The 115,343-nt window shown below is 52.3% G+C and carries 98 protein-coding genes, 2 rRNA genes and 1 pseudogene (2 of these 101 only partly in view); 73 read left to right on the forward strand and 28 right to left on the reverse strand.

Annotated elements, in window-relative coordinates; all coding sequences use genetic code 11:
- The 3 genes from IMCC3135_RS01825 to IMCC3135_RS33880 all read left to right on the forward strand — a co-directional run.
- A 23S ribosomal RNA gene (locus tag IMCC3135_RS01825) occupies nucleotides 1–1,106 on the forward strand (it extends 1,786 nt beyond the left edge of the window).
- 163 nt (nucleotides 1,107–1,269) lie between these two features.
- Nucleotides 1,270–1,385 (forward strand): 5S ribosomal RNA (gene rrf, locus IMCC3135_RS01830).
- Nucleotides 1,386–1,653: 268 nt separating this feature from the next.
- Nucleotides 1,654–2,907, forward strand: a complete 1,254-nt coding sequence (locus tag IMCC3135_RS33880; protein ID WP_157735707.1) for a hypothetical protein — start codon at nucleotides 1,654–1,656, stop codon at nucleotides 2,905–2,907.
- A 680-nt stretch (nucleotides 2,908–3,587) separates the two neighbouring features.
- Here the strand turns inward: IMCC3135_RS33880 and trhA are convergent.
- From trhA to IMCC3135_RS01855, 4 genes are all read right to left on the reverse strand, one after another.
- Nucleotides 3,588–4,214, reverse strand: a complete 627-nt coding sequence (trhA, locus tag IMCC3135_RS01840) for a PAQR family membrane homeostasis protein TrhA (RefSeq protein WP_088916030.1) — start codon at nucleotides 4,212–4,214, stop codon at nucleotides 3,588–3,590.
- 1,629 nt (nucleotides 4,215–5,843) lie between these two features.
- Nucleotides 5,844–7,067 (reverse strand): hypothetical protein, encoded by a 1,224-nt coding sequence (locus IMCC3135_RS33885; RefSeq protein ID WP_157735708.1) that lies wholly within the window; start codon nucleotides 7,065–7,067, stop codon nucleotides 5,844–5,846.
- Between the two features lie 111 nt (nucleotides 7,068–7,178).
- Complete coding sequence (locus IMCC3135_RS34615) at nucleotides 7,179–8,078, reverse strand: single stranded DNA-binding domain-containing protein (protein ID WP_205737864.1); 900 nt, start codon at nucleotides 8,076–8,078, stop codon at nucleotides 7,179–7,181.
- A 170-nt stretch (nucleotides 8,079–8,248) separates the two neighbouring features.
- A complete protein-coding gene (locus tag IMCC3135_RS01855) occupies nucleotides 8,249–9,592 on the reverse strand; it encodes a hypothetical protein (protein ID WP_157735709.1) in 1,344 nt (447 codons plus the stop codon).
- A gap of 946 nt (nucleotides 9,593–10,538) precedes the next feature.
- Between IMCC3135_RS01855 and IMCC3135_RS01860 the strand changes: the two genes are divergently transcribed.
- Together IMCC3135_RS01860 and IMCC3135_RS01865 are read left to right on the forward strand one after the other, a co-directional pair.
- Nucleotides 10,539–11,597 (forward strand): calcium-binding protein, encoded by a 1,059-nt coding sequence (locus IMCC3135_RS01860; protein WP_169727391.1) that lies wholly within the window; start codon nucleotides 10,539–10,541, stop codon nucleotides 11,595–11,597.
- Nucleotides 11,598–11,822: 225 nt separating this feature from the next.
- On the forward strand, nucleotides 11,823–14,276 hold the full coding sequence (locus IMCC3135_RS01865; RefSeq protein ID WP_088916035.1) for a hypothetical protein: 2,454 nt from the start codon (nucleotides 11,823–11,825) through the stop codon (nucleotides 14,274–14,276).
- Nucleotides 14,277–14,304: 28 nt separating this feature from the next.
- On the opposite strand, the gene fliO is transcribed toward IMCC3135_RS01865, so the two are convergent.
- Nucleotides 14,305–14,586, reverse strand: a complete 282-nt coding sequence (gene fliO / locus IMCC3135_RS01870; protein WP_088916036.1) for a flagellar biosynthetic protein FliO — start codon at nucleotides 14,584–14,586, stop codon at nucleotides 14,305–14,307.
- Nucleotides 14,587–14,638: 52 nt separating this feature from the next.
- Nucleotides 14,639–15,859, reverse strand: a complete 1,221-nt coding sequence (gene sctU, locus IMCC3135_RS01875; RefSeq protein ID WP_088916037.1) for a type III secretion system export apparatus subunit SctU — start codon at nucleotides 15,857–15,859, stop codon at nucleotides 14,639–14,641.
- A 392-nt stretch (nucleotides 15,860–16,251) separates the two neighbouring features.
- On the opposite strand from sctU, the gene IMCC3135_RS01880 reads away from it, so the two are divergent.
- From IMCC3135_RS01880 to sctT, 18 genes are read left to right on the forward strand one after another with little or no spacing between them, the layout of a single operon-like run.
- Entirely contained in the window at nucleotides 16,252–18,216 is a 1,965-nt protein-coding gene (locus tag IMCC3135_RS01880; RefSeq protein WP_088916038.1) for a flagellar biosynthesis protein FlhA, read from the forward strand.
- Between the two features lie 43 nt (nucleotides 18,217–18,259).
- Complete coding sequence (gene sctC, locus IMCC3135_RS01885; RefSeq protein WP_157735710.1) at nucleotides 18,260–20,440, forward strand: type III secretion system outer membrane ring subunit SctC; 2,181 nt, start codon at nucleotides 18,260–18,262, stop codon at nucleotides 20,438–20,440.
- Nucleotides 20,437–21,687 carry a SctD/MshK family protein gene (locus tag IMCC3135_RS01890; protein ID WP_088916040.1) on the forward strand — a complete coding sequence of 417 codons (1,251 nt, stop codon included), beginning with the start codon at nucleotides 20,437–20,439 and terminating at the stop codon, nucleotides 21,685–21,687. Before sctC ends, IMCC3135_RS01890 begins: the two co-directional genes overlap by 4 nt.
- Before the next feature lie 57 nt (nucleotides 21,688–21,744).
- Nucleotides 21,745–22,041 (forward strand): hypothetical protein, encoded by a 297-nt coding sequence (locus IMCC3135_RS01895; protein WP_205737865.1) that lies wholly within the window; start codon nucleotides 21,745–21,747, stop codon nucleotides 22,039–22,041.
- A gap of 25 nt (nucleotides 22,042–22,066) precedes the next feature.
- Nucleotides 22,067–22,456, forward strand: coding sequence for a hypothetical protein (locus tag IMCC3135_RS01900; RefSeq protein ID WP_088916041.1), 390 nt, complete (start codon nucleotides 22,067–22,069; stop codon nucleotides 22,454–22,456).
- Nucleotide 22,457: 1 nt separating this feature from the next.
- Nucleotides 22,458–23,228 (forward strand): type III secretion system inner membrane ring lipoprotein SctJ, encoded by a 771-nt coding sequence (gene sctJ, locus IMCC3135_RS01905; RefSeq protein ID WP_157735711.1) that lies wholly within the window; start codon nucleotides 22,458–22,460, stop codon nucleotides 23,226–23,228.
- On the forward strand, nucleotides 23,228–23,791 hold the full coding sequence (locus IMCC3135_RS01910) for a hypothetical protein (RefSeq protein WP_088916043.1): 564 nt from the start codon (nucleotides 23,228–23,230) through the stop codon (nucleotides 23,789–23,791). The genes sctJ and IMCC3135_RS01910 overlap by 1 nt, the downstream gene beginning before the upstream one ends.
- The gene (locus tag IMCC3135_RS01915; protein ID WP_088916044.1) at nucleotides 23,791–24,438 is read left to right on the forward strand and encodes a FliH/SctL family protein; all 648 of its coding nucleotides are present in this window, start codon (nucleotides 23,791–23,793) and stop codon (nucleotides 24,436–24,438) included. The genes IMCC3135_RS01910 and IMCC3135_RS01915 overlap by 1 nt, the downstream gene beginning before the upstream one ends.
- Nucleotides 24,431–25,822 carry a FliI/YscN family ATPase gene (locus IMCC3135_RS01920; RefSeq protein WP_088916045.1) on the forward strand — a complete coding sequence of 464 codons (1,392 nt, stop codon included), beginning with the start codon at nucleotides 24,431–24,433 and terminating at the stop codon, nucleotides 25,820–25,822. Before IMCC3135_RS01915 ends, IMCC3135_RS01920 begins: the two co-directional genes overlap by 8 nt.
- Complete coding sequence (locus IMCC3135_RS01925) at nucleotides 25,819–26,313, forward strand: hypothetical protein (protein WP_157735712.1); 495 nt, start codon at nucleotides 25,819–25,821, stop codon at nucleotides 26,311–26,313. The genes IMCC3135_RS01920 and IMCC3135_RS01925 overlap by 4 nt, the downstream gene beginning before the upstream one ends.
- Nucleotides 26,306–27,082 carry a hypothetical protein gene (locus IMCC3135_RS01930; protein ID WP_088916047.1) on the forward strand — a complete coding sequence of 259 codons (777 nt, stop codon included), beginning with the start codon at nucleotides 26,306–26,308 and terminating at the stop codon, nucleotides 27,080–27,082. Before IMCC3135_RS01925 ends, IMCC3135_RS01930 begins: the two co-directional genes overlap by 8 nt.
- A complete protein-coding gene (locus tag IMCC3135_RS01935; protein WP_088916048.1) occupies nucleotides 27,075–28,046 on the forward strand; it encodes a hypothetical protein in 972 nt (323 codons plus the stop codon). Before IMCC3135_RS01930 ends, IMCC3135_RS01935 begins: the two co-directional genes overlap by 8 nt.
- On the forward strand, nucleotides 28,037–29,200 hold the full coding sequence (locus IMCC3135_RS01940) for a sensor histidine kinase (protein WP_088916049.1): 1,164 nt from the start codon (nucleotides 28,037–28,039) through the stop codon (nucleotides 29,198–29,200). Before IMCC3135_RS01935 ends, IMCC3135_RS01940 begins: the two co-directional genes overlap by 10 nt.
- Nucleotides 29,197–29,826 (forward strand): response regulator transcription factor, encoded by a 630-nt coding sequence (locus tag IMCC3135_RS01945; RefSeq protein WP_088916050.1) that lies wholly within the window; start codon nucleotides 29,197–29,199, stop codon nucleotides 29,824–29,826. Before IMCC3135_RS01940 ends, IMCC3135_RS01945 begins: the two co-directional genes overlap by 4 nt.
- An 8-nt stretch (nucleotides 29,827–29,834) precedes the next feature.
- Nucleotides 29,835–30,833 (forward strand): hypothetical protein, encoded by a 999-nt coding sequence (locus tag IMCC3135_RS01950; protein ID WP_088916051.1) that lies wholly within the window; start codon nucleotides 29,835–29,837, stop codon nucleotides 30,831–30,833.
- A gap of 30 nt (nucleotides 30,834–30,863) precedes the next feature.
- Nucleotides 30,864–31,517 (forward strand): type III secretion system export apparatus subunit SctR, encoded by a 654-nt coding sequence (gene sctR / locus IMCC3135_RS01955; RefSeq protein ID WP_088916052.1) that lies wholly within the window; start codon nucleotides 30,864–30,866, stop codon nucleotides 31,515–31,517.
- A 56-nt stretch (nucleotides 31,518–31,573) separates the two neighbouring features.
- The gene (sctS, locus tag IMCC3135_RS01960) at nucleotides 31,574–31,843 is read left to right on the forward strand and encodes a type III secretion system export apparatus subunit SctS (protein ID WP_088916053.1); all 270 of its coding nucleotides are present in this window, start codon (nucleotides 31,574–31,576) and stop codon (nucleotides 31,841–31,843) included.
- A gap of 51 nt (nucleotides 31,844–31,894) precedes the next feature.
- Complete coding sequence (gene sctT, locus IMCC3135_RS01965) at nucleotides 31,895–32,692, forward strand: type III secretion system export apparatus subunit SctT (RefSeq protein WP_088916054.1); 798 nt, start codon at nucleotides 31,895–31,897, stop codon at nucleotides 32,690–32,692.
- 6 nt (nucleotides 32,693–32,698) lie between these two features.
- Here sctT and IMCC3135_RS01970 read toward each other — a convergent pair whose 3' ends face one another.
- The 7 genes from IMCC3135_RS01970 to IMCC3135_RS02000 form a co-directional block, all read right to left on the reverse strand.
- On the reverse strand, nucleotides 32,699–33,394 hold the full coding sequence (locus IMCC3135_RS01970) for a hypothetical protein (protein ID WP_088916055.1): 696 nt from the start codon (nucleotides 33,392–33,394) through the stop codon (nucleotides 32,699–32,701).
- On the reverse strand, nucleotides 33,387–33,617 hold the full coding sequence (locus tag IMCC3135_RS01975; protein WP_088916056.1) for a hypothetical protein: 231 nt from the start codon (nucleotides 33,615–33,617) through the stop codon (nucleotides 33,387–33,389). The genes IMCC3135_RS01970 and IMCC3135_RS01975 overlap by 8 nt, the downstream gene beginning before the upstream one ends.
- Before the next feature lie 154 nt (nucleotides 33,618–33,771).
- Nucleotides 33,772–34,242 (reverse strand): TRAP transporter large permease subunit, encoded by a 471-nt coding sequence (locus IMCC3135_RS01980; protein WP_205737866.1) that lies wholly within the window; start codon nucleotides 34,240–34,242, stop codon nucleotides 33,772–33,774.
- Nucleotides 34,242–35,288 (reverse strand): RNA-guided endonuclease InsQ/TnpB family protein, encoded by a 1,047-nt coding sequence (locus IMCC3135_RS01985; protein WP_088921633.1) that lies wholly within the window; start codon nucleotides 35,286–35,288, stop codon nucleotides 34,242–34,244. Before IMCC3135_RS01985 ends, IMCC3135_RS01980 begins: the two co-directional genes overlap by 1 nt.
- Nucleotides 35,289–35,318: 30 nt before the next feature.
- Nucleotides 35,319–35,609 carry a hypothetical protein gene (locus IMCC3135_RS34620; protein WP_088916057.1) on the reverse strand — a complete coding sequence of 97 codons (291 nt, stop codon included), beginning with the start codon at nucleotides 35,607–35,609 and terminating at the stop codon, nucleotides 35,319–35,321.
- Nucleotides 35,606–35,896, reverse strand: coding sequence for a hypothetical protein (locus IMCC3135_RS01995; RefSeq protein WP_088916058.1), 291 nt, complete (start codon nucleotides 35,894–35,896; stop codon nucleotides 35,606–35,608). The genes IMCC3135_RS34620 and IMCC3135_RS01995 overlap by 4 nt, the downstream gene beginning before the upstream one ends.
- Before the next feature lie 25 nt (nucleotides 35,897–35,921).
- A complete protein-coding gene (locus tag IMCC3135_RS02000; RefSeq protein WP_088916059.1) occupies nucleotides 35,922–36,698 on the reverse strand; it encodes a TRAP transporter substrate-binding protein in 777 nt (258 codons plus the stop codon).
- A gap of 147 nt (nucleotides 36,699–36,845) precedes the next feature.
- On the opposite strand from IMCC3135_RS02000, the gene IMCC3135_RS02005 reads away from it, so the two are divergent.
- The 13 genes from IMCC3135_RS02005 to IMCC3135_RS02065 all read left to right on the forward strand — a co-directional run bounded on the left by IMCC3135_RS02005 (nucleotide 36,846) and on the right by IMCC3135_RS02065 (nucleotide 49,664).
- Nucleotides 36,846–37,937, forward strand: coding sequence for an isocitrate/isopropylmalate dehydrogenase family protein (locus IMCC3135_RS02005; RefSeq protein WP_088916060.1), 1,092 nt, complete (start codon nucleotides 36,846–36,848; stop codon nucleotides 37,935–37,937).
- On the forward strand, nucleotides 37,934–38,968 hold the full coding sequence (locus IMCC3135_RS02010) for a Gfo/Idh/MocA family protein (RefSeq protein ID WP_088916061.1): 1,035 nt from the start codon (nucleotides 37,934–37,936) through the stop codon (nucleotides 38,966–38,968). Before IMCC3135_RS02005 ends, IMCC3135_RS02010 begins: the two co-directional genes overlap by 4 nt.
- Nucleotides 38,949–39,632 carry a GntR family transcriptional regulator gene (locus IMCC3135_RS02015; RefSeq protein WP_088916062.1) on the forward strand — a complete coding sequence of 228 codons (684 nt, stop codon included), beginning with the start codon at nucleotides 38,949–38,951 and terminating at the stop codon, nucleotides 39,630–39,632. The genes IMCC3135_RS02010 and IMCC3135_RS02015 overlap by 20 nt, the downstream gene beginning before the upstream one ends.
- A 126-nt stretch (nucleotides 39,633–39,758) precedes the next feature.
- Complete coding sequence (locus tag IMCC3135_RS02020; protein ID WP_205737867.1) at nucleotides 39,759–40,625, forward strand: FAD binding domain-containing protein; 867 nt, start codon at nucleotides 39,759–39,761, stop codon at nucleotides 40,623–40,625.
- Nucleotides 40,622–41,095, forward strand: a complete 474-nt coding sequence (locus tag IMCC3135_RS02025) for a (2Fe-2S)-binding protein (RefSeq protein WP_088916063.1) — start codon at nucleotides 40,622–40,624, stop codon at nucleotides 41,093–41,095. The genes IMCC3135_RS02020 and IMCC3135_RS02025 overlap by 4 nt, the downstream gene beginning before the upstream one ends.
- A 3-nt stretch (nucleotides 41,096–41,098) precedes the next feature.
- Nucleotides 41,099–43,399 (forward strand): xanthine dehydrogenase family protein molybdopterin-binding subunit, encoded by a 2,301-nt coding sequence (locus IMCC3135_RS02030; protein ID WP_088916064.1) that lies wholly within the window; start codon nucleotides 41,099–41,101, stop codon nucleotides 43,397–43,399.
- 84 nt (nucleotides 43,400–43,483) lie between these two features.
- Nucleotides 43,484–43,735, forward strand: coding sequence for a MoaD/ThiS family protein (locus IMCC3135_RS02035; RefSeq protein WP_088916065.1), 252 nt, complete (start codon nucleotides 43,484–43,486; stop codon nucleotides 43,733–43,735).
- 120 nt (nucleotides 43,736–43,855) lie between these two features.
- A complete protein-coding gene (locus tag IMCC3135_RS02040; RefSeq protein ID WP_088916066.1) occupies nucleotides 43,856–44,707 on the forward strand; it encodes a hypothetical protein in 852 nt (283 codons plus the stop codon).
- Nucleotides 44,708–44,890: 183 nt separating this feature from the next.
- Nucleotides 44,891–45,871, forward strand: a complete 981-nt coding sequence (locus tag IMCC3135_RS02045) for a hypothetical protein (protein WP_088916067.1) — start codon at nucleotides 44,891–44,893, stop codon at nucleotides 45,869–45,871.
- An 81-nt stretch (nucleotides 45,872–45,952) separates the two neighbouring features.
- Nucleotides 45,953–46,333: a hypothetical protein gene (locus IMCC3135_RS02050; protein ID WP_157735713.1), complete on the forward strand. Its 381-nt coding sequence runs from the start codon at nucleotides 45,953–45,955 to the stop codon at nucleotides 46,331–46,333.
- A 214-nt stretch (nucleotides 46,334–46,547) separates the two neighbouring features.
- A complete protein-coding gene (locus IMCC3135_RS02055) occupies nucleotides 46,548–47,102 on the forward strand; it encodes a copper chaperone PCu(A)C (protein WP_088916069.1) in 555 nt (184 codons plus the stop codon).
- A gap of 116 nt (nucleotides 47,103–47,218) precedes the next feature.
- Nucleotides 47,219–48,463 (forward strand): chromate efflux transporter, encoded by a 1,245-nt coding sequence (gene chrA / locus IMCC3135_RS02060; protein WP_088916070.1) that lies wholly within the window; start codon nucleotides 47,219–47,221, stop codon nucleotides 48,461–48,463.
- A 40-nt stretch (nucleotides 48,464–48,503) separates the two neighbouring features.
- The gene (locus IMCC3135_RS02065; protein ID WP_088921635.1) at nucleotides 48,504–49,664 is read left to right on the forward strand and encodes an AAA family ATPase; all 1,161 of its coding nucleotides are present in this window, start codon (nucleotides 48,504–48,506) and stop codon (nucleotides 49,662–49,664) included.
- 24 nt (nucleotides 49,665–49,688) lie between these two features.
- Here the strand turns inward: IMCC3135_RS02065 and IMCC3135_RS34465 are convergent, their stop codons facing one another.
- From IMCC3135_RS34465 to IMCC3135_RS02080, 4 genes are all read right to left on the reverse strand, one after another.
- Entirely contained in the window at nucleotides 49,689–49,865 is a 177-nt protein-coding gene (locus IMCC3135_RS34465; RefSeq protein ID WP_169727394.1) for a hypothetical protein, read from the reverse strand.
- 108 nt (nucleotides 49,866–49,973) lie between these two features.
- Nucleotides 49,974–50,243 carry a BON domain-containing protein gene (locus IMCC3135_RS02070; RefSeq protein ID WP_088916071.1) on the reverse strand — a complete coding sequence of 90 codons (270 nt, stop codon included), beginning with the start codon at nucleotides 50,241–50,243 and terminating at the stop codon, nucleotides 49,974–49,976.
- Nucleotides 50,244–50,404: 161 nt separating this feature from the next.
- The gene (locus IMCC3135_RS02075; RefSeq protein ID WP_088916072.1) at nucleotides 50,405–51,532 is read right to left on the reverse strand and encodes an MJ1255/VC2487 family glycosyltransferase; all 1,128 of its coding nucleotides are present in this window, start codon (nucleotides 51,530–51,532) and stop codon (nucleotides 50,405–50,407) included.
- Nucleotides 51,533–51,568: 36 nt separating this feature from the next.
- Nucleotides 51,569–52,093: a phosphatase PAP2 family protein gene (locus tag IMCC3135_RS02080; protein WP_088916073.1), complete on the reverse strand. Its 525-nt coding sequence runs from the start codon at nucleotides 52,091–52,093 to the stop codon at nucleotides 51,569–51,571.
- A gap of 143 nt (nucleotides 52,094–52,236) precedes the next feature.
- On the opposite strand from IMCC3135_RS02080, the gene IMCC3135_RS02085 reads away from it, so the two are divergent.
- Complete coding sequence (locus IMCC3135_RS02085; RefSeq protein WP_088916074.1) at nucleotides 52,237–53,442, forward strand: alpha-D-ribose 1-methylphosphonate 5-triphosphate diphosphatase; 1,206 nt, start codon at nucleotides 52,237–52,239, stop codon at nucleotides 53,440–53,442.
- An 18-nt stretch (nucleotides 53,443–53,460) separates the two neighbouring features.
- Here the strand turns inward: IMCC3135_RS02085 and IMCC3135_RS02090 are convergent, their stop codons facing one another.
- The 3 genes from IMCC3135_RS02090 to IMCC3135_RS02100 all read right to left on the reverse strand — a co-directional run bounded on the left by IMCC3135_RS02090 (nucleotide 53,461) and on the right by IMCC3135_RS02100 (nucleotide 55,763).
- Nucleotides 53,461–54,162 (reverse strand): DUF1045 domain-containing protein, encoded by a 702-nt coding sequence (locus IMCC3135_RS02090; RefSeq protein ID WP_088916075.1) that lies wholly within the window; start codon nucleotides 54,160–54,162, stop codon nucleotides 53,461–53,463.
- Nucleotides 54,163–54,267: 105 nt separating this feature from the next.
- The gene (locus tag IMCC3135_RS02095) at nucleotides 54,268–54,672 is read right to left on the reverse strand and encodes a hypothetical protein (RefSeq protein ID WP_157735714.1); all 405 of its coding nucleotides are present in this window, start codon (nucleotides 54,670–54,672) and stop codon (nucleotides 54,268–54,270) included.
- Nucleotides 54,673–54,830: 158 nt separating this feature from the next.
- Nucleotides 54,831–55,763 carry a zinc ABC transporter substrate-binding protein gene (locus IMCC3135_RS02100; RefSeq protein ID WP_088916077.1) on the reverse strand — a complete coding sequence of 311 codons (933 nt, stop codon included), beginning with the start codon at nucleotides 55,761–55,763 and terminating at the stop codon, nucleotides 54,831–54,833.
- A gap of 57 nt (nucleotides 55,764–55,820) precedes the next feature.
- On the opposite strand from IMCC3135_RS02100, the gene IMCC3135_RS02105 reads away from it, so the two are divergent.
- The 11 genes from IMCC3135_RS02105 (at nucleotide 55,821) to IMCC3135_RS02155 (ending at nucleotide 68,900) form a co-directional block, all read left to right on the forward strand.
- Nucleotides 55,821–56,321: a transcriptional repressor gene (locus IMCC3135_RS02105; RefSeq protein WP_088916078.1), complete on the forward strand. Its 501-nt coding sequence runs from the start codon at nucleotides 55,821–55,823 to the stop codon at nucleotides 56,319–56,321.
- Nucleotides 56,318–57,076: an ATP-binding cassette domain-containing protein gene (locus tag IMCC3135_RS02110; protein WP_088916079.1), complete on the forward strand. Its 759-nt coding sequence runs from the start codon at nucleotides 56,318–56,320 to the stop codon at nucleotides 57,074–57,076. Before IMCC3135_RS02105 ends, IMCC3135_RS02110 begins: the two co-directional genes overlap by 4 nt.
- Nucleotides 57,069–57,860 (forward strand): metal ABC transporter permease, encoded by a 792-nt coding sequence (locus IMCC3135_RS02115; protein ID WP_236994728.1) that lies wholly within the window; start codon nucleotides 57,069–57,071, stop codon nucleotides 57,858–57,860. Before IMCC3135_RS02110 ends, IMCC3135_RS02115 begins: the two co-directional genes overlap by 8 nt.
- A gap of 10 nt (nucleotides 57,861–57,870) precedes the next feature.
- A complete protein-coding gene (locus IMCC3135_RS02120) occupies nucleotides 57,871–58,785 on the forward strand; it encodes a LysR family transcriptional regulator (protein ID WP_088916080.1) in 915 nt (304 codons plus the stop codon).
- A gap of 90 nt (nucleotides 58,786–58,875) precedes the next feature.
- The gene (locus IMCC3135_RS02125; protein ID WP_088916081.1) at nucleotides 58,876–60,978 is read left to right on the forward strand and encodes a hydantoinase/oxoprolinase family protein; all 2,103 of its coding nucleotides are present in this window, start codon (nucleotides 58,876–58,878) and stop codon (nucleotides 60,976–60,978) included.
- Nucleotides 60,975–62,708 (forward strand): hydantoinase B/oxoprolinase family protein, encoded by a 1,734-nt coding sequence (locus IMCC3135_RS02130; protein WP_088916082.1) that lies wholly within the window; start codon nucleotides 60,975–60,977, stop codon nucleotides 62,706–62,708. The genes IMCC3135_RS02125 and IMCC3135_RS02130 overlap by 4 nt, the downstream gene beginning before the upstream one ends.
- On the forward strand, nucleotides 62,705–63,922 hold the full coding sequence (locus IMCC3135_RS02135) for an NAD(P)/FAD-dependent oxidoreductase (protein WP_205737868.1): 1,218 nt from the start codon (nucleotides 62,705–62,707) through the stop codon (nucleotides 63,920–63,922). The genes IMCC3135_RS02130 and IMCC3135_RS02135 overlap by 4 nt, the downstream gene beginning before the upstream one ends.
- Before the next feature lie 180 nt (nucleotides 63,923–64,102).
- Nucleotides 64,103–65,113, forward strand: coding sequence for a LacI family DNA-binding transcriptional regulator (locus IMCC3135_RS02140; RefSeq protein WP_205737869.1), 1,011 nt, complete (start codon nucleotides 64,103–64,105; stop codon nucleotides 65,111–65,113).
- 212 nt (nucleotides 65,114–65,325) lie between these two features.
- Complete coding sequence (locus IMCC3135_RS02145) at nucleotides 65,326–66,243, forward strand: sugar ABC transporter substrate-binding protein (RefSeq protein WP_088916084.1); 918 nt, start codon at nucleotides 65,326–65,328, stop codon at nucleotides 66,241–66,243.
- A 111-nt stretch (nucleotides 66,244–66,354) separates the two neighbouring features.
- A complete protein-coding gene (locus IMCC3135_RS02150) occupies nucleotides 66,355–67,911 on the forward strand; it encodes a sugar ABC transporter ATP-binding protein (RefSeq protein ID WP_088916085.1) in 1,557 nt (518 codons plus the stop codon).
- Between the two features lie 8 nt (nucleotides 67,912–67,919).
- Nucleotides 67,920–68,900 carry an ABC transporter permease gene (locus IMCC3135_RS02155; protein ID WP_088916086.1) on the forward strand — a complete coding sequence of 327 codons (981 nt, stop codon included), beginning with the start codon at nucleotides 67,920–67,922 and terminating at the stop codon, nucleotides 68,898–68,900.
- On the opposite strand, the gene IMCC3135_RS02160 is transcribed toward IMCC3135_RS02155, so the two are convergent.
- Both IMCC3135_RS02160 and IMCC3135_RS02165 read right to left on the reverse strand, forming a co-directional pair.
- The gene (locus tag IMCC3135_RS02160) at nucleotides 68,884–69,582 is read right to left on the reverse strand and encodes a ceramidase domain-containing protein (RefSeq protein WP_088916087.1); all 699 of its coding nucleotides are present in this window, start codon (nucleotides 69,580–69,582) and stop codon (nucleotides 68,884–68,886) included. The genes IMCC3135_RS02155 and IMCC3135_RS02160 overlap by 17 nt on opposite strands.
- 49 nt (nucleotides 69,583–69,631) lie before the next feature.
- A complete protein-coding gene (locus IMCC3135_RS02165) occupies nucleotides 69,632–71,104 on the reverse strand; it encodes an HNH endonuclease (RefSeq protein ID WP_205737870.1) in 1,473 nt (490 codons plus the stop codon).
- 557 nt (nucleotides 71,105–71,661) lie between these two features.
- On the opposite strand from IMCC3135_RS02165, the gene IMCC3135_RS02170 reads away from it, so the two are divergent.
- Complete coding sequence (locus tag IMCC3135_RS02170) at nucleotides 71,662–72,762, forward strand: NAD(P)H-dependent flavin oxidoreductase (RefSeq protein ID WP_088916089.1); 1,101 nt, start codon at nucleotides 71,662–71,664, stop codon at nucleotides 72,760–72,762.
- 46 nt (nucleotides 72,763–72,808) lie between these two features.
- Here IMCC3135_RS02170 and IMCC3135_RS02175 read toward each other — a convergent pair whose 3' ends face one another.
- Nucleotides 72,809–73,837 carry a histone deacetylase family protein gene (locus IMCC3135_RS02175; RefSeq protein ID WP_088916090.1) on the reverse strand — a complete coding sequence of 343 codons (1,029 nt, stop codon included), beginning with the start codon at nucleotides 73,835–73,837 and terminating at the stop codon, nucleotides 72,809–72,811.
- Between the two features lie 419 nt (nucleotides 73,838–74,256).
- Between IMCC3135_RS02175 and galE the strand changes: the two genes are divergently transcribed.
- From galE to IMCC3135_RS02215, 8 genes are read left to right on the forward strand one after another with little or no spacing between them, the layout of a single operon-like run.
- Nucleotides 74,257–75,288, forward strand: a complete 1,032-nt coding sequence (galE, locus tag IMCC3135_RS02180) for a UDP-glucose 4-epimerase GalE (RefSeq protein ID WP_088916091.1) — start codon at nucleotides 74,257–74,259, stop codon at nucleotides 75,286–75,288.
- A gap of 3 nt (nucleotides 75,289–75,291) precedes the next feature.
- Nucleotides 75,292–75,891, forward strand: coding sequence for a hypothetical protein (locus tag IMCC3135_RS02185; protein ID WP_088916092.1), 600 nt, complete (start codon nucleotides 75,292–75,294; stop codon nucleotides 75,889–75,891).
- A 15-nt stretch (nucleotides 75,892–75,906) separates the two neighbouring features.
- Nucleotides 75,907–77,301, forward strand: coding sequence for a PelD GGDEF domain-containing protein (locus IMCC3135_RS02190; protein ID WP_088916093.1), 1,395 nt, complete (start codon nucleotides 75,907–75,909; stop codon nucleotides 77,299–77,301).
- On the forward strand, nucleotides 77,291–78,295 hold the full coding sequence (locus IMCC3135_RS02195) for a hypothetical protein (RefSeq protein WP_088916094.1): 1,005 nt from the start codon (nucleotides 77,291–77,293) through the stop codon (nucleotides 78,293–78,295). The genes IMCC3135_RS02190 and IMCC3135_RS02195 overlap by 11 nt, the downstream gene beginning before the upstream one ends.
- The gene (gene pelF / locus IMCC3135_RS02200; RefSeq protein ID WP_088916095.1) at nucleotides 78,292–79,920 is read left to right on the forward strand and encodes a GT4 family glycosyltransferase PelF; all 1,629 of its coding nucleotides are present in this window, start codon (nucleotides 78,292–78,294) and stop codon (nucleotides 79,918–79,920) included. The genes IMCC3135_RS02195 and pelF overlap by 4 nt, the downstream gene beginning before the upstream one ends.
- A gap of 3 nt (nucleotides 79,921–79,923) precedes the next feature.
- Nucleotides 79,924–81,327, forward strand: a complete 1,404-nt coding sequence (gene pelG, locus IMCC3135_RS02205) for an exopolysaccharide Pel transporter PelG (RefSeq protein ID WP_088916096.1) — start codon at nucleotides 79,924–79,926, stop codon at nucleotides 81,325–81,327.
- Nucleotides 81,327–84,635, forward strand: coding sequence for an endo alpha-1,4 polygalactosaminidase (locus tag IMCC3135_RS02210; RefSeq protein WP_088916097.1), 3,309 nt, complete (start codon nucleotides 81,327–81,329; stop codon nucleotides 84,633–84,635). Before pelG ends, IMCC3135_RS02210 begins: the two co-directional genes overlap by 1 nt.
- Nucleotides 84,610–88,572, forward strand: a complete 3,963-nt coding sequence (locus IMCC3135_RS02215) for a tetratricopeptide repeat protein (RefSeq protein ID WP_088916098.1) — start codon at nucleotides 84,610–84,612, stop codon at nucleotides 88,570–88,572. The genes IMCC3135_RS02210 and IMCC3135_RS02215 overlap by 26 nt, the downstream gene beginning before the upstream one ends.
- 47 nt (nucleotides 88,573–88,619) lie before the next feature.
- On the opposite strand, the gene IMCC3135_RS02220 is transcribed toward IMCC3135_RS02215, so the two are convergent.
- Nucleotides 88,620–88,856 (reverse strand): Lrp/AsnC ligand binding domain-containing protein, encoded by a 237-nt coding sequence (locus tag IMCC3135_RS02220; protein WP_088916099.1) that lies wholly within the window; start codon nucleotides 88,854–88,856, stop codon nucleotides 88,620–88,622.
- A 36-nt stretch (nucleotides 88,857–88,892) separates the two neighbouring features.
- On the reverse strand, nucleotides 88,893–90,380 hold the full coding sequence (glpK, locus tag IMCC3135_RS02225) for a glycerol kinase GlpK (RefSeq protein ID WP_088916100.1): 1,488 nt from the start codon (nucleotides 90,378–90,380) through the stop codon (nucleotides 88,893–88,895).
- A 153-nt stretch (nucleotides 90,381–90,533) separates the two neighbouring features.
- On the opposite strand from glpK, the gene IMCC3135_RS02230 reads away from it, so the two are divergent.
- The 9 genes from IMCC3135_RS02230 to gloA all read left to right on the forward strand — a co-directional run bounded on the left by IMCC3135_RS02230 (nucleotide 90,534) and on the right by gloA (nucleotide 99,864).
- Nucleotides 90,534–91,352, forward strand: coding sequence for a DeoR/GlpR family DNA-binding transcription regulator (locus tag IMCC3135_RS02230; protein ID WP_088916101.1), 819 nt, complete (start codon nucleotides 90,534–90,536; stop codon nucleotides 91,350–91,352).
- A 90-nt stretch (nucleotides 91,353–91,442) separates the two neighbouring features.
- Complete coding sequence (locus IMCC3135_RS02235; protein ID WP_088916102.1) at nucleotides 91,443–92,552, forward strand: ABC transporter ATP-binding protein; 1,110 nt, start codon at nucleotides 91,443–91,445, stop codon at nucleotides 92,550–92,552.
- 12 nt (nucleotides 92,553–92,564) lie between these two features.
- Nucleotides 92,565–93,650 (forward strand): ABC transporter ATP-binding protein, encoded by a 1,086-nt coding sequence (locus IMCC3135_RS02240; protein WP_088916103.1) that lies wholly within the window; start codon nucleotides 92,565–92,567, stop codon nucleotides 93,648–93,650.
- The gene (locus IMCC3135_RS02245) at nucleotides 93,650–94,537 is read left to right on the forward strand and encodes a carbohydrate ABC transporter permease (RefSeq protein ID WP_088916104.1); all 888 of its coding nucleotides are present in this window, start codon (nucleotides 93,650–93,652) and stop codon (nucleotides 94,535–94,537) included. The genes IMCC3135_RS02240 and IMCC3135_RS02245 overlap by 1 nt, the downstream gene beginning before the upstream one ends.
- Nucleotide 94,538: 1 nt before the next feature.
- Nucleotides 94,539–95,405: a carbohydrate ABC transporter permease gene (locus IMCC3135_RS02250; protein WP_236994729.1), complete on the forward strand. Its 867-nt coding sequence runs from the start codon at nucleotides 94,539–94,541 to the stop codon at nucleotides 95,403–95,405.
- Nucleotides 95,406–95,407: 2 nt separating this feature from the next.
- Complete coding sequence (locus tag IMCC3135_RS02255; protein ID WP_236994730.1) at nucleotides 95,408–95,818, forward strand: DUF2160 domain-containing protein; 411 nt, start codon at nucleotides 95,408–95,410, stop codon at nucleotides 95,816–95,818.
- Nucleotides 95,819–95,893: 75 nt separating this feature from the next.
- Nucleotides 95,894–97,609: an ABC transporter substrate-binding protein gene (locus tag IMCC3135_RS02260; RefSeq protein ID WP_205737871.1), complete on the forward strand. Its 1,716-nt coding sequence runs from the start codon at nucleotides 95,894–95,896 to the stop codon at nucleotides 97,607–97,609.
- A 210-nt stretch (nucleotides 97,610–97,819) separates the two neighbouring features.
- The gene (gene glpD / locus IMCC3135_RS02265; RefSeq protein ID WP_088916105.1) at nucleotides 97,820–99,349 is read left to right on the forward strand and encodes a glycerol-3-phosphate dehydrogenase; all 1,530 of its coding nucleotides are present in this window, start codon (nucleotides 97,820–97,822) and stop codon (nucleotides 99,347–99,349) included.
- A 59-nt stretch (nucleotides 99,350–99,408) separates the two neighbouring features.
- The gene (gene gloA / locus IMCC3135_RS02270; RefSeq protein WP_088916106.1) at nucleotides 99,409–99,864 is read left to right on the forward strand and encodes a lactoylglutathione lyase; all 456 of its coding nucleotides are present in this window, start codon (nucleotides 99,409–99,411) and stop codon (nucleotides 99,862–99,864) included.
- Between the two features lie 58 nt (nucleotides 99,865–99,922).
- Here the strand turns inward: gloA and IMCC3135_RS02275 are convergent, their stop codons facing one another.
- A complete protein-coding gene (locus IMCC3135_RS02275; protein WP_169727395.1) occupies nucleotides 99,923–102,601 on the reverse strand; it encodes a methyl-accepting chemotaxis protein in 2,679 nt (892 codons plus the stop codon).
- A 270-nt stretch (nucleotides 102,602–102,871) separates the two neighbouring features.
- On the opposite strand from IMCC3135_RS02275, the gene IMCC3135_RS02280 reads away from it, so the two are divergent.
- On the forward strand, nucleotides 102,872–103,930 hold the full coding sequence (locus tag IMCC3135_RS02280; RefSeq protein ID WP_088916108.1) for a D-TA family PLP-dependent enzyme: 1,059 nt from the start codon (nucleotides 102,872–102,874) through the stop codon (nucleotides 103,928–103,930).
- A gap of 93 nt (nucleotides 103,931–104,023) precedes the next feature.
- Here the strand turns inward: IMCC3135_RS02280 and IMCC3135_RS02285 are convergent, their stop codons facing one another.
- Together IMCC3135_RS02285 and IMCC3135_RS02290 are read right to left on the reverse strand one after the other, a co-directional pair.
- Nucleotides 104,024–104,461: a molybdenum cofactor biosynthesis protein MoaE gene (locus IMCC3135_RS02285; RefSeq protein ID WP_088916109.1), complete on the reverse strand. Its 438-nt coding sequence runs from the start codon at nucleotides 104,459–104,461 to the stop codon at nucleotides 104,024–104,026.
- On the reverse strand, nucleotides 104,461–104,694 hold the full coding sequence (locus IMCC3135_RS02290) for a MoaD/ThiS family protein (RefSeq protein WP_088916110.1): 234 nt from the start codon (nucleotides 104,692–104,694) through the stop codon (nucleotides 104,461–104,463). Before IMCC3135_RS02290 ends, IMCC3135_RS02285 begins: the two co-directional genes overlap by 1 nt.
- A gap of 54 nt (nucleotides 104,695–104,748) precedes the next feature.
- Between IMCC3135_RS02290 and moaC the strand changes: the two genes are divergently transcribed.
- The 6 genes and pseudogenes from moaC to IMCC3135_RS02320 form a co-directional block, all read left to right on the forward strand.
- Nucleotides 104,749–105,273: a cyclic pyranopterin monophosphate synthase MoaC gene (moaC, locus tag IMCC3135_RS02295; RefSeq protein WP_088916111.1), complete on the forward strand. Its 525-nt coding sequence runs from the start codon at nucleotides 104,749–104,751 to the stop codon at nucleotides 105,271–105,273.
- A 261-nt stretch (nucleotides 105,274–105,534) separates the two neighbouring features.
- A complete protein-coding gene (locus IMCC3135_RS02300; RefSeq protein ID WP_088916112.1) occupies nucleotides 105,535–107,796 on the forward strand; it encodes an AsmA family protein in 2,262 nt (753 codons plus the stop codon).
- Nucleotides 107,797–107,810: 14 nt separating this feature from the next.
- A pseudogene (mutY, locus tag IMCC3135_RS02305) lies at nucleotides 107,811–108,866 on the forward strand (A/G-specific adenine glycosylase); the annotation flags it as partial.
- 8 nt (nucleotides 108,867–108,874) lie between these two features.
- Nucleotides 108,875–109,135, forward strand: coding sequence for an oxidative damage protection protein (locus tag IMCC3135_RS02310; protein ID WP_088916114.1), 261 nt, complete (start codon nucleotides 108,875–108,877; stop codon nucleotides 109,133–109,135).
- A gap of 112 nt (nucleotides 109,136–109,247) precedes the next feature.
- Nucleotides 109,248–112,253: an EAL domain-containing protein gene (locus IMCC3135_RS02315; RefSeq protein ID WP_205737872.1), complete on the forward strand. Its 3,006-nt coding sequence runs from the start codon at nucleotides 109,248–109,250 to the stop codon at nucleotides 112,251–112,253.
- 120 nt (nucleotides 112,254–112,373) lie between these two features.
- Nucleotides 112,374–115,343, forward strand: the 5' portion of a protein-coding gene (locus IMCC3135_RS02320) for an EAL domain-containing protein (protein WP_205737873.1). It continues 390 nt past the right edge of the window; 2,970 of the gene's 3,360 nt are visible here — the first part of the coding sequence; its start codon is at nucleotides 112,374–112,376; the stop codon falls past the right edge of the window.

Below are 115,343 nucleotides of genomic sequence, written 5' to 3' on the forward strand. Positions count from 1 at the left end.
GCAAACACGCAAGTGGACGTATAGGGTGTGACGCCTGCCCGGTGCCGGAAGGTTAATTGATGGGGTTATCTTCGGAGAAGCTCTTGATCGAAGCCCCGGTAAACGGCGGCCGTAACTATAACGGTCCTAAGGTAGCGAAATTCCTTGTCGGGTAAGTTCCGACCTGCACGAATGGCGTAACGATGGCCACACTGTCTCCACCCGAGACTCAGTGAAATTGAATTCGCGGTTAAGATGCCGTGTACCCGCGGCTAGACGGAAAGACCCCGTGAACCTTTACTACAGCTTTGCACTGAACTTTGAACCTACTTGTGTAGGATAGGTGGGAGGCGTTGAAACGTGATCGCTAGATTGCGTGGAGCCGACCTTGAAATACCACCCTGGTATGTTTGGAGTTCTAACTTAGACCCGTTATCCGGGTTGAGGACAGTGTATGGTGGGTAGTTTGACTGGGGCGGTCTCCTCCCAAAGAGTAACGGAGGAGCGCGAAGGTACCCTAAACACGGTCGGAAATCGTGTGGTTTGTGCAAAGGCATAAGGGTGCTTGACTGCGAGACAGACACGTCGAGCAGGTGCGAAAGCAGGTCTTAGTGATCCGGTGGTTCTGCATGGAAGGGCCATCGCTCAACGGATAAAAGGTACTCCGGGGATAACAGGCTGATTCCTCCCAAGAGTCCATATCGACGGAGGAGTTTGGCACCTCGATGTCGGCTCATCACATCCTGGGGCTGTAGCAGGTCCCAAGGGTATGGCTGTTCGCCATTTAAAGTGGTACGCGAGCTGGGTTTAGAACGTCGTGAGACAGTTCGGTCCCTATCTGCCGTGGGCGTTTGAGAATTGAGGGAAGCTGCTCCTAGTACGAGAGGACCGGAGTGGACGATCCCCTGGTGTTCCGGTTGTCACGCCAGTGGCATTGCCGGGTAGCTACGATCGGACAGGATAACCGCTGAAAGCATCTAAGCGGGAAGCCCCTCCCAAGATGAGTTCTCACTGAATCCTTGAGATTCCTGAAGGGCCCTTGAAGACCACAAGGTTGATAGGCAGGGTGTGGAAGCGCAGTAATGTGTGAAGCTAACCTGTACTAATTGCCCGTGAGGCTTGACCATATAACACCCAAGCAGTTGCTCGTTAATAGCGAAGCTGTTCTTGGACTGTTGTGTGCGACATAAATAGCACGACAACGATTAAACCAAGTACAATCGACTCTCCAAATTTGTTGTTTAGCAGCTAATCCAGCAATGGATGGATGCTCGACGGCACACCAGTTCTCCCGGCGACCACAGCGTTTGGGTACCACCTGATCCCATCTCGAACTCAGAAGTGAAACCATTCCGCGCCAATGATAGTGTGGGGCTTCCCCATGTGAAAGTAGGTCATCGCCGGGTTTTATTTACGTCCATCAAGGCCGTCTCTCAGGAGACGGCCTTTTTGCATTCCGGATTTGAGAATTACTCAATGCTCGGTACTCGTTATTCTCCGATCGGGACTCTACGTGTGTAGAGTCAAGGAGAGTTAATACTCTACCGGTGTAGATTGAAGCACAAATTAGTTCACACACTGTTCTGAACGGGTCTCCATGCTAAGGGCCATGGTTGTAATATAATCAAATTATTCGCGAAATGGACATTTACGTAGATTGAGATGGTGAGAAAAATGAGAAGTGTCGGTTTGTGTTCTTTGCTACTCGGTTGCCTGTTGATACTTGGATGTGATGACAGTAGCGATGGCAAGCCTAATGAAATATCAGATGATTCTCCAGGCGAATCTACAAGTGGAGAAGTCAATGGAGGTTTGTCCGGGAAAATAATCAGTACCTATAGGTTCAGGCCTTATCAATTTGATCTCGCTTCTGGAGCGGCAACTGAAATTTCATTGTTCAGCACTTACGATCTTATCGAGGATCTGGAGGCTAATAGCGGCGGTGATAAACCCAGTGCTGAATACAATTATTTTACTGCGAGTAGTAACCCTGCTAATCAAGGCTATGTAGAAGTACTTTACGATTGTTATCGAGGGCCTACTCGTTCATGTGTCTCGATATACGATGAGAATTTCATAGCCGTGAGGCGAATAGTAACGGAGGCCTGGTATCAAAAACCGGCTAAACTTTCCGATTCTGGCAAGTATGTAGTTATGAGTGACCGATATGGGACATTCAACGATATCGCCCTTATACAGATAATGGATGTCTCTTTAGGAAGGGTTGCTGACTCCATCGAGATGCCCGATGTTTCGAAAGACGACGATAAGCGGGCAGATCACGCAGTAACAGAATGGGGTATCAATGACGAATTGATTTTCTCGATCCCATCAGACGAGCGACCAACGATCTACGTAACCGCACCTGGAACTACTGAGATTGAGAGGAAGATAACACTGCCCAGATCCTTCAGTGGTTTTGTCAGAAGCCTGGACATGCATCCTGATGGGGAGCAGCTTTTGATTGGATATGGAGGTAATACCGATGGGCTAGTAGAGCAGAACGGCTTGGCCCTCGTATTGAATCTAAGTGATCTGAGCGTCAGAATTCCTGCTATTGACTATGCTGATGCGAATAGATCTCCTATCGGAGAAAACTTCAAGAGTCAGTTCATCAATCCAATCTGGTCGCCAGACGGGACTCAGATCATGATACTCAACCTCTTCTCAATTGGTGGAAGTGCGTTGACCCCAAGTGTCATTTATGCTGATGGGACAACCGTGGTAAACCCTTATCTTGTGATCAATGACAATTTGATTGTAATTCCAGCAGGTTCGGATCGTCTTGTTATAAACAATGCCGACGATACCTATTCCGATTCTGTGAAAATAGCAGTTTTTGAAGACGTTGTTGATTCAAGGCGACGTTTATCGACGCGCTGGCGTGGTGATCAGTTCAAGGAAGAATTTTTCAGCTGGATCCCCTAATATCAAGATACTGAGAGAGGGACGGCTGTTTTGAATGCAGGCATTAAGATCTGCTTCAAATTACTTGATTTCAAGTAAAACCAAAAAATCATCCTTCCCTTGGCAAGCGATACTATAGGCGTGTAGAGTCACGGAGCGTTGGTTTCTGAATTACCTACACAGAACGGGACTAAATCTGGATTGTTGAACGTCTGCTGACACGCTGACGTCAAAGTTAGTGTACAAAACAAGATGCTGCGAAGGACTTTAATCGGTATTCCAATAACAGTGGCATGAGTTTCCAAAGCAATGCAGTTGCCTCTGTATACAGCTCTCTTGTGTCGCTCTGGTCCGTTATGGGCTTCAATGAAATCGATCCTAGTGACAAGACCCGAACCACAAATACAGCACGTGTTGCTTGATCGAAAGCAGGGCGTCTGTAGTGCCCCGTGTTGCTTAACTCAAAGGCGAGTTCGAGCGACTCATTGAACACAAAATGTGATTAGGGCTCAGCACACTGTCTACATCCAGGGGGACTCTGTTGGTCTGGTTGAAACAGGGCCAAACGAGGGGGCCATACTAACTGGGTTACGAAAACCACAAGCAGGAAGCATATCCGTGAGAATGAGGCACGGGGCATCTTTGCTGAGCCTGCTGATGTAATTAACTACTGACATTGAATAAATAATTCTATAAAACTTCTATCTGACATATCCGGCAATGGATATGAAATGACTGATAGAGCCCAGCAGCACAAACAGGTGCCAAATGCCATGAGCATGGCGCAGTTTGTTGAATTCGTCGAGTACGTAGAAGACAACGCCACACATATAAAAGGCGCCACCTACCGCCAACCAAGTCATTCCCGCAGACGGAATGCTGGCTTGTAGGTCTGAGTAAAACAGCACACAAAACCATCCCATGGCCAAATAGATTGACAATTGCAGCCATTCGATTCGCTTTTTTATGCGCACATCCAGCAGCAGCCCTACTGCTGCCAATGTCCAGATCACTGCGAGACCAATGAAGCCGTTGTGTTCTTGCATTGAAACCATCAGAAAAGGCGTGTAGGTGCCTGCAATCAGTAGGTAGATTGCTACATGGTCAAGTTTCTGAAACAGTCTTTTCAACTTGGTTGAGCTGAAGCTGTGATACAGCGTAGACATGGTGTAAAGAAGAATCAATGTCAGGCCGAAAATGCCGAAGCTGACGATAAGCAATAGGTCACGTTCCTGAATGCTGATAGTCAGAAGGACTCCGAAGCCTATCAGCGCCAGTGCTGCCCCCACCAGATGACTGATGCTATTCAGTTTCTCACCGTAGTACATAGATAGAATTTTTAGAGTCAGGACTGCGGTCCTAGTTTACGAATTTTATCAGCTGGCCTCATCATCATCATAAAATTACATTCTGGAAGGAGGTCTTGTGATGATCAATAAAGATAGCTCATCAATTTACTCTGATAATGCAAAGGCGGCACCTGAGTGATGCCTTAATCATATTTCATTACAAGAATGAAAATATGCATGGCAACGTACGAAAGGTCCGTTCGCTTGAAATTGCTCAACAATGACGAAGGGACGACTCGATGATCATCCTGTTTGTGTTGACAAACGGAATGTGTTTCGATAGATTTGGGAAAATAATCCGAAATACTAGGGTTAACCCTAGTAGGCGAGGTAGATTTCGAATGCTAAGATAAATTTCCAAACGCGAGAATAGCAAGGCAAGGAAACAGGAGAAAGAAGCAGAGCAGGGAAGCAGAGCAGGGAAGCAGAGCAGGGAAGCAGAGCAGGGAAGCAGAGCAGGGAAGCAGCGCAGGGAAGCAGAGCAGGGAAGCAGAGCAGGGAAGCAGAGCAGGGAAGCAGAGCAGGGAAGCAGAGCAGGGAAGCAGCGCAGGGAAGCAGCGCAGGGAAGCAGCGCAGGGAAGCAGCGCAGGGAAGCAGCGCAGGGAAGCAGCGCAGGGAAGCAGCGCAGGGAAGCAGCGCAGGGAAGCAGCGCAGGGAAGCAGCGCAGGGAGGCAGCGCAGGGAGGCAGCGCAGGGAGGCAGCGCAGGGAGGCAGCGCAGGGAGGCAGCGCAGGGAGGCAGCGCAGGGAGGCAGCGCAGGGAGGCAGCGCAAAGGAGGCAGCGCAAGGAGGCAGCGCAAGGAGGCAGCGCAAGGAGGCAGCGCAAGGAGGCAGCGCAAGGAGGCAGCGCAAGGAGGCAGCGCAAGGAGGCAAGGGCAAGGAGGCCCTAAAAAGCAGGGAAGCTACAGGAGAGTAGGCGGCTGATGCAGGGAAGCTGATGCCGGGGGAGGAATCTAGCGCGATGAGCAAGAGTAGTGGAAATTAAATTCGATAATGTCTGCCTTCGGTGCTCGAATTTGAAAGCTGCAGAAAGCAGGCATGGTTGTAGCTTTACCAGTTGTCATGAATTATCGCTTATTGATACTGACGTAGTGATTGATGATAATAATAATACAAGTCGGTATTTTTATTTTTCTGATTCTAATTATCAGTCCAGGAGTATCTGATATCTCCCGCGTCAAGGTCGTGAATATATTCGAGTTGATTTGATGGGTTGATAAATTTTATCCAAACTACGCCAGGTGCTGCGATTGACGGCTCGTGCGAGACTATCTGGTTGGTGCCACTTGATGGTACAGCGACTAACTCGTACCTGGAAAAATTCCCAATAAAATCACCGGAAATGACCTGCCAATCCCAGCGGCTTGATAATAATATTGATTGTCCGTCAGGTGACCAACCCTGTGTTTTGAATTGGAGGTGGGGTAAAAAAATTTCCATATCGACTGCCTCCAATCGAAATGCCAACAATGCTGTTTTATGTCAGTATGCAGGCGCATGCAATAGAAGTAGCATCTGGATTTTGTCTGTGTTGCCTTGTGTTGTCCATAAACTGAGATCACGAAAGTTCCTGCAAGAGCTAAACTCATTCAAGTGAAATTAATTGTTGTCTAATTATTATCGATCCAAGTGTATTCAACACTGCCGCTGTCAAACATTGACTTGAACTCATTGGTGTTTGGTATATAGTATTTTGGCCAGACCACTCCAGGTGCTGCGAGAGATAGGTCGTGTAAAACCAATTGGTTGACACCATCTGACGGCACTGCCACTAATTCGTATCGTGAAAAATTATAGACATAGGCTTCAGTTACTTGCCAGTGCCAGATACTGCCCAGCAAAATATAACTGCCATCTGGTGACCAGCCATGAGTTTTGAAATTGCCATTACCTCTGTCATCTCCTACGGGAATGTTATCTACGTCGTAGGAATGGACTGCTGGAATGCGCAAGTCTAAAGTGTTTAAATCGAGAATCATTGCAAATCGACTTGGCTCAGCTGTGCCTGGATTTCGAACATACTGCAGTAATAGCTGAGAGCCATCGGGGCTTAGGTGCATTCTCGTGATCAAGCCGCGGTATTTACTAGGCAGCGTTATTCGTCGCGCAACTTCAGTGCTCAACGGTTTTGTGATATTTATCACCGGTGGTTGATCTCGTGCATCCGTGTAAATGATCTCATCGTTCAAGCCCCATTCCACGGATGATCTGCCGTATCGCCCATCAAAATCGGCTAATCTAGTCTTTACTGGTATCGTTAGAACTCTTTCACTGCTGAGTATATCTATCACTGATAAGTGAATACTTTTATCATCACTGTGTTGGTGGCGGGCATATTCATTTGCGAGGAGGTATTGCTGAGACCTGGAAAACAACAACGGTGTTTCCACATTCGTGGTATTCAATCGATGCGCTTTAATTAGAGATAAGTCACTATTGTAAGTAGCAAAGCAAATGTTGCCAACATAGTATAAGTGCGCATCTTCATTAATGCAGTTCGGATAAGTTTGAGCAAACGCAGCATTGGCAGTGTTATCACTTGCGCTAATAATATTCCAGGATGAGGCGAAATTTACGTTTGGTTCATCGGCGACAATTGTGGATACGCTATTAGCGGGAAATAGTACATATTCACCGGTGTTGAGATTTGCTCTGGCCCCGTTAATATCTGTATAGCCAGAGATTACAATTGAGCCGCTCAGATTGTCATTAATACCGCGTTGAGATAAATCGTCGTCTTGCTGAGAGCCGGTCAGACTTCCTCCGTCTCCGCTTCCGTCACACCCGGCAAGGGCGATTGTCAAGAGTAATAAAACGGCTTTTGATTTATCCATTAGTAGTGCGCAATCTGTAAGCTCATCAGGCGCGTATCTTAACAATATTACGAATCGACATGGACATGTTTAATGATGCAGAGCCGGGCAGTGATGCCCGGCTCTTAGGGCCTATTTACGGGATAAGGCAGTAAGTCCTTCACCAACGGATTTTAACGCTGTAGACGCCTGATTAGCGAAGAGAGTGAACAATTGCATGTTTGCCGTAAACTCACCTTGCGCCTTAAGGAAGGCACTACTTTGGCTAGTGCTAGCACCATCAGTACCGCCAGTACCGCCAGTACCGCCAGTACCGCCAGTACCGCCAGTACCGCCAGTACCGCCAGTACCGCCAGTACCATCAGTTCCACCACCACTACCAGCTACGGCATTGCCTGATTCGTTAGCCATAACCTCCGAAGCCGCCATTGCGGCATCCAGAAATTTGGTTTGAACTTCCGCCAGTCTTCCGGCGAGCACGAGTAACCAGTTCCCCTCCTCTCTCTCAGTTCCTTCACCATCAGAGAAGCCTTCATTGTTTGCTTGGGCTCCATCGGCACCTGGATTGCCGCCAGTTGGTATATAGGTTCCTTCGTTAATGGCCTCCCCCTGTGCTTCTATGCTATTGGTGGTCGGTTCAACGACTAGTGGCGTTTCATTCAGAAATTCGGTTACTGCCTCTACCAGGGAATCAGCCATCTCATTAAGCTGGTCTGCTTGGTCTGTATTGCAGACCTCTTCCATTACCTCATCTGTGCAAGGACAAGTGACATCCATGGAATCTAGAAAGTCATCTAGTCTTGTATTGGCATTGTCAATGACGCCTGATGGTAGGTCATCACTACTGTTTATCAGCTCGCGCAGCTTCTCTACAACTTGATTCATTAACTGTCGTGTCATCCCGTTGCTGACCTGTTCGGGACTGAAATTCTCAAGTAGGTCGTCAAGACTCTTTGTGAAATTAGCCGGGTTGTTGTCAGCCAGTTGTACCCAGTTGGTAAATTGTGTCGTTACAGCCGATATGTCACTCATTGTCGTTCTCCGTTATCAATTTAATGTCAAGAATGCCAGTTCAATTGGAATCAAATACCAAGGACAGGCAAAACTTCGGGTGCAGTCTTGGTGTCCGGTATTACAACAATTCTTGTGATGCTTGTATATTGGGGTAAACCCTACCTTTTGAACTTATTTTTCATCTATCATTAAACATGGATTTTTGGCAATGAATTGATCTTCTGCTCGGTGCTGGAAATATTGGCCACATGTTGCTCATTAACAGGAGGGGTAGGTGGTCTTTCTGTGCTGTTGCGTATCGCATCAGTCAAGCCTTGTAGCCACTGTCCTTCCAGGCCTCTGCTCTGTCCGGATTCCGTCAACATTCGCATTAGATCACCCAGCAGGTCGGGAGCTGAATTTCCTTGGCGAGCATATAATTGCCCGTTAATAGTTAAGTTTTCCGGGTTGTCTTTGATCTGAAGGTATAGTTTGCGAGTAACGCTACCATCAGCAAAGTGCATCTCCAGGGTCATGCCGTCTTCCAGCATACGATAGGCACCAAACATGTCACCCGCAATTTCAGCCAATTGTTGCTGGTTGTTTACGACGGCAGTCTGGCTTTCTGCTGTTTGAGAGATTGCAGAAAAGTGATTGCTAATACCTTTGGCTGAGCTGATGGAGTGCAGTGCAAAGGAGACTTCAGGCATCAAATCACCATTGGTTGTTAGCGAAGACCGAGTGTTGGTAAATACACCTTCTGGTGAAAGCTGTAGAGATGTTGTTGTGGTGTTTTTTGAAGAAATTTGAACATCTGCTGTGCGAAAGCTCAGTACTCCAGCTACATCTGCAGGGGATTTTGGTGATATATCCACCTCCAACCCAGTCAGGCGATTCCACATGCCGGTCGCGGCATCTTGAATTTCATGTACGCCGTCTTCCAGAGATCTCCAAATTGCCCATCCATCCCCACTTGTCTGTTCAGAAGGTCCGGTTGGTAGGTCCAATGGAGATGCTTGTAGCTTTGTATAAGCCCAGCCGTTATTCAATAGCAGATAATTAGATTGAGTGGTTTTTGGACTGCCGGGTGTCTGTGCGCTGGCCTGGGTATATACCGTGTTTATGTCGGCAGCTCTAACAGTAACTGTCTGAACGTTGTTGGTGGTTTCAATCTCGACTACAACAGAGCTGGATCCCTCAATAGAGTCGATGGCATTCCGGATTTGTTCTACACCGTTTTTGATGGTTTCTGCCTGAGTCATGGATACAGAGTTATGACTAGGTTCCGAATCGTTTTCTTCAGATTCCAGAGTAACCATGGCGTCATCATCGATGCCGCTTCGGTTGAGAACATCTTCCAGGCTCAGGTTCGGTAGTCGAGAGTCCGTTGAGGTCATAATTAATGTGGTGACTGCCGTGTCGGAGTTAATCTGTTGTGAGCTTGATGCAATCACGGTCGATGTTCCTTGGGTGTCAGGATCATTGTCGCCAACATTGTTATTGTTGGCCTTTATAGTTGTCAATGTGACAGAGGATGCGGTCACGCTGCTCACTGTACTCATCCGAAATATCTCAATATTGCGAGTTATACACAAGTGTCGCTAAATTATGAGTGCCTGACAATTAGGGTAAACCCTTGTATTTGCTAATGGTAAGGCAAAAAACCAGCTCAAAGCATACAATATGTGACGCGAGTCACATGTTGGGTGGGGTGTCGCGATGATCTGATATCGGCGAATGTATGCAATATCAGTAATCAAGAGGATCCTTCTATCAAGGAGAGGTCGAGGCGCTTTATGTCTCTCTGTTGATTTCAACAAGAGTGCTATTTGGACTAGTGGCTGTGAGAATGATGCCATCGTTTCTAAAATTACTGCTAGCACGCTCATCCGAAGTAGGGATTTTCGGATCATCAGGCAGTTGCTCGTCGCCAATGCTACTGCCTCTGTTGCAAGCGCTGATAAGTATTAGAGTGGTCGACAGTAGGGCCAGAGTATTTTGTGGTTGTGTGGGATTTCAGAAAATATTCGCATTTAGATAGGCTCCTATTTTATAGGAGACTACTTTACATGCTGTCGAAAAATCTATCTGTGTACACGCTATAAATACGATTCGAAAATTTCAGGGCATAAGGAATTCCTATAATCGAAGTGTCGTTAGAGGCCAAGTTACCAGGTGAATGAATGCTGATTGACAGATTTGATTATTACAACTTGTGATGACGCGCACTAGTGCAGGAATAAACGCGAGAGCATGAGACTGGATTATCTCAGTGAGCGCAGCTGCGTAAAAATGTCGAAATACTAGGGTTTGCCCTAATTACATTCGCAGATTTGTTGTGTTGAAATTACTGACACTAAGCAACAAGCCTATCGAAATGGGCATACAGGGAGAAGTAGCATGGGTTTTTCATCACTAATAAAGCCGTTTGTGGAAGCACACAGGACGTTTTCAGTATCAGGAATGGGAAACGGTCAGTACAACACCAACGGTGATTCCATGAAATCCCTTCTTAGGCAATCCCAGGATTTGAGGATCATAACGAAAGGCGAGGAAGCTTCAAAATTTGTCACGACAGACGGTCAAATTGTTATCAAGCCAAATGAGAATGGTGATGACAAAATTTCAGTCAAAGAGCACGACGATGGCTCAGTGACAGTCACTGTTAACGGAGAGGATATAGACCTGACTGCGGCTGAGGCTGAAAATTTCACGATCGAAGCTGGCGAAGGTAACGATACGATCATGGTAGAGCTGGAGAACAGTGAAGGTCTTGACGGTATGACTCTCGACGGTGGGAATGGTAACGATCACATCGATGGTGGCAATGGCGACGAAACCGTCATTGGTGGTAATGGCAACGATACTATCGATGCCCGTGGTGGCAATGACGAGATATTTGGTGGTGACGGGAACGACACCATCAATGGTGGTAGTGGTGACGACACAGTGTATGGAGGTAAAGGCAATGACGTTATCAAGACGGGTTCAGGCAATGACATTGTTCTGGGTGGTTTTGGTAATGACGATATCAACTCGGGTACCGGTGACGATAAGGTTTATGGCGGCATTGGCAACGACACTATCAACACGAGTGAAGGAGATGACACTGTCTTTGGTGAGTCTGGCAACGACACTATTAATACTGGACTGGGTAATGATTTGGTCATTGGTGGAGAGGGGAATGACACCATTGATGCTGGTGACGGTGACAATACTGTTTTCGGAGAAGGGGGTAATGACGTCATCACAGCCGGTGATGGTAAAGATACGGTTTATGGCGGTAACGGCAACGACACCATCGACGCTGGTGACGGTGATAACACGATTGTCGGTGGCAAGGGTCACGACGATATAGCTGCCGGTGATGACAATGACAGACTGTATGGCAACCAGGGCAGAGACACTATCAGTGCTGGTAAGGGTAACGATTCTATCTGGGGTGGGCGTGACAAGGATCACATCTACACCGGTGGTGGTGAAGATTTAGTAGGAAATACCAGTAATGGCTGGTTTCGCAGTCCTGACGTTGTGAGCGAGCTGTCGCCTGAGTCATAAGTGGTTATTGATGCTATCAGGGTGGCTAGTAGATAGGTTTCATATTGCGAGGTTGGACGCTTTGTGATTACTGATAATCAACTTTAGATGGCGAGCCATTGTGGTTCGCCGTTTTCATTTGCAATATTCAAAAGTGCAACTTTATTTGTAAATACTAGGGTTTTCCCTACTTACGAACAGATTAAAGAAGCGGTAGGCTGCTTTCATCAAATAGGAGATACCGCCATGAATCCAGTTTCCTCCCGCGTTGTTCATGCCCATAAAGCGCAGAGCTCTCTGACTAGTGCCAAAGCAGCTGGTTCTGTCTCAGGTGCGGAGGATGCTCGCAATACTGCTAACTCGGCTTCTACAGTAAGCAGTGGTTCTGTGTTGCGTGCACTGGATGATCAATCCAGACAGCGTGCTTTGTCCGGAGGTAGAGAAGAATCTGCTGCGCCTTCCAAAGAGAATGAGTCTGCAACATCAGAGGCTTCCAGTTCTCAGGCAGGAGCGGGATCGGTCTCTGATGTTGCAATCAGCGCCGGCATTGCCTCCGATACTTCTGGCCTCGAAGCTGCAAAGTCAGCTATGAAGAACAACCTGATTGAATTAGCATCGGATCCGGAAGCTTTCCACAGTGCACTGGAAAAGAGTTTTGGTGCTGATTACGACAAAGCCGAAGCCGAAACAATCCGCCAGCAAGTTCTGGAAGGCGACTTCAGCTGGATGCCAAATATTGAGGTCGTTGACGAGTCCGTGCTGCAGGACCAATCGGGTCAGCAAGGCGAGGGCGCCGCTCTGGGTGCTTATAGCAAGGATAACGACACAATCTATATTAGCCAGCAATTACTGGATTCAGACCCGAGCAAGGCCATTGATATCTTGACCGAAGAAGTGGGTCATGGCCTGGATGCTCGCCTCAACACTTCGGACGCTGCTGGCGATGAAGGTGACATTTTTTCAAGACTTGTTGGTGGTGAAAATATTTCCGAGTCAGAGTTGGTAGAGCTCAAGTCCGAGAATGATAGCGGCACTATCGTTGTCGAGGGTAAGGAGGTTGAAGTGGAATATGGCTTTTTTAGCAGTATTACAAAGCCGTTCAAAAAGGCTTTTGATGCTGTCAAGGATATCGGAAAAAAAGTCATTGACACTGTTAAAGATGTAGGCCAAAAAGTTGTTGATACTGTAAAGGATGTTGCCGAGAAGACTTGGGACGGTATCAAGAGTGTTGGCAAGAAAATTCTGGAAAGCAAGCTAATAGGCCAAATCATGATGGTCGCGCAGTTCATTCCGATCCCTATCGTACAGCTGATTGCCAAAGGCTATTCATTGGTCAAAGCTGCGTATCAAGTGGGGCTTGGTATCAAGAATGGTAGTGTTGGTATGATTCTCGGCGGTGTTGCTGGTGTCGCTGGTGGTGTCGCAGGAATGGGGCAGGCGTTAGGCGCGTCAGTATCGTTCGTGAAAACGGCCACAACAATCGCTAATGGTGCGCGTACAGTAGGTGCTGCCTATACAGCCGTTTCAGAGAAAAACTTTGCAGCGGCAGCAGGGCTTGCCAGTCAGGCCTTTGGTGGTCAGGGCACTGATGTTGGACGTGCATTCAGTACGGCCCAAAGTGTCGCCACTGGTGTAGAGCAGTACAAAAATGGAGATGCTCTAGGAGCGCTGAGCACTGGCCTGTCGGCGAGCTGGGGTGACAATATCAAGAATAGCAAGACCTACCAGGCTATTTCAGAGAATGTGTCAACTGTCAGCAATATTGTCAGTGCCGTTAAAGATGGCAACATGGAAGCTGCAGCCGGCACATTCTTGAGCAACTATGGCGAAGACCTGGGTATCTCCTCTGCCAATCAGAGCAGTATCAAGGAGTGGGCCGGTGTGATTGAGAAGGTCTATGACGCCAAAGAAGCGGTGTCAAATAAAGATTATCTTGGAGCTGTCGGGCAGGCGGCAGATGCATTAGGCATCCCCTTGACGGCGGAGAATAAGCAACGATTGGATAGTGCTTTCGCTATACGTGAATCGGTGATTGAGAATAAATTTTCTGATGCATTCCGTCATGCAGCCACTCTATCGAATCTGTCGGGCGAGCAAGGCCTGGGCACCAATTTTGTGAGTATGGCTGATGGAATTGACAGTGTTAACACAGTTGTTGAGCAGTACAAGCAAGGAGATATTCAAGGCGCAGTTAGTGCTGGGTTATCGGGCTTGGGTGACAATGTCAAGTCTACTAAAATCTATCAGGCCATTTCTGATAACGTGCCTGTTGTTGGTAGTATCGTCAACGCTGTCAAGGGCGGTGATATACAGGCTGCTGCCGGTACGTTCTTGAGCAACTATGGCGAAGATCTGGGTATTTCTTCTGCCAACCAGAGCAGTATCAATGAGTGGGCGGGCGTGATCGAGAAGGTCTATGATGCCAGCGAAGCGGTATCAGATAAAGATTATTCCGAAGCAATCGAGCAGGCGGCAGGCGCCTTGGGTATACCTTTGACGGCCGAGAATCAACAGCGATTGGACAGTGCCTTTGCCATACGCACATCCGTAGGCGAATCTAAATTCGCAGATGCATTCCGTCATGCAGCAGCGTTGTCCAATCTGTCGGGCGAGCAACGTCTGGGTGACAAGTTTGTGAGCATGGCTGATGTGCTCGATGCTCTGCTGGGGAGTAACCAAGTAGTGAATGAGGCAGCATAGAACTACTACCCTCTCACGGTTCCATGTGTCACTGAGTGTTGGGTTGTGTGGGGGTCATGGCAATGGGTTTCTGGTCTATAACAGAAATTCCATTTGCCGTGACTCCGAGTAGGTAGGTCTTGCCGTCACACTCAACCAGTACGATCTTCTCGCGAGTACTTAAGGGCAAGGTGTGAGTCAGCCTGATTCGATTGTTACCTAGTTTGCCGCCATTCAATCGCGATAGAAGGCGAATGGCAAACCAGGCCAGAACCAGTACCAGTACCAGTGCCGCTAGCGTAAACAGTAAAGTGGTAGGAAATGTGTTCATTGGTGGTGTGCTTGTGGTCAGCTGCGTAAGGGGGGTCAGTAGCCTTGAAGCTTTACGACGGGGTGTTATCTGGATGCTGAGCAGGGGGTTGAGTTGCAAAGAGCTCCAGCTCAGGTGGGTACTGACTCAAGTCTTCACCGGGTGGTGGTAGAGTCTTTGGCACGCCATTCTGGTTTCTCTCGACACTGCTTGTTTTCCAGCTTGCATGAGGGTCGAGTTTTTCGCGTGTTTGTCGAGCCCAAAGAATTATTTCTGCAACTACGTCAAACAATTCCCGAGGAACGACATCTCCTTCTTCGACGTCATTCAGTAATTGGCGAGCTAGTTGTTGATTTCGCAATACGGGGACATGGGCTTCGTGGGCGGCATCGCGCATGGCGCGCGCATTTTCATCTTGCGCCATGGCTGTGATTGTAGGCACTGGCATTTCATCTTTGTCGTAGCGAATGGCAATAGCAATATGCGTCGGATTCACAACGAGTACAGATGCCGAGCGTGCAGCCCCATTGGCACTTTCCTGAGACCATTCCTGTTGCAATTGTCTCCGTTGCCCCTTGAGCATGGGGTCGCCTTCGTTATCTTTATGCTCTTTCTTGATGTCACTGATGCTCATGCGCATCTTTTTGGCATATGCATAGTGTTGATAAGCAGCATCTAGGGCCATAATGGCCAGGAATACGCCGAGCGTCCAGCCAAAAAGCATGATGCACATTGACTTGATGGCAATCAGGATCAGCATGGGATCGTTGGCTGGCAGCTTGATCAGCTCTTGAAGTGCGGCCGCGATAGTGAACCAGGCAATGGTGCCTAATACTGCAGTTTTGCCGAGGCTTTTCATCAGTTCAACGAAGTTGTCCATGCTGAACATCTTCTTTATTCCTGCTGCAGGGCTCAGATTTGATAGCTTTGGCTGAATTTTATCAAAAGCAAAAATCGGCCCAGTCTGCAAAAATTCAATTAGCATTCCGAACAGGGCGATTGGTAATAAAATCGTAGCGCTGATCAGCAAAAATGTCTTAACCGCTTTTTGTGTCAGCGATTGAGCCAAAGTTTCAAAAGGCAAATCATGGTGGGCAATTGCCTCGATAGTCAGGTCCACCAGCTGTTCAATGCTGTGGTCCATTGCGAAGATGATCAACACCATAGTGAAGGCCAATCCCAGGGTGCCGGTCATATCCTTGCTTTTGGGAATATCACCCCGCTTCCTGGCATCGCGTAAGCGTTTAGAGGTTGCCGGTTCGGTCTTTTCCCCGCTGTTTTGATCGTCGGACACGAGAAGATTGAATCATGTGGGGGTTGGAGCGTGACGCTATCACATAATCAAATAATGAGAATACGCTACTTCACGCATTGTTTGTTCATTTGTGTGATGCAGGTCTCTGTTTTATTTCTTTGTTTGTATCTACTCAATATAGTGTCACGCATGTGGTGCGTTTCAACTTATCATTGCTGATGCAAATTCCGGAGCTGAGACAATGCAACTCTAAACTTTACGGGGCTGTCATGTGGATCTGTCTGTATTTATAGTGTTTTGTCTCAATTGACTTTACACTTTCCGGTAGTAGTGGCGATGCTTTGCATCATGGATGTATGCGCAGTTTTAAAAGGAGTTTTTTGCAGTGAGTCAGCATTACTTTAACGGCAGGTTCAGCGGGTGACTTACTCATGAACTTGCATGCGTACCTGAAGGGCAATGATGGCGCAGGCAAAGGACTGGCCCAGTTCAGTGATGTAGTTCTTGCGTTACTGGTTGTGGCAATCGTTGCGCTGATGATTCTGCCGCTGCCCTCCCTGCTGATTGATTCTCTGGTTGCGGTTAATATCTGCATCGGCTTGATGCTGGTGCTCATGGGGATCTACATCAGTACCGCCCTGCAATTTTCCTCATTCCCCAGCGTACTGCTTATCAGCACCTTGTTTCGATTGGCATTGTCAGTGGCGACTACTCGCTCGATTCTGCTGGAAGGCGAGGCGGGAAGCATTATCGATACCTTTGGCAATATGGTTGCGGGTGGTAATTTGGTGGTCGGTCTGGTTGTGTTTCTGATCATCACACTCGTCCAGTTCCTGGTTATCGCCAAGGGTGCTGAGCGAGTGGCTGAAGTCGGTGCGCGATTCACACTCGATGCTATGCCCGGCAAGCAGATGTCGATTGATTCAGACCTGCGTTCTGGTCTGATTGACAAGGTAGAGGCTAGAAACAAGCGTCGCGAGCTAGAGTTGGAAAGCAAGCTACACGGCAGCATGGATGGGGCCATGAAGTTCGTCAAGGGCGACGCCATCGCAGGAATCGTGATCATTATCATCAATTTGCTGGGTGGTCTAACTATCGGTATTTTTCAGTTGGGCATGGATGCGAGTACGGCCATGGCCAAGTATTCCATTCTGACCATCGGAGATGGACTGGTTGCCCAGATACCGGCTTTGTTGGGGGCTATGTCGGCGGGATTGATAGTCACGCGGGCAACAGATAGTGAGTCTGATCAAAACCTGGGTGACTCCATCCAGAAACAACTCACATCAATCCCTCGTGTGTTGTTGGTCGCTGGCGGTATTTGTCTGGCGATGGCCATGGTGCCGGGTTTTCCTTCTGCCGTTTTTTTCCTGCTCGGTTTCATGCTGCTCGTGGGTGGCGGTTTGCTGGTGCCTGCATTGCGGCACCGGATGGACAAGCTACGAACATCATCCTTTGGGTCTGTGATGGAGGGTAAAAACGCTAAAGTCAGGGATATTCCTCCGGCTCACGCCGAACCAGTTCAACAAGCGGTACCACTGCTCCTGGAGTTGCCTCGATCTTTAGGTGTTGACGGAGCGGAGGCGATTCAAGCCGAGGTAGCCGAATGCGTCAATCGCTACCAACTACGCTCGGGAGTCGCCATGCCGGATGTACGCATCTTTTTCAGACGCGACGATGGCGGCGAATGGATGTTGCATGCCTTCGAGGTGCCGATTGTCAGTGGAGAGTTGACACCGGATATGGGCTTTGACAGCATTCTGGAGCAGATTGAACTAGCACTGCGTCGCAGCAGCACCTTGTTTCTGGGTATCCAGGAAACCGGGCACCTGATGGCTGCCGCGAGCATCGATTATCCTGACATCGTCAAAGAGGTACTGCGTAGTGTTCCCACACAGAATATCGCTGCAGTATTGCGCCACTTGGTTGATGAGGAAGTTTCCATTCGCAACGTGCGTGGCATTCTTGAGGCTCTGGTGCAAGCCGCACAGCATGAAAAGGATACTTACAACCTGAGTGAATTTGCACGCATGGCACTAGCTCGACAAACCTGCTATCAATATGCGCCAGATAATCATTTACGGGCGGTTGCGCTTTCGGCACCGCTGGAAGACCAGTTGATGAAGTCGATACGAAGCAGTGGTGGCGTCCAGCAATTATCTCTTGATCCACGACTACAAGACAAACTGCGTGAATCGCTTGTCGCGGCCATTGAGAAGCACAACCCAGCCGTGCTGCTGACCAGCGTGCAGTTACGTCGGCATATCCGTGCTTTGATTGCCGAACGATGTTTCAATGTGCCCGTTCTTTCTTATAACGAACTGATACCTAGCCTTAAGCTTGAAGTGTTGCATCAGGTTGTTCCTAACGAGACGGTGCAATTAGCCAGTGTTTAAGATCATCCATTTCCCGAAATCGACTTACGAGAAGCCTGTTGTCATGAATGCTCTATCGTCGATCAGTCGCCCACTACGTACTGTGTTTGGTTCATCCCTCTTAAGCGTGCTGTTGCTGGCACCGCTAGCTAATGCAGCAGATGTTCCGGGTCTGGAAAAAGCCGTACTTATCAATGCGCGGGAACAGCCCATCGATTTATTTCTGGGAGAACTGTTTGGTCAGCTGGGTGTGCCGACGCGGGTTTCTGAAAATGTTATTGGCTCAGTCAATGGCGACTTTCGCAAGGATGCAAGAGACGTCTTCAAAGACATTTCCTCCTCCTTTCAATTGTCTGTGTATTACGACGGTGCTGTTGCGTACATCTATCCATCCAACGAGATTGTTCATAAGGTCTTGTACATGCCGAACAGCTCGGCAAAAGCGATTGAACGCTCGGCTCGTAAGCTGAGTCTTGTTGACCAGTACAATACGTTGTCTGTTGCTGACGTCGGGCTGGTAGTGACCGGTGCGCAACGTTTCGTGGAACAAGTGGAAGGCCTGTCCGAGGCTATCCGTAAGGCAAAGGGGACTGCGGCTCCTGCTCCTGTCACGCATGATACTTATCGAACATTTCAACTGCGCTATGCATGGGCCGCTGATGTTTCTCTGGATATAGGCAAGAGCACCGTTGTGGTGCCAGGTGTAGCTAGTCTGATCCGCTCGTTGATAGAGCCAGGGGCTTTGGGCGCAACCTCCGCTGGGGCCGGCTTGGCATCGGATCCTTCAACGTTGGAAGGGTTGCGCGGCAAGGGGCTGAAAGGGGTCTCCAATCAGGCGACTCAAGGTGGCAAACAGCAAGCAGGGCGAGCCGTCGCTGCCAATGATAATGGTAGTACCAGCAGTACAAGAATCGTGGCCGATGCGCTGAGCAACTCTGTGATCATCCGTGATCGTGCCGATCGCATGGGAAGTTATGAAGAGCTGATCCGATCCCTTGACAAAGAGCCCAAGATGATCGAAATCGAGGCAACCATTATCGACCTTGATACCGACAAGTTACGGGAGTTGGGCATCAACTGGCGCTCGCAAGGTAGCGATGGTGAGGCCTTGGTGAGCGACGGTACGCTGACCGATCAATTCTTGCAGTCTGATGCTACAGGCGCTGGAGGTTTTATCTCTCTGGTGTTGGGTAGTCAGCAGCAGTTTATCGCCCGCATCAAGGCATTGGAGACGCAGGGTGCCGCACGCATCGTCTCCAAGCCACACGTCATGACGCTATCCAATGTAGAAGCGCTGCTTGACACTACGTCGACCTTCTTTGTCAGAGTCGAGGGTCAGGAGGAGGTTGACTTATTTGATGTTTCGGTCGGTACTACTTTGCGTGTGACGCCTCATGTGTACGAACGTGATGGCCGTAGCCAGATCAAGCTACGAGTCAATATTCAGGATGGTTCGACCTCAGATCAAGAAGTTGACCGCATCCCGGTGGTAGAAAATTCGACCATCACAACTCAGGCTATCGTTGATGTCGGTCAGAGTCTGTTGATCGGCGGGTTGGTTCGCGAGTCGAAGTCCAATGGCACCTCGCGAGTACCGGTACTAGGCAGTATTCCCATACTGGGTGCGCTGTTTCGTTCCCAGACTAAATCCAGTACGCGCAAGGAGCGCATGTTCCTCATCACGCCGCGCGTCACTAATTCGGATTTTGCCGGCAAGCGCTACGAAGCGCCGATTTTCTCCGGTAATGAGGCCGATATCATTCAGTCGGCGCCTGCCCGTCTGGACGTAACCCGGAAAGCATTAAGTCAGCTTGATGAGGTTTATCCGGCGCAATCGGTGCTGCCGCGAGGAAGCGAGCTTGCCACCGATAATGCAGTACGAGCCGACAAGTTCTATCCAGTGTTACAGCCAGGCGTCGAACAAGCACCTGCAGCCGTACCTGCTCAGCCACGTACCTTGCGCGATCGATTACCGCCAAGGCAAGACACGGTTGAAGCGGAAGAGGGTATGCAAAAGGTTGCACTGCAAGATGATATTCAGCTACCGGCACAATCGGCGCCAGCCATCGAAACAACGGCCGAGTTGATTGAAAACGGGGGGGATGACGGTTGGCAAATCGTACCCTCGGTACCAACCGTAAAAATACAATCCAGCGGTTCTGCCGCTACCATTTCAAAAGCTTCGCCATCGACCAAGCGGTCAGTGCCGGTAGACGATGACGGCTGGCAGGAAGTCACTCAATGAACGCTGTGGTGGAGCCAACTCTGGAGCGGCAGAAGGACGCGGTGTTGGCCACAACGCCGGACTCCCCTGCTGCTGCAACCACTGCGATTATGGATAATCTTCGTGGCAAGCTCACCATTTTGAATGGTGCTCAGCAAGGTGCTGTGGAATGGTTGACGCAAGGAAACCCGCTATCACTGGGGTGCAGTCTCGACAACGATATCGTTCTGCGTAATCGTACGGTCGAGCAGTTGCATGCAAGCCTGTTGCTGTCTCCCGAGAATATGACTATTCGCTGTCTGGGAGGGATCGTGGTCGTCAATGGCATCTCTTTAAATGTTGGCGAAAGCATGCCTTTGACAGGTAGTGGAATAGTACAGTTGGGTGAGATTTCGGTGAACGTCGAATGTGTGGCTGAACCTGCTTTGCAGGGTCATGCTGTGAAAGTCCCTGCACAGGAAGGCCTGGCTGAAGATGCGGATAATCAGGCGGCTTTTTTCATGCCTTCCATCGATGACTTGCCTGCGACGATAAATGCTCCGGAGGTCGAAGCGGCGGCAGAGGAAGTCGCGCTGGCTCCTCCGCCTCGTCATTTCCTGAGTCGAAAGAGCTCATGGCTGGTTATATGCTCGATGGTAGCGGGTGCATGGGTCGTTTGGCAGAGCGGTTTGTTCCGGCCCGTAGAGTCTGGTCTTTTTGAGCTGCAGCCGGCACTGGCGGAGTCATCTTTCTCTGGCCTGCAGGTAAGCCAGTTTGGCGCTGTGGCAACAGTCAGTGGTTTTCTGGAAACGGTGCAGGAATCAAGACAGCTTGATCAATGGCTTGATCAGACCGGGCTGAATATCAGTAATGAGGTTGTAGTGGGTGAGACTATGGCTGGGCAGGTACTTGATGTCTTCCGAGTCTATGGTATCGCCGCAGAAGTAGAGGTCAAGGAAGGCGGGCATGTCGTGGTTGCTACATCCCAGCCAGATAATATTGTGCTCGATGGTGTGGATGAAAGTATCAATAGTGATATGCCGGGAGTGGCCTCGCTGACTATCAACAATACACCACCGCTCATCAGTGAGCCTGTTACTGGAATCAAAATGGACCCTGGCAAGCGCGTGGCGATGGTGGTGTCGGATGAGCCTGCTTACATTGTGACTGAAGATCAATCACGTTATTTCGTTGGCTCTATCCTGCCTACCGGACATCGCATTGCCTCGATAAAAGAGGGCAAGGTGAACTTGGAAATAAATGGCGTCAGCTCTACTCTGGAATTTTGAAGTGACCGTATCTGGTTGGCAGTCTCTCAGTAGTTAATTATCAAGGACATAAAGAACATGAGCGAAATCACACCTACACAAGCAACGATGATGGTTGCCATGAACGATACCGATAAGACCAAGCGTAGTTCCAGCTGGTTCGAGGCGATGGCTGATGCCTGGGGAAAAGCACTTGATAAACAAGCTAACACCATCAGTGAAATGTCCAGTGAACTTGTCGACGGTATGGATAGTCCGCGACAAGTGTCAATGCTGACCGCTGAATCGCTGCGCATGCAGTTTCTGTCCAACAGCTCGCATACCGCAATTACGGCTGTTGGTTCTTCTCTGGAAACCATGGCTCGCAAGCAATAGCCCTTAATCACTGGAGTAGCAGATCATGGAAACCGGACTCGTATCTCCCTCGTTTTTAACAACCGCTGTGGGTACAGACAACGACTCGGCAAAAGTCGGCTATGGCGTCAATCTCAGTCAGGATGCGGCCGCGTTTGCCGAAAGCCTGGAGCGTGTTGCAGCCCCAGAGGCAATACAGGAGCCATCCGCAGTAACAGAAGCTCTGTTCGCACCGTTGGACTTTATTAACAATGAGGCGAAGGAGTTGGCAGCCTACGCACAGAATGCGATTGAGTCGGACAATGAGCTGACACCCAGCGAAATTGTTACGTTGACTACGCGTAGTCAGGAGTTCATGTTCTATTCACAACTGACATCAAATGTGGCCAATCGCACGGCTGATGGTTTGCAACAACTGTTCAGGCAGCAGGGCTGACATGATGGTAAGAGTAAACACTTGGCTGAGGCGTTTGCTTGCTGTCAGTCTGATAGCAAGCCTGGCTGCCTGTAGCGAGCAATCCCTGTATTCGGGGTTGAGCGAACAGGAAGCCAACCAGATGGTTGCGACCTTGTCGGTGGCAGGCTTGGAGGCAAGCAAGCAGAAGCTCAAGGGTAACGAGTTCAGCGTATCGACTTCACCGGATGACTTCGCATCGGCAGTGCAGCTGTTACAAGACAATGGTTTGCCGCTACAGAAATTCGATACGCTGGGTGAGGTGTTTGCAAAAGAAGGTTTCGTTTCCTCGCCACTTGAGGAAAGAGCCCGGCTGAACTACGCCTTGTCACAGGAGATTGCATCGACTTTGTCCAGTATGGATGGAGTGATTCTGGCGCGGGTACATCTGGCGGTTCCTCCAAAGAATGATCTTAGTGACAAGGCTACGCCGTCATCAGCGTCTGTGTTCGTGAAGCATCGTGCCGGGGTGGATCTGAGTGGTAACGTTTCACAGATCAAGGCATTGGTTGTCAATGGCATAGAGAACTTGCCCTACGAAAACGTGACCGTAGTGCTGTTCGAGTCTAGTGGCACTTACGTACCGCCTGTCGTGTCAGCTTCTGCCTCATCGATGCCGCTAGCAAATCCGCAACAGATGTCACTACTACCAATCTATCTGACAAGCAGCAGCGCTGGCATCGTCGCTTTGCTGGCCATGCTGTTGGTGATCGCACTGGTCGGTATTCGCATTTGGCGGAGCAGACAAGCGTAATGAGTTCGGTCAGCCAGCGTCGCAGACAACGAGCAGTGGCAGCGAGACTTTTGTTATCGCTGCATGTTGACGGGAATCTTGATGACCCTCAAATCTGGAATTGGGATGCCGTTGATCGATTGCCGATGTGGTGTCTTGATGAGGCAACTCGCAGGCGTGAGGTGCAACTTGTCTGCGGTGCGCTGCTACTGAGCCCTGAAATTCGTTTCTGGATAAAACAACCACTACTATTGGGTTTGCAACAATTGCTTGGGCCCGCCGTCTTTGTCCAGGTCATTGAGCATGCAGATGTCATGGAGCTGCCTCGAGAGCCTTTGTCCGGACTCATGAAGCAATCCGCTATTGACCTGCCCACTGCCGGTGTTGTCGAATTGGAGTCTCTGCTGATGGCCGCGGGGTCCACCGTACTCAATGCCACGGTGCATGAGAGTCTGCCGCGTGACACGCTGGTTGCCTCCCTTGGTCAGGGTATTGGCAATATCACTGAATCAGCAGCAATAGCTTTACTTGATGCCGCCATAGCTTTATTGCAGGCGTCTCAAGAAGAAGAGGCAGTGGCATAATGACCTTTATATCCTTGTTTAGTGATGAGCGTGGTTTTCTCATTACAGATCAGCGTGTGTTTGCGGCCGATGAATTACAACCTTTACTGAGTGTGACGGAGCAGGCGCAGCAGTTTTGCCAACGTCTGGCCGCGCAGGCAACACAAGAAGAGCAAGCACGTATAAACGCGATTGAACGAGGCCGTGAGGAAGGATTGGCTATCGCTCAGGAGCAGGCCAGGCTGGAGTTGGCAGAAACACTCAGATTGCTTCACGAAGAATATCAACGCCAGTTACTGGCAGTACAAGCCAGTGCTGCAATTCTGGCGGTTGATATCGTACGCAAGGTTGCTGGTCAGGTGAATAGCACCGAGTGGTTGCTGGCACAGGCGCAGCGAGCTGTTGAAGATATCGTGGATCAACCGTCAGTGACGTTGCGGGTGCACAGCTCTCAGGCTGCTGCTCTCAAAGAGCGTCTTGAGGTTTTGGCATTATCAGGAATCAACCAGGTGATTGCCGATGACATGCTGCCAGAGAATGGCTGTGTGCTGGAAACGGCTCAAGGACAGATAGATATCGATCTGGAAACCCAGTTGAATAGTGTGCTGGCATTGTTTGTGGATGATACAGGCGCTGAGTTGCCTGGAGCCCGTAACTCACATGGTTGAAGTTGCCGACACGGATAAACTGGATAGAGATACACCGGTCCGCGAGCTGAGTGCCCGACTGCAGGGGCGCAGCATGGTGCAATACACCGGTCGTGTCGTGCATGCAGTCGGTACCTCTTTGCGTGTCAGCGGCTTGCCTGTTCGTATTGGCCAACGGTGCGAAGTACATGACCGTATTTCCAATACTGTGGTGCTGGCTGATGTTGTCGGTATCAATAACGGTGATGCAGTGTTGGTGCCTTTGGGAGGTTTGCAGGGGGTCGCTGTGGAATCCACTGTGCGCATCGTCTCTGAGCAAGCGACGGTCCCTGCCGGTGAAGCTCTGCTGGGCCGGGTTATCGATGGTTTTGGGCAAGTCCTGGACGACCTGGGAGACTTGCCTCCCGGTCCTCGTGTGACATTGCACAGAGCTGCACCCAACCCCCTGCACCGACGCAGGGTGCAAGACCGATTGACGACTGGCGTACGCTCCATCGATACATTGATGACCGTTGGTATCGGTCAGCGCATTGGTATTTTCGCTCCGGCGGGTGTCGGTAAATCCACGCTACTGGGTATGCTGGCGATGCATGCTGACGCCGACGTTATCGTCGTCGGTTTGATCGGTGAGCGAGGGCGAGAGGTGCTGGAGTTTCTTGAAGATGCTCTTAGTGAGGATGCACGTAGTCGTGCTGTGATCGTCGTAGCTACCTCTGATCGACCGGCCATGGAGCGTGTCAATGCGGCCATTACAGCCACAGCCATTGCCGAGGGTTTTCGTGATAAAGGACAGCATGTCCTGCTGTTGATGGATTCGGTTACGCGTTTTGCAAGAGCGGTACGTGAGGTGGGGCTTGCAGTCGGTGAACCTCCGGTACGACAGGGCTTCACACCGTCAGTGTTCGCCGAATTACCACGTCTGTTTGAACGTGCAGGCAACAACGCGGAAGGCTCCATAACGGCTTTCTATACCGTGCTCACTGATGACGATGACGGGCTCGATCCGGTTGCCGAGGAAACGCGATCCATTCTGGATGGGCATATTGTATTGTCGCGAAGCATTGCAGAGCAGAATCAGTTCCCCGCTATCGACGTACTGGCTAGTTTGAGTCGTCTGGCACGTCATCTCACATCCGAGCAGGAGCAGTTGGCTGCAGGTCAGTTACGTACCTTGTTGGCAAAGTACCGGGATATTGAATTCCTTTTACAGGTAGGAGAATACAAGGCAGGTAGTGATGCTTTGGCAGATAAGGCTATTGCGCGGCAGGTTGCCATCAAGGAGTTTCTCCAGCAGGCTCCAGAGGCAGGCATGAGTTCTGATGAAAGTACGGTGCTGCTATTCAAGGCACTGGCGATGGATAACGCAGGTAATGTCGCTCAATCATCGGCGAAAGTCAGCTCATGAGTATGCAGGTTTCCGAAAGAGAGTTGCAGCAGTTGCGAAGTCTGTACGAGCTGCGCGAAAAGCAGGCACTTGAGGCGATTAGTGAGCAGCGTCTGGAGGTCGAACGTGTGCTGAGGCTCCTTGCGGAGCAACAACAATTGATTTGTGGTTTGAGTGATGAATTGATTGAACTCCATAATATGCGATCGACGACCAGTATTCAGGACATGACCGCGCAGTCATTGCAGGCTGAGAGCGCTCGGCGTCGTTGGCTGACTTATGATCTGGAACAGGAGAAATTCTATTTGCCAGGGTTCAACAGTGATGTGGCGGATGCCCGGAGGGAGCTGGCTGTCCGGCAACGCGCTTGGGTTCGTACCCGTGATCGAATCAAATCGCTCGATCAGCAAGCCTTGAAAATAGAGGCCGGTCACCGTCTTATACAGGCTCGCAAGGAAGATGCGTTGCTTGATGACAGAAGAACAACACCTGGAGCAAGCCTGCATGGATAAATCAGACAATACCTATATCTATCAGGCTCCACGTTCGGATGCGTACAGTCGTATGTCGCCACCGACCCCGGTAGGTAATAGCTCCATGTACAGGGAGGGTGCAAACTCGTTCGAAGCCGCTTTGAACCGTGTCCGTGCCCACCAGACTGACGTACGTGAAGTGGATACAGATCTCGAGCCAGAAGTCGAGTCTGTAGATAGTGAAGAGGGAGGTGAGCTGGAGCTGGGTTCTGATGATGAATTGGAGTCTGGGGTATTGCAGCAGGCAGCCGAACGACCTGCCGCGGTTAGTAAAGAGGCGGTGGCCAGCGTTAAGTTGAAAGTTGCTGGCATGAATGATCTTCTGGAAAGTAGATTGTCGGACTCCAGTGGCGCCGGTTTGGAGAGCGCTCTGGGAGGGGGCATCTCGGCTGCGCCGTCCATGAATGCTGAGTCAGTACAGACTGTCGCAACAAGTGGAACGAATCTGCACGGCCCGTTGACAGCCGAGAGTGTCGCCTCCCTGATGCTGCGCCAGGAGCGCATCGCCGGTGCGCACAATGGTCAATGGAATTTTGGTGTGCTGGGCGGTCAGGCGGGTGTCACAGCCTTGCAGTTACAGCGCAGTTTGCAAGGAGGTTGGCGTGTTCGTGTCTCATTCGATGAGAGCGGGCAGCTTGATGAAAAAATGCACGCAGAAGCGTTGAAGGCAAGTTTGATAGAGAGCGGTCATCGTGTGGATTCGGTTACTTTCACACCTGCGGGCGACGAATTGAGTCTCAATGATTGACCCTGTTGCAGCGACTGGCATGGCGGCGGGAGTCAGTATCAGTACGTTTGGCCCTGTGCAACAGCTGGGTGCGCGTTTAGGGCAGATATTGGGCAATGAGCTGTCACGTATGCGTGCCGATGCAGCTTTTGCAGGAACTACCGGTAGTGCTATCCACGCGCCAGCCATGCAGGCTGACACCTTGCGTGCCCATCACGCGTCCGTACTGGGTAACGCCATGATCGGTCTGAGTACTCAGGCAGATTTTCATTCTGATGGTGCCCGCAGCTCTGCTCATCATCTTCGTAGGGATGCTGAAGGCGTCAACGAGAGGAGTTCGGGTCAGCAAGAGAAAGAACAAGAACAAGAACAAGAACAAGAACAAGAACAAGAACAAGAACAAGAACAAGAACAAGAACAAGAACAAGAACAAGAACACAGGAATGATGCTGGTGAACGTAATGCTTTACCGCCAGCCTTTGCGGAGGTATTGCAAGAATCATTATCGCAATTCAGAAGTCTGGTCACAGAGGCAGGGTACTCTGGAACTCCGATTGCCATTGCTTTGCCAGGGCGTCGATGGTTTGATGCTCATGCACCGGCTGATAGTCGCTCCATGGGAGGTTCCGGGGAAACGATAGAGGTCACTGACGCTCTGATTTTATGTCTGGCCTTTGATGGCAGTTTGGGTGAGCGACGACTGGTGCTGGGCATGCTGTTTCGGGCTGATCACTGGGTTGGCTCACTGCAGGGGACCTGGTCGCCTGAATCAAATGATGCAACGAGGAAGGAATGCATCGTTCAGGTCATGGATCCCGACTTGATGATCAGCGATGTGATTGCTACGGAAGAAGGAATTCAGTCCTCATTGAGGGGGTCGGTGAGCTCGGATGAGACGATTCATGGTCTGCGGGTAAAGATCGAAGAGAGTCCGGCGGAGCTATCGCGCTGGTGCTGGCAAGCGACTGAGTGGATATGGCATTGAAATCTGCCAATAAATCAATGGGAACGGTCGTGCTGTCATCGGGTGTGAGCGCCTCCCAGCTAGTTGAGCTGGTAGAGCTGGGTGAGTTGGCCGTCGCGTTGCTTGATCAGCAGGCGGACAGTATCAGGTGGTGTTCTGCTCACTGGATGTTGCTGTTTCCTCAATGGGCAGTGAGTAGCGTCTGGTCTGAGGTGTTGAGCGATTCTAGCGAGCTGGTACAGCTGTATAATGCTCTTGCACAGCAGTCCAGCGCATCGGGCAGTCTGCTGTGCCAGTCTACTGGTAAGCCGTGCGAGCTGATCATGCAGCGTCTGAGTGATGGCACGATTGCTATTCGAGCGATTGAAAGATCACAGACCCGTGATGATATGCACCTGTATATGCAGGCGCGTGAAAACATGTTTACAACTTCCCGGACTATCTCTGTCAGTGAGATGGCAACGACATTGGCACATGAGATCAAGCAGCCGATCGCCACAATCAGCAATATACTCAAGGGCGTGAAAATTCGGCTCAAGCGTGACGACCAGACATTGGAGCAAATCGAGGTGGCACTGGATAATGCGTTGGATCAGGCTCGATTCACTAATAGTGTCATTAATCGGATCAGAGATTTTACTCAAGCCAGAAGGCCCCAGCAACAGCAGCTAAGCCTAGTGTCGCTTACACGCGAGGCACTCTCGCTGATGGACTGGTTGCTCAGTGCCAACCAGTGCAAGACAGAGCTTCTGGTAAGCGAGGAGCCGCTGCTGTGTCATGGCGATCCAACCATGTTGCAGCAGGTTCTGGTTAATCTATTACGCAATGGTGTTGAAGCGATGCTCGAATGTGCACCTGCCAAGCGGCGGCTGATCATAAGCTGCGCGCGGCGAGGGGCTTCGGTGCGCGTTAGTATTCGGGATAGTGGGCATGGGCTTGAAGGCAAGGAGCAGAGTTTGTTCATTCCGTTTGCAACCAACAAGGCCAATGGTATGGGCGTAGGTTTGAATATCTGCCGATCCTTTGTCGAATTACATCAGGGACGGTTGTGGTTGTCACCCAACGAGGATGCAGGTTGCACTTCTCATGTGGAGCTGCCTATGGCTCTGCCGGGTGCCTCCGGTTCAGTGAAAAAGGCCGGTGATTCAGGAAACAGAGTAGCGGGGATTTCATGAACGAACAGCAAATTTTCATCCTTGATGACAACGATGATTTTCGTGAGTCCACGGCATTTCTACTAGAGGCAATGGGCTATTCCGTTGAGCATTATGGAGAACACGATACAGCGCTGCAGGCAATGGTGAAGGTTGGCAAGGAGCAACCAGCTTGCTTGTTGCTGGATATTCGGATGCCTGAAATCAGCGGGCTGGATGTTCATGATCTGATGCAGGAGCGTGAAATAGATTTGCCGGTTATCTACATGACTGCCCATGGCGATGTGCCGTTGGCGGTAGCTGCGATGGAAAAAGGGGCATTGACCTTCCTTGAAAAACCGCTTGAAGATGATGAGCTGCAGGCAGCTCTTGATCGAGCCTTGTCAGACAAGGTACAGAAACAACGCATTAGTGCAGAGGAGAGGGCGGCACTGGCTGAGTCAAGAAAAAGGCTGGAGGAACTGACCTTGCGTGAACGCGAAGTGGCTTACGGTATCGTTAGTGATTTATCCAACAAGTTGATTGCTCGACAAATGAGTATCAGTGTAAAGACGGTAGAGCTGCACCGTTCGCGAGCCATGAAAAAAATGGAGGCCAGAAACGCTGCTCATCTGGTACGCATAATTATCGCCTGTGATGCTGACTGAATTTACTCATGAGTGACAATACACAGGAACTGCCTGGATCTGCTCTCAGATGGTTCGAATGCAATGGAATCTATATTGCGATCGATCGCACGGCCAGCAGCGCTCTGCCGGCACTGGGAGTCGTAGCCGATAAGGAGGCTGTAGTCATGGATTTGATTGATGCAGTCCTGCTTGATGAGCAGGATCCTTTGCTCCGGTTTCTGGACGATTGGTGTTCAACCGCCTTCGACTGGCGTCCCTGGCGAGCGACAGTTTCTGACGAGGCAACAGAGCAGGGTAGTGAGGAAGCTCAGGAGCCCCAAGACATGGTTGCGCCGGTGCCGTTGCACGAACTGAGAGGTTATCCCCGACTGACAGGTACACTGATCTCTTTGCAAGGCCCCTCCCGGAAACTCTTGTTGGCTATTGATGCTGAATCACTGTCGATGATGCCCGAGATACCAGAGGCTTGGCAGTCTTTGGTGAAGTTCCAGAGCCATTTAATGCCCTATCGCCTGCAATTGCAGCAAATGCAGCTGAATACCGAGGAGGTGGAGAAGTTGGAGCCTGGAGCTCTGGTCCTATTGCCGCAGTCTTTTGAATCGGACTGGAGCATCAGAATGGAGGCAAGTCTTGCGGGTAGTATTCTCGAAACACACTGCAAGTTGCATGCTTTTCTTGACACCACTAATAGTCGCTTCAAGCTTTTGCCTGGGGCCGGACCTGAGCCTAACGGTGACGCGCAATCATTGACTGCCGGGACAGATACGGAGTCCGAGTTTCAATCAATAACGGTTGAGTTGGAAGATTCTGTACCAATCAATGAGCTTTATACGCGTTCAGTCTGGCAATCTCAGTTGAACCTGGTACTGCCATTAGCGCAGGAGTTTCTTGGATCACGTGTTGTTATTCGTACAGACGGTGTGACGGAGCACGGTGTCACAAAAAATCTTCCGGGTACTTTAATGCAAGTCGGAATAGGCTATGGTGTTCTGCTGGAGCAGGGTGCTGCTCTGGCAGTTGAATAGCATTCATTGCCTAAAGGAATTTGAATTCAAATGGATTTGACACAGTTTTCGCCCTCCTCGGCACTCATCACGGTTATCGTGCTTTCACTGGCCCCGTTCATGGCCGTGATGCTGACCTCTTTTACCAAAATCGTGGTGGTTCTGAGCTTGTTGCGCAATGCTTTGGGCACGCAACAGATTCCACCCAATGTCGTTCTCAATGGGCTGGCTCTGATCCTGACAATCTACGTCATGTATCCGGTGGGGCAGGCCATGCTTGCGCAGCTTGACGGCCGCGGCAGTTTTACCGAGAACGTTGAAGATCTACTGGTTGCTGCTGATGCGTCAAAGGAGCCGTTGCGTGACTTCATGCTCAAGCATTCCAATGAACGCGAACGGGAGTTCTTCCTTTCGACCATCAAGCGAATGGTAGAGCCGGGGGATGCCGATCAATTGACCAATGAGGACTTCATCGTAGTCGTCCCAGCTTTCACCATCAGTGAGTTGACGTCAGCTTTCCAGATAGGCTTTCTGATTTTTCTACCCTTTATCATCATCGATCTGGTCATCTCCAATATTCTCATGGCCATGGGGATGATGATGCTTTCGCCCACCACCATATCCTTGCCCTTCAAACTGCTACTGTTTGTATTGATAGAAGGCTGGAGCAAACTGGCGCAAGGCCTGGTGCTGTCTTATGTGTGAAGTGTACAAGCGAATCGCTCCTATATGAGCCTGTCTAGCACTCGAGTGTCAATTTCATGCTGAGTTCGGAGATTCTGCAAATCACTCAGCAGGCGTTGTGGCTGGTCATTATTCTGGCTGGTCCTCCCGTTGTGGTAGCCGCGCTGGTGGGCATCCTGATTGCCTTTGTACAGGCGGCGACTCAGCTTCAAGAGCAGACATTTCAATATGCGGCCAAGTTCTTTTCCATTGTTGCCACGATCTTCCTGACGGCCTCATTGATCGGTAGTTCTCTGTACCGTTTCGCTGACAGAATATTCACAGACTTTCCCATGTTGGTAGGGTGAAGGTGACACAATTCGATAGCTTATGTGATATTGCTCTTACAGGTGGGTTTCATGGACTCGGCTGAGCTTTTCCGTCTATTGGCTGACAATCTCATCGTCTTGTCATTGTCGGCGATGCGTGTCTCTGTTGCCTTCCTGTTGATGCCACTGTTCAGTAAGGAAGGTGTGCCGGTGATGGTGCGCAACTCCATGTTTCTGTCGATGGCCTTGCTTAGTGTTTTGCTTCAACCCAGTGCGCAGTTCGATCAGTTCAGCACGACAATGTGGCTTGGCCTGTTTGCCAAGGAGGCACTGATAGGCTCGATCATCGGCGTGTTTTTTGGATTTTTCCTGTGGGCCTTCGAAGCTGCAGGGGTGGTCATCGATATGCAGATCGGTGCCTCGTTTGCGCTGTTTTTCGACCCGGTGGTCGGTAATGAAGTCACCCTGACAGGTGAAATACTGAGTCGTTTCGCTAGTTATATGTTTCTGGCCAGTGGTGGGTTGATGCTGATGACGGGGGTCTTGCTGGAAAGCTTTGCAATCTGGCCGCTGGTGAAGCCCATCGCCAGCCTGAGGATGGCATCTATCGCATTGTTCCAAGCAGAAATGTCACACTTCATGAGCCTGACACTGCGTATTTGCGGACCGATTATGGCCGTGGTATTTGTGATTGATGTGTCAATGGGCTTGATCAATCGATTTGCTCAGCAGTTCAATGTGTACTTCCTGTCCATGTCGATCAAGTCAATCACCACCATCCTGATGATCATCATTCTGTTGCCATTTCTGGTGGGTGTCATCGTTGACGAAATGCAGATGCAAGTAGCCAACATGCCAGGCTATCTGAAGGCTGTTCTGACCCCGTAGACCTTTCTAAAACGGGCGATTGCTGATCTGGTTGAGTAGACTTTCAGATTGCAGAGCATGTAGGAAGGCTTCGACAACAGGAGTATGCAAATCCTCGGGTGCCGCTATTTGCCAGATTTGTGTCATGTCGATCAAACCGGCGCGAGTCTGCTTGGACAAAGAACCTCCCATAGGATCCTCTGCATCGGAAATCAGCTTTTGACAATAAAGCTGCTTCGCATTGGAATTCGATGACACCAGTGATAGCAGGCTATTCAGAATGATGGAGAACTGCTGCTGGGACATGGGTGTCTCAGTGCTGGGTTGGGCATACCAGGCACAGACAAACTCGATGGGACCTAGGCGACGACTCTGGCCAAAGGCGCTGTCGCCGGTATAGCTGCTGGAACCCCAGGCTGCCAGCTTTCCCGACGGTAAGCGGCCTGTTTGCAGACAGTTGACCAGAGTGCTCGCCATGATGCTACGTGCCTCGTCGTCGGCGTACTCGTCGATAACGTGCAGTATCTGCAAAAAGGCTGGATACAGTCTGTCGCCTAGTTTTACACAGACAGACTCCAGCAATTCGATGCGCTCTTCCTTGTCGTCCAGGGAGCAGAGCCCCGAAATCAAGTCTTGCGCAGCGGCATGCCAGTCAGGATTTTTCTTCAGAACGAAAGGTTCAACCTCAGTGCCAGTGTCAAATTGTTGCTCGAAATCAGGCACCGATATGAGACAGGATATGGCTTGCAATGGCCTCTGGCCCAACCCCTTGGAGGTTCGGGTTCAGACTGGTATCAATAGTGCGCAAGCCGGAATGGCTGCCGGGCAGAAACCAGCCAGGATCCGAAGAGTCTGTAGGGTTCTGATACGCGTCTTCATCAATCGACGTACGCGATTGTATCTGGTCCAGAACGCTTGTCGAACGATTTGTAAGGGGCCCAACCATCCTGATCTCCTGTGGTTACGCGTAATTCTAGCGAAGTACGGCCTGTGCGTATATAGGTAAAAACCCTAGTGGCGTGTCACAGAAAGTGAACAACTGTGGTCATTCCATAACAGCCCACTGGTTGTGGGCCGGGTACGTAAAATCGTTTCATTGCTCAACGAAACAATGTAACCGCTGTCATCGATACGGCCGGAAAGTAAGTCACCAGGCCAAGCATCGTAATAGCCGCCAGATACAGCATCCCCATTTTGCGAGCAATGGATAAAACGTCCACCCCAGAGATGCGTGAGGCAACGTACAACGTGGCGCCAACCGGTGGAGTAAACAGACCAACGGCAACATTACAGGTCATGATGACGCCCAGGTGGACTGGATCTACGCCAAAACTCATGGCGGTAGGCAAGAACAAAGGTGCGGTGAGCAGGATAGCGGGTACCGGGTCGAGTACCAGACCGAGTACGAGGAGGACCACATTGACCAATAGCAGAAAGACGGCGTTGTTCGATGAAAAATCCTGAACGAAAGAGACCAGAATCTGCGGCATCTGCTCTAGAGTGATCAGCCAGCCTGAGAATATGCCGCCCAGATTGACATCCTCCTCTCCCTGAAGAAAGAGGATTCCCACTAAGGAGCGCAATGTCCTGCGCCGAGACGGAGAATATTTCGAGCCGCGTTAACGTCACGATCATGCTGAACACCACATTCAACACATTGCCAGTCTCTTACCGAAAGAGCTCTTATTCCCTGCGGCCCGCACAGGCCTCCGCATTCGGAGCACGCTCGCGTGGTATAGGCTTCATTGATTTCTCGGTAGACAATACCGGCCTGCTGGCTCTTGTAGTCGAGCATTGTCTTGAAGCTGGCCCAGCTTGCGTCAAGCACAGACTTGGCCATCGTGGTTTTTGTCAGCTTCGAGTTACTGACATCTCCCACGTAGATCTCGCCGCATCGATTGACCAGATGGCGGCTGAATTTATGCAGGGCATCTGCTCTGCGATTCCTGATTTTTGCGTGAATCGCCCGGGCGCGCCGCTTGCGTCTTGCCCGTTGTGCCTTGGCAAGCTTGCCCTCCAGGTGGCGATACCAACGTCCCTCCAGCACGGTGCCATCGCTGCAGGTGGCAACCGTTTTCAGACCAAGATCGATACCTATACTGTCTTGCCCCTTGGGACACGTGCGATCAACCGAGACACAGATGCAAAAATACCATCGACCGCGAGCATCCTCAGTGAAACAACCTGCCCTGAACCTGTAATTGGCAAGACCGAAGCTGTCCCATACCTTGAAGTGAGAACCTGCAAAGAAGACCTGCCCGTGCTTCCAGTGAGCTGCCCGAGCCTTGAAGGGCACCCATCCCAACGAGCGTTTATCGCCAAAACTCTTGCGCCACCTCAGCTTGCGACGCTTTGCCGAGGAGCGTTTGCTGGCGTAGTGTTCGGCCGTTTCCTGAATCGTACTGCTGCCAATGTGCTCGAACTGCTTCGAGGCACCCACCGTGTAAGCAGAGAAGTCAAATCCGGACATCCACCGACCACGCTCCCGAATCATACGATCAGACAGGTCATTGCAGTAGTTCCATACCTGATTGACTTCTGTCGCCATGCTGCGCAAAAGCGGCGCGTGGCGATCTTTTACCCTGCCTTTGAGAACCTTGATGCATGTTGATTTCACAGCTCGATTGTATAACCGTTCCGCCCCCATTCACCCAGAAGGGTCAACAATCACTAGATATATATACAGCATTCCAATTCCTCCCCGCCCTGAACGACGGGGTATCCTTGGAATTGAAGGGATGAAAGCGATACCAAACATGGCTCCGGGAACGATGCCGGCCAGGAATAGATCTGCAACGTTGAGATAGAGCGCTTGTAAGGGATAGCCAAGATCAAAGACGATGATCGGTAGTACCGTTGTGAGAAGAATGGCCCATACCAGCGGCACCCCCAGAAACACAGTGCCCAGAAAGACAGCAACGACAAAAAGCAGAATCATGGGGCAATACTCACAGATGGGGAGTCGTTGTTGTCATCACCCTGTGTCGTCAGCGAGCCAGGTGGGTGCGTGATCTCCAGATAGCTGTTGAACAGATGAAAGGTCAGGGACAGCAACATCCCGACGGGCATGGAGGCATACAGGAATCCGACCGGCAGGTAGAGAACAGTCGTGCGTTGCGCCCAGGTATGGGTTGATATGGACAGGCCGCTGATAATCAGACTGCCCAGTATCAAGATGACAATCAGGTTAATGACAGAGGCTGGGATACAGCCCCTGTTTTGCAAGTAGGTGTTTTATAGAGGATGAAGGCTATTGAGCAGGCTTCATCTCGCGAATTCTGGCGGTATCCGCCAGTACACTATCCACGACCTCATCTCCATAGACTTCTCTGGCCTTGTCGTAAACTGACGTGACGGCCTCACGGAATGGCGTGATGTCCGGCGTAGATACCTTGGCGCCGGCGGTCACCATTTCCTCCAGTTGCGCATCAACAGAGCTTTTGACCAGCTCTCGGCTGAACGTGGCAGCTTCTTCGCCGGCCTTCAGTACAGCGGCCTTGTCTTCGTCCGAGAATGACTGCCAGCTTTTTTCTGAAATGGTCAGTGGAAGAGGGCTGTATACATGGCGAGTCAGAGTCAGATAAGGGGCAACTTCATTGAAACGCAACGATTTTATGGTGTCGACCGGGTTCTCCTGTCCATTGACCGTGCCTTGTTGAATGGCAAGATAGACATCCGTAATGGGCATGACTACCGTCTGAAAGCCAATAGCCTCCATGCTCCAGCGAATCATGTCATTGGGGTAGACGCGCATCTTCATGGTGGCAGCGTCAGCGGGAGAGCTCAGCGGCTCGTTCGTGGTAAAGCTGCGAAAGCCTGCCTCCCATGTCGCCAATACTCTGAAACCGACGTCCGGCAACTTGGCGAACTCTCCTTGTAGCCACTCTGAATGGTCGTAGAATTCCCAGCCTTGCTCATAGGTATCGAGCATGAACGGCATGGCTGTCAGATTTAGCGAGTTGAGGTGCGTTGCATATGTGAGTAAGGTCGCAGCGGCTGCTGCAAGAATTCCAAGGTTGAGCTTCATGGTGTACTCCAGGGTGGTTGGTAAACGCTATTGCATTTTTATTTCTGCATGAGTTAACGTATACGTTAAGATGTGCCTCATCAACTGTCCGAGCAATTGTTCACGCAACTTTGACTTTGTTGAAGACCGATTCAAGGAGATACCCGAATGTCCCGTTCTTTTGACGTGGTTGTTTTTGAGGGCGATGGAATAGGTCCTGAAATCACAGCTCCGACCCTTGATATCTTGCGTAGAGTCAGCGAGAAATCAGCCTATGAGCTGGTTTTCAATACGCTGCCGGCAGGCGCCAATCTATATGCAAAGACCGGCGAGTCGCTGCCAGCAACCTCCTTGGAAGCTGCGAGAAATGCTGATGCGATATTACTGTCAGCCATGGGTTTACTCAATATTCGCAAGCCGGACGGTACCGAGATTTCTCCGCAGTTGGATCTCAGGAGTGAGCTAGATCTGTTTGCGGGCGTCCGTCCGGTGCGAATTACTCCCGGCCTGAAAACTCCTCTCAAACTTGAGGAAGGCAAAACGGTTGATTTTGTGCTGATTCGCGAAAGCACCGAAGGTCTTTTCTACAGTCGTGGAAACGGCGAGGTGAATCAGGATGAAGCTAGAGAAACACTGGTGATCACTCGCAAGACGAGTGAAAAATTATTTAAATTTGCCTTCAATCTTGCCAGGCAACGTCAGTCTGCAGGGCAGGGGGAAGGGCGTGTTACCTGTGTCGACAAGGCTAATGTCTTCAGAGCCTTCGCCTTTTTTCGCGACATATTCAATGGCGAAGCAAGGCATTACCCGGAACTGATTGCCGATCATGCTTATGTGGATGCAACAGCGCTGTGGATGGTTCAAAAGCCCTGGTTTTTTGACGTCATGGTGACGGAAAACATGTTTGGTGACATTCTTTCCGATTTGGGTGCCGGGCTGATGGGTGGTCTGGGAGTGGCACCGTCTGCTGATATTGGTGAAAATCATGCGGTTTTTCAGCCCTGTCACGGCTCCGTTCCGGATATTGCCGGGCTAGGAATAGCGAACCCGTTTGCCATGATTCTGTCAGCCACCATGATGCTGGACTGGCTGGGTATCAGGCACGAACAGCCGGAGTTGGTGCGCGATGGAGGTTTGCTACGCGACGCCGTGGACCGGGTGATAGCAAGCGGCCGCTCAACAACACGAGATCTGGGGGGGAGCAGCACGACAGCTGATGCCGCTGCTGCTGTTCTGCAAGCCTTTGAAGGTGCTATATGACGACGGCGCTCATACGCGTAGCCTGTCTGGGCGCAGGCTATTTCAGTCGCTTTCATTATGAAGCCTGGCGGCGGATGAATAATGTGGAGTTGGTTGGCGCCGCAGACATCTCAATTGATCGAGCGGCCTCGACAGGTCTGCCAGCCTTCTCCAGTCTGGCCATGATGCTCGAGGCGGTGATCCCCGACATTCTGGATATCATTACCACGCCGCCCACGCATCTCGAGGTTATCCGAACGGCATTGCAGGAAGGTGTAAAAACCATCATCTGCCAAAAACCTTTCTGTCAGTCGCTGGAAGAGGCGCAGACTGCAGTTGCATTGGCGGAGTCCGCCGGTGCCTTGTTGATCGTGCATGAAAATTTTCGCTTTCAGCCCTGGTATCGTTGTATGGCACAAGCCATCAAGGAAGGCTTGGTGGGTACTGTTCAACAATTTGAATTCAGATTGCGTCCGGGTGATGGTCAAGGTGCAGACGCCTACCTGGAGCGGCAGCCGTATTTTCGTGAAATGCCGCGACTGCTCATCCATGAGACAGGAGTTCACTTTGCGGATGTATTTCTCTATCTGTTAGGCATGCCTGATGGCGTCTATGCTGATCTACGACGCATTAATCCGTCAATAAAAGGTGAAGATGCAGGCTATTTCATCTTTGAATATGCCAATGGCTGTCGCGCCATATTTGACGGAAATCGTCATTTGGATCACGCGGCTGAAAATTTGCGAATGACAATGGGTGAAGCGCTACTCGAAGGCGATAGAGGGTCTCTATCATTAACGGGGGATGGTACGATAAAGTATCGGAAGTTCGGTTCGCGTGAACTAACGATATTGTTACCAGGTTCGGGATCGCAGAGTTTTGGTGGCGATTGTGTGCTGGCATTGCAGAATCATGTGGTTGCAGGGCTGCAGACAGGGTCGTTGATCGAAAATCAGGCCAGGGACTACATCGCTGTCATGAATCTGGAAGAAATCATCTACCGCTCTGCAGCAGAGCACCGGAAATACAACGTTGAAACATTCGTCCGATAGCGAAAGATACACGTCACAGACGCACCGAGCTGTTGCAGATCTGCGGGGGCTGATTTTTTCGGGTGAATTGCCGGCAGGCACGGATCATCTGGAAATCGAGTTGGCAGAGCGGCTTTCCATGTCGCGAACACCAGTTCGAGAGGCTGCCAGGGTGCTGGAAGCACAAGGGTTACTGGAAGTACGCCCACGAAAGGGTGTGCGCATCTTGTCCCTGTCGGCCAACGACATGGATGAAATCTATGTGGTGCTTACCGAGCTGGAAAGTCTGGCGGCCGGTCTGGCAGCCCGGGGTAAGTATACAAAGAAGGAATTACGTCCCTTGCTCGGTACTGTGGCGGACATGGAAGCGTCTTTGAAACGTGTGGACCGAGAGGCCTGGGCAGAAGCCGATGCACGATTCCATGATGAACTGGTTCGACTGGCGGGGAACTCTCGCATGGCGGCGATCATCTCCAACTTCAATGATCAGGTTCGACGGGCACGAGCGTTCACTTTGCACATTCGGCCTTTGCCCGTGAAGTCCAATGAGGAGCACCGTGCGCTATATGAGGCAATTGCACGTGGCGATGAGAAAGGTGCACGCAAGATGCATTGGCAGCACCGCGAAAATGCCCGTAAATTATTAACTTCGATTCTCGAAGAAGTGGGCATGAAGCATCTTTAGTGACAAGGCTTTTGATTTTGTGAAAAGCACTGTTTCAATGAAAGCCTGTTGCTGAATCGCACCTCTTGCGGGCTGACTAAGCTGGTGGGAAGGTATACTCTACAGTCCACCCCACAGCAGGTACTCATGGTGCGATACGAAGCCCCACAAACCACCCCAGAAGCCATAGCATTGCTCGCCAGTGCCAAAGGTCGGGTGCATATTCTGGCCGGCGGAACGGATCTGATCGTCCGCATGAAAGGCGAATACATCGAGCCTGATGTCATCGTCGATATCAAGCGTATCAAGTCGATGCAATCGATTCGCAAAACTGCCGCAGGAACCTCTATCGGCGCCGCCGCCACTTGCGGCTCGATGGGCCGGCACAAGGCATTGAAAAAAGCCTGGCCCGGTGTTGTCGAGGCGGCCAATCTGATTGGTTCTGACCAGATTCAGGGTCGTTGCACGATCGTTGGTAATCTGTGTAATGCCTCTCCCGCCGCTGACAGTATTCCTGCCCTGATTGCAGCAGGTGCGCAGGCTCTGGTCATCGGGCCCAAAGGTGAACGCCTGCTGGATGTGGACAAAATCCCCACAGGACCTGGCAAGAACTCACTGAAGAAGGGCGAGATGGTGGTCTCCATCGAATTGCCGGCGCGCGCGCCTCGTTCGGCTGATGCCTACTTGCGTTTCACACCACGAACCGAAATGGATATTGCGGTGGTCAGCGCTGCTGTCAACCTGACTATAGACAAGAAAAGCGTGATTACAGAAGCACGAGTGGTGCTGGGTGCTGTGGCTATAACCGCCATTCGTGTACCTGCTGCGGAGGCAGCACTGATAGGCAACACGCTCGACGAAGCAACACTGGCAGCCGTGGCTGAGGCCTGTTCTGCTGCCTGTAATCCCATCAATGATAAACGCGGCACCGTGGAATACCGAACACGAGTGGCCGGTGTATTGGCAAAACGGGCTGCTCAGTCAGCCTGGGCCCGCGCTGGAGGAAAAGCATGACTCAATTAGTTAACACACAGATCAATGGCGATGCCGTGGGCTTTGCCTGTGAAATCGACGAAACCCTGCTGGATGTTCTGCGCAATCGTGTGGGTCTCAGCGGTGCCAAGGAAGGTTGTGGCACTGGCGATTGTGGTGCCTGTAGCGTGATTCTGGATGGCACTCTGGTGTGCTCCTGCCTGGTGCTGGGAGTCGAGGCTGAAGGGCGAAAGGTTGAAACGGTTGAGGGTTTGAGTGATGGTGCCGATCTGCATCCATTGCAGACAAAGTTCATCGAGCATGCCGCTCTGCAGTGCGGGATCTGTACACCGGGTTTTCTGATGGCTGCGAAGGCACTATTGAAGAACAACCCTGACCCGACTGAAGAAGAAATTCGTTATGCCCTGGCCGGCAATTTGTGCCGCTGTACTGGCTACGACAAGATCGTACGTGCCGTACAGGCCACCGCTGCAGACATGCGAGGAAGCTGATACATGAGCTCTGATACAAAATTTACCGGTCAGAAATTCAAATCAATCGGTACAAGTCCGCTTCGTCCCGATGGCATCGATAAAGTCACCGGTCGGGCGCGTTTTGGTGCTGATATCAATCTGCCCGGGCAACTGGTGGGACGTATCCTGCGTAGTCCCCATCCACATGCGGCCATACGCAGCATCGACACCAGTAAGGCGGAAGCTCTGGCAGGCGTCAAGGCTGTCATCACCTCTGCTGACTTGCCGGATCTGACAAACGGTAATAGCGAGCTGTTCAATATCCTCGACAACTGCATGGCCCGCACACATGTCTATTACGATGGACATGCCGTGGCTGCTGTTGCCGCCGTTGATGCAACAACAGCCCGTAAGGCTCTGAAGCTGATCGAAGTGGATTATGAGTTGCTGCCACACGTCACGGACGTTGATGAGGCCGTTGCGAAAGGCGCTCCGATTCTGAACAAGAAGTGTTTTACCGAAGGGGTAGAGCCCAAGCCCAGAAAGGCCTCCAATATCGCACGCCGCTCTGAATTCGGGCATGGGGATGTTGAAGCAGGGTTTGCAAAAGCTGCTGTGATTATCGAACGCAATTTTCGAACTGAGCAAACTCACCAGGGCTATATCGAACCACATGCCTGTGTGGCCAGTATCAGTCCGGATGGCAGTGGTGAGCTTTGGGTTTGTACCCAGGGGCATTTCGTTTTTCGTCAGCATTGCGCCGAACTGCTGGGCATGGATGTCTCAAAGCTGCGTGTTACCCCGACTGAAATCGGTGGTGGATTCGGTGGCAAGACGCACGTCTGGACCGAACCTGTTGCACTGGCTCTGTCCCGCAAGGCCAACCGTCCCGTCAAGCTTGTCATGAGTCGTGATGAGGTGTTTCGGGCATCAGGTCCTACCAGCGCCACGTCCATCGATATCCGTATCGGTGTGACCAAAAAAGGACGTATCACTGCAGGGGACGCCACTTTGCGCTACGCCTCAGGACCCTATGTTGGAATGTGGGCTGAGCTGGGTGCCATGACATCCTTTGCCTGCTACGACATGAAAAACGTACGCACGGTGGGTCTGGAAGTGTTGGTCAATCGACCAAAAACAACTGCCTACAGAGCGCCATCCGCACCCATGGCAGCGTTTGCAGTGGAAAGCATGATGGATGAACTGGCTGCCAGTATCGGTATGGATCCGCTGGAGATGCGAATCCTCAATGCCGCCAAGAAAGGGACTCGTTCATCCTATGGTCCTGTCTACGGGCCAATCGGTATTGGTCCGACGCTGCAGGCTGCACGCGAACATCCCCATATGTCGGCACCACTGGGCAAAAATCAGGGGCGCGGCATGGCATGCGGCTTCTGGTTCAACTTTGGCGGCCAGACCTGCACCGATCTGAATATTGCACCCGATGGCTCTGTCTGTCTGACGGTTGGCACCATCGACGTCGGCGGTGCTCGTGCATCACTGGCATTGGTGGCCGCCGAAGAGCTGGGCATATCCTATGACCAGGTTCGTACAGTCGTGGGTGACACCAGTTCGCTGGGTTATAACGACATGACCGACGGTAGTCGTGGCACGTTCTCCAGTTCCATGGCCACCATTATGTCGGCACGTAATGCCATCAAGATTCTCAAGGAACGAGCCGCGAAGATGTGGGATATTCCTGTGGAAAAAGTGACATGGGAAGAAGGTTGTGCAAAGGCTGTGGGCAAGAAATACGGTAATCTTTCACCGTTATCACTGGCCGAGATTGCAGAAGCCGCACCCAATACAGGTGGTCCTATTGCCGGACACAACGAGCTGGTTGCCGATGGTGCAGGTGTCTCCTTCGCCACGCATATTTGCGATGTGGAAGTGGATCCGGAGACAGGCCGCACACAGGTGGTCAAGTACACGGTCATCCAGGATGCCGGCAAGGCTGTTCACCCCACCTACGTTGAAGGCCAGTACCAAGGCGGAGCTGCTCAAGGTATCGGTTGGGCGTTGAATGAAGAGTACGTCTATGGCGAGGATGGCCGTTTGCAGAACTCAGGTTTTCTCGATTACCGGATTCCTGTCTGTTCCGATCTGCCCATGATCGGTACGCAGATTCTGGAAATACCCAATCCGAATCATCCTTACGGTATTCGAGGCGTTGGCGAGACATCCATTGTTCCGCCATTGGCCGCTATTGGTAACGCCGTGTCCAATGCTTTCGGTGTGCGTATGACCCATGTGCCCATGTCAGCCCCCAGGATTCTCAAAGCGCTGGATGAGGCTGAGAGCAAGAAGGCAGATGAGACGCAACAGCTGCCTCTGGAGCTGTAGAGGTCTGAATGTTCCCGTTCGGGTCCCACTCGGGATCCGAACGGGGAACCGTTACGATAACCCGTCTATCGGAAACCTCGTCAAGTGACGGAACATGAAGTAAAACTCTGGTCAGCTCTACGCCCGTTTGCACAGGGATCGGATACGGTTCGCATCAAGGCGCGTAACATTCGTGAGTTGTTTGCAAGGCTTGAAGCGGATTATCCAGGAATGGCACCGTTTATCGCTCAGGGCATTGCCGTATCCATTGACGGTACCTTGTATCGTGATAGCTGGGATACACCATTGCCAGCGGGAGCTGAAGTCTTTCTGCTGCCACGAATTCAGGGCGGATAACACGGCACTGACGTTTACCGACAAGATGGCCCCGACTTTTTGTGTGGGGCGTGCATTGATATTGACAGGCATGTAACCTGTTAAAGCAGTTCGACAGGGCTGTCTGGGTGGTGTTTGAGCATGGTGCAATCGGAAAAGTTGAATTATGTCTATCGACTGAGTGCTGCTCGTCTGGCGATCCTGCGCCTGCGTATCAAGCGTTTCTGGAATCAATTGTTCGCCAAAAATCGTCAAGTGCCGGCAAAAGCTGCTGGTAAGGTCAGTCGAGACGGGCGCCAGTTAAGCGGAATCGTCATCGTGGGTGGCTTGCTGGGCTCCGCCATGCTGGGATATTCATTGGGACAGCCGGCGGGCAAGGATACGATCGTACATACCCCGTCGACGAACCCTGATACTCAACTGATTGAACGAAAACAAGTTCCAGTGTTGAACGTAGCCATGGCCCCAGTAAGGCAAGCGCTGAAGCCTGTACTTGAGCCTGAACCTGAACTCGTGGATCAGAAGGTGGAGCTTGCAAGAAAAGCTGAGGTAACTGATTTGTTGCAGACGGTGGATAAGCTGGAGGCTCGTATCCAATCGCTTGAACAGGAGACTTCTGGTCTCGAGGTTGAATTACTCAATCAGCAATTAGCCTTCACTAAAGAGGAGGCACGCTGGAAAGAGGCAGCTATCGAGCGCCGTGTCATCTACAATATTACGAATATACCGGTAGGCAGTTCTGTCATTGAGCAAGTTCAGGGTGCGAGTGAGCTTGCACCAGATGCAGGTGCTTCCGGCTATCAGGATCCGCGCGACGCTGACCCCTACGACAGGTATCGAGAGGGCGACGGTAGCCAAGAGCAGTGGAACGGTGATGACTATCTTGCTGATGTACTTGAGCAACAATCTGAATCTGATGGTCAGCCGCAGTCCGATACGGGCTCGTTCGACGGGCCTGCGCCCGATCGTTACGAAGATTTAATTAACCAATAGCTTTATCGATAAGCTCTGTTTAGCCCATCGTCTGTAATGTGATGAGTCATGCAATTTACGAGTTTGACGGCTTACCTTTTCACGTTAAGGTAAGCACCTGAATATAGGCGACAAGGCATCGTTGATGCACTTTCAGACCGCGTCGTTATTGGCGATGCGTCTCACAAAAGGATTTCTACCGTCATGGACATGCTGAAAAAATTCTCTATCGGGCTTTGCTGTATGGCATTGACAGCCTGTGCGACAACTTCCGTTGAATCAACCGGAGTGGGCTCGGCGGCGCAGCAGTTGATAGCTCGCGATCTGGTGAGTGTACTTGTACAAATCGAACAGCTTCCAGTCAGTAGTACGACACTCAGTGCGCCTGTGGAATTTTCCAGTGGAGAGGTTTTTTCCGTCGCTTTGATGGACCAGTTCGAAGAGGTAGGTTATGGCATACGCACGGTAGGTGGCACAAAGAGTGATCAACCCGTCAGCTACACGCGCGAGTCGGGTCTTGATGAGGCCGGTAGGGATATTGACACCTACACGGTGAATGTTGGCCAGTATGGTGTCCGTCGCAGTTACCAGCAGCTTGCCGGTGAGCCATTGAAACCGGTATCGTTGATGAACGTTAAAGGCGTCGATGGCAGAGCCCTGGTCATCAATGATGAATTGTTTGACAGCGCTGTTGCGCAGGCGAGCACGACACCTGATATCCCGGTCCAGGAAGCACCAAGTCAGGTGCGCCAACAGGCTGCCGCGGTGGTAATACCTGTTGACCTTTATCGGCAACCGACGCGTAATTTTCGAGAGCTAGGGAGATCAAACTTTGAGAATTTACTGTCATCGCACGACATAGTCGATGAGGCCATTCTGCTGTTCTCCAACGACTCTATTCGCCTGGAGGATGACAACAAACTGCGTCTCAATCAGCTACTTGATCAGTTTGATGCAAATAGTGATGTGTTCTCCCTCATTGGTTGTTCGAATGGTTCTACCAGTGTCGAAGGCGGTCCCAGAATGCTGGCAATAGGGCGGGGTGAGAGTGTCAGGCAGGAGCTGTTGTCTGCCGGTGTTTCCGAATCCAGTATTCTGTATGAAGCCTGTTGGTCAGATGAGTATTATGACGAGATGATGCCCAGGCGCGGTGTAGTCATCAGTCTGAAGCGACACACTGGGTAAGAGCCCGGGTAAGCAATATCTGCCAAAGCAACAATCTTTCTGATTCGGTATAGTCGGGAAATGAAATCGAGCACCAGATTCTTGCGACATATCAGAACCGTGGCTCATGCCGCGTCTCTGTTGTTGCTGGTCTGTGCCTTGGTGGCACCCAAGGTGTCGCTGGCTCTGGTTTCGGTTTTCGGCACAGGTAGCACCAGTGTGCTGATCTGTAGTGACGGTGGGCTCAAGCGAGTAACCATTGCAGCCGATGGCGAGATCATCGCCGATGACTCCGAGGCAAATGCCTGGGTCAGTCCACATTGCGCTCTACCGGATGCACGCACGGCAGAGTTCGTGCGCACCTGGCAGCATGTCCGCTATCCGCAATTGACGGCAATTGCCATGAGCCACTCGGTGGACCGTCTCTGGTCCCCGACACTGGTACGTCCAGACATTCTGAGCAGAGGCCCGCCAGCCTTGTAGCCGCTTGAGTCACGATCATTGCGTGACTGCACTTGATTGAGATCGTGCACTTGTTCTTGCATTCACTGCCAGACAAGTCCTGCGCTGATTCCAGCGTATTCCCCGATTTTCTCAATAATCCACAGTTCTCGAGCCCGTGGCCACAAAACCATCCTGCCCGCGCTCACTCGCCAGCAACACTCACCCCTGCAAATCTTACGGAGAATACAAAGCCATGAAAGTCAAACTGAATAGCCTTTTCCCTCGCTCTTGTGCCGCTGCCGCGGTGGTAGCACTGTCGTTGCTGTCAACTCAGTCGATAGCCCACGAATACAAGGTCGGTGACATCGAAGTCGTACATCCCTATGCACCACCAACGCCTCCTGGCGCTGGTATGGCTGCAGGGTATGTGGAAATTATCAATCACGGCGATGAGGACGATCGATTGATAAGCGGCAAAGTGTATTTTGCCCATGAGATGCAGGTACACCAGACAGAAGTCGTCGACGACGTCAGTCGCATGCGTCAGGTTGAAGGTGGTCTGCTTATTCCTGCCGGTACAACCGTCAAGCTCGAGCCGTTGGGCACCCATATCATGTTCACGGATCTGGCAGAGCCACTGGTTGAGGCGGGTCGTCACTCAGCGACACTGACCTTCGAGAAAGCCGGAGACGTGGAAGTTGAATTCTCTATCGAACACCCGAATAGTGATTCCATGCAAGAGATGCATGGAGACGATATGGAAATGGGCGAAGAAGGTTCGAAAATGAAAGGCATGAAGCATCACTGATACGACGTGCCATAGTAATATTTCACGATCCCTGAGACTTCACACGCTTGTCATGACAGTGCCTGATTTCTCAGGAATACTAGCGAAACATTTATCGACGGGTGGTCGCAGCAAGAATGGAACTGTTTCGTACATTTCTGAAAATTGGATTACTTTCATTCGGAGGGCCTGCCGCACAAATTGCGCTTATGCATCGCGTGATTGTTGAAGAAAAAGGCTGGCTGGACGAAAAGCAGTTTCTTAATGCTTTGAGCTTCTGCATGTTGTTACCCGGTCCTGAAGCGATGCAACTGTCTACCTATGCAGGCTGGCGACTGCAAGGGGTACGAGGCGGGTTGCTTGCGGGTCTTCTATTTGTGCTGCCAGGTGCTCTGGTCGTACTATTGCTGGCAATTGTCTATGTCTACATAGGTGATACGCCCGTGATCAATTCCATCTTTCTGGGCATCAAGGCTGCGGTGCTGGTCATTGTGTTGCATGCACTGGAGCGCGTAGCAAAGCGAGCTCTTGACGGACTTTTTCATTACCTGATCGCAGCCGCCGCCTTTGTAAGCATCTTTTTTCTGCAACTGCCGTTTCCCGTGATTATTCTGGTTGCTGCCGCTGTGGGCGCCATACAGGCCAGAAATAATGGCGAGGCGGCGGTGATCAAATTGCATCAAGGGGCTTTGCGACGCAGTTTGCTGGATGCGGCTCTGTGGCTGACAGTCTGGTGGTTACCCGTCATTGCCTTGTGGTTGCTGGGTGGATCCGAGATGCTGACAGAGCTTGCCCTGTTTTTCTCCAAACTGGCTATTGTCACATTTGGTGGTGCTTATGCGGTACTTGCCTATATGGCGCAGGATGTCGTGGTGCAGCATGGGTGGCTGAGCACGATTGAAATGGTGGATGGGCTGGGTCTGGCCGAAACCACTCCCGGGCCTTTGATTCTGGTTACCGAATTTGTTGGCTTCATGGCAGCATTTCGTGACGGTGGCCTGGCTTTGGGAGTCGCTGGTGCTGTGGTGGTTCTGTGGGTCACATTTGTACCCTGTTTTTTATGGATCTTTGTGGGCGCACCCTATATTGACTGGTTGGGGGCTCAGCCACGACTGCGCGGCGCCATGAGTGGTATCACCGCTGCGGTGGTCGGTGTCATACTGAACCTGTCAATCTGGTTTGCACTGCATGTCATGTTCGGTCAAGTCAACGAAGTCAATCGAGACCCGTTTACTTTCTGGGTGCCGGAATGGTCGACACTCGATTGGCGCGTGCCGGTGCTGGCTGTGTTGTGCGGCTGGCTATTGCTGAAACTTGACTGGAGTGTGCTCAGGGTGCTGGGTGTTGCAGCACTGGCAGGCCTGTTGGCATCCATGCTGTGAGCGGGAATTTGCCTGCGATCTGCGCAAAGGGCCGATCATCATGTTAATGACGCTGGCTGTACAGAACTATCGCTCACTGCATTCTCTGGAAGTACCGTTGTCGCGTCTGACGGTGATCACGGGTGCCAATGGCGCGGGCAAATCAAATCTCTATGGTGCCTTGCGATTGCTGGTCAATGCCGCGAATGGTGATGTCGTCGCAGCACTTGCGCGCGAAGGTGGTTTGCCTAATGTAATGTGGGCAGGGCCGGAAAAAATCAGTCGTGCCATGGAACGCGGTGAGGTGCCGGTTCAGGGCAGTCCCAGACAGAACGCTTCGCGAATCAAACTGGGCTTTGGCGGAGAACAATTCGGTTATCTCATCGAGCTGGGTATGCCGACGCCGATGGCCAGTTCCGCTTTCAATCTTGACCCTGTGATCAAGCGTGAAAGCATCTGGCACGGGCAGGCATGGCGCCAGGCTTCGGTACTGGTGGATCGCAAGGGGCCCTTGGTGCGTCGTCGTTCAGGCAGACAATGGCAGGTGGTTGCCAGCGACCTGGCCGAGAGCGATAGCCTGTTCAGTCATGCCGGTGATCCGGCCAGTGTGCCAGAGGTATTCCGTCTGCGAGAAATGCTGAGACATTGGCGTTTTTATGCAGATTTTCGCACCGATGCTGCGGCACCTGCCCGGCAGTCGATTCCGGCAACAAGGACACCGGTGCTGCATCACGATGGCCGTGATCTGGCTGCGGCCTTGCAGACCATTATCGAAGTGGGTGAGCCCAATGCCTTGCATGAGGCAATTGATGATGCCTTTCCGGGTAGCAGGCTGGGTATCGAAAGGCTGGGAGCCGGGCAGTTGCAGGCCACTCTCACACAGCCCGGTTTGCTAAGGGCTCTGAACTGTAGCGAATGGTCTGATGGGACATTGCGTTATGTCTTGCTGGTAGCCGCACTATTGACACCCAGGCCGCCGCCACTGATGGTACTCAACGAGCCGGAAACCAGCTTGCATCCAGAGCTGGTAGCACCACTGGCACGCCTGATTGGCAAGGCGACAGAGCGCTCACAGGTGTGGATCATCAGTCATTCAAGAGAGCTGGTGAGGCGTCTGGAGATCGTAGAAGGTTGCAGCAATCATATTCTGGAAAAATCGCTGGGACGCACCGTTGTTTCAGGTCTTGCCGAGCTTGACAAGCCACCCTGGCGCTGGGGGTAGGCTGGAGTGCTCAGCTTAGGTGGTTCAAGTCAGGCGATTGCGCGTCTTGCCACAACGGGCACAACGCTCGATGGTTACCAGTTTGCCCTGACGTACGTCAAACTGCGCATCCTTGACGACGTCCCATTTGTGGTGATTGTTCTGACACAGTGTGCTTTTTTTTGCCACCGGTTTACGACCAAAGGGAATGACATCGCCCATGAAGTGCTGTCATGCATTGCAGAAAGATACGCTGAATGTACACCGCAGGGAACGATCAGCACAACAGGTGATCAGCATCTTTGCTGACCACCTGCTTGAGGCCTGGCATTACTTGGAAACATTAATTCGGTTGATTACTTTGTCGATACCGGCAAAGCTTGCAGCTGCACGGGCGGCGGCGTTGGAATCAATACGGCTATCGACCGAACCGAATAGAATGGCAACACCGTCCTTGACTGAAACGGAAACATTGCCAGCACCAATTGCAGATTGCACGTCATTGTGGATATTGCCGGTGCTGATATTGGCAGAGGCAACACCCGAGAATACAGTGGCGAGAACGATTGTAGTGGCAGCGATAGTGTTTCGTAAAGTCATGATGAAAAGCTCTTTGAATGTAAGTGAAAACGATTGTTTTGCTTGAAGACATTGCGTGTCTCCATGGGTAGCTACTATCGTCTCCCGGCATTGCCGTGCCCTTGCTTGGGCTTTACAACGCCGTAAAGTGCTTCATGACTATCTGCGTTGGCCTTTTTCCTTCAGGCCGCTGCCAGTCGCGGTGGCAGTTCAGTGTTGTCAGAGTGCAACGTATCGCCGGCCTGATGCTCCACTTGTGCCCATAAGCTGCGTGCCAGCTCTTCCAGTGTTGTATCGGATTGTTGTGCGGACATGCCCTCTGTTATCTGGCGTTGGCAGAAGGCTGCCAGTTCTCTTGCAACATTGGGATAGAGTATTCGTTTTTGTGGCTGGGTTGTATGGATGAACTTGTCCAGGCTCAGCACGCCAAGATTGCGTGTAATGGTTGCAAGATTGAGTTCTTTGAGTGCCAGAGCGTTGGCTTGCTGCTCGAATTGCCCGATCAATGGACGCGTGAGTATGGGAATTCCAAGATGTAGCGCTTCGGAAATCAGTTCGAATCCGGTATTGCAGATCACGCGGTTGCAGCGTTGCAAGTGGTGTTTGAATCCAGGTTTTGACAAAGGGTAGATTGAGATATTGCGACGCTGGATTTGATGCGTTGTGTTCGGCGAATACATGACAAAATGCTCGCCTTTTATCTGCTGCAGCAAAGCCGCAATCTCGTTCTGATCCTCGAATGGCAGGTATACCAGAGTAAAGGCCTGACTGTTGTCAATAGGTGTCAGTTCGGTATCGATCATGGGTGGCAGTGTCAGCCGCCCATAGCGATGCCAATGAAAACCGATGCGCGTGTCAGCCGGTGCAAAGTGACGGATCACCCATTTGGCAAACAGCTCACCCTGCGGCTGCGGTGCTGTGGCATCCAGGGCATATTGGTGACCGAGGGCCAGTGTGGGTGTCTTGCGTAATCGGGCAGCCCAGCTCGCTGTGGGTTCAAAGTCACTGATGATCAGATCGTGACGATCAGTACGTAAGTTCAAGACCTCACGGGCGTAACGCAAGGGCTGACTTTGTTTCAGAGTCTTCAATTTTCGTATACGGCCCTGACTGGTGACAAAACTCAGGCCAGTTCCGAAATTCAAACGAGTGAATTCCTCCATGTCGAAGTAATTGTTCGCGGCTCGCCCGCTGAACAGGTACTCCACATCGATGCCAATTCTGGTGAACTCGGCTGCCATCAGACGGGCGCGGCTGATGTGGCCGTTGCCGGTGCCTTGGACACCATAAAGAATGGATGGTGAGCGCATATGCTTCTCCTGCGATAACGTCGGTGAGGGAGCTACTCAGGTCAGTACGGAAAGTTGAACACTGGCTATGGCAAGGCCTAACGAAGCACCTGCCAGGATGTCGGAAGGGTAGTGCACGCCCAGCACGACTCGAGATGATCCGACACCGGCGGCCCAGATCAGCAGAAGAGCACCGATAATGGGGAAGTGCTGGTAGATAATGGCGGCGTATAGCGTGGCTGCCGAGGTATGTCCGCTGGGAAAGCTGAATTTGTCAGAGGCGACGACCAGAGCGGTGAATGAGTTGAGTGTTTCTGCTGGCCGTTGACGCCGCAACGTATTCTTGGCGACAAAATAGATGATGCGCTCGATGAGAAACAGCAATGTCAGTTGCCAGGCAATCTGCCGATATACCGGGTTGGAGAGACTGAAGCACACGATTATGGTCAAGGCCGGCATATATCCGTCACCTGTGCGTGACAATATTCTGGCGGCTGGTGTTACCAGTCGTCGGTCACGTTGTATGAATGTCCACTGCAAAACACCGCAGTCGGCCTGATGGAGCAGATTCAGTATTCTCATGGACGGATTATCGGAAGTGAATATGAATCTCAGATGAAGCTTTCATGTTGGTTTGGTGATGTGTGGATTAATACCGTTAATCGCTGCTCGTTGGCGTTGCTTGAGTTGATCCAATATACTGGCGTCCAAATAACGGACTATCCATGAGTCAACGACAAGGTCAGCGAGTGAACACTCCCGCAGAGCAGGTATTCGGCAACGCGCATATTGTGTTGGCCAATTCGGTCATCCACGGCAGCGTGCAGGTGATTGATGGGCGAATTCGCGATATCAGTGAAACAAATGCTCATTTCTCCAGCCTCTGGAAGCAGTCGGCTCACGCCATTGACTGCGGGGGCGATTACCTGATTCCAGGTTTGATAGAGCTGCATACTGATCACCTGGAAACTCATTATTCACCCCGCCCGGGGATACGCTGGGGTATGAAAGCGGCGATTCAGGCACACGATGCACAGATTGCAGCAGCCGGTATCACAACGGTTTACGATTGTTTGCGTATGGGTCGTGAAGAGGATGATCGATTCGAATCTGGCGAAATGCGTCAACTGGCCACAGCACTGAGTGAGGCGCGTCTGGAGGATCGCTTGCGAGTCGAACATCGCTTGCATTTGCGCTGCGAAGTGTCGGCAGGTGACGTACTGGATGATTTCGCAGAGTTTGAAGCCGACGCTGATGTTGGCCTGGTATCGCTGATGGATCATTCTCCCGGACAGCGTCAGTTCACCTCGATGGAAGCTTACAAGCTTTATCACAAGACCAAACACAAGATGTCGGATGAGGCGTTTGATCGTTATGTTGCGGTACGCGTGGAGGCCTCAGCGAAATATTCCGACAGCAACCGGCGTGCATTGTCAGTGCAGTGTGTCGAACGGGGTATTCCGATGGCCAGTCATGATGATGCTACATTGGCGCATGTGAATGAGTCGGTTCGCTTTGGTGTGAAAATGGCCGAATTTCCAACGACTCTGGATGCTGCAAAAGCATCGCATGCAGCTGGGCTTGGAGTATTGATGGGCGCGCCTAATGTGGTTCGTGGTCGCTCACATTCGGGCAACGTGGCGGCTCGTACACTGGTTGAAAACCAGTGTCTGGATATACTCTCGTCCGACTATGTGCCGGCTAGTTTGCTGCAAGCTGCGTTCATGCTGGCGGCAGAGGCACGCTTGCTTAGCATTCCACAGGCTATCGCTACCGTGACGGGCAATCCCGCCCGGTTTATCGGTCTGAGTGACCGTGGCGAGATTGCTGAGGGACTGAGAGCCGACCTGGTGCTGGCTGCCTATCGTCCGGAGCAGGATCCGGCACCGGTGGTTCGTGGAGTCTGGCGCCAGGGTGTGCGAGTTTCCTGAGACCGTGAAAGCTTGACCTCAGGCGGGCTGCCCGGCAGTAGCAAGTGGGCAGGCCTGTATTTTTACAAACGGACTATTCCGATCTGGTTGGCTATAGATGGTGATCTGGTCGAGCATGGGTGTGTCGGTGACAAATTGTCGGTATAGCGTTTTCAGCCATTCCACGTAATCGTTGTCCTGTTCAGTTATAGGTCCCGTCAGTGTCATGTGGAAACGAAATTCCTCATCGACATAGGGGTAGCCGTACTGTTCCAGTAGCTCTGTCTGGCGCGGCGTCAGCTGCTGTTTCTTGCGTCGCTGAATATCGGTATCGGACAAAGGTTGGCGATATGGCTCGAAGGTTTCCACAACCTTCTGGGCCAGAGTGCGTAGTGCGGCAGGCTGACTGGGTAGTGTGAGAGCAGCAAAACCCGACAGCTGTCTTGGAGCCAGTCCTTCCAATGGTATGGGCGACAACTCGCGAGCAAATTGCTTGAGCTCCTGGGTCAGTGCTTCAATGTTTGTACCCGAGCGTAGCTCGAATGGCGCCTTCAGTGTCGCATGGAAGCCATAGTGGGCAGGGGGTTGGGTGAGCGCTAACCAGCGCGCTTTGTTGGGATGCGGGCTGCCGACATTCGTGGCACGCGCCAAGGTCGCAGAGCGACCCAGGGATGCAGCGCCAAAGGCGGCCAGGCAGGAATTGGTTACCGGCGAAAAATACAGGGCATAGCGTACGCTCATGTTTAACGGTACCTTCTGTCTTTGAGACTCGACACTACATCAAGCAGGCGAAGATATCCATGAGCCAGCCGTTTCAGGCTTTGCCCGGACCTTCAGTAAGTATGTTCAGCGGGTGATCTGCAGTGGTTGTCTGATACCTTCCGGACTGGCTCTTACTCTGAGTTCGTAGACGGTGCCCGATTGCAGGCCGACAAATTTGATCGACTTGCGGGCAAAGGTCTGTACCGGGAAAAACCCCACCACATCGGTATCGATTTCCACCGCGCAGCCCGGTAGTGTCTGCGAATCATCCAATAGGCGGATGGGCTCGGGCATCAGGACGGCACGCTCGTAGCCTCGTCTCAGATGCAGCAGGATAGGTTCGTTGTTATAGCGAGTCTCACGAAATTCCAGCCAGGAATCCTGCGCAATTCCCGGTGAGGTGGTCGCGGTGTCTGAATTGGCAGGTGTCGTCTGGGCCAGGCTATTAGCGGATCCCCAGGCGATATTCAAAAGCGCAATCGAAGCCATAACTCTGGCGCTGCCAGTTGCCACTGTCCGAATTTTTCGCCAATTGAAATACGGGAAATTCATACGCTAACTGTACGCAGTCTGTTGCAAAGACCTATCAGGCAATATTATTTTTATAAGGTTCAAAATATTTGAAATGTTCAATATGTCGGTTCGAGTCAATCCGGATTTGTTGGTGCCGACAGGCAGTCATGCAGCGTCTGTGCGATGTTCTGCAGTAGCTCGGCATAGAGATCGGGACCCGGGGTGAGGGTGGCGCCCAGTGGATCGAGCACACCGCGCTTTGCATGAGAACCCTCGATGACGGTGTCTACCAGCCGCTCACTGAATTGCGGTTCTGAGAAAATGCAGGTATCGGGATGTTCCTTCAATACAGCACGTAGCGCATTGATCTGCCGAATGCCAGGACGGGTACCGTCTCCCAGGCTGATGGTAGCGGTGGCAGGCAGATCATAATAGTCCTCAAGATAATGATAGCTGTCGTGAAAGACGATGAACGGTTTGTCTTTGACGCTGCTTAGCTGATCGACAATCTTTACGTCCAGAGCTTCCAGCTTCTTGATACCTTCCAGGGCATTGGACTGGTAGAAGGCGGATTGTTCCGGGTCTAGCTCCGATAGCGTGTCGGCAATGATTTGCAGCCAGAGTTGGGCATTGGCTGGGTTCAGCCAGGCATGCGGGTCCGGAAGGCCGTCTGTGTCGTGGTGGTGGTGCTCGTCATCATCGAAGGTTGCGGACTCACGAAGTGCCAGTCGCACAGTGCCTGTCGTTTCCAGAAGCTCTACCGAGCGGATATCAGGGGCGAGTGATTTTATGGCTTTGGGCAGCCAGGGGCTAAGCCCGCTACTGACCCAGAAGACCACATCTGCTTTGCCCAGTGATGCCGCCTCGGAGGGTCTCATTGAATAGTCGTGGGGGGTGGCACCGGCGCGCAGCAGTAACTGGGGGCTGGTGCCCATGACCATTGTCACTAATGAGTGTGTGCTGGGCACATCGGTCACGACGGCAGGGGCTGCCAGTGTGGGTGATGAGGTCCAGGACAAGAGGGGGAGAAGGAGGATGGATAAAGCCCGCAGCATGATTATGTCCATAAGAATAATGTTATATTATATCAATACTAACCTTGATGGGGCCTACTCGTCGCAAGCATGCAAAAGAACATTGCCGAATCTGTCGTCGGGTTCACAAGGCACGATCACAAGCGCTGCGTCGCACGCGGGCTTAAGCAGGCTGATACCTATTGCCGCCTGCACAAGCTGCGCTTTACCGAGGTAAGGCGCCGGACGCTGGGCATTCTGCTTGAAAGTCATAGCGCGGTGGGTGCCTATGACGTGCTGGAGCGTCTCAAGGCAGAAGGGCTGGGCTCAAAGCCACCCATTGCCTATCGGGCCCTGGGATTCTTGTTGGAGAACGGTTTCATTCACCGAGTGGAAAGGCTAAACGCCTATATCGCCTGTTCTCACCCGGGGGAATCCCATGATCCGGCGTTTCTCATCTGCACAGATTGCAAGTCTGTGGCAGAGACCTCAATCAGCTCGACGAGCAGTCTGTTGAAAAGCGCCAAAGAGAGCGGCTTTGAAATTGCGCACACCACATTGGAAGCCGAAGGTCAGTGTCCCAGTTGTCAGAAGCAGGCAGATCGTGAATGAGGACTGAGAAACTGATCGAAGCCAGCCATGTCAGCGTTAGCTACGGCACGGTGAGCGTACTGGATAATGTCAGCTTTGCGCTGCACAAAAGTGAGATCGTGACCATTGTCGGACCGAATGGCTCGGGCAAGTCGACCATGCTGCGTGCATTGATTGGTGCTCTGCCCGTGACGTCAGGGGAAATAAACCGTATGCCAGGCTTGCGTATTGGCTATGTGCCGCAGCGTTTGCATATCGAAAGAACCTTGCCAATGAGCGTGCGCCGTTTCTTTGATCTGCCCAGGCGTATTGATGATAAAGCGTTGACAGGCGTTCTTGAGAAGGTGCAAGTCGGACATCTACTGGAGCGACAAATGATCGACCTGTCCGGCGGACAGTTCCAGCGCGTACTGCTGGCCCGGGCTCTGCTCAGCAAACCACAGGTGTTGGTGCTGGATGAAGCAACACAGGGGCTTGATCAGCAAGGTTCGGCTGAGTTCTATCAGCAGGTAGAAGCGGTGCGTAATGAGCTCGACTGTGCCGTGCTGATGGTCAGTCACGAGCTGCACGTCGTCATGAGTGCATCAGATCGAGTCATTTGTCTGAATGGACATGTCTGCTGCGAAGGGGCCCCTGACGTGGTTTCTTCGCAACCCGAATACCGTGCATTGTTTGGAACCGATACCAAGGGAACTCTCGCCCTGTATCGCCATGAGCATGATCATACTCACGACCATTGTGGTCACGAGGACGTGGGACCTGACGTTAATGGATAGTTTTGTTGTACGGGCGGCACTGGCTGGAATCGCGGTGGCGTTATCGGGAGCACCGATTGGCTGTTTCGTTGTGTGGCGACGTATGGCCTATTTTGGTGATGCCACGGCCCATGCTGCGATCCTCGGAGTTGCAGCTTCTCTGGCGTTTGGCCAGTCAATTTTTGCTGGCACTCTGGTGGTATCGCTACTGATGGCCTATCTGGTGTCGACGCTTAGCTGGCGCGGCTACGCCATGGATACCCTGTTGGGGGTACTGGCTCATTCAGCCCTTGCCTTTGGACTGGTTGCCGTCTCATTTGTGCCGGGTGTGCGAGTAGATCTCAATGCTTATCTATTTGGTGACATACTTGCGGTAACATCGATGGATCTACTTATCATGTGGGTTGGTGCTACTGTTGTATCGATGTTGATTGCGTGGCGCTGGTCAGCTTTGCTACTAGCGACTCTCAGTCCGGAGCTTGCGCATGCCAGCGGTATCGATCCGCGGCGTGAACAGCTGATATTGACACTGTCATTGGCCATTGTGGTGGTGGTAGCTATCAAAGTCGTGGGTGCTTTGCTCATCACCGCTTTGCTCATCATTCCAGCAGCCGCAGCCAGGCCTCTGAGCAATACCCCGGAACGCATGCTGCTGGTTGCCATTATTGTGGGTGTGCTCTCCATCCTCAGTGGTCTGAGCGCATCATGGTTTCTGGATACGCCAGCCGGGCCAACCATTGTCAGTGTGGCTGCAGTGATATTCATCATTACCAATCTGCTAAAGCCATTGGTGCGTACGCGGTAGCCATGCTCATTTGAATCTGAAAATTGCACAACTCGAAGCCTTTGTCTGGGTAGCGGATCTGGGTAGTTTCAGAAAGGCTGCTGAACGTCTGAATACAACGCAGCCCAATATTTCCACGCGCATCTCCGGGCTTGAGAAGCTGTTGGATGTCACCTTGATGGAGCGTGATGCCGGGTCGGTCAGACTGACCTCAAAAGGCATTGAACTGCTTGAATACGCCAGGCAGGTGCTACGTGGTGCTGAGAAGTTCATGGAAGCTTCCGGGCAGGCAGCGCTCTATGAAGGTGTGTTGAAGTTGGGCGTTACCGAGCTGGTGGTGTCGACCTGGTTGCGCGACTTCATGAAGTTGTTGAAGCGCAATTACCCGAATATTCTGGTTGAGCTGACGGTCGATCTCTCTGCCAATCTCACTGAAGAGCTCTTTTCACGCTCCATCGACCTGGCCTTGCAAAGTGGTCCGTTCGAACGACAAACCTCAGGCGCTGAGAAGTTGGGAACCTATCGCTGGATCTGGGTGGCGTCACCGGAGCTTGACGATTTGCAAGATGATCCGCTGAGCATCGGGCAGCTGTTGCAGTACCCGGTGCTGACTCATGCGCGTGATACTCGGCCCTTTGAAGAGATTGCCGCACACTTTCGCTCCAGACGGGCGAGCACGGCGCGGCTGATGCCATCGAGTAATCTGGCAGCCTGCCTGCATATGGCCATTGATGGCATGGGCACCGCCGCCATGCCTGCCGCGATGGTGCATGATGCTATCAAGGCGGGTCAATTGCGTCAGATCTACTATCCATGGGTGCCAGACAGTCTGGTTTTTCTCGCACGTTATGATGCCTTGAGATCACCTGCCTTTGTTGGGGCCGCTGCTGCTTTGGCACGCGATCTGGCTATGGAGCATGTTGCCAGGGAGGATAAAAAAACCTGATCCTTACGATCCAATAAAATAATTGGATAGTATCGTCCGCTGGGCATATTCTAAGACTGTTTCCAGACTTCGAGCAGGCCAGAGCGGCATATGGGTAAATCATCAGTGCGGATGGGTGTGGATATCGGAGGAACCTTTACTGACGTGGTTCTCGAGGTAGGCCTTACCCAGTTTTCTACCAAGGTACTCACCACCTACCAGGCTCCTGAAGATGCCATCATCGATGGTATGCGTCAGGTCTGCACCAAGGCAGGGGTGTCGCCCTCAGATATCGGTCAGATCATTCACGGCACGACACTGGCGACCAATGCCTTGATCGAGCGTCGTGGTGCGAAGACGGCTCTGATCACAACGCGTGGCTTCAGAGATGTCATCGAGATGCGTACAGAGTCGCGTTTCGAACAATACGATCTGAACCTGACATTGCCCGATCCGCTGCTGCCACGTCAACAGCGCTACACCGTTACCGAGCGAATTGACGCTAAGGGTAATGTGCTGATTGCACTGGACACTCAGGAGCTCGATCAGCTGGTCGACGTGATTCGTGAGGCCGGTTATGAGAGCGTTGCTATCGGGCTCATCCATTCCTATCTGAACAACTCCCATGAGCGGCAAGTCAAGGAAGCTTTGGCCAGTCGTCTGCCAGATTTGATGATCTCGCTGTCCAGCGAGGTATCACCACAGATGCGTGAGTACGAGCGTTTCAATACGGTAGTGGCCAATGCGTATATCAAGCCATTGATGAAGAGCTATCTCGGGCGCCTGCAAGGGCAGCTGCAAAAGGAAGGCGTGGATTGCTCAGTCTTTCTGATGCATTCTGGCGGCGGTATCATATCAATCGAAAGCGCCGCTGAGTTCCCCGTACGACTGGTGGAATCTGGTCCTGCTGGTGGCGCAGTTTTCGCCGCGAATATAGCGGCTCGCTACAATCTGGACAAGGTACTGTCGTTTGACATGGGCGGGACGACTGCCAAGATCTGCCTGATCAAGAACAAGACTCCCAAGACGAGCCGGGTATTCGAGGTGGCGCGCACCTATCGCTTCAAGAAAGGCTCAGGCATGCCTATTTCCATTCCTGTTATCGACATGGTGGAGATCGGTGCCGGTGGTGGGTCGCTTGCCAGCGTGGATGCGATGCGTCAGATACGTGTCGGTCCGCATTCAGCAGGATCAGAGCCAGGGCCTGCCTGCTATGGAAGGGGTGGGGACAAACCTGCAGTAACCGATGCCGATCTGGTGCTGGGCAAGCTGGATGCCGACAATTTTGCCGGCGGCTCGATCAAGTTACATAAAAAACAGGCCGAAGAGGCGCTGGTCAATGTTCTGGGTTCACCACTGGATATGGATGCGCAGACCGCAGCCTATGGATTGGTGGAAGTGGTTGACGAGAACATGGCCAATGCTGCACGAGTGCATGCTGTGGAGAATGGTGAAGATCTTGCCCAATACACCATGATCGCCTTTGGTGGTGCTGCACCTTTGCATGCTGCACGCTTGTGCGAAAAGTTGGGTGTGGAACGGCTGCTGGTGCCGCCTGGTGCTGGTGTTGGATCTGCCATCGGATTTTTGAGAGCACCGTTCAGCTTTGAGGCGAATCGAAGCCAGTATATGAAGCTGTCAAATTTTGAAGCCGATTCGGTCAGCGCTTTGCTGAAAGAACTGGAATCAGAAGCTACTGTTTTTGTGCGCTCCTGTGATGCGCAGGCTGAGATAGTTGCCGAATTCAAGGCCTATATGCGCTATACCGGCCAGGGTTGGGAGATACCGATTACTTTGACAACAGAGCAAGCACGCCAGCCCGACGCGATGGTCTATCAGCAACTTTTCGAAAAGGACTATGCCGCCTTGTTCGGACGGATCGTCGATGGTATGGACATAGAGATTACAGTCTGGTCTGCCAATGCGACGACGCCTGTACAGAAAGTGAACCCAGTTGAACTGGCTCAGACAGGCCAGGCCGCTGAGTCGCAGGTCAGTCGCAAGGTATTTGATGCAGCCCTGGGAGAAGCGCTTGACTCACAAGTGGTGTTGCGCGATGAGATGCTGGAAGGTCAGACGGTCAGTGGGCCTGCTGTTATCACCGAAGATGAAACCACCATTATCGTACCGGCCAGTCGAATGGCCATTCGGCAGCCTGATGGCTGTATCGATGTAATGCCTCAGGCAGATAGTCAGATCAGGAGTGGCTCATGAGCAAGCAGACCTCTGTTGTTGCCCGCCAGGTGATGTGGAACCGATTGATTTCGGTCGTGGAAGAGCAGGCCCAGGCTTTGGTGCGCACAGCCTTTTCGACCTCGGTACGCGAAGCCGGTGATCTGTCCGCGGGAATCTATGATACGCAAGGCCGTATGCTGGCCCAGGCGGTCACAGGGACACCTGGTCATGTCAATGCCATGGCTGATGCGGTCCCGCATTTCATGCGACGCATTGGTGTCGAGAATATTTTCGAGGGCGATGTCTATATCACCAACGATCCTTGGGAAGGTACGGGTCACTTACACGACATCACCGTTGTCACACCCTCTTTCCATCAAGGTGTATTCGTCGGTTTTTTCGGTTGTACTGCGCATATCGTGGATATCGGCGGACGTGGTTTTGGGGCTGATGCCAACTCGATTTACGAAGAGGGACTCTACATACCTATCATGAAGCTGATCGAGAAAGGCGAGGTGGATCAGACGCTGCTGCGCATTGTCAGAGGTAATGTGCGCGAGCCGGATCAGCTGGTCGGAGATATCTACGCACTGGCAACCTGCAACGAGATCGGCCACCGCCGGCTTGTAGATATGATGAACGAGTTCTCGCTGGAGTCACTGGATGAGATTGCAACGTTCATTATGGACAACTCGCGTCGGGCAACTCTGGAGCGCATCAATGCTTTGCCACGAGCCAGCGCAAATGGCTCCATGACTATCGATGGTTTCAGCAAGCCCATTGAACTGAAGGTCAAGCTCGACTTTGAGCAGGATCGAATCCTGTGTGACTTCGCCGGTACTTCGGGGCTGGACAAAAAGGGCATTAACGTGCCCATGGTGTATACAAAAGCCTATGCCTGTTATGCCCTTAAATGTGCGATTGCTCCTGAAATTCCGAATAATGCGGCCTCGCTTGCGCCGTTCGAAGTGACAGCCCCCATTAACTCCATTGTCAATGCGGTGCATCCGGCGCCGGTCGCATTGCGTCATGTTATCGGTCATATGGTTCCTGATGCTGTCTATGATGCACTTGACAAGATACTGCCTGATACCGTGCCCGCAGAAGGTGCCGGTACTTTGTGCAACTTCCAGGTCTCATTGCGACCGCGAACAGATGACATCAGTGATGCCGCCCAGATAGCCGCACAACAGGCGGCTGGCCGAGCCGAAGTGCTGACCTTCAACTCAGGTGGTTCTGGAGCTCGTCCACGTCTGGATGGCATGAATGCGACGGCCTTCCCCTCTGGTGTCATGACCATGCCCATTGAAGCGACCGAGCACACAGGTCCTGTCATTATCTGGCGCAAGGAGTTGAGACCGGACAGTGGCGGTGCCGGAAAATATCGTGGTGGGCTGGGGCAATACATGGAAGTAGGTGCCGTTGAAGGACACGAGTTTGACTTTCAGGCCATGTTTGATCGAGTGGATCATCCGGCGCGTGGGCGTAAAGGTGGCAGTGATGGTGCGCCGACGGTCATTCATCAGGATGACGGTACACCGATGCAAGGCAAGGGCAAGCAGTTTGTACCCCATGGCCGACGCGTCATGCTCGAATTTCCCGGAGGAGCTGGTTACGGCTCACCAAAGGAGCGTGATGCCGCTCTGGTGAGGCGTGACTTGGCACGCGGTTATATTTCTGCCGAAACCTGCATTACTGAATATGGATTCAGTGAGTCAGAAGTCAAAGCGGTGCTTGATGCTGTGCGCGCCGGAGAGGAAGTATCATGAGCATGTCATCGTTGCAAACGCCCAAACAGTCTTTGTACGACGTGGTGATTGTCGGCGGTGCCATGTATGGATCCTCGGTTGCCTGGTTTCTCACCGATAACCCTGATTTTGATGGTTCGATTCTCGTTGTCGAACGTGATCCGAGCTATGAATTTGCTTCGACGTCTCACACCAATAGTTGCATGCGTCAGCAGTTCTCAAATGAGGTGAATATTCGGGTGTCGCAATTTGCGGCCGAATTCGTCAAGAATTTTCGTCAGTTCATGGGGGGTGATGAGCGTGTGCCGAAACTCATGTTGCATAGTTTTGGCTATATGTATCTGGCAGATAACGAAGAGTTTGCAAAGACTCTGCAGGCGTCCCAGGCAGTACAGCAACGCATGGGGGCGGGTACTCGTTACATGACGCCTGAGCAAATACTGCAAGACTATCCTTTCTATAATCTGGATGACATTATCGGTGGCAACCATAACCTGATTGATGAAGGTTACTTCGACGGCAACACCTTGTTCGACTGGTGGAAACGTTCAGCACGTGAACGCGGTGCTGAATACCTGAGTAATGAAGTCGTCTCGATGTCGCGCAATGCCAGCGGCACAAAAGTAGAGAGCGTGACTCTGAAAAGCGGTGAAACCATCGCCTGTGGAACGGTGGTCAACGCCTCTGGACCACGGGCAATTCTGACCTCCAGAATGCTCGGTATTGAAATTCCTGTCGAGCCTCGAAAACGCTACACATTCATCTTCGATGCCGAGCAGCCGCTTGATCGTGACTTGCCCCTGACTATCGATCCTTCAGGCGTTCATATGCGCACAGATGGAAAATACTACATGGCTGGTTGTCCGCCTGATGAAGATCCAGCCGTAGATTACGAAGACTTCGCACAAGACCAGAGCCTGTGGGAGGAAAAGGTCTGGCCCACCATTGCCAATCGTATTCCACAATTCGAAGCCATCAAGTTGGTCAACTCATGGGCCGGGCACTATGCCTACAATACCCTTGATCAGAATGCGATCCTTGGCCCGCATACGGAAGTGAGCAACTTCTTTTTTGTTAATGGATTCTCGGGGCATGGTTTTCAGCAGTCACCGGCCATGGGTCGCGGAACGGCAGAATTTATTACCTACGGTGAGTATCGGACTATAGATCTGAGCTCGTTCAGCTATGAGCGCGTGGTAGAAGGCCGAATGTTCGAAGAAAAGGCCGTCATATAGTCCAGGCGGTAAAGTGTGGGTCAGGTTGCTGTTTCCAATAGATATGACGACCTGATTCACCTGGTTGACAGCGAGTGGGTTAGTCTGTAGTTTTTCGCGAACTTCGCCGATCCGGAATCAGTAGTGCGGATGTCGGCAGAAGTATCCGCGTTTGAATATCGCCTATACCCACTCTCCTCATTGAAATCTAACCAGAAAAAGCCACCAACAATAAAGGACGTCGCAGAGAAGGCGGGTGTTTCTGTGGGAACGGTCTCTCGTGTGTTGGCAAAAGAGGTTGCGGTCAAGGCGGCGCTCAGAGAGCGTGTGAACCAGGCTATGGCAGAGCTCGATTACCGGGTCAATATTGCTGCCCGAGCATTGAGGACGAATCAAATCGACGTGATCGGCTTGATTCTGCCTGACATCACCAATCCATTTTTTTCTCAATTAGCCAAGAGCATAGAGCTACAGGCGGTCAAGCGGGATCATTCCGTCATGCTTGCCAGTTCGCAGGGAGACAGTGTGATTGAGCGTTCTCATGTCAGGGCATTTCTGGACAGATCGGTCAGAGGCATTGTTGTCATTGCCGCTACTGACAACGATTTCTCCGAATCACAATCCGATGTGCCGATCGTATCGCTCGATAGGCGATTGGGGCGTTACCCTCTGATTGCCACAGATCATGAGCGGGGTGCAGCGTTGATTGCCGATCATCTATACGGGCTGGGGCATCGGCACATTGCCTATATCGCCGGTCCGCAGGATACAGAAGTAGGGCGTCTTAGAAAGGCTGGTTTTGTGAATAGAATCAAACATCTGAGCGCTAAGGGTGAGCGCGTGAAACTTCGTATTCATCACGGTAAATTTGATTATGGCTCTGGTGAGCAGATTGCCAGAAAGTTACTTAAAACCACAGCAGGAACGCAAATTACCGCCATTGCTGCGGCGAGTGACCAACTGGCAATTGGTGCTCTGCGTGTTGCCAGGGACTTGGGGCTTCAGGTTCCCGCGGATATTTCCATTACAGGCTTTGACGATATAGATCTTGCCGCACTGGTCGTTCCGCGATTGACAACCATAAGGCAGCAGACAGATCTGTTGGCAGAATGCGCCATGGATATGGTCTTTGGAAGTATCAATAAATCACGAATCAAGACAATCGAAGGCGAGCTGGTGGTACGAGACTCTACTGCTGAAGCGCGGCAGTGAAATCACGCCAATTCCTCGGAATCCGTGACGCTGTGGAATATGTAGGTTCCTTCAAGTTAGAAAAATGTGTACCAAAGAATAGTTTCGTTGACATATCAACAGAGCGGCACTAGGATGATCTGGCTTGGAATATGAATCGTTTCATTTATTCACCAATTCGAACATTCCTGGCCTTCGGTTACTGACTTGGAAAGTGGAACAGAGAGTTTGCTATGAAACTACAGAATGCTGTTAAGTACGTTGCACTAGGTGTGGCGTTGACGATTGGTTCTGCCCATGCAGAAGAGAAACCTGTTGTCGGGTTGATCATGAAATCACTGGCCAACGAATTTTTTCAGAACATGCTGGAAGGTGCCGAGGCACACGCTACGACTCGGGGTGACTACGAGCTCAAGGCAGTCGGCATGCAGAACGAGACAGACTTCGAATCACAGATCAATGCTGTTGAGAACTTCATTACACAGGGCGTAGACGCCATTGTTGTTGCACCTGCAGATTCTCGTGCCATGGTTCGACCATTGAAGAAAGCAATGGAGGCTGGTATTACTGTCATCAACTTTGACGTCGCTCTGGATATGGACGCAAAGAAGCAGCAGGGTTTTGAACTTGCTTTCGTTGGTCCTGATAATCGCGGTGGAGCGAAAATGGCTGGCGACGCTCTGGCAGAAAAGCTGGGTAAGGGCGGTAAGGTCGTTATTGTTGAAGGTAATCCGGGTGCCGATAATGCAACCGAGCGTCGACTGGGATTTGAAGAGTCTATTGCTGAGTTCGAATTGGATCTTCTCGACAGCCGTACGGCACACTGGGAAACTGAAGAGGCCAATAGCGTATTCTCAACCATGTTGACTGCTCACCCTGACATTCAAGGTGTCATGGCTGCCAACGACTCAATGGCAGTTGGTGTTGTCAAGGCACTGGAAGCTGCGGGTCGTACTGACATTCTCGTTGTAGGCTTTGACAATATTGGCGCTGTCGGTCCCATGATTGCCGATGGTCGTATGCTGGCAACGGTGGATCAGTTTGGTACGGATATGGCCGCCAATGCAATCGATCAGGCGCTTGAAGTTGTTGCCGGTGCACCTCAGCTGGAAGGTTGGGTCAAGACACCGATTGAGCTGGTAACCAAGTAATACCTCACTCCAGTTAATTGCTGGAGTCTTTCGGCAGTTGTGCATCTTTTGAAGAAGATGCACAACTGCCCGGTTTGAATGTTTACTTCTTGTCCTGACAGACCTGATCTGATGAACTCCCCAAGCAATGCTAATCCCTCCGGTCATGAAACTATTCTTGACTGCCTTGGCCTGAAAAAATATTTTGGTGGCGTGAAGGCGCTCGATGGCGTCAGTTTCAATCTGCGTAAAGGTGAAGTGCATGCCTTGGTAGGGGAGAACGGGGCAGGCAAGTCCACATTGATAAAGACCTTGTCTGGAGCATTCTCCTGGGATCAAGGCACTGTTACGCTGTCGGGTAAATCCTATAGTCCGGCTCATCCCGGAGAGGCGAAAGACAGAGGACTTCAGGTTGTTCATCAGGAATTCAATCTGCTGAACTATTTGTCGGTAGCCGAAAATATTTGTATCGAAGCCATGCCTCGTCGTGCCTTCGGTTTCCTTGATCGAAAAGAGATGATGGGACGGGCGCGTGCAGCGCTGGATGCCATTGGTTTGTCGGATGTCGATGTGTCGACAAAGGTCGAGTCTTTGGGTATTGCTCATCGACAGTTGGTGGAAATTGCACGAGCCCTACAATCCAAAAGTGACATTCTAATTCTGGATGAACCAACGGCAACGTTGACCGACAGGGAGAAAGAACGTCTTTTCGAAATAGTGGCATCCATCCAGGTGCAAGGTGTGACCGTCGTATTTGTATCTCACCATCTTGATGAAGTATTCAGAATCTGCAATCGGGTCACAGTCTTTCGCAACGGCAAGACTGTCATAACAGAGGATATTGCAGACTCATCACCAGAGCGTGTTGTGCAGCATATGATCGGCTCCAGTCTGCAAGCCGATACGGGTAATGACGGAAAACAACGCATACTGGATACAGTTGCGTTAAGTGTCCGAGAACTTGTACATGTCCAGAATCCGCACGGGCAGGGCGTCAGTTTTGAGCTCCGTTATGGTGAAATACTCGGTATTGCGGGGCTGGTTGGGGCGGGGCGTACTGAGATTTTACGCAGCCTGTTTGGGGTTAACAAGATTCTGTCTGGCGAGATACAGCTGGATGGGAAAAGCATTCGTTTTCGAAATCCGAATGAGGCCATCAAGGCCGGCATTGGATTTGTTACGGAGGATCGAAAGGATGAGGGGCTGATACTCGACATGTCCATCGCTGCCAATGTGTCACTGGTCAACCTGAAAGATGTCAGCACGGCTGGTTTCATGCGCTTCGGGGATGAGAAAGCAATGACTGAGAATCGCGCCAGTCAGCTCAAGTTGAAGTATGGGGACGCCAGTCATAATGCATCAAGCTTGTCGGGCGGTAATCAACAGAAGGTGGTGTTGGCAAAGTGGCTGGAAAGTAAGCCAAGAATACTATTGCTTGACGAGCCAACCCGAGGCGTGGACGTGGGCGCTAAAGCCGAGATCTACTCGATCATCAAAGGGCTGGCTAGTGAGGGAATGGCCATACTTGTAGTGTCGTCGGAAACACCTGAACTGATGACACTGTGTGATCGTATGGTGGTTCTGGCTAATCACCAGATATCAGGAAATCTGGATCGTTCGGAATTTTCCGAAAAGACCATTCTCCAGTATGCGTATGGGCAAGGCCCGAACTCGCAGCAACAGGCATAACGCGAACAATGAGCTCTACATCAGTAACAGCTGGCAAGTATTCCATTAAGTCTATTCTGGAGAGTTTCGGAATCGGCATCGCCTTGCTATTGCTCATCGTGTTCTTTTCGGTAACGACAGAGCACTTTCTCAGTAGCAATAATATTACGAACATCCTGAGTCAGGTCACCATCAATCTGATACTCGCCATTGGTATGACGTTCGTTATTCTTATAGGCGGTATCGATCTGTCGGTGGGCTCGGTAATGGCTTTCGCAGCCGTCGTTGCCGGCAAGGCAATTTCAATAGAGGGCATGGGGCCTGCAGAGCTCATCATATTGGCGTGTGTGGCCGGCTTGGCTGCTGGTTTCCTGTGCGGTCTTTTGAATGGTGTGATAACCGCTTACTGGGCATTGCCCTCATTCATTGTGACGCTGGGTATGCTCAACATTGCACGCGGTGCAGGTTTGCACATCAGTGATGCACGCACCATTTACTCGTTTCCCTTTGAGTTTGAAGAATTCGGTTCGAAGCTTTTCTATGGAGTTCCCATCGTATTTCTGGTTGCCCTGAGCCTGGTATTTGTTGCATGGGTGGTGCTGACCAGAACCGTGTTCGGTCGAATTCTGTACGGTATTGGTAACAATGAAGAGGCTGTGCGATTAGCCGGTCATCGTGTTTTTCGATACAAGGTCGCAGCGTTCACTATCTGTGGTCTGATGGCTGGAATTGCGGCGATCGTCTACATGGCGAGACTGAATATCTCAAGCCCTATTGCAGGCATCGGCTTTGAGCTGAATGCCATTGCAGGCGTCATCATAGGTGGCACCAGTCTGAATGGCGGCCGTGGTTCAATTATCGGCACCTTGCTCGGTGTTTTCATTATTGGAGTATTGGCCAATGGCCTTATTCTGCTAGGACTGAGTGACTTCATGCGACAGATGATTACTGGTGTCGTCATCATCGTGGCCGTTATCCTGGATCACTATCGCGCTAAATATGCCTCTTGATAGGCGGCATTCTGACAATCATCGCATGCAGCAAAATACCGACCATCAACCCATTGAGTAGATGCCATACAAAATGAGTGCCCATGCCTAGAGTGGCTTCGCAGCTAGTCAAATCGATGGTTCTGAATAACAATGCGGTGCAGAAAACAAGGCTCGCCACGGCCATGTGGCGTTTCGCGGGGTGAGCTCTTAGCCAGGCAATTATCGAAAAGATAAGCAATGCCGCCAGCGCTGGTGCGTACTGTAATGAGCCGTTGAGGGGCAGCGTGCTGGTGGCGTTTACGCTGACAATATCCTGACCAGTAAAATAGGAAATGCCAATAGTCACGAACATGGCAATGCCACTGATGCGCAGTGTTCTTGTCAGATTATGTTCTGTAGAGCGATAAATAGTCAGTAATGCATAGCCAGCCACAAAGCTCCAAATGGGAATAACGTCGGCAGACTGTGACCAGCTATTGGCAAAGACATGAAACAGAAAGGAGCCCACACCGATGGAGCCTGCCAGCACAATGAGTAAGGCTTCCCAGATATCTCCTTGTTGACGACGCGCTCTCCATCGCCATGCAAAGATGGCAGCCAGCACAAAGGCAATGTTGCTTAAGGCATTCAATGGCTCGTTCCAGAGCTCAGCACTCGTGCGTTCGCAATACAGGTCGATCAATGCTGCGCTGGCGCTCATGTGCTTGGGTTGATCCGTTGAATAGGGCTGGAAGCCACTGGGTTAATGGTCAGGCGTGTGCAGCACAATAGCATTCTGCCTGCTCTGCGACGCCGGGCCAATGAGTAGAGAGTGTGTCGGTGTCTCTGCCAGATTTTTGTTGGCAGTCGTATAAGGGCTGGTCTACGCGTGTAGAGTAATTATCGTAGTTTGATTCGGCAAATTCATCTCGTTGCTTCTCTGATTTTTGCGCCTCACTGATATCACGAATATCCAGGCCATCCTTGTTCACAACGCGAAACCGGAAGCGGGTTGGATCTGATTGGCGTACGAGCTCGAATGATTCACGGCTGTTGCGTAATGCCTTTTCGATCTCGTTGTCGGTCTGTTCTGTGGCCTGTTGCCGAATGAACTGTTCTTCGAACGCTGTTTCGAGATCATTCACGCGCTCAATACGATATCCCCCTTCATGTACAAAAGTATGGTGTTTGCTGCATAAGCAGATGCCGTTGTCTACGCATGTAGAGCCGCCATCGGCCCAGTGCTGGATATGATGGATTTGTAAGTGCCGGGTTTGTGTACATCCAGAGTACTGGCAATGTTGATCCCGGTTCTTGATGGCGCGGGCCATAGCAGGTGGCCAGAGGCGTGATTTGCGGCCGATATCCAGAGGTTCGCCGTGTTGGTGTGTGATTGTGGAAATGCTGCAATCGCAAGCCAGTCGACGAGCGGTTTCGATGGCAATCGGGCCTGCTCCGTTTACGATAGGGCGTTTTGTCGGAATTGGACTTGAGGGTGGCTGTTGGTCTTGTTCTGTGGGCTTGTTTACAGGTAATTCTGATGCATCCACTGAGACGATAACTTGATAGCGATCAGCAGTGGCCATTTCCCTGCCAGCGTTCTGGAGGCTATTCTCTGCCATGAGGATTGCTGCATCGGCGCGACGTTGTGTCATGGAGGCGTCAGACTCTTCGAGTTGTGCCAAGGATTGCTCGACACTGTTGAGAAATGCCTGGGCAATTTCGGGTGGCAGTGACAGCTTGATGAGAGTGTTGCCATTGCTTGCCGAGCTCCATCCGAATGATCGTGCTTCGATCTGTTGCAAGCTTCTGGCGTTCTCGCCATCGGCCATATTTTGCTCAGCATCCTGCTGCCAACGGTATTCGTTGACCAGTCGTTCTACGTCAGAGACTGATGCGTCCAAGGCTGTGTGACACAGCAGTGCTTCGTTGTCTTTATTTGCCACGCGTGAGAGTAGGCGTACGATTGACCAGGTGAGTTTGCCAGCTCTGAACAATGCCTGAGTGATGGGAAGGCTGCGTAGCTTACGGCCGACCCTCAGATATTCCCATCCCAGCTGTAGGCTGATGCTCAATTCAAGATTCATCCAGGCTGCACAGTGACGGGAGCCGGAAGTATTCCAGCCTTCCAGGTCGTCAAATCGGACCAGTAATTCGAGTTGATCTGCCATGCCCGAAGATATGTCTTCGCCAATCTGTTTCAGTCGACGTGCTATGGCAGGTGCTTCGTCAGGCATCGCCATGTTAGAACGCTCAGAGTCAGGAGGGATGGCGGATCCGTCAGTGAGAGACATGAATAGACGGAGGTTTCGGCCGAAGGATTCTCGTGTGTCAGCATCGAAGCAGTCTGTGCCAAATGAGGTATTCTTTACATGGGGTTTGGTTTTGTTTTTTCTATGGTTAGGGCTTGTAGTATTTGTTTTGTTCCGTTCAGTTGTTCTGGTTGAATCTTCCATGAATTCATGCCCTCCTTAGTAATATCAATATACATAGATGATGTAATTTGGTCAAATAAATATACTGTATATAAATATAGCTTAAAAGATCTGTTTGATGTATTGCTAGTGCGTATTCTTTATCGCCAGTGATTTGTCTCTATCTCAAACATACAATGCCTATTGCATATCGATTCAGCGTGAAAGGTAGTAAAGTGATGCAAAGAAGGTTGGTCTTGCCGATGCAGCCCTGCTGTGCCGCAGAGTTGCGGCCGTGACTGCGACAATAAGTCGAGCCTGGTGTCGGGAGCTGTGCGAGACTATCAATCATTCCCGGTACCGGTAATTCAGTTAGGAATATGACAATGAGTAAAATTCACGCATCGCTCAAACGTGCCAATGAATTTGCAGAGCGTCTTGGTCTGCGGGTTCCGGTGTTATTGGCCCCTATGGCGGGTGCCTGTCCTGCCTCTTTGTCCATCGCTGTAGCCAATGCCGGTGGTCTTGGCGCTTGTGGTGTTTTGTTGATGCCACCCGCAGGGATAGAGCAGTGGGGGCGAGATTTTCGGGCAGAGTCCACAGGGTTGTTTCAGTTGAATACCTGGATTCCAGACCCAGAACCTGTGCGTGACGCAGCACATGAAGCAGAAATAAATGAGTTTTTGTCCAGCTGGGAGCTGGAAATGGGGCATGAAGAGTCGGTTCAATCCGCGTCCGCCACGCCACCGGCGCCTCTGGTATTCAGTGAGCAATGTGATGCGATGCTGGAGGCTGCACCAGTGGCTATTTCCTCCATCATGGGTGTGTATTCAGAGGCGATGCTGGCTGCCATGAAAAGCCGAGGCATTCTCTGGTTTGCAACCGCAACCACTGTGACTGAAGCTGTGATTGCGGCGAATGCAGGTGCGGATGTCATTGTTGCTCAGGGTATGGAGGCAGGTGGACATCGTGGTTCATTCAAAGCCGCTGATGCAGAGCAGTCTCTGGTTGGATTGTTTTCGCTGTTACCTGCCATTGTTGATGTTGTGGATATTCCTGTTGTGGCAACGGGAGGCATTGCTGACGCCCGAGGTGCAGCAGCAGCGTTATTACTGGGGGCATCGGCGGTCCAGGTGGGAACAGGTTTTCTGCGAGCGAAAGAGTCAGGCATATCGCCTTCATGGGCCGATGCCATTGGCCAGACATTGCCTGAGGAGACGGTGGCAACACGTGTTTTTTCGGGTAGGTTGGGGCGAGCAATACGAACCCGATATGTGGATGCTGCTACTGCTTCACAAGCACCGGTACCTGCGCCTTACCCGGTTCAACGTGGCCTGACGCAAGCTATGCGTCAGGCTGCAACTCGAGCTGACAATATTGACGCAATACAGGCCTGGGCAGGTCAGTCAGCTGGAATGTCAAAGGCGTTGCCAGCTGCTGATATCGTTGATGACATATGGCAAGGTACGCAGGCTTTACTGGACTGATTTATCAGGCTGGATTGTCTGACTGAATTACCCCGCTGGCTTATATTCAGGCGTTAAGAAATCCTTGCAATACGTTGCGTGTGTTGATACCAATTTCTTCCACGGCGTAGCCGCCCTCCATGACAAATAATGTCGGGTGCTTGCGCTTGCCGATGGCATTGCCATAGCGTGTGAAGTCGTCGCTGGTCAGCTTGAAGAAGCTGATGGGGTCTCGTTCAAAGGTGTCAACGCCGAGTGAGACAACCAGTGCGTCGGGGAAGTATTGATCGATCCTGTCCAGCGCATCGGTCAGTGCATCTGACCAGACGCTGTAGCGGGTACCAGGCAGCATGGGGTAGTTGATGTTGTAGCCCTCACCTTCATTCTTGCCGGTTTCATCGGCGTAGCCCAGAAAATAAGGGAAGGCATGACCTGGGTTGCCATGCAAGGATACGAACAGCACATCATTGCGTTCGTAGAAAATGTCCTGTGTGCCATTACCGTGATGAAAGTCGACATCAAGGATAGCTACCTTCGAGGCGCCGGCGTCTCGAAGTTGCTGAGCGGCAATGGCTGCATTGTTCAGAAAACAATAACCGCCATACAAATCGAAGCCAGCGTGATGTCCGGGTGGTCGGCACAGGGCGAAGGCTGAGGTTTCCGAGGTGCCCAGCAGGCGAGCGGCGGTTTGTGCACAGGCGGCACTGCTTTGCACCGCCTGCCAGGTAGTAGCGGTTATTGCGGTTTCGGTGGCACCGGCAAAATAGCCCAGTTTACCGTTGATGTTTTCGGGTTCACGTTGCTGCATGCGACGGTTTGGCACCGCCATGGGCAAGGCTTCACCCTGGTAGCCTTCTGCTTCCCATAGTGACCAGGCCTGAGCCAGAAAACGCAGATAGTCGTCACCGTGGACTTTCTCTACTGTTGCCATGTCCAGTGGTGTGGGCGCTTGTGGGGCGCTGAAACCACTGTTGGCCAATGCCTCGACAATATAGTCCCAGCGTTCTGGACATTCATAGGGGCGCACCAGTTCGCCTCCGGAAAGCTCTGCTTTAGGGAAGTGCAGGACGTGGTCGGTACTGGCAATAGTTTTCATGGAGTAATCAGGCAGTATTCAAATACGCGTGGGAGATGAAATGTAGGGATTGTGAGACTGGCCAGTTTTCTGGTCCATTCGTAATATTGGCATTTTTTATACTGTCGTGCAGAGAAGTTACTTTATGGCACCAAGACGATAGTGGGGCATTGTGGAGGGTTACAGTTTTGAGATTGCCAGATGATCCTCAAAAGCAAAAGCTCCATTTTAGATTTCCGCTCTTTGGTCGATACATTGCCGTGCTGCGCGCCTGGGTCTCATAAACGCTCTTCGTAAAAGGAAATATCTGGCCAAAAGCCACTGCGCAGTTGCAGTGCCATGTTCAGAGCTTGCAGAAACGGGCAAGACATCTCAAGGCACCTCCAATATGGACGACATATACCGGTAATTGAGGCAGATTACGCGTGAGTTTTCCATCCATGTCTGAGTCCGAAAACAAGAAGAGCATCCTCGTTACCGGAGGTGCCGGCTACATTGGTAGTCATGTTGTCAAGTTACTGGGCGAGCGTGGTGAGCGAATCGTCGTGCTGGACAATCTGTCCACGGGCAACGAGGAAGCCGTGCTGTATGGCACTCTTGTCAAAGGCGATACCGGTGACGAAGCACTGGTGCGGCGTATTCTTGAAGAGCATGATGTTGACACAGTCATGCATTTTGCCGCACATACAATCGTGCCCGAAAGTGTTGAGAATCCGTTGAAGTACTATCGTAACAATACGGGCAATACGCTTAATTTGCTGCAGTGTTGTCAGGCGGCAGGTATCGACAAGCTGATCTTCTCTTCCACGGCTGCTACCTATGGGATTCCTGAAGACGATACAAAACCGTGTTCAGAGGAATTGCCAACGGCGCCGATCAATCCTTATGGTATGTCAAAGCTGATGTCCGAGCATATGCTCAAGGATCTTAGCTATGCCACCGATTTACGCCATGTGATCTTGCGCTACTTCAATGTTGCTGGCTCGGATCCAGATGGTCGCATAGGGCAATCAACACACAATGCGACTCTGTTGATCAAAGTGGCTGCAGAAGTTGCGTTGGGTAAGCGCGAAAAGCTGCTTGTATTTGGCACCGATTACGCCACGCCGGATGGTACGGGTATTCGCGATTACATTCATGTATCGGATCTTGCCAGTGCGCATCTGGCAGCGCTTGACTACTTGCGCAAGGGAGGGCAGTCGACTCTGGTTAATTGTGGTTATGGCAAAGGCTTCAGTGTACGGCAGGTTATTGATGCTACCTCCAGGCTTAATGGCGCACCGCTGAATGTAGAAGAACAACCACGACGGGCGGGAGATCCACCGGCATTGATTGCGGCAGTAGAAAAAATTCACAAGACACTGGATTGGCAGCCAAAGTTTGATGATCTGGATGTGATCGTACAGACCTCATTGGACTGGGAGAAGAAGATTCTTGCCAAAACTGCTGAAAAACAAGCAGGAAACACCTGAGTCATGTTGCCGACAACGGATACCGTGACTGCGCCGTATCGCTCAATGCTGCGAGGGCGAAAAATGAAGCGATGCCTGGCGAGTCTGGCGGCGGGGCTGTTCATGGCGATAAGTGCCGGTTGTACTACCTTGACAAGTACTCCGGCTGTCAATGCAGATGCGGCGCAAAGCTGGGCTTTGCTGCCCATGAATAATCTGTCCGAGGCGCCACAGGCAGATAGTCAGGCGCTGACCATGCTGGAGACGCAATTGCGAACAAGGGGTGTGCGACAGGTCGCAGTCTATGCACCGATGCAAAAGGTCAGTCTGCGTACTTTACTTGACCCTGCCAGGCAACTCAACGATGCCATGGAATGGGCCAGAAAAAATGGCTATCGCTATGGCTTTACCGGCACCATCAATGAGTGGAGTTATCGTACAGGTGCCGACAAAGAGCCGGTTGTTGGCTTGAATATGAAGCTTGTAGACATCAGCACCGGTGAGGTTCTCTGGCAGGCCAATGCGGCGCGTACCGGGTGGGGATATGCCAGCCTGCCAGCGTTGGCGGATACGGTTATAGACGATCTGCTTGAAGGCGTGCATTTCGATAACGTCAGCCACTGAGCACGGGTACCAGTCATGAAGCAGATTCCAGGTAGGATATTGGCGCATTTCAGAATGCCCGGCGGGTCGACCCGTACGCGCATTATCGAGCTGGTCGTATTCGCCTGCTTGTTGCCGCTGGGTGGGCTGATGATGTTCGCAGAGGATCCCACTGGATTGCAGGCGGGCTTCCCCTGGGTAATGGCAGGCGCGCTGTTGTTTGCGGCTCGTTATGGCAGCCTTTGGGGCGTTGCTTGTGCAGTGATGACAGGTGTGTTCATTAATTTACCGATGTTCGCAGGCGCTCAGACAGGTACGCAGCTGGTGACTCTGTCGCTGGGTACTCTGGTCATGAGTCTGGTTGTGGGGGATGCGGCCTCAGCCTGGCGCAAACGCAGCAGGCAGTCGGAGGCAGAGAATCAATACTTGCGCCACAGACTTAAGGAATTCAGTACTGATTACCACGTGTTGAAAGTGTCTCATGGTCAGTTGGAAGAGCATATGGCAGGGCAACGCTTGAGTTTGCGTGAGGCACTGCAGCGACTCAAACCTGTGTTGTCTTCAGGAGACGATGGTTTGCAGGCAGGCAGCGAATTGATGGCGGTGTTTTCGCAGTTCTGTTCTATTCAGGTAGCAGGACTGTATGCGATGACCAGTGATAATCGTATTGACCCGAGACCTGTGGCTATTCATGGCGACATGTTTGATCTGCCAGTATTTGATCCGATTCTGCGAACTGCGATCAAAGCGCATGAACTGGTCAGTATCAAGCTGGAATCACTGGATGAAAAACATCACGAAAACAGCTTGCTGGCGGTTGTGCCTCTGGTTGATACAAACGGGCGTATGCATGGTGTGCTGGCTATCAAGGACATGCACTTCATGGCGTTTCAGCAGCAGAATCTGAATATTCTGGCGTTGTTGGGAAACTATGTCGGCGACATGCTGACTCGCTCCAAGGGCACGGCTACCTCTCGTACCGATTGGTTCATGGCCGAGCTGGATATCGCACTCCGATTTGCTCAATCTCATAATACGGAGTCGGTACTGATGTCGTTCAAGTTTGGTACTGAGGCTTCATCCATCGAGGTCGCCAGCTATGTCAGTACTTCGATCCGTAGTCTGGATGCATCCTGGATGACGGTTGCTGAAGATGGGTCGACCGTGCTGTGTCTGCTCATGCCATTGATGAATAGAGAGCAGGGGGATGCCTTTCTGGCGCGTATCGATAATGCCGTCAAGGAGAATTTCAAGGTCTCGTTTGACAGTCTCATCCAGGGCAGGCAGATCAAGTGCATTCAACAACACGATGATCGTTCACTGTGTATGGAGTTTCTGGGCAAGCATATCGGAATGGCGACGCTTGAGGCCGAGATGACACCTTCGAAAAACGCTAGTGACCTTCAGGGGAAACACTCTGATGTTGCCTAGAGCGAGTTGGCGGGCGGGACTCTTGTTATCGGCACTGGGGCAAGCCCTGCTGCTGGTTGATCTGGTGTCGGCTCGTCAGTGGATGCCATCCAATCTGTCATGGCTGATGCTGCATATGCTGCTGAGTCTGTCTGCCACGTTCTGTGTCGGCAAACTACTGCGAACGACAACGCAGGCGCGCAGTTTTCATGCATTGCTGTTTGCCATCATTCTGCTGATGCCGGTAGTCGGCGCTGTGGGTGGTGCTGCCGCCTTCTATCTGGGTGAGCGTTATTCACGGCTACGAAAACGAGAGCCGGACTATTGGAATATTACCCGTCGCGCCGAGCTGCCTTTTACCACTCCTGTCGGGCGCAAGGCAACGACCGTTGATGGTCGTGGTTTTGAAGAGCATCTGATGTACTCGGATAATGAGGAGGATCTTTACCGCAAGGTGCTTTCGGCGGGGAGCATTCAGGCTTCCTTGTCGGTCTCCACATTCAAGCAGGCCATGCGACACAAGGATGAGCGCATTCGCCTTACAGCCTACAAGATGCTGGATCGTAAGGTCAGTGAGCTGAATCGACAGATCCAGCAACTCGAAGCACAGGTTGCCGAGGCTGAAGGGCGAGAAATGTCCAATGCCTGGTTGCAGATTGCAAGCAACTACTGGGAGCTGTTGACGCTGGAGAAAGGTGAGCCGATTGCCCGTCAGCAATTGCTGGACAAAGCCGGCAAGGCTGCCATTCAGGCTGTTGCCGCATTGCCCATTAATCGTAATGCGCATTTTGTGTTGGGCAGAGTCTCATTGCTACAAGGTGACACCCGGCGTGCCAACATTGCATTCAAACGTGCGCGGGCATTGGGCATGCCAGCTGACAAGGTAACGCCCTATCTGGCAGAGACAGCTTTCATGCTTCATGACTTCAAGCAAGTGCGTGTACTTCTGCAGCAACTTGACCCGGCTATCAGAGCCTATCCACCGTTGTCTCATGTGGCGGAGTACTGGGCATGAATAGCTCGCCACATTATCACCCCGAAGCGCGGGCGGATGTCTGCCTGTTGCTGGAAGGCACATTCCCTTATGTACGTGGCGGTGTATCTACCTGGGTGAAGCAGATGATTGAGGGCATGCCTCATTTGAGCTTCTCCATCATCTACCTGGGAGCCGAGGCCGCTTCTCAGGGAGAGCCTGCCTATGAGTTGCCGGATAATGTCGTGCATCTGGAAACGCACTGGTTACTGGAATCTGCCATACCGGAGCCAGTGGATAGCGGGGTGATTTCCAGGGTTCGAGGTTGGGCAAGAAAATCAGGTGACAAGTTACGTAGTCGTCAACGCTTTATCGACAACAATGTCCTGCACTCGCAGCTGCGAGCGGCAGCCTCAGCTCCTCGAGGTCACACCTTGCGCAGTAACGTGGCTGCGCGTTTTACCGAGCTGCTGGTAGGGCCGGATGCGATTACAGAAGAGGAATTGCAGCAGGATAAAGATGCCTGGGAGACCATTCGAGAGAAGTACAACGATGCGCCGCCGGGTCTGGATTTCAATCATTTTTTCTGGTCTGTCAGAAGTATGCACGGGCCTTTGTTCACTTTGGCAAAGATTGTCAGTGATGCTCCAGAGGCGGCACTGTATCACTCAGTGTCTACCGGCTATGCAGGCTTTCTTGGGGCCATGTTGAAGAATGCCACCGGTAAGCCGTTCATTATTTCAGAGCATGGTATCTATACAAAGGAGAGAGAGCTTGACCTGGCGCAGGTGGAGTGGATACCGCAGGAGCTGGATCCGTTCAAGGTGGGTCTGAATGACAATATGAGTTATCTGCGTAGCGTATGGATCAGATTCTTCGCATCTCTGGGGCGCATGTCCTACGGGGCTGCAGATCAGGTTTTTACGCTATATGACGGTAACCGTCAGCGTCAGTTGCTGGATGGGGCGGATGATGTTCGCCTGTCAATTATTCCCAATGGTGTGAACGTGCAGCGATTCAGAACGGTGAGACGCTCCGAGCAGGCTGAAGTGCCGCCTGTACTGGCACTGATTGGTCGGGTGGTGCCCATCAAGGATATCAAGAACTTCATCAGAGCCATGCGCATCATTCGCTCGCGTATGCCAGAGGCGGAAGGCTGGTTGTTCGGTCCGGAGGATGAAGACGAGGACTACACCCGTGAATGCAAGATGTTGGTGGAGAGCCTGGGGCTGTCCCATGTCGTCAAGTTTCAGGGTTTTGGCAAACCCGATGAAATTTTCCCGCAGGTCGGTCTATCCATATTGACGTCGGTCTCGGAAGGTCAGCCACTGGTTGTGCTGGAAGGCTTTGCTGCCGGTATTCCCGCTGTGACGACTGATGTGGGTAGTTGCAGCGAGCTGATCTACGGCGTTGATGAGGAGGATCGCAAGCTGGGCGTGGCTGGAGCGGTGGTTCCCATCGCAGACCCGGCAGCGTTTGCCGACGCTGCCATTGCTCTGCTGTCCGATCGTGAAGCGTGGCTGCAGGCCAGTCGATCGGCCATTGCCCGAGTTGAATGCTACTACGATGAAGTGGACATGATTTCGCGCTATCAGACGGTCTATGAAAACCAGATCAACGGATCGCAGGGTGATCCGGTGGTTTCCAAACCCCCAAAGGCGGCTTGAATCATGGCAGGAATCGGCTTCGAACTACGCAAGTATCTGAATGATGATTCGTTTACAGGCACACTGAAAGCCTACGGCTTTGCCGGCCTGATCAGTGCCGGACCGTGGGTGCTGTCTATTGTCGGTGTCATGCTGATCGGAATTGTGGCTTTGACGCAACCGGTCATTGGTGAAGGTGGAGGTGCCGGTGTCAAACAGTTCACCACTTCGGTCACCTGGGTCATGGGGGCGTCGCTGGTATTGACTGGTTTGTTGCAGCTTGTCTTTACCCGCTTCGTTGCCGATCGCCTGTACGAGTTGCAGGACGACATTATCAATGCCAATCTGTTTGGCGCCATGGCGCTGACAACTCTGGTCAGCGGTGGTGCAGGGCTGGTGCTCGGATTTACGCTGTTTACTCAATCTTTTGCCTATGAGTTTCTGATGCTGGCCAATTTTGTCACGCTCAGTAATATATGGATTGTCGTTATTTTTGTCGCCGGACTCAAACGATTCAAACTGATTCTCTATGCATTCGGTGTGGGCTATGGCTCAACCATTATTCTGTCGATACTGCTGCTGCCCTTCGGTCTGATTGGATTGTTGGCAGGTTTGCTGATGGGGCATGCCATTTTGCTGCTGATGATGGTAGGCGTGGTGCTACCGGAATATCCAGTGATATTCAAAGTGCGTTTTGATTTTTTGCAGCGACAGCTTATTTTTCCCAGCCTGATTGCCATCGGCTTTTTCTACAATCTGGGAATCTGGGTGGACAAGCTATTGTTCTGGCTCAATCCAGGGACTTCAGAAGCCATGATCGGGCCACTGCGCACATCCCTGATCTACGATCTTCCCATCTTTCTGGCCTACCTCAGCATCATTCCGGGTATGGCGGTTTTTCTGCTGCGCATCGAAACAGATTTTGCTGAGGCCTACGAAGGATTCTTTGATGCCGTCAGAGGCAATGCGACGTTGCAGGAAATCGAGATGCTGGGCAATCATATGGTCAGCGCAGTGCGCGAAGGACTGTTTCAGATTGTTCGTGTGCAGGGTGCAACCATTCTGGTGTTGTATCTGCTGGGGCCGACCATCATCAACTGGCTGGGTATCTCAGAGCAATACGTGCATCTGTATTACATAGACCTGGTAGGTGTAGGCGCCCAGGTTTTGATGCTGGCTGTGCTTAACGTGCTTTTCTATCTGGACAAGTTGCGTGATGCCTTGATACTGACGGCAACCTTGCTGGTCTCCAATGCGGTTCTGACCTGGATAACATTACAGCTCGGGCCCCAGTACTATGGATACGGATTTGGCTTGTCCATGACAGTGACCGCTTTTATTGGAATCATTTTACTTTCACGGGAAATGGATAACATCGAGTTCAAGACATTCATGCGTTCGCGACCTTCACTGGAGGCTGCATCGTGATGCGCTTGAATCGCGGCTTAGTGCACCGTTTGCTGATAATCGGTATCTTGCTGTTTGTCAGCGGGTGTCAGAGTTTATCTCATACTCAAGAGTCCTCATTCTCTTTGAATGACTCCTGGCAGCTTTCAGCGCTGCAAAATCGTAGTAACAGCGTCACTGCTGCTGAATCTGCTGATGCGATTCTGGCGATGCATTTGCGCAAGCGCGGTGTTGATTTTGCTCAGCTGTCGTCAGATACCGGCTATGTGGTGGAAGGGGCGGTGTCTCGTTGGCACTATGCCGGTGGTACCAGTGCCAGGCCTGTGGCTCAGCTCCAGCTGGATGTTCGTGATGCGTTGACGGGGGATGTGGTCTGGTCAGATTCCGCCTCTGATACGGGTCGACGAGGTCAGAGTCTCACCGCCTTGGCAGACGAGCTGATACAGACGCTGGTTGAGGGTATTCCCTTGAATGCCGGCAAGGCTGCATCTGCCTTGCCTGTGGGGATGGTCGCGGAAGCCTCTTCTGCGAAGGCCAGTGATGTTCCTTTGATTGGCGGTATGGCGCTTAAAGTTCAGGCCTCCTCGCTTAATACCAAGGGCATGGCAAACGGGGAACCGTTGGAAGGTCGCAGCGTCGCTTTCTACTATGGTGCGCAACCACCGGTGGACATACTGTCGCAGTATGATCGCCTTGTTCTCGAGCCTGATAATATCAAGCCTGCCGATCTACGTGCCATGAGTGCACGCGGGGCACGTGCCTACGCCTATCTGAGTGTGGGTGAGGTGGGGCCGACACGTGCTTATGCCCGTGATATGGAGCCTGCCTGGATACTGGGCAAGAACCCGGCTTGGGACAGCAATGTGCTTGATCTGGCGAACCCCTCTCTGCGGAAATTTCTGGTCAAGCGCGCCGGACAGTTGCAGTCAGATGGTTATGGTGGATTGTTTCTGGATACGATGGATAGCTTCAATCTGATTGCAGATACAGACGCTGAACGAGAGCGTCAGCAAGCAGGTCTGGTGAGTCTGATTGCAGAGTTTGCAAAAAATTTTCCAGAAATGAAAATCATCACGAATAGGGGCTTTGAAGTGATGGACGATATAGCCGCTCATATTGAAGCGGTGGCCGCTGAGTCGTTGTATGCCAGCTGGAATAATGCAACACAGCAGTACACCAGCGTGCCACCGGGTGATCGTGAGTGGTTGCTGTCGAAACTGAATCATGCGCGTGATGATCTGGATCTGGATGTCATTGCTATTGACTATCTGCCACCAGCACAGCGTGACAAGGCACGCACGGTTGCTGCACGTATTGCCGAACACGGGTTTATTCCCTGGGTGGCTAATCCGGAGCTGGACTATATCGGCATTGGTGCGTTGGAAGTGCTGCCGCGCAAAGTGCTGATGATCTTTGATAGCACCAAGGATGGGCCGCTGGAAGAGAGCCCGGTGCACAAGTTCGTCGCCACGCCAGTGGAGTACATGGGGTATGTCCCTGAATATCTGGATGTGGGGCGAGAGCCCTGGCCGGCAGGTGAGCTGAAGGGGCGCTATGCGGGGATTGTCACGTGGGCAAGTCGTCAGTTCAAGGATCTGGCAGCCAGGCCATGGTTACAGAAGCAACTGGATGACAAGGTACCCATGGCTTTCATGGTGATGCCACCGGTGCCGATGGACAGCCGCATGAGTGAGTCGCTGGGCATCAGTGTCGTTCAGGGGCTGGATGTGGATAGCGCACAGCTGGCCTACCGTGATGAATTCATTGCACCGGAGCGCAGCATGGGGCAGCGGATTGACTCGTTTGGGTTGATGTCCGAAAGTATTGCTGCCAGCAATACCACTCATATGAGTTATGCAGACAAGAACGGCAAACGTGCCGATATCGTCGTCACCGGTGAATTTGGTGGCTTTGCCTGGCAGCCGGGTTTGGTTGAGGATGGTCTGGACTATGAAACCTACTGGGTGGTGGATCCGTTCAAATTCCTGCGCGCGGCGCTGAAGCTTCCCAATGCTCCCATGCCGGATGTCACCACTGAAAGTGGCAAACGCTTGTGGATGGCACATATCGATGGTGATGCCTTGCCATCGTGGGCCGAGTTGCCCGGTGGTCGCCTGGGTGCCGAGATGATCTACCGCGATATCCTGACAAAGTATCCATTGCCGCATACGGTCTCGGTAGTCGAGGGCGAGATGACTGAGTTTGATGCCTACGATGATCGTCGCCAGAGGATGTTCGATATCGCACGCAAGACCTTCAGGCTGGATCATGTTGAGCTGGCATCCCATACCTATAGCCATCCTTTCAAGTGGGCCAAACTGAGCGAATACCGTAAATCCGGTAAATACAACCTGCCGATAGAAGGTTATGAATATACGTCGGAACGCGATATCGGTGGCTCGATTGATTTCATTAATCGCGAGCTGGCACCGCCCGGGAAAAAGCTTGAAGTCATGCTGTGGAGCGGCGATGCCTTGCCCTTGGCCAGTGATCTGGAGGTGTTGGAAAAACGCGATGTGCCTAATCTGAATGGAGGGCTGACCTATATCACCAACGCCCGCAATACGATGACGCTGGTCAGTCCGATGGCGCGCCCTGTGGGTAAATACCTGCAAGTTTATGCGCCAATCATGAATGAGAATATGTATACCAATGATTGGTTGGGACCATTCGATGGATTTAAACGAGCGATTGAAACATTCACTCTGACGGAGACTCCGCGACGATTGAAACCGTTGAATATCTATTATCACTTCTATTCAGGTACCAAAATTGCGGCTATCAAAGCATTGGAAGCGGTTTATGACTGGTCCACTGCTCAGGATATCTATCCTATCCATGTCAGTGACTATTCGCGCAAGGTGCCGGATTTTCGTAATGCAGGGGTGGCTCGCTATCTGGATGGACGCTGGAAGCTCAGTGGTCTGGGTGAGGTGCGTTCCATCCGCATGTTGGGCAAGGGAATGTGGCCTGAGCTTCAGGGAAGTGCAGGGCTTGCCGGAGCACGACAACTGCACGATGGTGTCTATGTTCATACCAATGGTGCGAGCCAGGTCAGTTTTTCTCTGAGTGACAAGCCGCCAAAGGCTGTGCATCTGGTATCCAGTAATGGACGTGTACTGCGTTGGGATGAGCGCGGTGAGGCTCTGACACTGCGAATAAGTGCCGAAATGCCGGTGGTGGTCGAGCTGGGTGGAGGCATCAGTCGTAGCTGCGCTCTGCGAGTAGGCAAGCAATCAATTAGCGGACAGGCATCATCGAATAATACGGTGGTTTTCTCGTTTACAACAAGGGATACAGGTGATGCAATCCTCAACTGCCCAGCGTGAACGATTAGTCAGTCCGCTGAGTCTGGCTTTGATGGCAGGCTTGTTCGGACTGGCTTTCTTCGTACTCAAGCCAGATACAGTGCCGGGGCTGGATGTCTTTGGCAAGGCCGATGGCGTAGCCGGCAACGGTACGGATATCGATGAACTGACGCTGGCCTATTTACGAGCCCAGAGTGAATCTGGAAGAGTGAGCGAGAGCGAAATGCTCAGTGTGGTTGCACGACTGGTCAAGGTAGGGCGGTTGCAAGAGGCGCAAGAACTGCTGGCGCAGAATCCAAAGATTGACGTTGGCGAAGTGCTACGATTTGAAATTGATCTTGCCAGTGCTGCCGCCGATTCACCTGTCAGTCTTTCTACGGCCTTGAACAAGCTGATTGAGTCGCCGTACCTGCATCAGACAACGCTGCTCAACAGGGGTGTTCTGCTAAGCAAGACTTTGCAGCAACCGCGCTTGAGCGCAAGTCTTTATGCGCTGTGGGCGGCTCAGACGGAACTCAGTGCTACGGGTGTGTCACGGTATATGGAGTGTTCACGCTATTTGAATGGTCTGGGTGAACGCACATTGGCGCTTGCTTGCCTGCAGCAGGCAAAAAAGATCGCTCAGAAGGGCGGTGATACTGTGCGGGTCAATCTGGCAATGCTGCCTTTGATTGATGCGGGCAGTGCACAGCAGAACAAGTTGACCGATGAGTTGCTCGACTTGGATGATCTGAGTACAACGCAAATTGAAAACGCAGCTCAGGTCTTGTTGCAGAATGGACGACCGGATGTCTCCTATCGTCTGTATGCCAGGCTTGCCATCAAGGAGCCTGACAAGGTCGCCGAATGGCTACCGCTGGCAGCCCGGTGGGCGCAGGCGGCAGGCAAACCTGCTGATGCAGCTGTCTTTCTTGATGCGCTGGCTAATGAGACAGGACTGGGTAAACCGGCCCCTGAAGAACGGCAGCGTTTACAGAAAGAAGTGGAGTCACTGTTGCTGGCGGCAGGGCGTACAAAGGATGTATATGCTCGCACGCAAGCACGTCTGCGAAAACTGCCGCAGGACGAAGCGGCTTTGCGAGAGGGTGTGATCATTGCCCGGCAATTAGGAGAATATTCGCAAGCTCTGTATTGGAATACACAGGTATTGTCGTTCAGCCCGAAGGATATGGAAGCGATGCGCTTGCAGCGCGAGCTGGCTCAGGCTGCCAGCAAGCTGCCATTAGCCTTGAGTTGGGCTGAGAAAGTGGTTCAGCAGCAGACCGCTTCGTTGGATGATCGGGAAAAGCTTGCGCGCATCAGTGAGTGGAGTGGCAAGCCGGATGAGGCATTGGAGCATTGGCAGTGGTTAGCGCAACCCGCCAGCAAGAAGACGCTGGATAATCGCATTAGAGCACTGCGTGAAGTGGTGCGCCTGGCCGAGTTGACCCTGCGTCCGGCTCAGGCTGCTAAAGCGTTGCGAGAAATCACGTTGTACGAAGAGCCGGGAAATGACGATATTGTCCGACTGGTTTCCTTATATGAGCTGGATGGCCGGCCCGAGGCTGCCTCGGTTGCGCTACAGGATATCATCGCGTTGTATGGCCCTCAGCCCTTTGTGCTGCGTACGTTGGCCTCAAATGAATTTCATCATAGTCGCTATGAGCAGAGTCTGGCTAGCTGGGAACTCTTTGCAGATAGTTTTGGCAGTAATACCGAATCTACGCTGGCACGTATGGAGCTGCTCTGGCAACTGGATCGCAAGGATGAAGCTGCCAATGTGGCCGAGTTGCTCAAAGGGCGTTCGCAGTTGTCCGGCGCGAATGATTATCAGCTTCGCCTGATGGCAGAAATTGGCTGGCAATATCGCAAGCCCTGGTTGACCATGTTGGTGAAGCCACGACTGAATGCGCTGAATGAAGTTGGCCAACGATCCTATTATGGTCGTCGTTCGGTTGAACTGTTGCAAGAACAGGGCGAAGACAAAGAAGCCTTGATTGAAGCAATGCAACTGTGGGGCAGCACTGGCAATGATGACTTTGCATTCATGGCCATGCAGTTGGCTGTCAAACTGGATGACAGGTCGGCGCAGGCGCGCTTCAGTCCTGAGCAGGAAGGTACAAAGTCGTTACAGGAGAGTGCATTCTATTGGGCGCAAGTGGGCGCCGATCGATTGCGAGAAGGTGACCAGCAAGGGGCAACAGAGGCTTATGAGCGAGCATTGAGGCTGGATGAAGCGCATGTGGAATCCATCTCCGGGCTGATCTGGATGGCCATTGGTGATCAGGATGATTCGCGCACCCATTTTCTGCTCAATAAATATCAGGGCATGGCGGCAGAAACACCGGCTCTGTGGCAGGCCATGGCTCTGGGATATCTGCAGATGGGAGCTGCTGCTTCAAGCTTGCCGTGGTTTGATCGGATGCTGGATCAGATCAGTGCCGACTATGGCATGCTGCTGACCTACGCCGATGCACTGGAATATGCAGGGCGTAGTGCCAGTGCTTTCAAGGTTCGTCAATATACGCTGCAACAACTCAGACCGCTGCTGGTCGAGGGCTCAGTGAATGAACAGGCCTTGCTGCTACGACAGTACAGTCGCTTGTCAGTTCGCTATGCAGGAGTCGAGTCCAATGAACAGTTGTTCAACCATCTGCTGAAAACCGATGCGCAAGAATCGCCTTCGGGGCAGGATGATCTATGGCGTCAGGACATGGCCATTTCCTGGTTGATGTCAACGCAACAGTTTGAACATGCAAGGCTGATCATGGCGCAGATACACCATCGCCGTTTGCAGGCACCTGCCTGGCAGCAAGTTGCTCTGGCATTGAAAGATGATGACGAGGCTGCGCTGAGCAGTCTGGTACAGGCGAAAGGGCCATTGTCCGTGGGTAATCATATTCTCGCCTTGCGTCAGTTGGGTAATGATCGGGATGCTTATGCCTTGGTGCAGAAAGTCATGAGCCCGGGTGCACCACTGGCAGGTTCAAATCTTGATGATCTACAGCTGGCCCAGGAGCAGTACGTGTCACTGCGTGATGCGCGACCAGGTTTTGTTGCCGCTTTTGCAGGCCTGCGCAATTCGGGCAAGCTTAATATACGAGAAACCGGTGTTCGTATCAGGCACACATTCTCCGATAGCAATCTGGGGATGTCTCTGGATCTGACCAAGCGTCAACTGGATTCAGATCGGTATGACATTGAAGAGCGGGACGAGCTGTCTGATGTTGCTCTGTCCCTGTTTTTTGGAACTGCGCGACAGGGCGGGCGTTTGACGACCGGATATCTGGACGCCGAGGATGGAGATCTGTTTTATGGCAGTGCCAGTTATGCCAGGCGCCTGGCCAACAAACGCAGCAGGATTTCTACTGAGCTTGCCTATAACGAGGAGGTCAGCTTGTCGCCAGAGCTTCTGATCGGGGCCAGGCAGCATCGATTCACGATTGGCTACGATGCGGACATCGGGCATCTGGAATTTATCCGGGTGCAGGCAGATGCAACCGAGATCAATACACGGGTTGAGCAGAACAAGGTAGCACGTGGGTTAGGCGGTAGCGTGGAACTGGGTGTGCGTGGCAGTTTTGGTAGTAATGCCTGGTCCACCAGTGTCAGAGCGGCTCATGCTGAGCGAGATCGTGAGCAGCGCTTGCCGGCAGAGCTGCGTTTTTCGCGAGGCAGTACCATGGATGATGTGTTAGCGGCGCAGGCACAAAGCGTGTCGATTGGCGCCTCTTTGTCACGTGGTGGAATCAATGCAGACTTTCCGCAGGTGAGTTCTCCTCGCTATTATCTGAGTGCCAACCTGGGCCACAACTGGCCAGATCGGGTTATCGGATTTCAGATGGGGGCCGGAGCAGGAATTCGAGTGCTGGGAGGCGATGAGCTGAGTTTCTCGGTATCGCATGATACTCAGCCTACGGTCACTAATTCTGGTGATGCGACAGCTGTGGGTATCAGCTATCGCTATCACTTTCAGTAAGGGTATTCAGTAAATGCTCTCAGTCAGGGCATTCACTGCAATAGCATTCAGAATGCGCGGAACGTGACTAGTGTTTCGGTATCCCGGATGCCTTCGACCTTATGGATATTTTCATTGACGAAATGACCGACATCGACTTCGTCTTCAAGGTACAGCTTGACCAGCAAGTCGAATGAGCCAGCTGTCGAGTGAATTTCGGAAGCAATTTCGAGTTCGGCAAGCTGGTTGGCGACGGTATAGGATTCGCCAAGTTGACATTTGATTCGAACAAAGTAGGCGCGCATAGGTGATCGGCTCTGGCGTTTAGGGGAGAAGGTGGGTTAGTAATTGCTACGAGTACGACGCACCGCATCGGCCCATCCGGCCGTAACGCGTTTACGCAGCTCATCGTCCATGGTCGGGGTGAACTCATGTTCCTGCTGCCAGTTGGCCGTTAGCTCATCCAGCGAACCATACATACCTGTTTGCAAGCCTGCCAGATAGGCAGCACCCAGCGCCGTGGTCTCGGTTTGTCTGGGTCGTTCAATGGCGATGTCCAGCACGTTGGCCAGGTATTGAGTCAGCCAGTCATTCTTGACCATGCCGCCATCAACTCGTACCGTATTAATACTGGCGCCATCCTTGCGCATGGCATTCAACAGGTCCATGGTCTGATAACAGACGGCTTCGAGTGCGGCTCGGGTCACGACCGCAGGTCCGGAATCACGTGTCAGTCCGAACAGGGCACCACGCGCCTCGGCATCCCAGTGAGGCGCACCCAGTCCGGTAAATGCCGGTACCAGGTAGACACCCTGATTGTCCTCCAGGCTCATCGCCATGCTCTGGGTTTCCTCGGCCGACTGGATGATGCCGAGTCCATCGCGCAGCCACTGCACAGCCGCTCCAGCAACGAAAATGGAGCCTTCAATGGCGTAGGTTGTTACCCCATCGAGACGGTAGGCAATGGTTGTCAGCAATCTGTGCGTGGAGGGGATGGCTTCGGTGCCGGTGTTGAGCATCATGAAGCAACCCGTGCCGTACGTGCTCTTGACCATGCCGGGCTGAAAGCAGACTTGCCCGATCGAGGCTGCGTGCTGGTCACCAGCCACGCCGGCAACAGGCAGTTCTTCACCGAGCACCGATTTGTCTGTGGTGCAGAAGTTGGCTGCTGAATCATGCACTTCTGGCAACAAAGAGCGCGGTACATCAAGCAGTGCACAAAGCTCGTCATCCCAGCTATTTGTATGGATATTGAACAGTAGCGTGCGGCCCGCATTGGTTGCATCTGTGGCATGCACGCGACCATTGGTCAGACGCCACATCAGAAAACTGTCGATGGTGCCAAAGGCCAGCTCGCCCTTGTCGGCCCGCGCCCTTGCGCCCTCAACGTTGTCCAGAATCCAGGCAATCTTGGTACCCGAGAAATACGGATCCAGTAACAGGCCGGTTTTGCTGGCTACCTTGTCGGAATGGCCTTGTTGCTGCAGGTCCCGGCAACGCTCAGCGGTGCGCCTGTCTTGCCAGACAATGGCATTGTAGATGGGCTTGCCCGTATGACGATCCCAGATCAGTGTGGTTTCACGCTGATTGGTGATGCCGATGGTTGCCACTTTGCGATTGGCCGCGCGAGCTGTTGCCAGGGCCTCCTGGCAGACCGTAAGGGTCGTTTTCCAGATTTCCTCCGGATCGTGCTCAACCCAGCCGGATTGCGGGTAGAACTGCGTAAATTCACGCTGGGCAACGGCGAAGGTGCTGCTGTTCTTTTCAAACAGCATGGCCCGCGAGCTGGTGGTTCCCTGGTCGATGCTCAAAAGCAGAGGCGTGGTCATGGTAACTCCCGGTTGTTATGTCACGCATTGTACGGGTGCGCGACTGGTGACGATGCCGCGCATCCGGCTGGAAAGAGAAAAATAATCAGAACGTGCGGCAAAGTTTCGTTTAAGGTTTCGTTTTGCGTTCATCTGATCAAAACGAAACCCAAAATGTCTGAAAATCGTCGCCAGTCTATTCTCGATATTGCCCGGCAAGTAGGTCTGGTAACGGTAGACGAATTGCTCACGCGCTTCAATGTGACTCCGCAAACGATCAGGAAAGATCTTAATCGCTTGTGCGATGAACGTCTGCTGACGCGCACACATGGGGGCGCCAGGTTGGCATCCAGCGTCGAAAACATGAGTTACGAAGCCCGTCGTATGCTGGCTAGTGATCAGAAGCAGGCCATCGGACGAGCCGTCGCAGCCATCATCCCGGACAACGCTTCGCTGTTCGTCAATATAGGCACGACCACCGAGGCGGTGGCTCAGGCATTGTTGCAGCACCGCCATTTGCTGGTGATTACCAACAACATCAATGTGGCTTCTGCAATGCGTCCCTACTCGGATAACAAGGTAATTATTGCTTCGGGAGAAGTTCGTTCCAGTGATGGTGGGGTGATAGGCGAGTCTGCGGTGGACTTCATCAAGCAGTTCAAAGTGGACTTCGCGGTGATCGGGGCCTCGGCGATTGATTCGGACGGCGCCCTGCTCGATTACGACTATCGTGAGGTCAAGGTATCGCAGGCCATCCTGTCAAACGCTCGTCATGTCATTCTGGTTGCAGATAGTACAAAGCATGAGCGCTCGGCACCGATTCGCATCGGGCATATATCGCAGGCCCATTCGTTCGTCACCGATCACTGCCCGGATGCAGCCTTCAGGGCGCTGCTGAGCAGTTTCGATGTACGCACGATCGAAACCGATCTGGAGCCGACAAGCGGTTCGCACACACCTGGCGGTCGCCGCGGAACGTCGGGTTTCGATTGACTTTCGATTTGTAGAGCATTAGTGTCGTTACGGAACGGAGGACGTGACGAATCCTCATCGTTTCCAATCCATCGCCCTCATGAAATAAACATGCTCGAACTTGATAGAGTCAGCAAGCAAGTAGGCGCCAGCCTCCACATCACCGACGTCAGTCTGGTACTGGAGAAGGGGTCGCTGAACGTGCTTCTGGGACCCACCTTGTCGGGCAAAACCAGCCTCATGAGACTGATGGCCGGGCTCGATCGGCCGACCTCAGGTCGAGTGCTCGTCGATGGCAAATCGGTAACGGGCTTGTCGGTTCGCAAGCGTAACGTGGCGATGGTCTATCAGCAATTCATCAACTACCCGGCCATGACCGTGTACGAGAACATTGCCTCCCCGTTACGTCTGCAGGGTGCGAGCAAAGAGGTCATAGAAACCAAGGTGCGTGAAGCGGCCGAGTTGCTGAAACTGACCGAATTTCTTGATCGTACGCCGTTGAATCTTTCCGGTGGGCAGCAACAGAGGACAGCGCTGGCGCGCGCTCTGGTCAAGGGCGCTGATCTGGTGTTGCTGGATGAGCCGCTTGCCAACCTGGATTACAAGTTACGCGAAGAGCTGCGGGTGGAATTGCCCAGATTGTTTGCAGAAACCGGTGCTGTGCTTGTCTATGCAACCACCGAGCCTCATGAGGCACTGTTGCTAGGCGGCAAGACCGTCACTTTGCATGAAGGTACGGTTACCCAGTTTGGAACCACCATCGATGTCTACAACCGGCCCGTGGATCTGCAGACGGCTCAGACGTTCTCGGATCCGCCATTGAACACGATCGGTGTGAGTGCTCGAGATGGCAAGCTGTATTCGGGTGAGCATGCACTGGGTGACACGGCTGCACAAAGCTCTGCAGCGGCTCTGACGGATGGCAGTTATACGCTGGCGTTTCGTCCGCATCACATTTCGTTGAGCCAGTCGCAGCATCACACCGTGCCCGTCAATGCCATTGTCGGAACCAGTGAAATCACCGGTTCTGAAACCTATATCCATGTCAGTGTCGAGATGGGCGGCGAGAAAGTTCATTGGGTTGTGCTGACACATGGGGTACACCGGGTCAGCAAGGGTGATGCGCTCACGGTATATCTGGATCCGTCACGTTATTACCTCTTTGCCGGCAGCGATGGTTCGCTCAGCCGAGCGCCGTCACTCACCACCAGGGCTGCGTAGCAAGGAGATCCCATGGCACAGATTACTCTCGACAAACTGGCACATTCCTACCTTGCCAATCCTAAAAGCGACGCGGATTTTGCGCTCAAACAGATTGACTATGTCTGGGAGGATGGCGGCGCTTATGCGTTGCTCGGTCCATCAGGTTGTGGCAAGACGACGTTGCTCAATATCATTTCAGGACTGCTGATTCCGTCCAGTGGTCACGTTCGTTTTGATACCACGGACGTCACAGAGCTCAGCCCAGAGGCGCGCAATATCGCCCAGGTATTTCAGTTTCCAGTCATTTACGACACGATGACTGTTGAAGAGAATCTGGCATTTCCGCTGGTAAATCGTGGTGTCGACAAGAGCGAGATAGGCAAGCGCGTCAAGGATATGCTGGAAACGCTGGAGCTGAGCGACAAGGCCAAGCGTCGTGCGCAGGGACTCACCGCCGATGAAAAGCAGAAGATATCACTGGGGCGGGGTCTGGTTCGCTACGACGTCAACGCCATCCTGTTTGATGAGCCGCTGACAGTTATCGATCCGCACATGAAGTGGCAGTTGCGTACCAAGCTGAAAGAGCTGCATGAACAGTTCAATCACACCATGATCTATGTGACTCACGATCAGACTGAAGCGCTGACCTTCGCCGATAAGGTTGTCGTCATGTATGAAGGCGAAGTGGTGCAGATTGGTACGCCTGAAGAGTTGTTCGATGAGCCTGCGCATACCTTCGTCGGCTACTTCATCGGTTCACCGGGCATGAATATCATGCCAGGCCAAGTGCAAGGTAATAGTGTGCGGGTGGCTGATCACAGCTTTACTCTGAATCGTGAATACCCGGCTTTGTCCGGCGTCACCGAGATCGGCATTCGACCGGAGTTTATTCGCATTGTCGATCGAGCCAATGCAGGTGCTGATGGCATAACCATGCAGGTCAATGCGGTAGAAAACATTGGCCGGCATCAGATCGTGCGAGGTCTGGTCAATGGCGTCACCATCGATGCGGTGGTCGAGGAGGGTGTTGCGATACCCACTGATGCCTATGCCGTATTCGATACCAACCGTATGAACGTGTACCAGGATTCACATCTTGTGCGAGCAAAGATCTGATGGATAACAAACCTTTCAACAACAAGGCCTGGTTTTTTGTACTGCCAGTCTTCATTCTGGTCGCTATCAGCGCGATCATTCCCTTGATGACGGTGGTGAACTATTCCTTTCAGGACACCTTTGGCAGTAACAAGTTTTTCTGGGTTGGAACCGAGTGGTATACAGAGGTACTCAACTCCAGCCGCTTCCATGATGCACTGATCAGGAATCTGATTTTCTCTGGCATCATTCTGGCCATCGAGATACCGCTGGGTATCGCCATTGCGCTGTCAATGCCACGCAAAGGCATCTGGGTGCCGGTCTGTCTGATTCTCATGGCCTTGCCATTACTGATTCCCTGGAATGTGGTGGGCACGATCTGGCAAGTGTTCGGGCGTGCCGATATCGGCTTGATGGGGCGTGCGCTTGCGGAGCTTGGCGTCGACTATAACTATGCAACCAACTGGCTGGACGCCTGGGTCACCATCATCATCATGGATGTCTGGCACTGGACCAGTCTGGTGGTACTGCTTTGTTACTCCGGATTGGTGGCCATCCCTGAAGCCTACTATCAGGCCGCTCGTATCGATGGTGCGTCCAAGTGGAAGGTGTTTCGTTATATACAACTGCCCAAGATGCAGCGCGTCTTGCTGATTGCCGTTTTGCTGCGATTCATGGACAGCTTCATGATCTACACAGAACCCTTCGTTCTGACTGGTGGTGGTCCGGGCAACTCGACGACCTTCCTGTCTATCGATCTGGTGAAGATGGCCATTGGCCAGTTTGACCTGGGACCGGCCGCGGCGATGTCCATCATCTATTTTCTCATCATCCTCCTGATGTCGTGGGTGTTCTACACGCTGATGAGCAACTTCGGCGTGGATGCGCCACAAAAGGAGGTGGACTGATATGTCCGGTTCATCCATGAACAGTATTTCCCTTGAGAATGTACGGGCGCCGATCAAGCCGGGTGGCAGTAGCCGTAACCGCTGGATTGTGCCCACGCTCTATATCTTCTTCCTGTTGCTGCCGATCTACTGGCTGGTCAACATGAGTTTCAAGACCAATCAGGAAATCCTGACTGTGTTCACGCTCTGGCCGCAAAATCCGACCCTGAGCAACTACATGGTGATCTTCAATGATCCGTCCTGGTACAAGGGCTATATCAACTCCATGACCTACGTCGGCATGAACATGGTCATCTCGGTGAGCGTGGCTTTGCCTGCAGCGTATGCATTCAGTCGTTATCGCTTTCTGGGCGACAAGCATATGTTCTTCTGGTTGCTGACCAACCGTATGGCGCCGCCTGCCGTTTTTGCTCTACCGTTCTTTCAGTTGTATTCAGCGTTCGGATTGTTCGATACACACTTTGCCGTGGCCCTGGCTCACTGCCTGTTCAACGTACCGTTGGCGGTCTGGATACTGGAAGGCTTCATGTCCGGTGTGCCGCGTGAGATCGATGAAACTGCTTATATTGATGGCTATTCGTTTCCACGATTCTTCGTCAAGATCTTCATGCCACTGATTGCATCGGGTATTGGCGTTGCCGCCTTCTTCTGTTTCATGTTCTCGTGGGTGGAGTTGCTACTGGCACGAACTCTGACGGCAACCGAAGCCAAACCGATTACCGCCATCATGACGCGGACGGTCTCGGCATCGGGGCTGGACTGGGGAGTGCTGGCAGCCGCCGGTGTGCTGACCATCATTCCTGGTGCCCTGGTTATCTATTTTGTGCGTAACTACATCGCGAAGGGTTTCGCGTTGGGACGGGTCTGATCATGAGTACAACCGAGTCAAACAGCGAGCCGGCACGCGCATCCGCCGCATTGCGTGGCATGGGAATGTTCGTGTTTCTGATCTTGCTGGTGGCGGGCGCAGCCGCTCTGTGGTTTCAGAGCGAGAACGGCCCCAACCTGGCCTGGATGGCCTGGACCAATCCGACAGCCATCTTCTTCATTACCATTCTTTGTCTGTTGCTGGGCATGTGTATCTGGGAAGCATTCAGTCCCGGTGGCGGTCCACGTATGGGCATACTGCGTTTTGAAACCACTCGTGGTGACCGATTGTTTGTGTCACTACTGGGTAGCGGATTCATCCATCTTGCCTGGCTCGGTTTTGTGGGGCCAGAGTTGTGGAAAGCATTGGTGATATCAGTCGTCTACGCCTTGTTGGTGTTCCGGCTGGTATGACCATCGTTAGTAGTAAATTGTCAGCAGTAAATTGTTAGTAGCATTACGCATCACCAATCCATAAGGAGGAGAACAATGCGTCAATTCAGGCAGGCCGGAACTGCATTAGCAGTGGCCATGTTCCTGGGAAGCACCCATGTCGCGCAAGCGGATATGGCGGCTGCCGAGGAATTTCTTACAGGTGAAATAGGCGATCTGTCCACGCTTAGCGCGGATGAGCAGAACGCTGAAATGCAGTGGTTTATCGACGCTGCCAAGCCCTTTGCGGGCATGGATATCAAGGTGGTCTCAGAAACCATCGCTACCCATGAGTATGAGTCAAAAGTTCTGGCACCGGCGTTCGCTGCCATCACGGGAATCAATGTCACTCACGATCTGATCGGCGAAGGCGATGTGGTTGAAAAACTGCAGACTCAGATGCAATCAGGTGAGAATATCTATGATGCCTACATCAACGATTCGGATCTGATCGGAACTCACTGGCGCTATCAGCAGGCCCGTAATCTGACAGATTGGATGGCAGGTGAAGGTGCTGATGTGACATCACCGACGCTGGATATCGATGATTTCATCGGCAAGGACTTCACCACAGGTCCTGACGGCAAGTTATATCAACTTCCCGACCAGCAGTTCGCCAACTTGTACTGGTTCCGTTATGACTGGTTCAACGACGAACAGAACAAGGCCGACTTCGAAGAGAAGTACGGCTACGCACTCGGGGTGCCAGTTAACTGGTCTGCCTACGAGGATATTGCCGAATTCTTTACCGGTCGCGAGATCGATGGCCAGAAAGTCTATGGTCATATGGATTACGGCAAGAAGGATCCGTCTCTGGGCTGGCGCTTTACTGATGCGTGGTTGTCCATGGCCGGGAACGGAGACAAGGGCGAGCCTAACGGTCTGCCAGTTGACGAATGGGGTATTCGCGTCAACGAGAACAGTCAGCCAGTGGGTTCTTGTGTGGCTCGAGGTGGAGACACCAACGGTCCTGCAGCAGTCTATTCAATCAACAAGTACATCGAGTGGCTGAACAAGTACGCACCACCTGAAGCGGCTGGCATGGTATTCGGTGAAGCCGGACCCGTACCTGCTCAAGGTGCTGTTGCCCAGCAGATGTTCTGGTATACCGCTTTTACCGCTGATATGGTCAAAGAGGGAATTCCGGTTGTTGATGATGAAGGCAATCCGAAGTGGCGTATGGCTCCCAGCCCGCATGGCGCGTATTGGGAAGAAGGCCAGAAGCTGGGTTATCAGGATGCCGGATCATGGACTCTCATGAAATCCACACCGGTTGATCGTGCCAAGGCGGCCTGGTTGTACGCACAGTTCGTAACTTCCAAGACCGTAGACGTCAAGAAGTCACACGTGGGTCTGACCTTCATTCGTGAAAGTACGATTCAGGATGCAAGCTTTACCGAACGTGCGCCTAAATTGGGCGGACTGGTTGAGTTCTATCGTTCACCGGCTCGAACTCAGTGGTCACCTACCGGCACCAACGTTCCTGATTATCCCAAGCTTGCGCAGTTGTGGTGGCAGAACATCGGTGATGCTTCTTCGGGTGCTAAAACACCTCAGGAAGCCATGGATGCACTGTGTGCAGCTCAGGAAAAAGTCATGGCACGTCTCGAAAGAGCTGGCGTCCAGGGCGATATCGGTCCCAAGCTGAACGAAGAACAGGACCCCGAGTACTGGTTCAGCCAGCCGGGTGCTCCAAAGGCGAAGCTTGAGAACGAGAAGCCTGAGCCTGAGACTATCGACTATGACGAGCTGGTCAAAAGCTGGACTGAGTAATAGTAGATTTTTGAAGCTTGAAGTTTGATCCGGACCGGGCACTGGCGGAGTGATCTGTTAGTGCCCGGTTCGAGTATTCAGATAGTCGTTCTGTTTTTAATCGCTGTTTGAAGTTGTTGTTTGAAGTGCTTGATTGAGATAGTCAGTCAATGTTGGAACCTGAGCTCGCCGGATGGCTCTTATTTGAATGTAGGCAATGCGGGGGCATTGATGAGTATTTTTGATCTGGTCGTTATTGGTGGTGGCGTTAATGGCGCAGGCATCGCAAGAGATGCAGCAGGACGTGGTCTCAAGGTCTTGTTGTGCGAGAAGGATGACTTTGCCCAGCACACCTCATCGTCTAGTAGCAAGCTCATCCATGGTGGCCTTCGATACCTGGAATACTATGACTTCAAGCTTGTCAGGCATGCCCTGAATGAGCGTGAGGTTCTATTAAGAGCGGCACCGCATATCATCTGGCCGCTGCGTTTCATACTTCCACACCACAAGGCCCTGCGTCCGCGCTGGCTGATTCGTATTGGTCTGTTCTTGTATGACAACCTGGGTGGTCGCAAGCTTTTGCCGGCCTCCAACAGTGTCGATCTGACAACACATCTGTCAGGTGCCGCACTGAAAAAAGAATTCAAAAGTGGCTTCGAATACTCTGACTGCTGGGTTCAGGATGCACGCCTGGTGGTACTCAATGTCATGGATGCGCAAGCTCGTGGCTGTGATGTTCGTGTGCGATGCGAATGTACCGACATCATTCGTGATGAGGGGCAGTGGCAGGTCAAGCTGCAGGATCATCTGACCGGCAAGAGTGACACGGTTACGGCCCGCGCTATTGTCAATGCTTCCGGACCATGGGTGGAGAAGACTCTGGATCTGGACGAGGAGCATGAATCACGCTATGGCGTGAGACTGGTCAAGGGCAGTCACGTAGTGGTACCCAAACTGTTTGATCATCCCTATACCTATATTTTCCAGAATGCCGATAACCGCATTCTGTTTGCCATTCCCTATGAAAATGATTTCACCTTGCTGGGCACCACCGATGTAGAGATCGAAGGCGAGCCGGGCACTGAAGTCATCGAGCAAGACGAAATTGACTATATCTGTCGTAATGCCAGTGAGTACTTTGATACGCCGGTCAGTCCTGAACAGGTTGTCTGGACCTACACGGGTGTGCGACCACTGTATGACGATGCGTCCGAGAATGCATCCAAGGTGACGCGTGACTACAAGCTGGACCTGGATACGCGTACCGGTGCGCCGCTGTTGTCAGTCTATGGTGGCAAGATCACCACATTCCGCAAGCTGGCAGAAGAGACGGTCGACATGCTGAAGTCCCCGTTGGGATTCAACGAAGGTGCCTGGACGGCCAGTGAGTCATTGCCTGGTGGTGATATTCCTGACGCGGATTTTGCCGGCTTTCTGGCCCAGTGCCAGGATAAATATGCCTGGATGGATGATGTTGTATTGTTGGATTATGCTCGTAACTATGGCACGTGCATCAGTGTGCTGGTGGGCAAGGCTGGCAATATGCAGCAGCTGGGACATCACTTTGGTGGGCCACTCTATCAGGCTGAAGTGGAGTACCTGATCGCTCATGAGTATGCCCGATCGGCAGCCGACATCCTGTGGCGACGCAGCAAGAAAGGACTGCATACGCCCAAGGGAACTGAAGAGATCTTGCAGCAATGGATCGATCAGCATTATGACTTTGCTACAACTATCGACCAGCTTGCTACAGTGAGCTGAATCGTCAGATAGACTTGGCGCTTGTTCATCTGTCATTACCTCAAAGGATAATAAATACGATGCGATATCTGCATACCATGGTGCGCGTACAGGACATCGACGCTAGCCTGCACTTCTATTGCGAACTGTTGGGGATGAAGGAAACGCGTCGCATAGAAAACGAGAAAGGTCGGTTTACCCTGGTTTTTCTGGCGGCCGACGCTGACGAGGAAGGTTCTGTGGAGACCCAGGCACCGCTACTTGAGCTGACCTATAACTGGCCGGCTGAAGGCGAGAGTGTTGAGAACTACGAGGGCGGCAGAAATTTTGGTCACCTGGCTTACAGGGTCGATGATATCTATGCCCTTTGCAAAAAGCTGCAGGATGGCGGTGTGACCATCAATCGTCCCCCACGTGATGGTCATATGGCTTTTGTTCGATCACCCGATGGTATTTCCCTGGAGTTGCTGCAAGAAGGTGATGCCTTGCCACCAGCAGAGCCTTGGCTCAGCATGGAAAATACCGGAAGCTGGTAGGCCCTGTCGATCTGGATGCAGCTCGTCAGAGTTGCATCAGGGTTGCTTTGAAGCTGGCTTAAGTACGCCTGGGAGTTGTTTCAGGCGTCTCAGCGTGAGACTCGGTCAGTTTGAACTGATCAACCATCTGTTGCATGTTGGTGGCAACTTCACTCAGGCGCATGAGTTCCTGTTTCACAACATTTACTGATTCCTGCGTATTGCGGGTGCCACTGACAAGCTCTGCCAACTGATCGGACATGCCGCTGGAGTTGTTGGCAACAGAGCCTATTGATCGACTGATGTCCTGGGTGGTGGAAGTCTGTTGTGTCATGGCCGATGCGGTGCCCAGCTGCAACTGGTTTATCTGTTGCACGATGGTGTCGATGGCCCGAATGCCGATAGCGGCGCTCTCACTGTCCAGCTGAATGGTATGAATCTGAACACTGATATCCTCGGTCGCCTTGGCCGTCTCCTTGGCCAGCTCCTTGACCTCGTTGGCTACCACCGCAAAGCCTTTACCTGCATCGCCGGCGCGAGCCGCTTCGATCGTGGCATTCAATGCCAGCAGATTTGTCTGCTCTGCAATGGAATTGATGACTTTGATCATATTGCCGATCGTATGACTGGAGCGCGATAACTGCGCAACATTGGAATCTGCAGATTGGGTCAGTGTTACCGCTTCACTCGCCACGGTATTCGAGCGTTGTGTGTTTTTTGCAATCTCATTGATGCTGGCATTCAGCTCTTTGGCAGCGCTGGCAATGGTGTCGACGTGGTCTGAAATCGAGGTGGCACCCGAGGAGACATTGCAGGCTTTGTCAGAGGCCGATAACGCCTCGCTTTCCAGTCTGATATTGACATCGATGACTTTGCTGGTGCTGGTGCTCAGTACCAGAGCATTGGATTTTATACGCGCAATCATGGCGGTGAGCTGCAGCACCGTCGCTTCGGCATCGCGTTGCAGCTGTCCGAAATCACCCTTGAGTTCGGTGCCGTTCGGGATAGTCATGTTGTGACTGAAATCGCCATCAGCCATGCGATTGAACAATTGACCGGCACTTGAGATGACGGTGCCACAGATTTCCAGCATGTCGTTGATACCATCGTAAACGGGAACCAGAAACGTCGGTTTGCCTGTGCCATCAACCCGTTTTGACAAATCACCCACCAACGCTGCCTGTACAACAGCGTGTACATCGTTGCTCAATGCAGACTCGATAGCCGCCTTTTCAGTTCGATCATAAAGCTCGATGACGGTTCCCAGAGGTTCTCCTTGCTCGTCATAAACCGGGTTGAGTGAGAGTCTGACGATGCGATTGCCCAGGGTGCGCTCTGATGTTCTCGATTGGAGTAGGCCATCCGGTGCTACCGCCTGGCTCGGACAGTTCGGGCAGAGGGATTTGATTGGCAAGCCGATCAGGGATGACATGTTGAAGTCGGGTAAGTCGCATGCCAGTTGTTCTTCATACTCTGCGAAATAATTGTATCCAGAGGTATTGCAGTAGACGATCTTGTCCTTGGTATTGGCGAACAGCACGACGCTGGAGATGCTGTCCAGTGCCTGTTTCATCCGGCCATTATGGATAAGTAGTCGACGCTCCTGCGATATACGCAGCTGCAGGTTCTTTTGCATGATGGCCAGGGTCTTGAGCAGCGTGCCAGTCTCATCACCAGAATGAATATCGATCTTGTTGTCAAAGCGATCGTCGGCGATGGCTGCGGCAACCCGGTTGGCTTCACGCAGGGTGCGCAGTATTTCGTATCCCACCTTGAAGGTGAAGAAAACGCCGATCATGACGACCCCCAGAACACTGCCAAGCATAATGCTACGTCTGGTTTTGTCCTGAGATATCCTGGTTTGCAGCGTTGTTTGTAATTGGCTGTTGACCGAACTCTGCAATTTGTATCCCAGTGCGGCTGTCCTGTCCATCTCATCAAAGCTTGCCTGCATGAGAGCTGAATCACTATCAATCAAGGCCAGTTCTGCGTTCTTGAGAGCTGCTGTTGCGGTGGTCAGAAAATTTTGCGTCGACGAGCTCAGAAGTGCATCAAGTGATGGGTTGTATCGGGTGGCAGCATTGATCGCGTTATCAACTTTTTCAAGCATGGCCTCCAGTATTTGCAAGTTGATATGAAGCAGTTGTTGTCTGGATCCGGCTTGTGCCCAATTTTGCTCTGTGTCGGGCGTTGCACTAGCGATACTGCGATATTCATAAAGTCGCGTCAGCAGTGGTGGTAGCTGGATCTGGGTTGCATCCACCAGATAGTAGCTGTCCAGATCGGGGTCTAGAATCAGGTTGGAATTGTCGCTAACTCTGCGCGAATGCTGTTCAAGGGCATGCAGAACCTCATGGTGGACAAGCTCGCGCGCCGAGAGTGCTGTATCGAAGGGTAAGCGCAGAAATTCTTCCACGGATTCGCGCAGGGTGGTGTAGGTCGAATTCAGCTCCGGCAGTGAGTCTAGTTGCTTGTGAACAGCCTCTATGTCGGCCATCTTCTTGCGGATATTGTCCTGACTGCGCTGCAGTTTTCCTGATTGCCTGGTGGCATCTTCGAGCAGGGCAAGGTGGTGCAAGCCCATCAGTTTCTCCAGCTGGTTCAACGGCTGGAGATACTGCGCACCGGCTACTTCCATTTCAGCCAAATAGATGGATCGAGTCAGTACGTTGCCTAGTAGTACAGTTGCAACCGCAGTCGGCACACACAGCAGGGCCATGATCAACACGAACTTGCATCGTAATTTCAGGTATTTCATGGCTCTCAGGTCAGATGAATCACGACGTGCGATACCTGTGCTTATCGGCACGGCTCTACGAAACCGTTCCGTAGACGGTGATGGCTGACGATTGCAGGGTTTCATTTGTAACACTGCCGAGTGCCGGCTCAAAATGACAGGCTGTGCGATTAATTAGCCAATTTGATTACATCGTTGGCGTATGAGCTATAGAATCATGGCGTTAAGTACACCAAAGTCTGGCGAGTCGGGACAATTTGGTCCCAGCCCGTCCTCAGGAGACTGATTGACATGAAAGCTAGCAAGGCGGAGACGCCTGCGGTTCTGATCGAACTCGACATCGTTGAGCGCAATCTGCAGCGAGCCCAACAAATGGCCGATGGCATCAGTCTATCTCTGCGGCCGCACATCAAGACTCACAAGCTGCCGCGCTTTGCGCAGCGGCAGATCGAGCTGGGTGCCCGAGGCATTACCTGTCAGAAGCTGGGTGAGGCCGAAGTGATGGCTGACGCCGGTCTGGATGACATTTTTGTGTCCTACAACATTCTGGGAGCCAGCAAGCTGAAGCGTCTCAAGGCTTTGCATGATCGAATTCAGATTGCAGTGGCCGCTGACAACAACACCGTTATCGATGGTTATAGCGCCGCTTTCACGGACAGCAATCACAAGCTCTCGGTGCTGGTTGAAATTGACACTGGTGGTGGACGTTGTGGCGTGCAGAGTGCGAAAAAGGCTGTCAAGCTGGCCAAGCGGATCAAAGCCAGCGAAGGTCTTTCATTTGGCGGCATCATGACCTATCCCCCGCGCGGTGAGATAAGCGATGTCAATGCCAGTCTGTCACGTGCCAAAGCGGCATTGCTGGATGCGGGGCTCAAGGTCAAGTGCGTCTCCAACGGCGGCACTCCCGACCTGAGATTTGCGGGCGATGTCACATTGGCCACCGAACATCGCTGCGGTACCTATATCTACAATGATCGCATGCAAGTCTCTTACGGGCATTGCGAAATCTCCGATTGTGCCCTGAGCGTTCTGGCTACGGTGATCAGCTGCCCGGCTGAAGGCCGTGCGGTTATCGATGCGGGTACCAAGGCACTGGCGGCCGACTTCTGTGACGCCCCGGGCTACGGTCATGTGCTGGAGTATCCGGACGCTCTGGTGCAAAAGCTGTATGAAGAGCACGGTGTGCTGGATTTTTCCGCGTGCGAGTCGATGCCCGAAGTGGGCGACAAGATCCGGATCATTCCCAATCATGTCTGCGTGGTCAGCAATCTGTTCGACTCTGTGCACCTGGTGCGTAACGGTCTGATCGAAGAGACCGTCGCTGTGGCCGCACGCGGCTGCCTTGTCTGACTGACTGGCAGCCGGGTACGTCAAGGAGAGGCAACGCAGGCGGGGAGGCACACTGCGGCTCGCTGAACATGAAAATATCTTCCGGTTGGACTACTAGTGGCCGGGGGTATTCTTCTCGACCCAGCGAGTTTCGCCATTGAGCAGGGTCTCTTTCTTCCAGAAGGTGGCCCGGCTTTTCAGGGCTTCCATCAGAAAGCGGCAGGCATCGAAGGCCGCCGCCCGATGAGCTGAGCAGACGGCCGTCAGTACGATTGGCTGACCGGGCAGAATGTCGCCAACACGGTGCACGATCAGGGCGTCAATGATGTCCCACTGTTGGCGGGCATCCTGGACGACTTCTTCGAGCTGTTTTTCTGTCATGCCAGGGTAGTGCTCCAGCGTCATGGCGCAGACCTGGTCGCCTTCATTGTGATTGCGCATGGTGCCTGTAAAACTTGCGGTGGCACCCACACTGCCCACCGGTAGCGTGGCTTCGAATCTGGCCAGCTCGACGCCAGGGTCGAAGGGTTCGCTATGTAGTTGAACGCCCATCAGCCGCCCGTTACCGGTGGGAAGAAGGCTACCTCATCACCATCACTGACCGGGGCGTGAAGTTCGCGATGCTCCAGATTGACAGAGCACAGTACGTGCGCCGGTATGAGTGCATTGGCCGTGGCCCGCTGCCAGACATCCTCGATAGTCGCCACCCCATCAGCATCGACTTGACTGTCAGCTGCTGGTAATTGCTCGCGCAGGCTGGCAAAGAATTTAACCTTGATGGCCATGGATGGGTCCGATAAAAGATATTCTGGCAACTATAACCTAACCGAGAAATTGCAATGTCACAAGACCAGACCGAGGCCCCGAAGAGCGCTGCTGGGGAAGCCCACAGTGGGCTGACTCATTTCAATGCCGCCGGTGAGGCGCATATGGTGGATGTAGGCGATAAGGCCGTCACTCACCGGGTTGCCGTGGCGGGTGGCAAGATCTCAATGCTGCCAGCCACCTTCGAAATGGTCTGTGCCGGCACTCACAAGAAGGGTGATGTGCTGGGCATTGCCAGGGTGGCAGGCATCATGGCTGCCAAGCGCACCAGCGATCTGATTCCTTTGTGCCATCCGATCGGTTTGACGCGTGTTGATGTTGAATTTCGGCCAGATGCGGCCGATAACAGCGTGCATTGCGAGGTGCGGGCTGAAACCCGTTCCCAGACTGGTGTGGAAATGGAAGCCTTGATAGGCCTGCAGGTGGCTCTGGCCACCATCTACGACATGTGCAAGGCTGTGGATCGTGGCATGCAGATGGATGCAATAAGATTGCTGGAAAAAAGCGGTGGCAAATCCGGGAACTATCACGCCACCTGATGAGTCTTTTGTCTGCGTCGGAAATCCGGCGCAGATTCGTCCGAATCAGCCGAGCTTTTGCGTGCTACACGACGGCTATTTGACGATTTGACGTAACTTCACATATCGACCCTACATGATCGCAAGTGCAGGCTGTTCTACCGGTACCATAGAGAAGTGAGAATCTGAGCTGAGCTTGGGTTCTGGTGGGATGACGTTCGCCATTCGCGGGCACAGATAACAGATTTGAGTCGGAACAAGACTCAGGCAAGAGGCGTTGACATGAAACTCCTGAAATGGCTGCTTGGAACGGTTGCCGTACTGGTACTGATCATCGGTGTGGGCATTGCTGCGCTGGTGTATCTGGTTGACTGGAACGATTTCAAGGATACGATTCAAAACCAGGTCAAGAAGCAGACCGGTCGCGATCTGCAGATCACTGGTGATCTGAGTCCTTCTGTTTTTCCCTGGGCTGGCATATCCATTGGGGAAATCTCACTGGCCAATGCGACCGGCTATGGCGATACACCGTTTGCCAGTATCGACAGCGCTGATGTCAAGGTCAAGCTGCTGCCGCTGATCAAGCGTGAAATCAATGTGCGCACCGTGCAGCTCAAGGGGCTGCAACTGGATCTGCAACAGGCCAGCGATGGCAGCACCAACTGGGACGACCTGCTGACCAGCGCCACCACCACGACCACCAAGGTTGATGAGAACAACACCGATACTCAGGTAACCAAGGAAGTTGAAGGCAGCAGTGCAACCATTGCCGCATTGTCCGTGGGTGGCATTGAGATTCTGGACGCCAATGTGAGCTGGAAAGATGCTGCGACCGGTACAGATGCGCTGTTGTCGGGCTTCAACCTCACTACCGGGGCGATCGAGCTGGAAAAGCCGTTTGCTCTGAACGTCGATTTTTCGATTGCCAGCCAGAGCATGGATCTGAATGCTGATATAAGCGGTGCCGGTGAACTGATGATCGATCTGGATAGTCAGGTCTATTCGGTCAAAGGTCTTACTCTGACAACCGATGCCAAAGGCGGTGCATTGCCCGCAGGGCAATTGGTTGCAACCTTGGGTGCGGATGTCACCGCCCAGTTGGCTGAAGACACCGTCGATGTATCCTCACTGAGCTTGTCCACTCTGGGTATAGAGCTTGGTGGTGCAATGACGGTGACCAATCTGGAGACCGATCCCGCCATCAGCGGTCAGTTCTCCAGTAATGAGTTCAGCCCCAGAGAGCTGTTTGAAAAGCTGGGTATCGAGGCTCCTGTCACCGCCGATGAGTCGGTGCTGAGCAAGGCAAGTCTCGAACTGGCCCTGGCTGCAACACCTGCCAGTGCGGCATTGACGGATCTGAAAATCACACTGGATGATACGCACTTTACCGGTGAGGCCAGCGTGCCGTCACTGGCGGGTGAAATACCACCAATACGCTTTGATTTTGCCGTGGACTCCATCGATCTGGATCGCTACTTGCCGCCTGTCAGTGAGGCAGGTGACGAGGGCGATACGCCCGCACCTGAAAGTGGTGTGGCAACCACCGGTGATGAGGTGATCGAGCTGCCTGCCGAGATGATGCGACAGTTGGACATTGATGGAACTTTTCGCGTCGGTGATGTGAAGATCAGCAATCTGACCACACGCGACATCGTGATTCCCGTGAAGGCCGCTGGTGGCAAGCTGGCCCTGCAGGATATGCAGGCGCAATTGTACGAAGGCAAATTTGACGGTACTGCAAGCATTGATGTGACAGGTAATACTCCAAAATTTGGTGTGACCATGGATCTGGCTGGTATCAAGGCTGAGCCACTACTGGCTGATCTGCTGCAAAAGGATTCTTTCCTGAGTGGCGGAGGCGAGGTGTCAGCGAACATCACTACCGCTGGCAATACCGTCAACAGCATCACGGCGGGCCTGAATGGTCAGTTCGCAACGGCCTTTACCGATGGTTCAATCAACGGTATCAATATCGGTTACCAGATTCGGCGTGCCAAGGCTCTGCTGAGCGGCAAGTCGTTGCCAGAGGAAGAGGCAGGCAGTGTCAAGACAGACTTCTCCTCACTGGCGGTCGGTGGCACCTTTACTGATGGGGTCATGAATTCTGATGATCTTGATATGCGTTCACCGCTACTGCGTCTGAGTGGCACCGGCCAGGTAGATCTGCCTGGGGAAAACGTGGACTACACCATGACCACACTGATTTCGGGTACTACTCAGGGGCAAGGTGGTGCGGACCTGGAGTCACTCAAGGGTGTCAAGCTCGATATTCCGATTCGAGGTACTTTTGATGAGTTGTCAGCCAATTTTGCCGGCGTTATCTTCTCTGGCATGAAAGACAACATCACGGGGAACCTGAAGAATCAGGCGAAGGCTTTGGCTGACGAGAAAGCGGCCGAGCTGAAAGCGCAAGCTGATGAATTGAAAAAGGCCAATGAGGCCGAACTCAAGGAGAAAGAAGCGGAGCTCAAGAAACAGGCCGAGGAAGCTGCCGACAAGGCGGTGGATCAAGCCAAGGACAAACTCAAGGGGCTGTTCAAGTAGATACCGAATTTGCAAGTCGGGTACTGAGCTGGTTTGATGAGTTCGGGCGCAAGCATCTGCCGTGGCAGCAGGACAAGACACCTTATCGAGTGTGGGTGTCCGAGATCATGCTGCAGCAAACGCAGGTGGCTACGGTCATTCCGTACTATGAGAAATTCATGGCACGGTTTCCGACCCTGCAGGCATTAAGCGAGGCCCCCGAGGATGATGTGCTCGCTCACTGGTCTGGTCTGGGATATTACGCCCGGGCCAGGAATCTGCATAAATGTGCCCAGATAGCTCAGCGTGAGCATGATGGAGAATTGCCGCAGGAGCTGGACGCTCTGGTGGCAATGCCCGGTATTGGACGTTCCACTGCCGGCGCCATACTCAGCCTGGCGCTGGACCAGCCGCATCCGATTCTGGATGGCAATGTGAAGCGTGTATTGGCACGTCACCAGGCGGTTGAAGGCTGGCCGGGCAAGAGCGATGTGCTCAAACAGCTCTGGATGCTGTCCGAAGAGCTGACACCGCTGCAGCGTACAGCTAGCTTTAATCAGGCGATGATGGATCTGGGGGCTACAGTCTGTACTCGCAGTCGGCCCGCTTGTATCCGTTGCCCGCTGGCCAGTGATTGTCAGGGGTTGGCTGGCGGCGAGCCGACCCGTTTTCCGGGTAGCAAGCCAAAAAAGGTGACGCCCGTCAAACAAACAGTGATGCTTGCCCTATCGCTGAGTACCGACGATGCTCATCCTCAGGCCGGTGGTACCTTATTGGAGCGCAGGCCTTCATCGGGTATCTGGGGCGGATTGTGGAGTCTGCCTGAGATTGACACTCTGGAGCAGCTGGATGAATGGTTGCATGCTGCCGGATTGATCGCTACAGAATCCCCTGCCAGCGTTGCCAGATTGCGGCATACCTTCAGTCATTATCATCTTGATATCGACGTGCAGGCCCTTGCGGTTAAGGTAAACGATGGCCATGTTATGGAGCACAGAGAGCGTGTCTGGTATAACAGTGGGCCATTACCGGGAGGCGTTGCTGCCCCGGTGTCCAGAATCCTGAATAATCTAGTTGGAGAATTACTTTGACAACTCGCATGGTGCAATGCGTCAAGCTGAACAAGGAGGCTCCTGGCCTCGAACGTCCTACCTACCCGGGGGATCTTGGCAAGCGTATCTATCTCAACATATCCGCTGAAGCCTGGCAGTCATGGGTATCTCATCAAACCATGCTGATCAATGAATATCGCCTGACACCGGTAGACCCCAAGGCACGCAAGTTTCTGGAAGAGGAAATGGATAAATTCCTGTTCAGTGACAACGCTGCCATGCCTGATGGGTATGTTCCTCCCGAGTAGTGTCAGTCGTCGGTCTGTTGGAGGTAACGTTACATAGCCAACGCTTCGTATTCGCTGAATAACGCTGGAATGGACTATCATCGATAATTGACAGTTTTTCAGGATGGTAGTTTTGGCACATCCCTCGGTTAGAAGTGAGGCAGATCGACTGGAATCACTCCGGAGTCTGAACGTTCTTGATAGCGAGCCGGAGGCTGAGTTTGATGCGCTGGTACGGATCGCTGCAAAGATCTGCAACGCTCCTATCAGCTTGATTTCCCTGGTTGATGAAACCAGGCACAGGTTCAAGGCCAATGTCGGCTTGCCGCATATTACAGAGACGCCTCGCAGCCTGGCATTCTGTCATTACGCTATTCAGCAGCAGGGCATACTCGAAATAGGCGATTGTCTGCTGGATAAGCGTGTCGCCGCTAACCCTCTGGTTACCGGTGAGCCTGGCTTGAGATTTTATGCTGGGGCTCCGTTGTGTCTAAGCGACGGGGCCCGAGTGGGCAGTTTGTGTGTCCTGGACAAAAAGCCTGGCATGCTCACAGAAGATCAGCGTGAGATGCTGATGCACCTGGCAAGAGTGGCATCAATTGCCCTGGAGTCACGTCGAGCCGTAAAAGAGCTGATGGTCAGTGAGTCCCGTTTTCGTTGTCTGAGTATTGACTCTTCGCAGCTTTTACAGCAAACAAGCGAGTTGGCGAAGGTGGGTGGATGGGAGCTGGATCTGGCCAGCAACAAGTTGACCTGGTCAGAACAAACATGTCGCATTCACGGACTGCCAGCGGACTACGAACCGCAAATAGATACCGCTATCGAATTCTTCGCTTTAAAGTCGCGCGAAAAAATCAGGTTGGCAATTGAGCGCCTGATGCACGATGGCACGCCCTACGATATGGAATTGCAACTGCTCAGAGCTGATGGCCGCTGTATCTGGGTGCGAGTCTTGGGAGATGCCGTCAAAGTCGATGGCAAGACGGTTCGTCTGCGCGGCGTCATTCAGGATATTGATGAGCACACTCGCCAGCGAGTTGCACTGCAGAATGCGCACGAGAGAATTACGCTGGCAACTGATAGTGGCGAGATCGGTATCTGGGAATGGGGTATCAGGGATAACCGCCTGGAGTGGTCACCTCAGGTATTCAGACTGCACGGTATCGAGCCGGCAACTGAATCCCCGGGCGCTGAGGGCTGGATGGAGCTGGTACACCCGGACGACAAAGTCCGTGTGATGGATACACTGCTTCAAACTCTGGACGGCACTGGAAATTTGGTGTGCGATTTTCGCATCGTCTGGAAAGATGGCAGCGTACGTCATCTTCGTAGTACCGCTCACGTCAAACGTAATTCCGTCGGTCGAGCTGTGGCTCTGCTCGGCGTTAACTTTGATGTAACGGATATGCGGCGTCTTAGTAGTGAGCTGGCCCAGCAACAGGAGTTGCTACAAGTCACTCTGCAGTCGATTGATGAAGCCGTTATCACTGTAGATACCCAGGGCCAAATTGTCTGGCTGAACCCGGCGGCTGAATCGCTGACAGGCTGGGCATGTCATGACGCGCTGGGAAAGTCGCAGGAACTTATCTACAAAATCGTTCATGAAAAAACCGGCCTGATGCAGGAAAGCTCGGTTAGCGCGTGCTTGCGTGAGGGTCGGCGAGTCAGCCGGAAACATGATCTTGTATTGCGGGCTCGCGGTGCACGGGAATACGGGGTCGAGGACTCGGCATCGCCTATACTCGACGCACAGGGACAACTATTGGGCGTGGTACTGGCGGTTCGTGATGTCAGTGAACAGCGGCGCTTGTCGCAGTTGATGACACATCGGGCCACCGTTGATGAACTGACGCAGACATTCAATCGATCAGAGTTCGAGGTGCGTCTGTCTGCGCTGATCGACGAGGTGCAAGAGAGGCCGGGCGAACATGCCTTGATGTTCATCGATCTGGATCAGTTCAAGCTGGTCAATGATACTTGTGGTCATCCGGTCGGCGACTTGTTGTTGCGGCAGATAGCGGGCATTTTGCGCCAATCGATACGACATGGGGACACTCTGGCGCGGTTGGGCGGTGATGAGTTCGGGATCATCTTGCGAAGCTGTGATGCTCAGCGTGCAGGTCGTATCGCTCAGGAGATTTGCGACAGCATGCACAGATCCCGTTTCTCGCATGATTCGCACCGGTTCCGCATTGGGGCCAGCATCGGCCTTGTGCCGCTGGATGATCGCTGGGGCTCAATGGCCGCCATCATGCAGGCAGCTGACACATCGTGTTATGCGGCCAAGGAGGCGGGTCGTAATCGAGTGCACATCTGGTTTGATACCGATCATGCCATGCGTGCCCGACGGGGTGACGCGCAATGGGCAGAAAGGCTTGAGCAGTCTCTGGATGAGAGCCGCTTTGAGTTGTACGCGCAGCGACTGGTAACAATGGGTAGTCGTGTGGCAGGTTTGAATGCCGAGGTGTTGATTCGTCTGCGTGATGATCAGGGCAACATCATACTGCCAGGCGCTTTTCTACCCGCAGCCGAGCGCTTTCATCTGGCGACCCGGGTTGATCGATGGGTGTTGCAGAAAGCTATTGAGGCTCTGGTCGAGTTGCCAGATTTGTCCGGTATCGAACTGCTGTGGGTCAACCTGTCAGGTCAGTCAGTCGGGGATCGTGAGTTCCAGCGGGATGCCATTCAGATGCTGGACAGGGCGGGGAGCGATATTCGGCAACGAATCTGCCTGGAAATTACTGAAACAGCGGCAGTCACCAATATAGCGGATGCGGCCGTTTTTATCGAGAAGCTCAGAACCCTGAACGTACGTACCGCACTGGATGATTTTGGTGCAGGAGTCTCATCGTTTGGCTATTTGAAAAGCCTGCCTGTGGATACTCTGAAGCTGGATGGGCAATTCATTAGTAACATCATCAACGATCCATTGGCGGCTGCCGCTGTGCGGTGTTTTGTGGACGTGGCAGAAGTGGTCGGCTTGACGACGGTTGCCGAGCATGTTGAAAATGCCGAGGTACTGGCACGAGTCCAATCGCTGGGAGTGGACTATGTGCAGGGATTCCTGTTGCATGAGCCAGAGCCGATTGGTCAGGTACTTGAGTGTGCAACAATTTCCAGCTATGCCTCCCATGGCTGATGGCATTATGGTCTGTCTTATCATGAGGCTGAAATAACAGTAACCTGTTGTTCCTACGGCACTCGTCTGGCGATGATAGTATTTTTGTTATTCGTCCTCAGGCTTGTTTTCATGTCATCGATGTCAGTGAATGAAAACGCTCGAATGGCTGCCGTTCTGGGCCTTGATCTTCTAGACACCGAACCGGATGCCGAGTTCGACTCCATCGTTCAGGCAGCCTCAGCGTTGTGTGATATGCCCATGTGCCTGATCGCTTTGCTGGATGAGCATCGGTATTGGTTCAAGGCTGCGATCGGCATGTCGGGTATGACAGAGGTGGCCAAGGAGATTTCGTTCTGCAAGCTGAGTATCGATTGTCAAGGCTTGCTCCAGATTCCTGATTGCACGCAGGATGTTCGCTCAGCCGACAATCCACTGGTGCTGGGTGCGCCCGGCTTGCGCTTCTATGCCGGTATTGCATTAAGCCTGAGTGACGGTACCAGGGTGGGAACTCTTTGTATCCTGGATACAAAGCCGGGAGCCCTGTCAGACATGCAAAAGCAGGTCTTGACTCATCTGGCACAGGCGGCCTCCTATGCGTTGGAATCACGGCGAGTGGCACTCACGCAGATCGCCAGCGAGTCGACGTTTCGGACGTTGTGTGCGGTGTCGCCACTGGGAATTTTCTCCACGGATATCCACGGTTTCTGTACGTATACCAATGAGCGTTTTCAGGCGTTGTTTGGGCTCAGCGAGCATGAGTCCCTGGGCTCCGGATGGCGTCAGGCTGTGCATCCTGACGACAGAAATCAAGGCTTTGCGGCTTGGGACAGTGGCATTGGCAGCAGGGTCGAGGTCGTGCGTGACTTTCGTGTCTGTCACATGGATGGGCGTGTTCTAACGGTTACGGGAACGCTGCGCCCGGTTTTTACGGCTGATAACAAGCTGATCAGTTTTGTTGGTTCGGTTGAAGATATCACCGAGCGGAGGAATCATCAGGCGCAGATGGAGCGCAGTCTGACGTTCATGCGGCAGACTGGCGCGCTGGCTGGGGTTGGTGGCTGGGAGCTCAATCTTAGTACTTCTCAGGCTTTCTGGTCTGATCAGACTTGTATTATTCATGGCGTGGATACCGAATATCAACCGGATATTCAAGCCGGACTCGATTTTTTTCTGCCGGAGGCGCGCGACATTCTCGTCAATGCGCTGCAGGCACTGACAGCCGATGGTGACACTCTGGACGAAGAGTTACGGCTGCGTCGTGCTGATGGCCGGATTATCTGGGTCAGGGTGAGGGGGGAGGCCGTGTTGCGTGAGGGCGAAGTTGTCAGACTGCGCGGTGCCATCCAGGATATTGATAACGAGGTTCGCCAGCGTATTGCCCTGAAAAATGCGCATGATCGCATCAGCATTGCCACGCAAAGTGGTGATATCGGGGTGTGGGAATGGGATGTGGAATCAGGCCATATCGACTGGACGCCACAGATGTATAAACTGTACGGCGTTGAGCCGGATGCCACGTCGCTGAGCCTTGATTGGTGGAGTCAATTGATTCATCCGGATGACCAGCAGGTAGCGGAAATCATGTTGTCAGGCTTGATGGAGGGTGAGGGTGATCTGGATACCGAATTCAGGGTTGTCCGGCCCGATGGTTCGGTGCGGCACCTGCGAAGTTGCGCCCACATCCGGCGTGATGTTAATGGGCGTGCATTGACATTGCTGGGTGTGAATTGGGATGTAACCTCCTTGCGCCAGCTGAGTATGGAGTTGGCAGAACAACATGAGCTGCTGCATGTGACCCTGCAATCCATTGAAGATGCGGTGATCACAGCGGACACCGCAGGCTTGATTGTCTGGTTGAACCCTGCGGCTGAGTTGTTGACGGGGTGGGGCTGTGGTGATGCTCTGGGTAAACCACTGGAAGATATTTACAAGGTCTGTGACGAACAGTCAGGGCTGCCCCTGAAGAATCCGGTGACTGAATGTCTGGTGCGAGACCAGCCCTTGAATTGCGGCCGGGACGCGGTATTGCTGGCTCGGGATGGTTCACGCTTTGGTATCGAGGAATCTGCGGCACCGATTCGAGATTCCCAGGGGCAGTTGTTCGGTGTGGTGCTGATCTTTCGCGATGTGACCGAGCAGCGCCGGCTGAGAGCTGAGATGAATTTTCGGGCAACGCATGATGAGCTGACTCAGATATTCAACCGCTCTGAATTCGAATCGCGTCTGCGCAAGACGCTGAACAGTTTGCGTGACAACACTGAGCCCTGTCATGCGTTGATGTTCATTGATCTGGATGAATTCAAGCTGGTCAATGACGCCTGCGGTCATCCCGTGGGTGATCACCTGCTGCGCCAGATTGCCGGCTTGCTGGGCCAGACACTACGCGCTGAGGATACGCTGGCGCGATTGGGAGGGGACGAGTTTGGCGTGATTCTGAATAATTGTAGCGTCACGCATGCCCAGCAGATCGCCCAGCAGATCTGTCATCGCATGGATGACTTCCGGTTTGCCCATGGCATACGACGATTCCGTGTGGGAGCCAGCATTGGCCTGGTGCCGCTGAATGATCGCTGGGCCAGTCCTGCTTCTATCATGCAGGCCGCAGACACCTCCTGCTATGCAGCCAAAGAGGCTGGACGCAATCGCGTACACCTGTGGCTGGAGTCCGATCAGAACATGCGTAACCGACGCGGCGACATGCAATGGGCCGCTCGACTGGAGCAATCTCTGGATGAGAATCGCTTTGAGCTGTATGCACAAAAGCTGGTATCACTAACTGATGACTGTGTCGGTCTGAGTGCCGAGGTGCTGATCCGTCTGTCCAGTGAGGGGGGGAGGGTCATTCTTCCCGGCGCATTCCTGCCGGCTGCTGAGCGCTTTCATCTGGCCACTAGAATTGATCGCTGGGTGCTGCAAAAATCCATACAGACCCTTGCAGAGTTACCGAGTCTGAAAGATGTCAGGCGGTTGTGGATCAACTTGTCAGGCCAGTCGGTAGGGGATCGCGAATTTCATCGTGATGCCATTGAGATGCTGACTCAGGCAGGTAGCGAGATTTGTGAGTGCATCTGTCTTGAAATCACTGAAACGGCTGTTGTGATCAATATC

It is taken from the genome of Granulosicoccus antarcticus IMCC3135 (genome assembly GCF_002215215.1).
Classification (GTDB): Bacteria; Pseudomonadota; Gammaproteobacteria; order Granulosicoccales; family Granulosicoccaceae; genus Granulosicoccus; species Granulosicoccus antarcticus.

What these genes read in the sequence shown, in the direction of transcription:
- IMCC3135_RS33880 (WP_157735707.1), top strand. Translation starts at nt 1,654, where the DNA reads ATGAGAAGTGTCGGTTTGTGTTCTTTGCTACTCGGTTGCCTGTTGATA.
- trhA (WP_088916030.1), bottom strand. Translation starts at nt 4,214, where the DNA reads ATGTACTACGGTGAGAAACTGAATAGCATCAGTCATCTGGTGGGGGCA.
- IMCC3135_RS33885 (WP_157735708.1), bottom strand. Translation starts at nt 7,067, where the DNA reads ATGGATAAATCAAAAGCCGTTTTATTACTCTTGACAATCGCCCTTGCC.
- IMCC3135_RS34615 (WP_205737864.1), bottom strand. Translation starts at nt 8,078, where the DNA reads ATGAGTGACATATCGGCTGTAACGACACAATTTACCAACTGGGTACAA.
- IMCC3135_RS01860 (WP_169727391.1), top strand. Translation starts at nt 10,539, where the DNA reads ATGAAATCCCTTCTTAGGCAATCCCAGGATTTGAGGATCATAACGAAA.
- IMCC3135_RS01865 (WP_088916035.1), top strand. Translation starts at nt 11,823, where the DNA reads ATGAATCCAGTTTCCTCCCGCGTTGTTCATGCCCATAAAGCGCAGAGC.
- fliO (WP_088916036.1), bottom strand. Translation starts at nt 14,586, where the DNA reads ATGAACACATTTCCTACCACTTTACTGTTTACGCTAGCGGCACTGGTA.
- IMCC3135_RS01880 (WP_088916038.1), top strand. Translation starts at nt 16,252, where the DNA reads ATGAACTTGCATGCGTACCTGAAGGGCAATGATGGCGCAGGCAAAGGA.
- sctC (WP_157735710.1), top strand. Translation starts at nt 18,260, where the DNA reads ATGAATGCTCTATCGTCGATCAGTCGCCCACTACGTACTGTGTTTGGT.
- IMCC3135_RS01890 (WP_088916040.1), top strand. Translation starts at nt 20,437, where the DNA reads ATGAACGCTGTGGTGGAGCCAACTCTGGAGCGGCAGAAGGACGCGGTG.
- IMCC3135_RS01895 (WP_205737865.1), top strand. Translation starts at nt 21,745, where the DNA reads ATGAGCGAAATCACACCTACACAAGCAACGATGATGGTTGCCATGAAC.
- IMCC3135_RS01900 (WP_088916041.1), top strand. Translation starts at nt 22,067, where the DNA reads ATGGAAACCGGACTCGTATCTCCCTCGTTTTTAACAACCGCTGTGGGT.
- sctJ (WP_157735711.1), top strand. Translation starts at nt 22,458, where the DNA reads ATGATGGTAAGAGTAAACACTTGGCTGAGGCGTTTGCTTGCTGTCAGT.
- IMCC3135_RS01910 (WP_088916043.1), top strand. Translation starts at nt 23,228, where the DNA reads ATGAGTTCGGTCAGCCAGCGTCGCAGACAACGAGCAGTGGCAGCGAGA.
- IMCC3135_RS01915 (WP_088916044.1), top strand. Translation starts at nt 23,791, where the DNA reads ATGACCTTTATATCCTTGTTTAGTGATGAGCGTGGTTTTCTCATTACA.
- IMCC3135_RS01920 (WP_088916045.1), top strand. Translation starts at nt 24,431, where the DNA reads ATGGTTGAAGTTGCCGACACGGATAAACTGGATAGAGATACACCGGTC.
- IMCC3135_RS01925 (WP_157735712.1), top strand. Translation starts at nt 25,819, where the DNA reads ATGAGTATGCAGGTTTCCGAAAGAGAGTTGCAGCAGTTGCGAAGTCTG.
- IMCC3135_RS01930 (WP_088916047.1), top strand. Translation starts at nt 26,306, where the DNA reads ATGGATAAATCAGACAATACCTATATCTATCAGGCTCCACGTTCGGAT.
- IMCC3135_RS01935 (WP_088916048.1), top strand. Translation starts at nt 27,075, where the DNA reads ATGATTGACCCTGTTGCAGCGACTGGCATGGCGGCGGGAGTCAGTATC.
- IMCC3135_RS01940 (WP_088916049.1), top strand. Translation starts at nt 28,037, where the DNA reads ATGGCATTGAAATCTGCCAATAAATCAATGGGAACGGTCGTGCTGTCA.
- IMCC3135_RS01945 (WP_088916050.1), top strand. Translation starts at nt 29,197, where the DNA reads ATGAACGAACAGCAAATTTTCATCCTTGATGACAACGATGATTTTCGT.
- IMCC3135_RS01950 (WP_088916051.1), top strand. Translation starts at nt 29,835, where the DNA reads ATGAGTGACAATACACAGGAACTGCCTGGATCTGCTCTCAGATGGTTC.
- sctR (WP_088916052.1), top strand. Translation starts at nt 30,864, where the DNA reads ATGGATTTGACACAGTTTTCGCCCTCCTCGGCACTCATCACGGTTATC.
- sctS (WP_088916053.1), top strand. Translation starts at nt 31,574, where the DNA reads ATGCTGAGTTCGGAGATTCTGCAAATCACTCAGCAGGCGTTGTGGCTG.
- sctT (WP_088916054.1), top strand. Translation starts at nt 31,895, where the DNA reads ATGGACTCGGCTGAGCTTTTCCGTCTATTGGCTGACAATCTCATCGTC.
- IMCC3135_RS01975 (WP_088916056.1), bottom strand. Translation starts at nt 33,617, where the DNA reads ATGGTTGGGCCCCTTACAAATCGTTCGACAAGCGTTCTGGACCAGATA.
- IMCC3135_RS34620 (WP_088916057.1), bottom strand. Translation starts at nt 35,609, where the DNA reads ATGATTCTGCTTTTTGTCGTTGCTGTCTTTCTGGGCACTGTGTTTCTG.
- IMCC3135_RS02000 (WP_088916059.1), bottom strand. Translation starts at nt 36,698, where the DNA reads ATGAAGCTCAACCTTGGAATTCTTGCAGCAGCCGCTGCGACCTTACTC.
- IMCC3135_RS02005 (WP_088916060.1), top strand. Translation starts at nt 36,846, where the DNA reads ATGTCCCGTTCTTTTGACGTGGTTGTTTTTGAGGGCGATGGAATAGGT.
- IMCC3135_RS02010 (WP_088916061.1), top strand. Translation starts at nt 37,934, where the DNA reads ATGACGACGGCGCTCATACGCGTAGCCTGTCTGGGCGCAGGCTATTTC.
- IMCC3135_RS02020 (WP_205737867.1), top strand. Translation starts at nt 39,759, where the DNA reads ATGGTGCGATACGAAGCCCCACAAACCACCCCAGAAGCCATAGCATTG.
- IMCC3135_RS02025 (WP_088916063.1), top strand. Translation starts at nt 40,622, where the DNA reads ATGACTCAATTAGTTAACACACAGATCAATGGCGATGCCGTGGGCTTT.
- IMCC3135_RS02030 (WP_088916064.1), top strand. Translation starts at nt 41,099, where the DNA reads ATGAGCTCTGATACAAAATTTACCGGTCAGAAATTCAAATCAATCGGT.
- IMCC3135_RS02040 (WP_088916066.1), top strand. Translation starts at nt 43,856, where the DNA reads ATGGTGCAATCGGAAAAGTTGAATTATGTCTATCGACTGAGTGCTGCT.
- IMCC3135_RS02045 (WP_088916067.1), top strand. Translation starts at nt 44,891, where the DNA reads ATGGACATGCTGAAAAAATTCTCTATCGGGCTTTGCTGTATGGCATTG.
- IMCC3135_RS02055 (WP_088916069.1), top strand. Translation starts at nt 46,548, where the DNA reads ATGAAAGTCAAACTGAATAGCCTTTTCCCTCGCTCTTGTGCCGCTGCC.
- chrA (WP_088916070.1), top strand. Translation starts at nt 47,219, where the DNA reads ATGGAACTGTTTCGTACATTTCTGAAAATTGGATTACTTTCATTCGGA.
- IMCC3135_RS02065 (WP_088921635.1), top strand. Translation starts at nt 48,504, where the DNA reads ATGTTAATGACGCTGGCTGTACAGAACTATCGCTCACTGCATTCTCTG.
- IMCC3135_RS34465 (WP_169727394.1), bottom strand. Translation starts at nt 49,865, where the DNA reads ATGGGCGATGTCATTCCCTTTGGTCGTAAACCGGTGGCAAAAAAAAGC.
- IMCC3135_RS02070 (WP_088916071.1), bottom strand. Translation starts at nt 50,243, where the DNA reads ATGACTTTACGAAACACTATCGCTGCCACTACAATCGTTCTCGCCACT.
- IMCC3135_RS02075 (WP_088916072.1), bottom strand. Translation starts at nt 51,532, where the DNA reads ATGCGCTCACCATCCATTCTTTATGGTGTCCAAGGCACCGGCAACGGC.
- IMCC3135_RS02080 (WP_088916073.1), bottom strand. Translation starts at nt 52,093, where the DNA reads ATGAGAATACTGAATCTGCTCCATCAGGCCGACTGCGGTGTTTTGCAG.
- IMCC3135_RS02085 (WP_088916074.1), top strand. Translation starts at nt 52,237, where the DNA reads ATGAGTCAACGACAAGGTCAGCGAGTGAACACTCCCGCAGAGCAGGTA.
- IMCC3135_RS02090 (WP_088916075.1), bottom strand. Translation starts at nt 54,162, where the DNA reads ATGAGCGTACGCTATGCCCTGTATTTTTCGCCGGTAACCAATTCCTGC.
- IMCC3135_RS02095 (WP_157735714.1), bottom strand. Translation starts at nt 54,672, where the DNA reads ATGGCTTCGATTGCGCTTTTGAATATCGCCTGGGGATCCGCTAATAGC.
- IMCC3135_RS02100 (WP_088916077.1), bottom strand. Translation starts at nt 55,763, where the DNA reads ATGGACATAATCATGCTGCGGGCTTTATCCATCCTCCTTCTCCCCCTC.
- IMCC3135_RS02105 (WP_088916078.1), top strand. Translation starts at nt 55,821, where the DNA reads ATGCAAAAGAACATTGCCGAATCTGTCGTCGGGTTCACAAGGCACGAT.
- IMCC3135_RS02110 (WP_088916079.1), top strand. Translation starts at nt 56,318, where the DNA reads ATGAGGACTGAGAAACTGATCGAAGCCAGCCATGTCAGCGTTAGCTAC.
- IMCC3135_RS02115 (WP_236994728.1), top strand. Translation starts at nt 57,069, where the DNA reads ATGGATAGTTTTGTTGTACGGGCGGCACTGGCTGGAATCGCGGTGGCG.
- IMCC3135_RS02125 (WP_088916081.1), top strand. Translation starts at nt 58,876, where the DNA reads ATGGGTAAATCATCAGTGCGGATGGGTGTGGATATCGGAGGAACCTTT.
- IMCC3135_RS02130 (WP_088916082.1), top strand. Translation starts at nt 60,975, where the DNA reads ATGAGCAAGCAGACCTCTGTTGTTGCCCGCCAGGTGATGTGGAACCGA.
- IMCC3135_RS02135 (WP_205737868.1), top strand. Translation starts at nt 62,705, where the DNA reads ATGAGCATGTCATCGTTGCAAACGCCCAAACAGTCTTTGTACGACGTG.
- IMCC3135_RS02145 (WP_088916084.1), top strand. Translation starts at nt 65,326, where the DNA reads ATGAAACTACAGAATGCTGTTAAGTACGTTGCACTAGGTGTGGCGTTG.
- IMCC3135_RS02150 (WP_088916085.1), top strand. Translation starts at nt 66,355, where the DNA reads ATGAACTCCCCAAGCAATGCTAATCCCTCCGGTCATGAAACTATTCTT.
- IMCC3135_RS02155 (WP_088916086.1), top strand. Translation starts at nt 67,920, where the DNA reads ATGAGCTCTACATCAGTAACAGCTGGCAAGTATTCCATTAAGTCTATT.
- IMCC3135_RS02160 (WP_088916087.1), bottom strand. Translation starts at nt 69,582, where the DNA reads ATGAGCGCCAGCGCAGCATTGATCGACCTGTATTGCGAACGCACGAGT.
- IMCC3135_RS02165 (WP_205737870.1), bottom strand. Translation starts at nt 71,104, where the DNA reads ATGGCGATGCCTGACGAAGCACCTGCCATAGCACGTCGACTGAAACAG.
- IMCC3135_RS02170 (WP_088916089.1), top strand. Translation starts at nt 71,662, where the DNA reads ATGAGTAAAATTCACGCATCGCTCAAACGTGCCAATGAATTTGCAGAG.
- IMCC3135_RS02175 (WP_088916090.1), bottom strand. Translation starts at nt 73,837, where the DNA reads ATGAAAACTATTGCCAGTACCGACCACGTCCTGCACTTCCCTAAAGCA.
- galE (WP_088916091.1), top strand. Translation starts at nt 74,257, where the DNA reads ATGTCTGAGTCCGAAAACAAGAAGAGCATCCTCGTTACCGGAGGTGCC.
- IMCC3135_RS02185 (WP_088916092.1), top strand. Translation starts at nt 75,292, where the DNA reads ATGTTGCCGACAACGGATACCGTGACTGCGCCGTATCGCTCAATGCTG.
- IMCC3135_RS02190 (WP_088916093.1), top strand. Translation starts at nt 75,907, where the DNA reads ATGAAGCAGATTCCAGGTAGGATATTGGCGCATTTCAGAATGCCCGGC.
- IMCC3135_RS02195 (WP_088916094.1), top strand. Translation starts at nt 77,291, where the DNA reads ATGTTGCCTAGAGCGAGTTGGCGGGCGGGACTCTTGTTATCGGCACTG.
- pelF (WP_088916095.1), top strand. Translation starts at nt 78,292, where the DNA reads ATGAATAGCTCGCCACATTATCACCCCGAAGCGCGGGCGGATGTCTGC.
- pelG (WP_088916096.1), top strand. Translation starts at nt 79,924, where the DNA reads ATGGCAGGAATCGGCTTCGAACTACGCAAGTATCTGAATGATGATTCG.
- IMCC3135_RS02210 (WP_088916097.1), top strand. Translation starts at nt 81,327, where the DNA reads ATGCGCTTGAATCGCGGCTTAGTGCACCGTTTGCTGATAATCGGTATC.
- IMCC3135_RS02215 (WP_088916098.1), top strand. Translation starts at nt 84,610, where the DNA reads ATGCAATCCTCAACTGCCCAGCGTGAACGATTAGTCAGTCCGCTGAGT.
- IMCC3135_RS02220 (WP_088916099.1), bottom strand. Translation starts at nt 88,856, where the DNA reads ATGCGCGCCTACTTTGTTCGAATCAAATGTCAACTTGGCGAATCCTAT.
- glpK (WP_088916100.1), bottom strand. Translation starts at nt 90,380, where the DNA reads ATGACCACGCCTCTGCTTTTGAGCATCGACCAGGGAACCACCAGCTCG.
- IMCC3135_RS02230 (WP_088916101.1), top strand. Translation starts at nt 90,534, where the DNA reads ATGTCTGAAAATCGTCGCCAGTCTATTCTCGATATTGCCCGGCAAGTA.
- IMCC3135_RS02235 (WP_088916102.1), top strand. Translation starts at nt 91,443, where the DNA reads ATGCTCGAACTTGATAGAGTCAGCAAGCAAGTAGGCGCCAGCCTCCAC.
- IMCC3135_RS02240 (WP_088916103.1), top strand. Translation starts at nt 92,565, where the DNA reads ATGGCACAGATTACTCTCGACAAACTGGCACATTCCTACCTTGCCAAT.
- IMCC3135_RS02245 (WP_088916104.1), top strand. Translation starts at nt 93,650, where the DNA reads ATGGATAACAAACCTTTCAACAACAAGGCCTGGTTTTTTGTACTGCCA.
- IMCC3135_RS02250 (WP_236994729.1), top strand. Translation starts at nt 94,539, where the DNA reads ATGTCCGGTTCATCCATGAACAGTATTTCCCTTGAGAATGTACGGGCG.
- IMCC3135_RS02255 (WP_236994730.1), top strand. Translation starts at nt 95,408, where the DNA reads ATGAGTACAACCGAGTCAAACAGCGAGCCGGCACGCGCATCCGCCGCA.
- IMCC3135_RS02260 (WP_205737871.1), top strand. Translation starts at nt 95,894, where the DNA reads ATGCGTCAATTCAGGCAGGCCGGAACTGCATTAGCAGTGGCCATGTTC.
- glpD (WP_088916105.1), top strand. Translation starts at nt 97,820, where the DNA reads ATGAGTATTTTTGATCTGGTCGTTATTGGTGGTGGCGTTAATGGCGCA.
- gloA (WP_088916106.1), top strand. Translation starts at nt 99,409, where the DNA reads ATGCGATATCTGCATACCATGGTGCGCGTACAGGACATCGACGCTAGC.
- IMCC3135_RS02275 (WP_169727395.1), bottom strand. Translation starts at nt 102,601, where the DNA reads ATGAAATACCTGAAATTACGATGCAAGTTCGTGTTGATCATGGCCCTG.
- IMCC3135_RS02280 (WP_088916108.1), top strand. Translation starts at nt 102,872, where the DNA reads ATGAAAGCTAGCAAGGCGGAGACGCCTGCGGTTCTGATCGAACTCGAC.
- IMCC3135_RS02285 (WP_088916109.1), bottom strand. Translation starts at nt 104,461, where the DNA reads ATGGGCGTTCAACTACATAGCGAACCCTTCGACCCTGGCGTCGAGCTG.
- IMCC3135_RS02290 (WP_088916110.1), bottom strand. Translation starts at nt 104,694, where the DNA reads ATGGCCATCAAGGTTAAATTCTTTGCCAGCCTGCGCGAGCAATTACCA.
- moaC (WP_088916111.1), top strand. Translation starts at nt 104,749, where the DNA reads ATGTCACAAGACCAGACCGAGGCCCCGAAGAGCGCTGCTGGGGAAGCC.
- IMCC3135_RS02300 (WP_088916112.1), top strand. Translation starts at nt 105,535, where the DNA reads ATGAAACTCCTGAAATGGCTGCTTGGAACGGTTGCCGTACTGGTACTG.
- IMCC3135_RS02310 (WP_088916114.1), top strand. Translation starts at nt 108,875, where the DNA reads ATGGTGCAATGCGTCAAGCTGAACAAGGAGGCTCCTGGCCTCGAACGT.